This is a genomic window from Pseudomonas sp. LB3P31 (genome assembly GCF_054897945.1).
Genome location: NZ_CM142710.1, coordinates 2,632,501 through 2,746,590, shown reverse-complemented (window position 1 = coordinate 2,746,590; position 114,090 = coordinate 2,632,501). Strand labels below are relative to the sequence as shown.

Genomic DNA, 114,090 nt, shown 5'->3' with positions numbered 1-114,090 from the left:
ATTACGCAGTTTCACCCTTTATCGAAGGGCTCAAAGCCGTCACGCTCCCCAGTGGCAAGGTGCGTTTGTGGAAGCCGGATCTTAGACCCTATCAGTTGGACATCGAATTGCCGGAAGGCTCCCGGCCCAATGAGCGAGGCTTGCATCGCCACGATGGCCGCAATGTTCTGCCGCTGGACGGCGATCACTATGCAGTGCAGGAGGTAGCGGGCACAGGCAGATACCGGGTACAACATCCCACTCGCCCGGATGCCTATGCTCCCGAATTGAACACCAATGGTTCCGGAGCCTGGAATCATGAGGCAGAGCATCCCCAGGGGTGGGATCAGAAGACCGTTTTACGTCGCCTCGGGCATTCGGTTGATGCGTTCAGCGATACCGAACTTGAGCACATTCGTATCGTCAGTGACACGGATGAAGATCTGCTACGCAGAATGCATGTCGACAGTGAGCCGATGCCGGAGCTGTTGGCCGACACCATCAAACGGTTTAACGACCATGCCGATGCCAAAAGTCTCCCTCGGCAAATTTCAGAGGGAAAGCTCAGGGGCGATCTTTGCGACTACGCGGCCTCCCTGATGGCGGAATTGCCTGGATGGCCTGGCGATAAGGTCATTGAGGTCATGAGCAAGACTGATTTCGGTTCGGTCTCGGTTGTTTACGGTCCCCCCAAGGTCACCGCGTCCGGCATTATTCAGGTAAACCGCAGCGCACTCATGGCAGGGCAACTACCAAGGCTCGTGATGGAGTCCTTCAACGAGACCCAAGTTAAGAGTCTGCTCGGACAGCATCCCCCGCAGACACTCGAAGCACGTATCGAGGCCTTGCAAGGGAAACTCGCTGATCGGGCGAAAATGGCCGGAATGCGGATATTCGAGAGTTTGTACAGCGATCGCAGCCCGGAAGGAAATCGTAATGTACAACTCGTTAAGCGAAATTTTTCCGGGCTGACAACCCGTTTGGCAACCACATTATTGGCTGACGCTACGCCCGTGGAACTGGCGCAAATGAGCCGCACTGGGCGAGTGCCGTTACGCCTGGGAGAAACGGCCCGTCGATTGCAACAAAAGGTGCGGCTCGCACGCGCCTATGAAGGGCTTTATCTGGAAGGACTGGCGGGCCCGGATACAGAAAGCCTCGTGCTGCACTCTTTGGAGAAGCTGCCGGGGTGGGCTGGCGACCTGTCGATTGAAGTTCGCCAGGGCGTTTTTTCTGGAGAGCTTCGTGCCAGAGTGGGCGCCGCGGATGCCCCGTTGCGTAAAGTGCTGGTTCATACGGAGGACGGCCAATACGAGGCTCGGGACGCAGAAGATAATCACCTGCACGGCAGCGATAATCTGTATGCGGCCCTGCAACATGCGTTACCGGATGAGGCCCGCAGGGCGTTGGGTCTGCCCCATATCGCGCAGGGCACCGAGTTGGGCCAGCGAATCAGGCAACATTTGCTCACTCGGGATCAACTGCGATCAGTCCTGAAGATGCAGTCGATCAGGAAACCATTCTTCAAGCCTCTGTCTGTTCTGCCAGACGGTCGACGCGGCTACCCGCTCAGCGGTCGCGGCCTGGGGTTTTGGGGCAAAACAATTGAGACGCGGATCAAGGCACTGTACCCCGACCTGAGCATTTCCGAACTCAATGACTTCGCCGAGTCCCTGAATGCGCAGGACAGCTCACCCGACCAGCAGTTGCTGCAACTTGAGCGTGAGTACACAAACCTCGATCGCACTTTGAAGGACTGGCTAAAGGCGCCGAACGAGTGGTCTGGCACCAGGGACAGCCCGCAGTTCATCACCGAGTGGAGCGCCAGGATCAAAATTGTCAAAGCGCTCAAGGAAGCCTGGCAAAAGACTGGCCCCAAGGACTACGACGCCTACGGCAATTATCGTGGTCAGAGCATTGACCTGACGGATACCTCGTTGCAATGGCAATTGCGCAGCCTGCCGGAGCTGGAAGCCAAATTTGATCATGTCACCCGGCTGAGGTTGAGTCGTACGGGATTCGGCAATGAGGTGGAGGGATTTCTTGGGCATTTTCGCCAGCTGCGTGCGCTCAATCTATCCGGCAACCAGTTGATCCGCCTGCCCTCAGCGATGCATGACATGCCGCATCTTCTTGAGTTGCATCTGGGCAATAACCGGATTGTGTTGACCGCAGAAGCAGTGGAGAGCATCAAGAACCTGACCCAACTGAAAATCCTCGGGCTGGAAAACAATCCATTGGCATTGCTGCCTGACGTCAGTCGGATGCCTAACCTGTACGTACTGAACCTGTCCAATACAGGTCTTGATACCTGGCCTGGCGGAATTTTTTCCCTGCCCCGCCCGCGCCATTTTGACTTGAGACTCATGGATAACCCCATCGAGCGTATTCCTGTGGTCGCCCCAGGTTCCTTTCGAGCCGAAATCCTCGCGCGGACTTCGATCAGCCGAGAGCCTCAATGGCTCTCCGCCGAGAACCTGCAAGCGTTCAAGACTTACATCGAGTCAGTCGGTCTTGATCCAGACCGAAGATTTCCATCCAGCGTGATATCGGACAGCAGATTCTGGGTCAGCACTTTGCCGGCCGAACAGCGCGCGACACCCGGACAGCGGACATTGAAGCGCGATCTCTGGAGGGCGGTGGCTGATGAGTTCGGCTCCGAGGCGTTCTTCAATGAGATCCGCAAGCTGGAACATTCGGCTGACGCGTCTGATGCATTCAAGTCCGACCTCGGCAGCAAAGTCTGGCGAATGCTCGATGCCATGGCCGGAAACTCGCAATTACGCGAAAAACTTTTCACCATGGCCGGCGCTCCTACCACGTGCGTGGATGCCGGCGCGCAGTTGTTTAACGCCATGGGCGTAGAAGTACTGGTTCAAGAGGCTTATGAACTGATCAGCAAGGATCTGGTAGAGGCTGAACTGGTGACGCTGGCCAGGGGCCGGTCTCGCCTGGATGAACTGGCCAAAATCGCCAGGGGGCGGGTGGCCGAATTGCAGAGCCAGGGCCGCAGGTTTCCTGAATATGATGCTGACGGTGATCCGATCATCCGCCGGGATGAGGAGGGCAACAGCGTCAGGTCCATAGATGAGGTGGAAATTCATTTGGCCTACGCAACGGATCTGGCCGCGCGTCTGGATTTGCCTTGGCAGTCTCGAAACATGATGTTTCGAGAGCCTGATGTCACGCCAATTATGATTGAAGCGGCATTCAATCGGGTGTTGGCGTTGGAGCAAGGAGATTTGCTGCGCGACTCTATCATTGAGCAGGAGTTCTGGACGACCTACATCCGCGGCGCCAACCGAAGTTTGTTCAAGGACTTTCAGCGCCGGGCCGACGCGGCTCTGGACTTGCAGATTGCCGGGAAAATGACGGAAGAGAAGTACGCGGCGGAACTTGTTTTGATTGATGCCGAAGAGAAGAGCCTGCTCAAGCGCCTTACTCAGGAAGCGATGGGGCGGGCCAAGCTGCAGCGGAGATATCCCTCTTAGGGTGATGCATGAATCGAACCCCGGATGTTGTTGAGCGCAGCATCCGGGGGGGGGGTACCCGATCAGAACAGAAAATACCGCTGCGCCATCGGCAACACATCCGCCGGTTCACACCACAGCAAGACTCCGTCAGCCTTGACCTGATAGGTCTGTGGATCGACATCGATGTTCGGCAGGTAATCGTTATGAATCAAATCGGTTTTCTGCACGTCACGGCAACCTTTGACCACGGCGATTTTCTTCTTCAATCCCAAGGCTTCGGGCAGTCCCGCATCGTGCGCCGCCTGGCTGATAAAGGTCAGGCTGGTGGCGTGCAGCGAGCCGCCATAGCTGGCAAACATCGGTCGATAGTGCACTGGTTGCGGCGTCGGGATCGAAGCGTTGGCGTCGCCCATCAGGCTGGCGGCGATGGCGCCGCCTTTCAGAATCAATGTCGGTTTGACCCCGAAAAACGCCGGGCGCCAGAGCACCAGATCGGCCCATTTACCGACTTCAATCGAGCCCACTTCATGGCTGACGCCGTGGGTGATCGCCGGGTTGATGGTGTACTTGGCGATGTAGCGCTTGGTGCGGAAATTGTCGTTGCCTGGACCATCGCCGGGCAGTGGGCCGCGCTGTTTTTTCATCTTGTCGGCAGTCTGCCAGGTGCGCGTGATGACTTCGCCGACACGGCCCATGGCCTGGCTGTCGGAGCTGATCATCGAGAACGCGCCGAGGTCGTGCAGGATGTCTTCGGCGGCGATGGTTTCGCGGCGGATGCGGCTTTCGGCGAAGGCCACATCCTCGGCAATGCTCGGGTCCAGGTGGTGGCAGACCATCAGCATGTCCAGGTGTTCGTCGATGGTGTTGCGGGTAAACGGCCGGGTCGGGTTGGTCGAGCTCGGCAGCACGTTGGCGAAGCCACAGGCCTTGATGATGTCCGGTGCATGACCGCCGCCCGCGCCTTCGGTGTGATAGGTATGGATGGTGCGTCCCTTGAACGCGGCGAGGGTGGTTTCGACAAAACCCGACTCGTTGAGCGTGTCGGTGTGGATCGCCACCTGCACGTCGTATTGGTCGGCGACGTTCAGACAGTTGTCGATGCTCGCCGGGGTGGTGCCCCAGTCCTCGTGGAGCTTGAGGCCGATGGCACCGGCCTTGACCTGTTCGATCAGCGGCTCAGGAAGGCTGGCGTTGCCCTTGCCGGTGAGGCCGATGTTCATCGCGAATGCGTCCGCCGCCTGGAGCATGCGTGCCAGGTGCCACGGGCCGGAGGTGCAGGTGGTGGCATTGGTCCCGGTGGCCGGCCCGGTGCCGCCGCCGATCATGGTGGTGACGCCGCTCATCAGTGCCTCTTCGATCTGCTGTGGGCAGATGAAGTGGATGTGGGTGTCGATGCCGCCGGCCGTGAGGATCATGCCTTCGCCGGCGATCACTTCGGTGCTGGCGCCGATGGCGATGCTCACGTTGGGTTGCACGTCCGGGTTGCCGGCTTTGCCGATACCGGCGATGCGGCCATCCTTGAGGCCGACATCGGCCTTGACGATGCCCCAGTGGTCGATGATCAGTGCGTTGGTGATCACGGTGTCGACAACTTCTGCGGCCAATAACTGGCTTTGGCCCTGGCCGTCGCGGATGACTTTGCCGCCACCGAATTTCACTTCTTCACCGTAGGTGGTGAAGTCTTGTTCCACTTCGATCCATAGCTCGGTGTCGGCGAGGCGGACCTTGTCTCCGACGGTGGGGCCGAACATGTCGGCGTAGGCTTGTCTGGAAATTTTCATGGGCATGCCTTGGGATTCAATTGGATTTGAGACCGCTCGCGTAGCTCGCTATCGCAGCCTCGCTGCGCTCGGCAGCTCCTACGGGGAGTTCACACAAAATCGTGGCGCCGCGAATCCTGTAGGAGCTGTCGAGTGAAACGAGGCTGCGATCTTTTGGGATCACCGCGAAATTCAATCGAGTGCCCCCATGATCCTGCCGGCAAACCCGAACACCCGGCGATGCCCTGCCAGGTCCACCAGCTCGACCTCGCGGCTCTGCCCCGGCTCGAAGCGCACGGCGGTGCCGGCCGGGATGTTCAGGCGCATGCCGCGGCTGGCCGCACGGTCGAAGGTCAGGGCGTCGTTGGTTTCAAAAAAGTGGTAGTGCGAGCCAACCTGGATCGGTCGGTCGCCGCTGTTCGCCACCTTCAGGCTGATCGTGCGGCGGCCTGCGTTAAGTTCGATGTCGCCGGGCTGGATCTGGTATTCACCGGGAATCATCAATGGGCTCCTTGAAGAATCTTGTAGTAGAGGGCCGTCGGTTTGTACTGGCCGCTCGGGTCGCAGGCGTAGTCGGGAATTTGACCGGCGCGCGTATAGCCCAAGGCCTTGTAAAAGTCCTCTGCGGGAGACCCGGCCTCGGTGTCGAGATACAACATGCCGCGCTTGTGCTGCAGCGCTGCGGTTTCCAGGGCCGTCATCAATTGCTGGCCGAGGCCGCGGCGCCGCGCGTGTTCGCGCACCAGCAGTTTCTGCACTTCGGCGCGGTTCAGGCCATTGGCTTTCTGACACAGCGTCAGCTGCACACTGGCTTGCACCTGTTCGTCCTTGACCACCACCCACAACAGCACGTCGCCCTTGTTCAGGTTGTCCTGCACATCGTCGAAGTAGGCGCGTGCCTGCGCAGCGTCGAGGTTCGCCATGAACCCGACACTGGCGCCATAACCCACTGCATCGAGCAGCAGATCAATCAGGCCCTGGCGATAGTGTGCAAAGCTTTCAACATTGACGCGGCGCAGTTGGGCGGCGTTCATCTGGACGTTACTCCTTGCTGGCAAGCGGCGGTTGCGCGCCAGGATTGAGGGTCAGTTGCATGAAAGTCAGGTCCAGCCAGCGACCGAATTTGGTGCCCACCTGGGGCATCTGGCCGGTGGTGACAAATCCAGCGCGCTCATGCAGGCGAATGGAGGCGGCGTTACCGCTTTCGATGGCAGCGACCATGATGTGTTTGTCGCAACCCCTGGCGCGCTCGATCAGCACGCTCATCAACTGCGGGCCGAGGCCGTTGCCGCGCTGGTCGCCGCGCACATAGACGGAGTGTTCGACCGTGTGGCGGAATCCATCGAACGGCCGCCAGTCACCGAATGAAGCGTAGCCCAGTACACAGTCGTCGCCGTCGACAATCACCAGGATCGGATAACCCTGGGACTGGCGCGCGCTGAACCAGGCCTGGCGATTACCCAGGTCAACTGGCTGTTCGTTCCAGATCGCCGTGGTGTTCAAGACGGCGTCGTTGTAGATGTCGCGGATCGCTGGCAGGTCGGCGTGCACGGCATCGCGGATGTGGTAGGTCATGGCGCGGCCTCAGGCGATGGGTTGGTGGACAGTGACCAGTTTGGTGCCGTCGGGAAACGTCGCCTCTACCTGGATTTCCGGGATCATCTCCGGGATGCCTTCCATCACTTGTTCGCGGCTGAGCAGGGTGGTGCCGAAGTGCATCAGCTCGGCCACGGTCCGACCGTCACGCGCGCCTTCGAGCAGCGCTGCGGAGATGTAGGCCATGGCCTCCGGATAGTTGAGTTTCACGCCGCGGGCCAAACGCCGCTCGGCGACCAGGCCGGCGGTGAAGATCAGCAGCTTGTCTTTTTCGCGTGGGGTCAGGTCCATTGTTGGAATCCATCTTGGCAGATAAAAGGTATTCGGAGCTGTAAATACAAAACCCCTGTAGGAGTGAGCCTGCTCGCGATGGCGGTGTGTCAGGCAACTTATGTATGAATGTGCCGACGCCATCGCGAGCAGGCTCACTCCTACAGGGGGATCGCGTTTCAGGTGCTCCATATTCTGGGTGGGACCGCTTCCCTGCCAAGCAATGCTGGCCTGAGCAATCGCCACAAATCAATCATCCAGCCCCGGGCCAGCAGCGCCTCGCTGGCGAGGCAGCGGGCGACCAAAAGCCCCGGTAACTGAGTTAAATCCCCGCGAACGTCATTCGGCAGCGAGCGGCATAGTTCCAGCAACTGACCATCAATATCCCCAGTCACCAGCAACGTCGCAAACACCGGCTGCCCGTCGAGACCAATCGGCGAATCAAGCAGGCCGTCATCCCCGACAATGCGCTGGCGCTCGTGCCAGAGCAACTGGCCGTTGCGGCGGATGTCGAGTCGTGACTGAAAATGCCCGAGGTTAAAACGCTCGCCACTGGCCGGACGGCCCAGCGCCACAACGTCCCAGTAGAACAATCGAGCATCGCCTTCCAGGTCGATGGACGTACTCAGTTCAGCCTGTGCAGCACTGAAAATGATGGTCTCTTGCGGCAACCATTCCAGGGTCGCGCCGGCTGCCACCTTGAAGTCGAGCTTCTGATAAGCGGGGCCGGCAGCGCGATACCATTTGGCCGCGCCTGGGCTGGTGATTTGCGCCCAGGCATCGCGACCCACACTGGCGCTGATGTCCAGCCGATCACCGCCGGCAATCCCGCCGGGCGGATGCACGATGATGTGCTGGCAGACCTCGGGGCCTTCGGCATACAGGTGCTTTTGCACTCGCAGCGGGCCTTGATGGCGGCGCTGAACCGGGCGCGTGCTGGCTCCGAAGCGGGCGTAGCCGAGTTCCAGTTCAGCATGCCAGCTCGGGGTAAACAGGACAGTAGAAGCAGGTAAATTCATGTTTTCTAATTATCGTCAGGACACTGCAGATTAGATCGTTACCAGACCGCGGACACCCTCGGCTTCCATATTTTCGCCGCGACCTTGCTGCACAATTTCGCCCCGGGACATCACCAGGTACTGATCGGCCAGTTCGGCGGCGAAATCATAGAACTGCTCCACCAGCAAAATCGCCATGTCGCCACGGGCCGCAAGTTTCTTGATCACCGCGCCGATCTCCTTGATCACCGACGGCTGGATACCCTCGGTAGGCTCGTCGAGGATCAGCAGCCGTGGACGACTGGCCAGTGCGCGGCCGATGGCGAGTTGCTGTTGCTGCCCGCCAGACAAGTCACCACCGCGGCGTTGCTTCATTTGCAGCAGCACCGGGAACAGTTCGTAGATGAAGGCGGGGACTTCCTTTGCTTCGCTGCCAGGGAAGCGCGACAGGCCCATCAACAGATTCTCCTCGACGGTCAGCCGCCCGAAGATCTCGCGGCCCTGCGGGACGTAGGCGATCCCGGCGTGCACCCGCTGGTGCGGCTTGAACGTGGTGATCGGTTTACCCTCCCAGTTCACTGCGCCTTCCTTGGCCGGCAACAGGCCCATCAGGCATTTGAGCAGGGTGGTCTTGCCTACGCCGTTGCGCCCGAGCAGACAGGTGACCTCCCCGACCTTCACGTCGAACGTAAGGCCACGCAGGATGTGGCTACCGCCGTAGTACTGGTGCAGCTTGTCGACTTGCAGCATTCCAAAGTTCTCCTCAGATCCACTGTGGGAGTGAGCCTGCTCGCGATGGCGGTTTACTCAACGACATCGTTGTCGCCTGACACACTGCAATCGCGAGCAGGCTCACTCCTACAGGGGGTAGGTGTTTGCAGAACTAGCGACCGAGATAAACCTCAATCACCCGCTCATTTTCCTGCACCTGCTCCAGCGACCCTTCGGCCAGCACGCTGCCCTGATGCAACACAGTCACATGGTCGGCAATCGAACCAACAAAGCCCATGTCATGCTCCACCACCATCAGTGAATGCTTGCCGGCCAGGCGCTTGAACAGTTCGGCGGTGAATTCGGTCTCGGCGTCGGTCATGCCGGCTACCGGTTCGTCGAGCAATAGCAGCTGTGGGTCCTGCATCAGCAGCATGCCGATTTCCAGGAACTGCTTCTGCCCGTGGGACAGCAAACCCGCCGGACGATTGACCGAACTGGTCAGGCGAATGGTTTCCAGCACCTCACTGATACGATCCTTCTGTTCGCCGCTGAGGCGCGCGCGCAGGCTGGCCCACACCGACTTGTCGGTCTTTTGTGCCAGCTCGAGATTCTCGAATACGCTGAGCGCCTCGAACACCGTCGGCTTCTGGAATTTGCGACCGATGCCGGCCTGGGCGATCTGCACTTCGCTCATCTGCGTCAGGTCCAGGGTTTCGCCGAACCACGCCTTGCCATGGCTGGGTCGGGTCTTGCCGGTGATCACGTCCATCAGCGTGGTCTTGCCGGCGCCGTTAGGGCCGATGATGCAGCGCAACTCGCCGACGCCGATGTACAGATTCAGATTGTTCAGCGCCTTGAAACCATCGAAGCTGACGCTGATGTCCTCCAGGGTCAGGATGGTACCGTGGCGGGTATCAAGTCCAGGGCTGACGCGCTGGCCGAGGCCGATGGCGTCCCGGCTGCTGCCGGCATCCTTGTTAGGCTCCGGTGGGAAAAACGCTGGTTCGAGCATAAATTCCGCCGTCGGTGTGATTCTCATTGGTCGCCCCTTTTCTTCAACAAGCCGATCACACCCTTGGGCAGGTACAGGGTCACGACAATGAACAGTGCGCCGAGGAAGAACAGCCAGTATTCGGGGAAGGCTACGGTGAACCAGCTCTTCATGCCGTTCACCACGCCTGCGCCCAGTAGCGGCCCGATCAGCGTGCCGCGACCGCCCAGCGCGACCCAGACGGCGGCTTCGATGGAGTTGGTCGGCGACATTTCGCTCGGGTTGATGATGCCGACTTGCGGTACATACAACGCGCCGGCCAGTCCGCACAGCACTGCGCTCAACACCCAGACAAACAGCTTGAAACCGCGGGGGTCGTAACCGCAGAACATCAGGCGGTTTTCCGCATCGCGCAGCGCGGTCAGCACCCGTCCGAATTTGCTTTGCGCCAGACGCCAGCCGATGAACAGGCTCGCCACCAGCAACAGCACCGTGGCGAAAAACAGCACGGCGCGGGTGCCCGGTTCGGTGATGCCGAAGCCGAGAATGGTGCGGAAGTTGGTGAAGCCGTTATTGCCGCCGAATCCGGTTTCGTTGCGGAAGAACAGGAGCATGCCGGCGAAGGTCAGCGCCTGGGTCATGATCGAGAAATACACGCCCTTGATCCGCGAGCGGAAGGCGAAGAAACCAAACACCAACGCCAGTAATCCAGGCGCCAATACCACCAGGCACATCGCCCAGAGAAAGCTGCTGGTCCCGGTCCAGTACCACGGCAACTCGGTCCATGACAGGAACGTCATGAACGCTGGCAGCGCATCGCCCGAAGCCTGGCGCATCAGGTACATGCCCATCGCATAACCGCCGAGGGCGAAGAACAGGCCGTGGCCCAGAGACAGCAAGCCGGCGTAGCCCCAGACCAGGTCCAGCGCCAGGGCGACTATCGCGTAGCAAAGAATCTTGCCCATGAGAGTCAGGGTGTAGGCCGAGACGTGAAAGGCGCTGTCCGGCGACAACAGCGACAGCAAGGGCAACGCCAGTAGCAGGACGAGGATCACTGTTCCGATGGCGATGGTGATTTTCGGCCCGGCCTTTTGGGTGGCCGTGAGCATCAGAGGCTGGTTCATCAGTCGATCACCCGTCCTTTCAGTGCAAAGAGGCCTTGCGGACGTTTCTGGATAAACAGAATGATCAGCGCGAGGATCAGGATCTTGCCGAGTACCGCTCCAATCTGCGGTTCGAGAATCTTGTTGGCGATGCCCAGGCCGAACGCGGCGAGCACGCTGCCCGCCAACTGGCCGACTCCGCCGAGCACCACCACCAGGAACGAATCGATGATGTAGCTCTGGCCGAGGTCTGGGCCGACGTTGCCTATCTGGCTGAGGGCGACTCCACCGAGGCCGGCGATGCCCGAACCGAGCCCGAATGCGAGCATGTCCACCCGGCCTGTAGGCACGCCGCAGCAGGCGGCCATGTTGCGATTCTGGGTGACGGCGCGCACGTTCAGGCCCAGGCGAGTCTTGTTCAGCAGCAGCCAGGTCAGCACCACTACGAACAGCGCGAACGCGATGATGACAATGCGGTTGTACGGCAGCACCAGGTTCGGCAGCACCTGGATCCCGCCGGACAACCAGGCCGGGTTGGCCACTTCGACGTTCTGTGCGCCGAACAGCAGGCGCACCAGTTGAATCAGCATCAGGCTGATGCCCCAGGTGGCGAGCAGGGTTTCCAGTGGGCGCCCATAGAGGTGGCGGATCACCGTACGCTCCAACGCCATGCCAATCGCCGCGGTGACAAAAAACGCTACCGGCAGGGCAATCAGCGGGTAGAACTCGATGGCTTGCGGAGCGAAGCGCTGGAACATCAGTTGCACGACGTAGGTCGAGTACGCGCCGAGCATCAGCATCTCGCCGTGGGCCATGTTGATCACGCCGAGCAGGCCGAAGGTGATCGCCAGGCCCAGGGCCGCGAGCAGCAGAATCGAGCCCAGGGACATGCCGCTGAAAGCCTGGCCGAGGATCTCGCCGATCAACAGTTTGCGTTTGACTTGCGCCAGGCTGGTTTCGGCTGCAGTGCGCACGCCGGCGTCGGCTTCGACGCCCGGCTCCAGAAGACTTTCCAGGCGAGTACGCGCCAGCGGGTCGCCGGTTTCGCCGAGCAGACGCACTGCTGCGAGGCGCACGACGGGATCGGAATCGACCAGTTGCAGATTGGCCAGGGCCAGGCTCAGGGCCGCATGGACGTCTTCATTTTTTTCACCGGCCAGTTGCTGATCGAGATATTTCAGTTGCGCGGGCTTGGCGCTTCTCTGCAGTTGTTGCGCGGCGGCAAGACGCAGTTTGGCGTCGGCGGCGAGCAACTGGTGGCTGGCGAATGCGGTATCGATCAGGCCACGCAGGCGGTTGTTCAGGCGCAGTGTTTTCGGCTGGCCGTCGACAGTCAACTCACCTTTTTGCAAGGCATTGATCAGTTCGACACGCGCCGGGTCGGGCTGCGCGGCCCAGGATTCGAGAAGCTTGGCTTGCTGCACGGGATTGGCGGCGACGAAGTCTTCGGCGTCGCCGGCGAAAGCGGCCATTGGCAACAGCAGTGCGATGGCGAGGATCAAGCGGTAAAGGGCAGTGGGCATAGTGAGTCGCCTTGCGCGGACTGTGTGGGAGCTGGCTTGCCTGCGATGGCATCACCTCGGTGTCTCAGATGCACCGAGTCGTCTGCATCGCAGGCAAGCCAGCTCCCACAGGGATTTGTGTCGGGGCCGCGCTCCGTGCTCGGCCCCGACACCCAGTGGCTTAGTTGCTCTTCACCGCATAATCCGGCTTCTTGTCGTTACCCGAAATGAAGGGACTCCACGGCTCGGCGCGGATCGGGCCTTCGGTCTGCCATACCACGTTGAACTGACCGTTCGCCTGGATCTCGCCGATCATCACCGGCTTGTGCAGGTGGTGGTTGGTCTTGTCCATGGTCAGGGTGTAGCCGGATGGCGCGGCGAAGGTCTGGCCAGCCAAGGCTTCGCGGACTTTGTCGACTTCAGTGGACTTGGCTTTTTCCGCCGCTTGCGCCCACATGTGGATGCCAACGTAGGTGGCTTCCATCGGGTCGTTGGTCACCGCTTTGTCGGCGCCCGGCAGGTTGTGTTTTTTCGCGTAGGCTTTCCAGTCGGCAACGAATTTCTTGTTCGCAGGGTTCTCCACCGACTCGAAGTAGTTCCACGCCGCCAGGTTGCCCACCAACGGTTTGGTGTCGATGCCGCGCAGTTCTTCCTCGCCGACTGAGAACGCCACCACCGGCACGTCGGTGGCTTTCAGGCCCTGGTTGGCCAGCTCTTTGTAAAACGGCACGTTGGAGTCGCCGTTGACGGTGGAGATGACTGCCGTCTTGCCGCCAGCGGAGAATTTCTTGATGTTGGCAACGATGGTTTGGTAGTCGCTGTGGCCGAACGGGGTGTAGACCTCTTCGATATCCTTGTCCGCCACGCCTTTGGAATGCAGGAACGAGCGCAGGATCTTGTTGGTGGTGCGCGGGTAGACGTAGTCGGTGCCCAGCAGGAAGTAGCGCTTGGCGCTGCCGCCTTCTTCGCTCATTAGGTATTCCACCGCCGGGATCGCCTGCTGGTTCGGCGCTGCACCGGTGTAGAACACGTTCGGCGACATCTCTTCGCCTTCGTATTGCACCGGATAGAACAGCAGGCCGTTGAGCTCTTCGAACACCGGCAATACCGATTTGCGCGATACCGAAGTCCAGCAACCGAACACCACGGCAACCTTGTCCTGAGTCAGCAGCTGACGGCCCTTTTCGGCGAACAGCGGCCAGTTCGAAGCCGGGTCGACGACCACTGCTTCGAGCATCTTGCCGTTCACGCCGCCCTTGGCATTGATCTCGTCGATGGTCATCAGCGCCATGTCTTTCAGCGAGGTTTCGGAGATCGCCATGGTGCCGGACAACGAATGCAGGATACCGACCTTGATGGTCTCGGCGGCCTGGACAGTCCAGGTCATGCCCATCGCGGCAATGCTTGCCGTGAGTGTGAAAGCCTTGATCAAGCTGCGACGCTTCATTGTGCGATCTCCGTGAACAGCAGAATTTTTCTTGGTTGGCAGATGCGGACTACTGAAGGGTCTTTAGCAAGGGCTGTGCCTGATCGCAAAAAGCCGGGAAATGATGTGATAGAGCCGTCGGCTGGATTCAGTGCGCACCAGACTGGGGCTGGACGGCAAGTCAGGTGCGCCTGTGTGCGCAGCATTGGTGCTGACTCAGTCGCATTCTGGATGTTGGATATCAGTCAGTCCGGGGCGCACTTCGAAGAAACAACTATGTACCGCCATGCGCGTCTGTCGCAGTGCAACAGTCGAGGCTCAATGACACTAATGGAGTACCCCATCATGGATGACCAACTAGAACCGCTCGAAGCACCATTCGCCCTTTCACAACCAACAATACTGGACTTGACCTTTCTTTCGGCAGACGACGCTGCGTGTTACGCCCACGAACGTATTGGGCGGCGCCGCAATTACGGCTACTACGGCTATATACTTCAGCGCGATGATAAACGGTACGCAGTTACTGACCCTGTCGATAAACCGTACAATTCCTCTTTGCAACCGTCCTTCGACAATCACGTTATACGCGGCCTGTTCTATTCTCATCCTGCACTTTCGACGCTCGATTCGCTCAAGGTAGCGGAGTTGAAGTGGACCATCGAGGATGCGACGACGAGCCTCCTGATGTTCAATGCCGCAGAACTGCGCAAATCTTTAACAACCGGCGGGGCGTATTATTTATCGGGTGCCGAAGACAGTCTGATCCGATTCAGCCCCAACAGCGGCCCGCAATCGTCGACACTGCTCAAACAGTTGGGAACCACGAACACGCCCGGCAAGCTTGCCCTCGACCTGGAAAAAGGTGAGGTTAAACCGCAGCAACTCGTGAAAGAGGTGGCAGTTGTCGGCGATTTGCAGGTCATTATCAGCAACGGTCGCTGGCGACCTAGGGGGAAAATCACGGCGGACGTCGTTCCCGGTCCCTGGGTGCGCGATGTCCCGGAAAGGACGTTGATGGGGGCGGTTTTCCAGTCAGTCGACGAAGCGGCGCTCGATCGTTATGCCCGCAACACCGCACAACGTGATGAAGGGAAGACCTGGTTCGGGTTCATTCTCAAGCACAAGGACAAAGAAGAATATGTCGCTTCAGAACTGGTTTCGGTCAGTTATCGAGACGAGCTTTTCCAGCAGCGAATTCTGTTTCGCCTCTCTGCAAAGACCAGGGATTTTGCCTATCCCGAGTCATTCACTCCTCACTCCTATTTTTATTCGCGACAAGGGGTGAAGTCTGAGCCAGATGCCCCCCGACGCTGGCTGGCCGAGCATTTCATTGTTCCAAAAGATTTGTGGGTCGCCGTCTACGATGCCAAGAAACGCCCTGTCATTGGTGAAAGCGTTCCAGCTGTACTCTACGTATCGGCGCCGGACGGTGCGCTGCTGAAGTATTCGCCCCGCCCGGACACCCAGCTGTTCGACAACGACGTGCCGAACATGGGCCTGGAGTCCATTCAAAGCAATCTAGCCAAGCGCGTGTTACGCGCGACCGATTTCGTCGCGACGGTGGCCCGCAGTGATGAATTGCACGTGCTGCGTACCAGTGTGTGCTGGGATCGCAAGGGGCTCGTTGGCGTCCAGTGGGAACCGAACCAGAACCTGCAGCGTCGTGCACTGGGCCCGGTGTTCCTGACGGCGGAGGATGCTGCCGTACATGCGCGTTCGCAGGTGCCCGACTCGACGCCAAGAGCCTATGGTGGTCTGATTCTGAAGCGCTCTGATGGAAGGTTCGTGGCAACCGCGCCAGTCGTCATTGCGCAAGAAGACTTTGATATCAAGTGGATCTTCAATCAGGCTGCGAATGACCTCGGCCTGTTACCGTCAGACTGCACGGTCATTGCGCGTTACCGCTCACGGGTTCCACGCGCATTACCTGTGCTCTTGTCCGACGCCGACACCGAGCTCTACATCAACATGCTGTCTGTCGATTCGATCTATACCGCTTTCATGAGAAAAACGGAGGCGCTCGATGAATACCTGTTTGCCCCCGACGGAGCGATCATCCGTTACCGGATCGGCACCTGGGATCGCATTCGTGCGGACCTGGGCGTTGCGATCAGCCTGTCGGGTAAACCGGCACGTGATCTAGATGCCACCTGGATCAAGGAGCAGATCCGTATCGGTACTTTGACGCCGAGCGCGTGGGTTAAAAAGCTGGTCGGTTCCGGGTATCTGAAGGTGGTCTCAGGAAGCCGTCTGTGGGGCGCGCCTCGTAATGTCACGGAATTTGCACCGTTTGAAAGAGCAGCCGCCACCGCCGGTTACCCAAAGGCATTGGTGGGCCCGGCTTATAGCGCGGTGTGCGTCCAGGAACAGGATGCCGCACGTCTGGCGCATGAACAGGCAAGCAGTCGCTCAGACCTCGGTTTTGGATTTATCCTGCGCAACGCGCATGACGGCACGTTTCTCGCTACGCTGCCTGTGAGTGTGAGCAATTCACGGTTGGCGTATGACCGTGTCTTCCCAGGGGTATTGCCATATCGCTACGTGGATGGCGGGCTCGTCCTTTGCGCAACCGCTACGCCGTTCGGCTTGTCGGACGATGACCATCGGCACTTCTTTTCGCCCATGGTCGTGAGTATGGCGCGTGACAGCGTCCGAACTTCCGACGGGTACAGACCGATTTATTTTTCCTGTGGCGACGGCGCATTGCTGCGTTTTGAGCTCGCCCCATTCGATCCGGTTGTATCCAAGGACAGATTTGGTCAGGTCCTGATTAAGGACAATCCGTTTGCGACAGCAGCCCACGCTCAACGTGATCAGGAAGCTATCAACCGTGGCACCTTCACGATGACCGATTACATCCGGCGTGTGGCGGCAGCGGGAAAACTGGAGGTACTTAGCACCAGCGCTTACTGGTCTCGTTCGGGGGAGGTTGGTCAGGACTGGGTAGCGGGTATGCCGTCTGTTTCCGTCGAAGCAAAGTGGGCGAGTAAATCCAGGCTGCCTTTGGGGCCGATGTTTCATCATCCGGATGATGCCGCTCGTTATGCCGAGCTTCGAGCGGCACAATTCAATCGAGAAATGGCCTGTACAAGCGCCATCCTGGCCAAACCCGATACCAATTCTTACATTTGCATGCACCCCCTCTCCGGGACGCGTAGTTCCGATGAAGCCATCAAGCTGATCTTCCGTACGGCGAGCGACGTTGCCGCTTCATCAGGCACTCGATTGCCGCGCTTGCCTGACGGTTACAAATGGATGGCCAGCCATCAGATTGTTCAATCGGCATCAAATGCCATTGCTGACCACGGGAATTACGCCTCCCCCGAATCGATTAATTCGCACACCCAGGTCGTTAAAAACAAAGGTTTTGATCTCACAGCCTTTTACTATTCGTCACGCGACGGTGCACTATTGAAGTACGTACCGACCTATTCGATCGCCGAGCAGGCACTGCTTAAAGTCAAACTGGTACAGCCCCCCGATGATCAATGGTCGACTGTGTTGTCGTTCGATGCGTTCATTTCCAGGCTGGCTGCCAACAGTCACTTGGAAGTGTTGAAGGCCGGCGGTTATTGGCGGCTGACCGGGAGGATGGGCGCCGACTGGAAAGAGGTCCGCCAACAGTATCCTGACAGCCCCGTTCATTTGCCACGGGATGAGTTGTAATCCTGTAAGGAGGCTGGGCATGGTGCAACCGGCCTACGCTTGCGCCTGATGAGAACCAACCCGCCAATCGCCGCCGGGACCACGCCTGAGGGTGGGGTTTGGGGGGCGATCAGCGTTCCGCTCCATGGATTAAGAAGAGGCCGATTCAGCGAGTCGGGTGAATCTCGACAACAGCACGCGATCCAGTAGCCAGACCACCACCAAGGATGCCCCCACCAGTGGAAACGCCACCGCCAGCACCAGCATGATGGCCACTCCGGTTTTCCATTTCGGCAGGTCATGGCGCAGCGGTGGTACCCCGAATTTGCCCTGCGGCCGACGCTTCCACCAGATCACCACACCGCTGACGGCGCTGAGCAGAATCATCAGGCAGATCAGCAATACGATGATCTGGTTCATCACGCCGAACATTTTACCTTCGTGCAACATCACCCCCACTTCCGTGGCGCGTGCGACGCCGCCGTAGTGTTCCCAGCGCACGTCGGCGAGGACCTTGCCGGTGTACTGATCGACATGCAGGGTGGCATCGTTGCGTGGGTCGTCGGCGAACACAGCGATGGTAAACACGCCGGTGTCGGTGGTCGGCAAGGTGATGCTGTAGCCCGGCTCCACCTTGCGTTGTTCGGCGACGTTTTGCACGTCCTGCAGACTGATGATCGGCGCGGCCGGGCCGGCAGTTTTAGCGCCATGGTTCATGTGCTCGGCATGATCGCCGGACATCGGCATCGGCGTGTTTTCCATGGCCCATGGCACAGTCTGGCGAGTGGCGGTGTTGAGGCTGCGCGCCTCCACGTCGGACTTGGGCATTTCATTCCACATTGCATCCGGAAAGACGTTCCACACGCCCGCATATTGTTTGCCCCAGAACCCGGTCCAGGTCATGCCGCTGAGCAACATCACCAGCAGGAACGCGGCACCCCAGAACCCGGTGACAGCGTGCAGATCGCGCCATAGCACTCGACCGCGACTGCTCAGGCGCGGCCAGAGGATGCCCGCTGCCTGGCCGCGCGGCCACCAGAGGAAGACGCCAGAAACCACCAGCACGATGCCCCAGCCGGCGGCCAGCTCGATCAGTCGATCACCCACGGTGCCAATCATCAGCTCGCCATGAATGGCCCGGGCCACCGCTTGCAGATTCATTTTGGCGTCCTGTTCGCCAAGGATGTCACCCTGGTAAGGGTCGATGAAGACGTTGAGCGCCTGGTCGGCCTGGGTCACCACGAACTGGGCGCTGCGATCAGCGTTGACCGGCGGCAGGTATTGGGTGACCTGGCCTTGTGGATAGGCGGTTTTCACCCGCTTGAGCAGCTCGTCGGCAGGCAGGCTGTGGTGTCCGGCGGGGACGTTCAGCAGGCTGCCGTACATCAACGGGTCGAGTTGTGGTTTGAACAGGTAGATGACCCCGGTCAGGGCCAGCATGACCATGAATGGCGCGACGAACAGGCCGGCGTAGAAATGCCAGCGCCAGGCCAGGTTGTAGAAATTCACTTTGGGCTGTTTCATCGGTTTGTGCTCCGCTTGGCGAATCAATTGTCTGTAAAAGATCGCAGCCTCGTTTCACTCGACAGCTCCTAAAGGGTGTACGCATGCCAATGTAGGAGCTGGCGTAGCCTGCGATCTTTTGACTTTTCTTGTTAGAAACTCATATCAATCTTGGTCCAGAGCGTGCGCCCCGGTTCTTTGATCGCTTGCGGGTCATTGGCCGGGTAGCCAAAACCGGCGTTACCCGCCAGGTTTAGGTGTTCGGCGTAAGCCTTGCCGAACAGGTTGTCCACGCCTGAGCTGACCTTCCAGTGCTTGTTGATCCGGTAGGCGCCGTTGAGCGAGAACACGCCAAAACCGGAAGTCTTGTCGAAGTCCTTGCCGACCACGTTGCCCTTGTTCCTGTCGATACGATCTTGCGCAGCAACCACTCTCCACAGTGCCCCGGCGCTCCAGTTGTCTGCGCTGTAGGTCAGCCCGAACCGTGTGTCCAGCGGCGGCATTTGCGGCAGCGCAGTGCCGTCGCTGCTGTTCTTGCCCCAGGCGTAGGCCAGGGTCGCATCGGCTTTCCAGTTGTCGGTCAGTTTGTAAGCCGCACCGAGCTCTCCACCCATGATTCGCGCGTCGACATTCTCCGCCTGCGAAGTCATGCCCATCATCCCGCGGGTGTAGTTGAACAGGATGTAGTCGCGCACCTGTCCGACGTAACCCGAGGCCCAGGCCTCGACTTTTTCAGTCTTGTATTGCAGGCCGAAATCGAGCTGGGTGGTTTTCTCCGGCTTGATCGAATCGAAGGCGTTCACCGATCCGCTCGGTCCCGAGTTGGGCGAGAACAGCTCCCAGTAATCCGGGAAACGTTGGGTGTGACCGAGGCCGGCGTACAGGGTGGTCGGGCTGTCGGCCAGGTCATGCTCGTAGCGGATGAAACCGCTGGGCAGGGTGTCGGCGCGGGTTTCGTCGGCGGTCGGGTTGGGCCGAGTCATCATGCCGGAGCCGCTGGTCCGGCGGAAATCCTTGGCCGAAGCGCGGTCCAGGCGGGCGCCGCTGACGAGCCGATCGTTGTCGGTGGCGAACCAGGTCAGCTCGCTGAACACACCATAGTTGTGGAAGTCGGCGTCCTTGGTAAACGACTGGTCCTTGTAAGTGTCGATACCCATGCCACTGCGCTGACGGTGTTCGTTGGTCTGCGCGTCGATGCCGCTGATCAGTTGCACGTCGGCCCAGCGCCAGGTGCCTTTTATGCGTGCGCCGAGGGTTCGGCGGTCGACGTTGGAGGCCATTGGCCCGGCCATCATTCCAGTACCGGACGGGGTGCGCAGGCTGTAGTTGTCCATCACGTGGTCGGCGTAGTTGTAGTAGATCTGCGCTTCAACTTTGTCCAATACGTCGCCAATGTTCGACTTCTCGAAGCGCAGGCCGAGGCTCTCGCGCTTGAACTGCGAACCGTCCATGCCGCGCCCGGCGTAACGGGCTTCGCCATCGCCCTTGCCGGCGGTCAGTTCGAGCAGCGTGTCGGCATCCGGGGTCCAGCCGACGGCCAGGTCACCGTTCCACTTGTCGTAGCGCGAGGGCACGGTGTCGTTGTTGCCGTCCTGGTAGTCGTCGGAATGCGCGGTGTTGCCGATCACTCGAACATAGCCCAACGGTCCACCGGCAGCGGCGTCCACCACCTTGTCGAAACGACCGTTGGAACCACCCAGCAGACTGGCATTGACCCGCGTGCCGAGTTCGCCGAAGTGTTCCGGCTCGCGGTCGAAAAGGATGGTCCCGGCCGACGCACCCGGCCCCCAGAGCACGGTTTGCGGCCCTTTGATAACCGTGAGTTTGTCGTAGGTCTCGGGTGAAATGTAGGAGGTCGGCGCGTCCATCCGGCCGGGGCAGGCACCGAGCATCATGCCGCCGTTGGTGAGGATGTTCAGGCGTGAACCGAACATCCCGCGCAGCACTGGATCGCCGTTGGTGCCGCCGTTGCGTACCAGGGCGAAGCCGGGGATGGTCTTCAGGTAATCGCCGCCGTCACTGGCCGGCACCGGTTGGCGCGGATCCTTGGGATTGGTGACGATGGTCAGAGGAGAGCTCGGCGCGATGGCGGTGATCACCGTCGGGCTCAGTTCTTCACTGTGCCCCGCGTGCTCATCGGCCAGCACCAGCGGGGTCAGCAAGGCGCCACAAAGAATCGCGGTCGCGTGTCTGAACCGGGCGCGGGCCGGGTTCAGGGCAAAGGAAGCCTGGGCAGCGCTCAAGCGTGTGTCAGCAGAAAACCTGGACATGAAAATTTCCATCGAACATTCGTAAACGACACGGCCGACAACCGATGCACTCCCCCTGTAGGAGCGAGCCTGCTCGCGATGGCGGTGGGTCAGCCAACATCACTGTTGGATGACCTGACGCATTCGCGAGCAAGCCCGCTCCCACAGGGTGCGTTGCTGTCTTGCGGCCGTGTGGGATTGGGCGGGTGTTTACGCGACGATGGGCGGGGCGCGGGTGCGGGCGCCGGGGAAGAAGGTTGGCCGGGCGTGGCCAAGCCGTTTGGCGGGTGTGGTGAAAGTGCTGGTCTTGGGTGCGTCGAATGCGACGAACGTCTGGCCGCCGGTCAGCGCCGGGCAATTGAACAGCAGGCTGCAATAGCCGCATTTTTCCCAGAGGGCATGATGGTCGGTTTTCGGCGGGCAATGCTCGGCGTCGGGCTGCGCGCCGTGCTCGGCGTGGGCCGTCGTCGACATGTCCATGCTCATGTCCATCGACATGCTCATGGACATCGGGGCGCGCTGATTCATCGGCATCGACTGGGAAATCAGCGGGCCGATAAAGATCATCAACATGGCGAACAGGCTGATCCAGCTGCCGCGAGTCAGGCGCAATGGCTGACGGCGGGCGGCGCGGGACCTGGCGCTAAGCGGGCGCATGGGCGTGCGGGCTCGGTCGATTACTGGGCGTGGGCGTGGGCTTTCATCGGCATGCCGTCTGGCGCCTGCTTCTGCACCGTGACCTGCACCGTGACGTCACCGGACTTCTCGAAGTGCATGGTCAGGGGAAACTGTTGGCCATCGCTCAGCAGACTGCGGTCTTTCAGCTCCAGCAGCATCACGTGGTAGGCCATCGGCGCGAAGGTGATCTCGCCACCGGCGGGGATTTCGATGCTGGCTACATGCTGCATCTTCATCAGGTCATTCTGCCTGATGTGCTCGTGCAGCTGGGCAATGCCGGCAATCGGCGAGTCGACGCTGAGTAGCCGGTCGGCTGCATCGCCTTTGTTGTGAATCACGAAATAGGCGGCCACAGTTGGCGCATTGGGAGGCAATTCCTGGGACCAGGGGTGGGCAATTTCCAGCTGCCCCGCCTTATATTCGTGGGCATTGGCAAAGCAGGCAGGCAACAGCAGCGCGGCCAGGACGATGAGTTGTTTCAACATTGCAGTTCTCCGGAACGATTCAAGACGCAGATCAATTGCGAAAAAAATTACACCAGAGGGGAAGCACGGGGGTTCAAGGCAGGCCATTGCTGGCGTGGCGTCGGCATTTCGAGAGAAGTTGCGGGCAGGCTTCGATTAGTCTCGAAGTGGGCGAAATACAGCTGCGGCATATGCCCTGGCAATGCCACCAGCGGTGCGGAACCGGAGCAGCACCAGCAATGCTGCATGTTGGAATGATCGTCGCCTTGAGGTGTTTTCTGCTCGATGTCCCCCAAGGAAATCGCCACCATTTTCGTGCCGCTGGACGTGCAGAAACTGCCCCACAACAATTGTTCGGCCGGCGATTTCGCCGACTGCGCCAGCGCACCGGTCATCGGCATGGCGAGCATGTTGAACAGCACTGCAAAGCAGGCGATCCAGGCAATTGCGAGCCGTTGTCGGGACATGAGACAAATCCGGTGGGTGGGCGATCAGGCGCGACTATTTAGCCTGATCAGGGCCGATAAGTAAAAAGACCGCCTGCGGTGTGGTGTCGCAGTAAAAGTCGCCTTCCGCTCATGCTGTCAGTGCGCACGAACCGCATGCACTTGCATATCTACTCCAAGCGTAGCGCGAATTACCGCAAATATCGCAGCCAGATTGTCCATGGTTGGGTTGCCTTTCGCAGACAACATCCGATGGAGGCTTTTACTGGGCTTCGCTGTTTCCTTTGCTAGCTCTTCGAATCCTACAGTTGCGTTGACGAGGTCACGCAATATGATCCTGGCCATTTCAGGTTCGCCATTAAGGAACAGAGTAGCAGCCTCATCCAACAATGCTTGGGCGAACTCGGGGTCGCGCTGGGCACGCTCGGCGATGGTGTGTTTGTAGCTTCTGGTAAGCGCCATGACTCTATCTCCGATTTCGTTGAGCTTTTTTTCGGGTTCGAAATTCGGCTATCAGCATCTTTGCCTGCTTGATGTCGGTTTTTTGTGTGGACTTGTCGCCTCCACCAAAAAGGATGATCAGGCGTTTCCCCTCTTGAACAAGCTAGATTCTGTACCCGGGGCCCCAATTTATGCGGTATTCACCGAGACCTTCAAACCATTTGATATTGGATGTATTACCTAGCTCGAGCCGGAGCAATGCATTGGAAACCTTTAGTGCTGCTTGTGCATTCAAGGTGGAGAACCAGCGCCCGAAGGGGCTTGTTTCATTGTCCTGCAAGTATTCTTCGAGTGTGATCACAGGCGGCCCTAAAGGTAACAAATAGGTTACTGCTAATGCAAGCCGATAATCCTGCCTTACTGAGCGAAGGCCGCCAACGCATCAAGTGTTTCCTCAAGCGACAGAAACTCCCGCTCAACCTCCGGCAATACCGGTCGTTTCAACACCAGTACTGGTACTCCGCGTTCCCGCGCCACTTCCAGTTTCGGCTCAGTGGCGGTACTGCCGCTGTTTTTGCTGATCAGCACGTCAATGTCGCGGCGTTCGAACAGCTGGCGCTCATCGTCGATCAGGAATGGCCCGCGGGCGCCGATCACTTCGCAGCGTTCATTCCCGGGATAAACGTCCAGTGCGCGCAGGGTCCAGAACTGCTCGGGCGGGATTTCGCCCAGGTGTTGCAAAGGTTCGCGGCCAAGGGTGAACAGCGGGCGCTTGAAGGGTTGCAGGGCCTTGATCAAGTCGGCCCAGTCGCTGACTTCCCGCCAGTCGTCACCCGTCTGTGGCTGCCAGGCCGGGCGTCTCAGGGCCCAGCACAGAATGCCGCTCATGCGCGCCGCAGTTGCCGCGTTCTGGCTGATTTGTGCGGCGTAGGGATGAGTCGCATCCAGCAACAGATCAATCCGTTCATTGCGGATGAACTGCGCCAAGCCTTCGGCACCGCCATAGCCACCCACGCGAACCTGACAGTTCAAGTCCGTCGGTACTCGACCGACACCCGCCAGGCTATAGATGTGTTGTGGGCCGAGGGTTCGGGCAATCGCCATGGCCTCGGTCACGCCGCCGAGCAACAGAATGCGCTTCATTGAAAAGCCCCCGCATGGCCGACAATCCCGCCCTGGCGATCGATGGCAAACACCTCGACCTGCACCTGTGCCGGCACTACGCTGCGGGCAAAATCCAGCGCGTGCTGGCAGACTTGATCACCGAGGGCGACGCCGGCGGCGCTGGCCATTGCAAGGGCTTGCTGACTGGTATTGGCCTCGCGGATCGCCTGTTGCAACGACGCGTCGGCGCCGATTGCTGCGGCCCAGTCGGCCAGCTGCGGCAGGTCGATGCTCGAATGCCGACTGTGCAGGTCCATGTGCCCGGCCGCCAGTTTGCTGATCTTGCCGAAGCCGCCGCACAGGCTGAGTTTATCCACAGGCACTTTGCGCAGGTGCTTGAGCACAGCGCCGACGAAGTCGCCCATTTCGATCAGGGCAATTTCCGGCAGGTTGTAGACCCGGCGCATGGTGTCCTCGCTGGCGTTGCCGGTGCACGCGGCAATGTGCAGGTAGCCGTTGGTTTTGGCGACGTCGATGCCCTGGTGAATCGAGGCGATGTACGCGGCACAGGAGAATGGTCGGACAATGCCGCTTGTGCCGAGGATCGACAACCCGCCGAGAATCCCCAGCCGCGGGTTCATGGTTTTCAGCGCCAGCGCCTCTCCACCTTCAACGTTGACCGTGACCTCGAACCCGCCGCCGTAGCCAAACTCCACGGCCAGCAGGGTCAGGTGGTCAGTGATCATCTTGCGCGGCACCGGGTTGATCGCAGGCTCGCCAACGCCCAGTACCAGACCCGGGCGGGTGACAGTGCCGACGCCATGGCCGGCGCTGAAGCGAATACCCGGCGTGGCGTCCAGGCGCACCTGGGAATAAAGCAACGCACCATGGGTGACGTCCGGATCATCACCGGCATCCTTGATGGTTCCGGCCTCGGCACCACCCTCGGTCAATCGGCAGAACTCCAGGCGCATCTGCACCTGCTTGCCCTTGGGCAGCACAATTTCCACGGCATCCGCCCCCAGGCCGCCGAGCAACAAGCGGGCGGCCGCGAGGCTGGTGGCCGTGGCGCAGCTGCCCGTGGTCAGGCCGCTGCGCAGGGGGGCAGGTTGTTCGCCGGTTTCATCACGCATCGAGGGGCTTGACCACGTCCAGCAAGGTAATCGGCAGCGCCTGGCGCCAGGTATCGAAGTCACCCAACGGCTGGGCCTGGGCAATATGAATGCGCGTGAGCTCGCCGCCGTGCTGCTCGCGCCAGGCCATCAGGGTCATTTCGCTTTGCAGCGTGACCGCGTTGGCCACCAGCCGCCCGCCGGGCTTGAGCGCGGCCCAGCAGGTGTCCAGCACGCCTTCGCGGGTGACGCCGCCACCGATGAAAATGGCGTCTGGCCGCTCCAGGCCATGCAACGCAAAAGGAGCGCTGCCGCGAATCAGTTGCAGGCCGGGCACACCCAACGCATCACGATTGTGTTCGATCAACAGTTGGCGCCCGGCATCCGCCTCGACTGCCAGTGCACGGCAACTCGGGTGCGCGCGCATCCATTCGATCCCGATCGAACCGCTGCCCGCGCCCACATCCCACAGCAGTTCACCCGGAACCGGCGCCAAACGCGCAAGGGTGATCGCCCGCACGTCGCGCTTGGTCAGCTGGCCATCGTGCTTGAAGGCGCTGTCGGGCAGCCCGGCCAGTCGCGACAGGCGCGGTGCGTCGGGCTCGGCAATGCATTCGATGGCGACCAGGTTGAGGTCGGCGATCGCTGGCTCTGTCCAGTCATTGGCGGTTGCGTCGATTCGTCGCTCGGCGTCACCGCCCAGATGCTCCAACACACTCAGGCGGCTCGGGCCGAACCCGCGATCACGCAGCAGCGCAGCAATGGCGCCAGGGCTTTGGCCGTCGTTGCTGAGCACCAACAGGCGAGTACCACTGAACAAGTGCGCATTCAGCGCGGCGAGCGGGCGGGCGACCACCGAAAGTGTCACCACTTCCTGCAATGGCCAGCCCATTCGTGCAGCGGCCAGGGAGCTGGAAGAGGGGGCAGGCAGGATCAGCATTTCGTCCGCCGACAGTTGCCGGGCGAGGCTGGCACCGACGCCAAAGAACATCGGGTCACCGCTGGCCAGCACGCAAACCGGCTCGCCACGCAGGGCCAGCAGTGGATCGAGGGAGAATGGAACCGGCCAGAGTTGGCGGTCGCCACGGATGCAGGGCGTTAACAGGCTCAGTTGCCGCTCACTGCCAATGATCCGGGCAGCGCCCAGCAGCGAGTGACGGGCGTTTTTGCCCAGACCCTTGAAGCCGTCTTCACCGATACCTACCACCGTCAGCCAGGGGGTCATGCTGTTCCTCTTTCATTGAACCAAGCAAAGTCATTACGCTGCACAGGCCGGCGTTGCCCCACGCAGTCGTGCATGATAGCGCGGTGTCGCTTGTACCTGCCTGACGATATCAGTGCAGGGGATGACTGGAGGATAGATACGCCTAATTTTCACTTGCGATATTTTTGCAATTCAAACCGTGTCATCGTTATTTCTCGGAGTTTTTTTTCCATTCTCGCTTTAACACTGTTGAATTTCTCTTTATCAAGTTTCAGGTATGCCCGTCGCTGTACAATCTTGGCGGCGTGTCCATCCAGATCCCGGTAAACGAAATTACTCATTTTTGAATTCGCGACCAACTCAAGATTGAAGACTGCCATTTCAATAACGCCTTTCGAGTCGTATCGCGCTGGAATAACCTGGAATCGCTCGCCCATCAGACTTTCCTGGTCCAGCGAGTCAAGTGCGGGCTCGTCGCGCTTCAACGCATCGAGTGTGTCGATCATGGCGTTACCTTGCCGGGTGTCAGGCATTGCCTGAGCGCTGGCCACCAGGAATTCAGCCACGGTTTTGCCTAGCCAGTGTCGGGTGCGGGTATAGATGCTACCCCCATAGACGGTCCAGCCCAGGAAATGCAAAGTCGATACATACTCATCCATCCATTCTCCCGATTCGAGGAAGCGGCTGTACCCCAGGTCGGCGGACCGGGTGGCGAACTGAGTACAGCGAGTCAAATCATCGTAATCTTGCAGGGAAAGTTCGCCGATGCAGGAAACCAGATTGGGGCCTGTCAGCAGACCAGAGGGTTTTTCATTAGCCATGCACTACTCCTTGTATATAACTAACTTGGTTTGAGTGTTGAACACAAAGTACAAGACTCGGTGCATTAAGTAATTCGTGGAATCAAGTCTTTATATTAAATAACGCCTCTCGAACGCCTCAGTGCAATCCCTCTCTCCATCGGCCCGATAACCACCACGTTTCGTCGTCAAACCTCATGGGCTTTTCATCCAGCCGGGCAAAGCAGGCATAATGCCGACCTTCGTCCCCTTGCCGGCTATTCCGTGAAATCACGACAGACTTCCAGTCCCCTGCGTCCCTCGGCCTGCCCGGGATTGCTGCGTGTCGTCCAGGCTCTGGACGGAGGGATTTGCCGGATCAAACTTGATGGCGGTTCCATCCGCGCCGACCAGGCTATCGCTGTCGCGAACGCAGCGCGGATGTATGCTGGTGGGGTGATGGAAGCAACCAACCGGGCCAATCTGCAGATCCGTGGCATTGGCGGGCAGGCAACGGCACTGATCGACAGCCTGCTGGCCGCTGAGTTGGGGCCCACCACTGTGGCGGGCGATGATGTACGTAATCTCATGCTCAGCCCTGCCGCCGGTATTGATCGTCATAGTCTGCTCGATACTCGCCCGTTGGCCCGGGAAATTCTCAACAGCCTGCAGATCCATCCTCGCTTTCATGAGCTGTCCGCCAAGTTCGCTGTGCAGTTGGATGGCGGCGAGGCGCTGGCCATGTTGGAACACCACCATGACCTGTGGCTGAGTGCGGTGGATTTCGGCGGCAAACTGTCGCTGGTTTTCGGTTTCGCGGGCTGTCCCACAGACAAACCGGTCGCTGCGGTATCGCTGCAGGATGGACATGCGTTGGTGCTCGCCGTACTGGACATGTTCCTTGAGCTGGCGCGGCCGGAACAAACCCGCATGCGCCATTTGCTTGCCGAGCGGTCGCCAGAGCTACTGCTGCAGACACTGGGCAGGCGTGTACCGTTACTATCCGTCGATGAATGGCGGCGACACGCGACCGCGCCGGGATTGCACCTGGGTACCTACGCACAGCGCCAACATGGCCTTGTGTATGTTGGTGTCTTGCCTCCTCTGGGGAGGCTGAATCCATCGATGCTCAACGGCGCGGCGCGCCTGGCTGAACAATTTGGCGACGCCAGCCTGCGCATGACTCCCTGGCAAAGCCTGCTCCTGCCCAATGTCCGCCAAGCAGATGCGCCCTTGATCACCCGGCAATTGCAGGGCTTGGGTTTTCTGGTCGAGGCAGATGAGCCGCTGACCCATCTGGTGGCCTGTACCGGATCTTGCGGATGCAGCAAAGGGCTCTCGGATACCAAGGGCGATGCGCGGTTGCTGGCAGCTGTGCGGCAAGGTCGACCCAGCCAGGATCAGGTGCACTTGACCGGTTGCGCGCGCTCTTGCGCCTGCGCACACACTGCCCCCGTTACATTGCTTGCCTCGAGTAACGGTCACTACGATGTCTATTTTCGCGATGCAGCGCTGCCGGGTTTCGGCGCGCTGCAAGCACGCAATCTCACTATTGACGCGGCAGGCGCATTGCTTGATGCCCGCCCACGGAGCCCCCTTGATGCTTGATTACATCCGCGACGGTCAGGAGATCTATCGCAACTCCTTCGCGATCATTCGCGCCGAGGCCAACCTCGACCGGATCCCTGCCGATCTGGAAAAACTCGCGGTTCGAGTGATCCACGCCTGCGGCATGGTCGAGGCCATTGACGGTCTGCAGTACTCCGAAGGTGCGGGGAAGGCGGGGCGTGATGCGCTTGCCGCTGGAGCCCCGATCTTGTGTGACGCGCGGATGGTGTCCGAAGGCGTGACCCGCACCCGCCTGCCGGCCAACAACCAGGTGATCTGTACCCTGCGTGACGACAGCGTGCCGGACCTTGCCCGTGAACTGGGCAACACCCGTTCCGCCGCCGCACTGGAGTTGTGGCGACCGCATCTGGAAGGCAGCGTGGTAGTCATCGGCAACGCACCGACTGCCTTGTTCTACTTGCTGGAAATGCTCGATGCCGGGGCACCGAAGCCTGCGTTGATTCTCGGCTTCCCGGTAGGATTCGTCGGCGCTGCTGAATCCAAGGCCGCGCTGGCGGCCGACAGTCGCGGCGTACCTTTCGTCATCATGCAGGGGCGACTGGGTGGTAGCGCCATGGCTGCCGCGGCCGTCAATGCCCTCGCCACGGAGATCGAATGATGCAGCAACCTGGACGTTTGATTGGCCTGGGTGTCGGCCCTGGTGATCCGGAACTGATCACCGTCAAGGCCCTGCGCCTGTTGCGCGAGTCGCCTGTGGTGGCGTATTTCGTCGCCAAGGGCAAAAAGGGAAACGCGTTCGGTATCATCGAAGCTCATCTTCAGGGTGCACAAACGTTACTGCCGCTGGTGTATCCCGTGACCACTGAAGCACTGCCGGCGCCTTTGTCGTATGAGCAAGTAATCAGCGATTTCTACGATGCAGCGGGTGAAGAACTCGCGGCGCATCTCGAAGCCGGGCGGGATGTGGCAGTGATCTGTGAGGGCGATCCGTTCTTCTACGGTTCCTACATGTATCTGCATGATCGTCTGGCCGAGCGCTACGAGGCCGAAGTGGTGCCCGGTGTTTGCTCAATGCTGGGTGGCGCATCGGTGCTGGGTGTCCCACTGGTCTATCGAAATCAGAGCCTGTCGGTGTTATCCGGCGTCTTGCCCCACGAAGACCTCAAGCGCCGCCTGGCCGAGGCCGACGCTGCCGTCATCATGAAATTGGGGCGTAACTTTCCCAAGGTTCGTGAAGTACTGGAAGAACTCGGGCTGGCAGGGCGTGCTCTGTACGTCGAACGGGCAACCATGGCCAACCAGAAGATAGTACCGCTGGATCAGGTCGAGCCGATGTCCTCACCGTATTTCTCGTTGATCATCGTTCCTGGCGAAAGGTGGCAGGGCTGATGACTCAACCAGTTCCGGCGATCGTCATTCTCGGTAATGGCAGTCTTGCGACCGCCCGCGCTATTCAAACCTGTCTGCCCGGCGCCTTGATCCACGGATTAGCCGAAAGAGTTGAAGGTGCCGATGTGATTTATCAGGAGTTCGGCGCAACGCTGCGCGAACTCTATCAACAGAACACGCCCATCGTGGCGCTGTGCGCGGCCGGTATCGTGATTCGCACGCTGGCGCCATTGCTGCTGGAAAAAGGCGTGGAGCCACCGGTATTGGCAGTGGCCGAAGACGGCAGTGCGGTGGTGCCATTGCTGGGTGGCCTGGGCGGCGTAAACGTATTGGCCCGCACCATCGCTCAGGGGTTGGGCATAACAGCGGCAATCACTACCAGCGGCGAATTGCGCTTCGGTACCTGTCTGTTGAACCCTCCGAGCGGCTACACCCTTGGCGATCTGGAACTCGGCAAACGTTTTGTTTCTGATCTGCTCGGCGGTCAGCCGGTACGAATTGAAGGTGATGCGCCCTGGCTTGCCCAAGCCCAACTGACTGTGGACGAACAGGCCCATCTGGCCATTCACGTGGGTAGCGGCGAGCGCGAGCCGGCCGCCAATGAGCTGCTGATTTACCCTGAAAATGTCGTGGTGCTGGTGAATGCTGAGGTTGCTGACCTGCCCAATGCCATTCGCCAGGCTCTGCACCGGGAGAAAATTGCAGTTCAGGCGTTGGTTTGCTTGTTGGCCAATGAGCAGCTCATGGCCAGTCAGGCGCTACGGGATGCCGCCATTGAACTGGATGTTCCCTTGCGCTTTTGTCCGGCGGACACTGTGCGCGAGCAACTTAGTAAGACATTGCCGCAGCCCGTGACTATTTGCGGTGATGATTCCATCACTATCGCCGTCGCCGAACATCCCCTGGACCCACAACGCATAGGTCGTGCGCGGGGGCGCCTGGCAGTTATTGGCCTCGGCCCCGGAGCTGCCGATTTGATGGTGCCTGCCGTCAAGAAAGAGCTGGCTCGAGCCAATGATGTGCTCGGTTATGAAACCTATGTGCGCATGGCAGGGCCGTTCCGTACTGATCAGGTGCTGCACTGCACCGATAACCGTGAAGAAATGCAGCGCGCGCGTCATGCCTTCGAACTGGCGGCACAGGGTCGCTCGGTGGTGGTGGTGTCTTCCGGTGACCCTGGAGTGTTTGCGATGGCAGCCGCAGTGCTTGAAGCGCTGCATGAATCCCGCGACCCGGCGTGGCACAACGTTGATCTGGAAATCCTGCCGGGCGTCTCGGCCTCATTGGCAACCGCTGCGCAGGCGGGTGCACCGCTGGGGCATGACTTCTGCGTACTGTCGCTGTCGGACAACCTCAAACCCTGGGAGATCATCGAGAAACGTTTGGCCTTGGCAGCCCAGGCCGATCTGGCGATGGCATTTTACAACCCGATCTCGCGTTCCCGCCCTTGGCAACTGGGACGTGCGCTTGAAATCGTCGCGCTGCACCGGGATCCCGAGACGCCGGTTGTGCTAGGGCGGGATGTCGGGCGCCCCGGTCAGACTTTGCGGGTGACAACTCTTGGGCAATTGAGCCCGGAACAGGTTGATATGCGAACCATGGTATTGATCGGTTCATCCACGACTCGCGTGTTTCCTCGAGCCGATGGCCCGTCATGGGTGTATACACCCCGTAGTTACGGCGATAAGTTAGTCGATATTAAGTAATAAGTCGTTACCCGGGCCACTTGGCTCGGGTAAATCGAACGGTCGACTTTAATTGCAATAACATAACTTGACATTCAATAGCGTTTGAGTCGAAGTTTGGCTGTGGGTTAAGTTTCGCCTGTGCCTGGAGGCACAATTAACCGACGAACAAGGAATGTCAGACATGCAAAATGTAGACGGTACTATCAGTTTTGAAGAAACCAAGGACCTGGTTTCGTGGCGTATAGAAAGGCGCCAGTTTCTATCGACTAATGTCAGTTACACCAGGTCTTTGGTTACGCCGGAAAAATCCAGCCCTACTAAAGAGCTGGATGCGCTGGTCTTGGGAAACACGTTGATCGGTTACGGGGATAATGTGTCGATCGAGAACATGACCGTGATCGAGAACATCATAAAATTCTCGAAAATGGAGGCTACCCTTGAGGTTCCTGGTGATAAAAAGCCCAAGGAATGGCATCAGGCTTTCTTGAACTGCATGGAAGACCTGGGTTGCTATTTGCCGGACAACGGAGTCGTGGAGCACAGTCGAAGCGCCTTGCAGTTGACCATGTCCAATCTGGTTACAGGGATCATCAAAGCGGGCGTTGAAGCTGCCAAAGCAGCCATTCCGGGTGCCTCAGTACTCAGCGCGGTCGCAGACTCCACTATAGATGCCGTAAAAAAAGAACCCGAAATTGTCAAGTTGTTCAATTACGAAGTCACCAAGACTAAGGGAGTCAAATTAGCAATTTTACCCTGCGAACAACTCAAGAATGGCTTGATCATGATCATGTTGTCGTCCATCTACAGTGATGCCGACAGTGTTGAGGGGGGCGTACTGTTTTTCGATGCAAAGGTGGCGGATCTGGATGTTTTCCGCGCGACATCGTTCATCACCTTTAACCCGCTGCGTTACTCGCAAGTAAAAGAGGATATCGAGCGGGTACTCAATCAGCAGCAGGGTGCCCAGCTGAGCAAAAGGTTCAAACGCCACAAGTAACTAAACTACCGGCGTTGTAAGGGAGCTGGTGTCCGGGATTCAGGGCGCCAGGTACCCTCTCACCCCGGTAAAGATGATTTGCGCGGCCAGCGCACACACAAACAACCCCATCAACCGGCTGACAATCTGCAAGCCCTGGTCGCCCAGGATTCTTTCGATGCGATTCGACAGGTACAGCACCACGCCCACGGTGAAACTGGCCAAGGCAATGCTGACAATGGCAGTGAGCTTGTCATCCCAATGCGGCTGACTGATGCCCATCACCAGCAAGGCGCCGATCGTGCCGGGGCCGACTGTCAACGGAATGGTCAGCGGGACGATGGTCACGTCCTGTTGCACGTTGTCGGTCTGCACCACCGACTTGCCCTGCGCCATCCCCAGTGCCGAGATGAACAGCACGCTGCCGGCGCCAATGCGGAAAGCGTCTACGGTAATGCCGAAGACATCGAAAATCACCCGGCCGAACAGATACAGCAAGACACTGGAGACCAGGGTGGCGGTGGCCACTTTCCAGGCCAGTCGACGTTGCTCTTTTCGCGAGTAACCGCGAGTCAGGCTGATGAAGCAGGACAGGACGAAGAACGGGCTGTAGAGCACCAGCATCTTCAGGTAAACGCTGAACAACACGTGGAGCATGGTGCAAGCTCACTGGCGAGGGAAGTCGATGGGCAGTCTAACAGGCGTTTTCACGTCTGTCGGCTCAGGTGGTTTGGGTGGCGGCTCGGTTCTGCTGATCACGCTGGGCAACCCAGTGCTCGATCAGTTCACGCAATTGGGAAAGCTCGACCGGCTTGGCCATATGCCCGTCCATGCCCGCCTGGCGGGCGCGTTCTTTGTGTTCGGCCAGAATATGCGCGGTCAGTGCGACTACAGGCGTACGCACCCGTTGGTTGCCAACCTCCCAGGCACGCAACTGCTGGGTGGCTGAGAAGCCGTCAAGAATCGGCATTTCGCAGTCCATCAGCACCAGGTCGTAGCGTTGGGCTTTCATCGCCTGCAGCGCTTCTTCGCCGTTGCTGGCGGTGTCGGGTTGCAGGTTGAGCTTGCCCAGCATGCCGCGAATCACCTTGGTGGAAATGCTGTTGTCTTCGGCCACCAGGATGCGGAAGTCTCCCGGTACCTTGACAGGCAGGGTCGGGCCGGTTGGCAGGGGGTACGGAGCCACCTGGCCTTTGTTGCGCTGGTTCAGTTCATCGGCGAGAGTGGTCTTGAGCGTATAACCGGCTACCGGTTTGGCCAGGATGCGTTTGATCCCGGAATTGCGCGCGATGATCTTGCTCGGCGCATTGCTGATGCCCGTGAGCATGATCAGCAGGATGTCGTGATTGAGGCTTGGGTCTTCCTTGATCTTCGCCGCCAGCTGCATGCCGGTCATGCCGGGCATGTTCTGGTCGAGCAGCACCACGTCGAAGTAGTCGCGCAGGTGCGCCTTGGTGCGCAACAGCGCCAGTGCTTCCTTGCCGGAGGGCACCGCACTGACGTTCAGGCCCCAGGCGGTGCATTGTTGCACCAGGACTTTGCGGCAGGTGTCGTTGTCGTCGACCACCAGCACCCGCGCGCCTTGTAGCGGGCCATCGAGGTCGGAAGTCGGATGTTCCAGGCGATCGGGATCCAGCGGCAGGGTCAGCCACAAGGTGCTGCCCTGACTATTGCCGCTCTTGATGCCGAACTCACCCTGCATCAGACGAATCAATTGACGCGCGATCACCAGCCCCAGATTGCCGCCGAGGCGATTGGCCGAGAGGAAATGTTTGCTGTGCAGTTCTGCGTGCATCAGCGCGTCGCGTTCTTCGGCGTCCATGGGCTCGCCGCTGTCCTGCACGGCGATGCGCAACCGCGGCTTGGCGCTGCGTTCGTCCAGGGCGACGACGATCAGGATTTCACCCTCGTCGGTTTTCTTCAGGGCGTTTTCCAGCAGGCTCAGCAGGGTCTGACGCAGACGAGTCGGATCACCGCTGATGACCCGCGGCACTTGCGGCTGGATAAAGCTGATCAGTTCGACGTTCTGCTGTTCGGCCTTGGCGCGAAAGATGCTCAGGCAGTCTTCGATCAATGCGTTGAGATCGAACTGCACATCGTCCAGTTCGATCTGCCCGGACTCGAGCTTGGAGATGTCGAGAATCTCGTTGATCAGGGTCAGCAGTTCGTTGCCGGCACTGTGGATGGTCTGCACATAGTCGCGCTGCTTGACGGAGAGCGGGGTGCCCAGCAGCAGTTCGGTCATGCCCAGCACGCCGTTCATGGGCGTGCGGATCTCGTGACTGATCTTGGCCAGGAATTCGGCCTTGGCATTGATTTCGGCGTTGCTGGCCGCCAGGTCGCGGCTGATGCTGAAACGGTCTTCGGTAATGCTGCGCTGGCGTTCGCTCAGGGCCACGCTCATCAGCAGGCCGCTGACGCAGATGAACGCCAGCAGGGTGGTGATCAGGCCCTGGGGTTCCACCAGTGTCAGCCCCAGCAACGCGGGCAGGATGATCAGGGTGCCGAGGTTGAACACCACCATGGCACCGACGAAAAAGCGCGCCGGGCGATAGCCTTTCTGCCAGTGCCAGGCCCCGGTGAACAGCATGCTCAGGCCCGCGAGGGCGACCAGTGCATAGGTGATGATATTCAGCGGCAGGGTTTCGACGAATAACAGCAGCAGGCCGCAAGCGACGATGAACAGCATGTCGGCCAGCAGCAGCTTGTTCAGCGGGTGCGAACCGAGCGGAGCAAAAAAGCGGTAGGCCAGCATCAGTCCGCACGGCGCGGTCAGCAACAGGGCGAGATACGCCCCGGGTGTTTGAATGGCGTGCCAGTCAGGCATCCACGGCCCGGCGAGGTTCAGCAGCAGGGCCAGGCTGAGCATCAGCAGGGCCTCGCACGCGGCTAGCCATACACTGCTGCGCGAGCGCGTGTAGGCGTAACGGATGAGGTTGTGCAGGATCAACATGCCGATACAGCCGAACAGCAGGCCGTAGATCAGCGTCTGGGTCTGGTTGGCGGCGGTGGTGATGGCCGATTGCAGGGTGATGTAGGGACGCATCTGGTGTTCGGACACCAGGCGCAGATACACATCGAGTGATTTGTCACTTTGCGGCAGCGGCAGCAGGACATCACTGCTGGGCAGTGGTCGGTCACCCTGGGGCTGGTCGGGCCCGACGTTGGTCTGGTCGACGAGCTTGTCGCCGTCCAGCACGTAGAGATTGAGGTGCGACAGATCCGGCGCGAACACCTTCAGGACCTGTTCGTGTTTGCCCGGTGCGAGCCTGAAGCGCAGCCACAGCGCGCCCTCCGGCTCGGCGGCGGTCAGGCGTTCGAGTTCGATGGGGCTAAATTGATTGGTGTAGCGCGAGGAGCGAATATCGCTGAGCTGCAGGTTGCCCTGCTCGTCGAGCAATACGGCCCAGCCACTGCCTTGCGCGGCCTGGGCCGGGAGCATGCAGAGCAGGGTCAGCAGAGTGACGGTGAGACTTACGGCAATCCTGAGCCAGCGCACGGCGAAATCCCTTCGTAGGTTGATGCCAGAATATAACTATGCGCGGCGCCGGAATAGTCCGGCAAGAGCCTGAGGCCCTTGCCCGACCGAATGGAGCCCTTATTCCTGAACTTCGCCACGCTCGCGGGCAATGGCACGATAGCCGATGTCCTTGCGATAGAAACAACCTTCCCAGTCGATTTTTGCTGCCAACTGGTAAGCCTGCTGCTGAGCAGCATCGACGCTGGCGCCCATGGCGGTGGCGCAGAGCACTCGACCACCGGCGGTCACCACTTGGCCATCCTTGAGCGCAGTGCCGGCGTGGAAGACTTTACCTTCCAGTGCCGCAGCAGCGTCCAGGCCATTGATGGCGACGCCCTTGGCGTAGTCACCAGGATAACCGCCCGCGGCCAGCACGATGCCAACGCTCGGGCGTGGATCCCATTGTGCTTCGACTTTGTCCAGGGCCTGCGCGAGGGCCGCTTCGACCAGCAACACCAGGCTCGACTGCAGGCGCAGCATGATCGGCTGGGTCTCAGGGTCGCCGAAACGGCAGTTGAATTCGATAACTTTTGGGTTACCAGCTTTGTCTATCATCAGCCCGGCGTACAGGAAACCGGTATAGACGTTGCCTTCGTCGGCCATGCCGCGCACGGTTGGCCAGATCACCAGGTCCATCACGCGCTGGTGCACTTCACTGGTGACTACCGGGGCAGGGGAGTACGCACCCATGCCGCCGGTGTTCGGACCAGTGTCGCCGTCGCCGACGCGTTTGTGATCCTGGCTGGTGGCCATTGGCAGGACGTTCTTGCCGTCGACCATGACGATGAAGCTGGCTTCCTCGCCGTCGAGGAACTCTTCGATGACTACGCGCGAACCCGCGTCGCCAAAGGCATTGCCGGCCAGCATGTCACGCACGGCGTCTTCGGCTTCAGCCAGGGTCATGGCGACGATCACGCCTTTGCCTGCTGCCAGGCCGTCAGCCTTGATCACGATCGGCGCGCCTTTTTCACGCAGATAAGCCAGGGCAGGCTCAATCTCGGTGAAGTTCTGGTAGTCGGCGGTAGGGATCTTGTGGCGCGCCAGGAAATCCTTGGTGAACGCTTTCGAACCTTCCAGCTGGGCGGCGCCGGCAGTTGGGCCGAAGCAGTCGAGGCCGCGGGAGCGGAACAGGTCGACGACGCCGGCAACCAGCGGCACTTCCGGGCCGACAATGGTCAGCGCAACGTTCTTCTCGGCGAAGTCGGCGAGTTGCTCAAGGGCCAGCACGTCGATCGCAACGTTTTCGCACTTGGCTTCAATGGCGGTGCCGGCGTTGCCTGGAGCAACAAAAACCTTCTGCACGCGCGGATCTTGAGCCACTTTCCAGGCCAGGGCGTGTTCACGGCCACCGCTGCCAATGATCAAAACATTCATTTCAAAAACCTCAAAATTCTGTGGGTCGCTGCAAAACCCCTGTGTACAAACTATGTAGGAGCTGCCGAAGGCTGCGATCTTTTGATTTTGATTTCAAAAACCAGATCAAAAGATCGCAGCCTCGTTTCACTCGACAGCTCCTACACAGCTCCTACAGGGGGAGCTGTGTACTCAGTGACGGAAGTGGCGCATGCCGGTGAAGACCATGGCGATGCCAGCCTCGTCGGCTGCGGCAATCACTTCGGCATCCCGCATCGAGCCGCCTGGCTGGATCACCGCAGTGACACCGGCCTTGGCCGCATTGTCCAGACCGTCGCGGAACGGGAAGAACGCGTCCGATGCCATCACCGAACCCTGCACCTGCAGGCCGGCATGCTCAGCCTTGATCGCGGCGATACGCGCCGAGTTCACGCGGCTCATCTGGCCAGCGCCGACACCGATGGTCTGGCGGTTCTTGGCGTAGACAATAGCGTTGGACTTGACGTACTTGGCGACTTTCCAGGCGAAGATCAGGTCGTTGATTTCCTGTTCGGTCGGTGCACGCTTGGTCACGACTTTCAGGTCTTCGCTGCCGATCATGCCGATGTCACGGCTCTGGACCAGCAGGCCGCCATTCACCCGCTTGTAGTCCCAGGCAGCAGCGCGATCCGCTGACCACTCGCCACAGGCCAGCAGGCGCACGTTGGCTTTGGCCGCAACAATGGCGCGGGCTTCTTCGCTGACGCTTGGGGCGATGATCACTTCAACGAACTGACGCTCGACGATGGCCTTGGCTGTTTCTGCATCCAGTTCGCGGTTGAAGGCAATGATGCCGCCAAACGCCGATTCGGTGTCGGTGGCGTAGGCCAGTTCGTAGGCCTGGCGGATACCGCCTTCGGCGTCCGGGCTCACGGCCACGCCGCACGGGTTGGCGTGCTTGACGATCACGCAGGCCGGTTTCACAAAGCTCTTCACACATTCCAGCGCGGCGTCGGTGTCGGCCACGTTGTTATACGACAGCTCTTTGCCTTGCAGTTGGGTCGCAGTGGCGATCCCGACTTCGGCAGGCTTGGTCTCAACGTAGAACGCCGCGCTCTGGTGCGGGTTCTCGCCGTAGCGCATTTCCTGGGCCTTGACGAACTGGCTGTTGAAGGTGCGCGGGAATTCGCTGCGACCTTCGGTGCTGAGCGTCTCGGCGGCCTGGTTCACGGTGCCCATGTAGTTGGCGATCATGCCGTCGTAAGCGGCGGTGTGTTCAAAGGCCTTGAGCATCAGGTCGAAACGCTGGGCGTAAGTCAGGCCACCGGCCTTGAGGCCTTCGAGAACGCTGGCGTAGTCGCTGGCATTGACCACGATCGCCACGTCTTTATGATTTTTTGCAGCAGAACGAACCATGGTCGGGCCGCCGATATCGATGTTCTCGATGGCAGTCGGCAGGTCGCAGCCTGGCTTGTTGATGGTGGCTTCGAACGGGTACAGGTTGACCGCGACCAGGTCGATCGGCTTGATACCGTGCTCGCTCATGATCGCGTCATCGATACCGCGACGACCGAGGATCCCTCCGTGGATTTTCGGGTGCAGGGTCTTGACCCGACCGTCCATCATTTCCGCGAAACCGGTGTAATCCGCGACTTCCACTGCGGCGACACCATTGTCGCGCAACAGCTTGAACGTTCCGCCGGTGGAGAGGATCTCGACGCCCAGGGCTTCAAGCTCCTTGGCGAATTCGAGGATCCCGGTCTTGTCGGAAACGCTGATCAAGGCGCGGCGGATCGGCAGGCGGGTAGTCTGGTCGGTCATCTCAATTTCCATCAAAAGCAAAGGAGTCAGCAAAAAAGGCGACCGGTTTTACGCGGGCGCCTTTCTGGTTTGATTGAATGCTTACAGCAAATCGTACTGCTTGAGTTTCTTGCGCAGCGTGCCCCGGTTCAGTCCGAGCAGCTCGCTGGCCTTGGTCTGGTTGCCCTTGACGTAGTTCATCACGCATTCGAGCAGGGGCGCCTCGACTTCGGAGAGCACCAGGTTGTACACATCCGTGACGGCAGCGCCCTCAAGGTGGGCGAAATAATTGTGCAGCGCCTTCTCGACACTCCCGCGAAGGGTCTGGCCTTCTTCGCTAGGCGTATTGAGGTGCTGTTTCAAATTCACATTGTCGCTCACGGGTGTTGTTCCACTCACTAAAGTCTCGGTCATCATCGTCATGCGGCCACCCCTTCTCCGTCCCCTGTCAGGCTCTTGTAACGTTCGGCGAAGAAGCCCTGAACGTTGGCGCATTGTGCTTCCGTATCTTCCAAACGATTGAAGTGGGCGCGAAACTCCCTGGCGCCCGGCAAGGTTGCGAGATACCAGCCCACATGCTTGCGAGCAATGCGCACACCCATGACGTCTCCATAGAAAACGTGCAGCGCGGCCAAATGCTCTAGCAGTATGCGTTCCACCTCGATCAGTTCCAGCGCCGGAAGTTTTTCACCGGTGCGCAGGTAATGATCGATCTCGCGAAAAATCCATGGCCGCCCCTGGGCAGCCCGGCCAACCAGCAGGCCATCGGCACCGGTCGCGTCGAGCACGTACCGGGCCTTTTCTGGCGAATCGATATCGCCGTTGGCAAACACCGGGATCGACACCGCCTGCTTGATCGCGGCAATAGTGTCGTACTCGGCTTCACCGGTGTACAGATCGGCACGGGTGCGGCCATGCACCGCCAACGCCGTGATACCTGCCTGCTCGGCGATCTTCGCCACGGTCAGGCCGTTCTTGTTGTCCCGGTCCCAGCCGGTCCGGATCTTCAGAGTGACCGGCACATCGACTGCGGCCACGACGGCCTGCAGGATCTCGGTCACCAACGCTTCATCCTTCAACAGTGCAGACCCGGCGGCCTTGTTGCAGACCTTCTTCGCCGGGCAGCCCATGTTGATGTCAATAATCTGTGCGCCCAGCTCGACATTGGCGCGAGCCGCATTCGCCAGCATCTGCGCATCGCCACCGGCGATCTGTACCGAGCGCGGCTCGGGATCACCTTCGTGGATCATGCGCATGCGCGACTTGCGGGTGTTCCACAAACTCATGTCGCTGGTGACCATTTCCGAAACAACCAGCCCTGCACCCAGTCGTTTGCACAGCTGACGAAAGGGTTGGTCAGTGACACCCGCCATAGGGGCGAGAATCAAGCCGTTGTGCAATGTGTATGGACCGATGCGTACCGCCGACATAGGACTTCCCTGTTGTGGGGCCGGATCATGAGAGTTCGAAAAAGGGTTGGCATGATACCCGCTCTCGATGACTGGATAAAGGCTGAATTGAACAAAATCTGAACAGTTATTCTGTTATCGCCAGCGGTTTGGTCCGCACGGGCTCAGTCAGAAATCCGCCGTCAATCGCGGATCGGTGAACCGTTTCACTCGGGCGAATGAAAACTCAGGCTGTAGTTCACCGCTTTCGAGCCTGGATCGAGGATATCCAGGGCAATGTGAATTGGCGTTTGCGGGGGCATTTCCGCCATGCCTTCGAGATCGCCGTTGAGGTACTCGCCGGGTTTGAACCGACGGCTGGCGATCAGGTGACCGTTGAGGTCGGCGAAGCGCAACTCCAGCAAGGGGAACGGCTGGGAGAAGGGCGCGCGGTTGTAGATGATCGCATCGACCACCAGGGCACCGCTGAATTCCGGATGGCTGCGCACCACCAGGTTGCTGCTCTTGATCTTCGCGATGTCGACCTTGGATGGCACGGTACAGCCGATCTGCGGGCACAACTGCTGGAACCAGGGACGATATTGGTCCTGACGCGCGAGTTCTTCGAAATGGTAAGCCACGTACTGGCCGCCCAGGGCGCAGGCGGCGAGCACTGTCAGAATCAGCCAGAATAACCGGCGACCCCAAGGCGAACGGCGTTTTTGCCAGTCCAGTTGCAGCGGGTCGTCGGTGAGGTCCTGCAGGACTTCGGCGCGCACGGCCGGTTCGCTGCGTCTTTTGCGCACGGGTTCAATGGGAGGCAGGTCGTCATCAATGTCATCCATCGCCGACAAACGTTCCGGCGTTGGTGGCGGTTCCAGCACCAGCTCCTGGCGAACCAGCGGCGGGCGCGGCTCATCGTCGAGCTCGACCAGCTCCAGCGTCAGCGAGGGTTCGGTGCGCGCTGGTTTGAGCGGGGCAAACGCCGGGGCGGGCTCTTCATCAACTTCAGCAGCTTGGGCGCGGTCGGCAGCGGATTCGCTGTACAGGCTATCGGGCCAGGATGCTTCGTCATGTTCGGCGCTGTCGCGGCGTGCGCTCAGTGAATCTTCGCGGTGTCGGCCGAACTCGGTGGTCGGCTGAATTTCCCGCTGTTCCAGTCGTGCGAGCTCTTCGTCGAGGTCGAGGCTGTCCAGATCGAGCTCGGCAGCCGTCCATTGCTTCAGGCTGATGGCCCGTTGTTCTGGCGGTTCGACGAGGGCCGGGGCGATCGTGCTCACGGGGTCCTTGTCCGCCTGCTCCAGCAATTGCTTGGCGGCATTAAAAACCTGCAGGCAAGAGCCGCAACGAACTACTCCACGTGCCACGCTCAACTGGGCATGGCTGACGCGGAAGCTCTTTTGGCAATGCGGGCACTGAGTGACGAAGCTGTCGGTCATGCGGCGATCCGGATTATGCAGGCGCCCATTCTAGCGCCGACGGCCAGTGATGCGCACCCAGCCATCGCGATTGGCGATCGGGTCCAGATCGAAGTCCTGGGCATAGGCCTTGGCCACTTCTTCACCTTGTTCGGCGAGGATGCCCGACAGCGCCAGGCGACCACCGGTCTTGACCAGGCTGGACAATTGCGGCGCCAGGGAGACCAGCGGGCCGGCCAGGATGTTGGCCACCAGCACGTCGGCCTGGACTTGCGGCAGGTCCTCTGGCAAATACAGCGGGAACAGGGCTTCGGCGATGTTGTTGCGCCCGGCATTGTCACGGGAAGCTTCAAGTGCCTGCACGTCGATGTCGGTACCGACCGCTTGCCTGGCCCCCAGCAGCAAGGCGGCGATTGCCAGAATGCCCGAGCCGCAACCGAAATCGAGCACGTTGCAGTCCTTCAGGTCCTGGCCGTCAAGCCATTCCAGACACAGGGCAGTGGTCGGGTGGGTGCCGGTGCCAAACGCCAGGCCCGGGTCCAGCAGAATGTTCACGGCGTCGGGTTCAGGAGCAGCGTGCCAGCTTGGAACGATCCACAGGCGCTGACCAAAGCGCATTGGCTGGAAATCGTCCATCCAGCTGCGCTCCCAGTCCTGGTCTTCAATGACTTCGCTGTGATGCTCGGGCAGCGGGCTGCCGGTCAGCAGCTCCAGGTGGGCCAGCACGCTGGCGGCTTCGGTGCCACCTTCGAACAGGGCCAGCAGGTGCGTGTGCGACCACAGCGGGGTGGTGTTGAGTTCCGGTTCGAAGATCGGCTGATCTTCAGCGTCCATGAAAGTCACCGACACGGCGCCCACTTCAAGGAAAGCGTCTTCGTAGGTTTCGGCTTGTTCTGGGCTGATGGCGAGACGGACTTGCAGCCAAGGCATGGCGGGCACCTGTGAAAAATATTGATTGCAGCCTAGCGGGCTGCGATAAGCGCGCAAGTTTACGCGAGCGCGCGGCAGAAGACGACCATGGGGGAGGGGTCGACTCCGGTGTGTCCCCGAAAAAATCTCAGCCTTCGGCAGTTTATTTTTGATTTTTGGCTTGTAAGCTTCTTAACCACTGCAATCCTGCGTTCGTCAGCCGATAGCGTTGCAGACGGCTATTAGGTTGGCCGGGTAAGGTCATTTCGAGAGCACCGAATGAGATCGCCGGCAGTATGTAAGCTTTGCGAAAGTGGTCGGCATTTTTCAGGCTCATGGCGGTCTGTAGTTCCTGCCTGCTCATGTCGCCGTCAATAGCCTTCAAAAGCGCAGCGACTTCCATGGTGACTTCCATGGTGACTTCCATGGTGACTGGCTCAATACCGTGGGATTGAGGGTGGGACAGCAGCCTCACAACATACGAAATGCGATCGACGTCCGTTTCAAATACTGGCGCTGGCGACCCATTGGCTGCCATGACCTTTAGGATTTTTGGAATCCCGGTAGAGCGGCCTTCAGTCAGGTCCAGTTCCTTGAAAAACTCCCCGATCCGCCGGTTACGATAGCGACGGCTCACAGCGCGTCCGGCTTGCAAGTCTTCCAGGCGGATAGAACGATCAGGTCCCGGGAAGCTCAAAATCACCAATTCTTCCCGGCTGATGCGCACCTCGACAGGCTCGCGTACCTCATAAGAGCGGTGGTAAACCGCGTTGACCAATGCTTCTTCAATTGCCTGGAATGGGAAGTTCCAGATTCGCGTGGCTTCGGCGCGGTTTGGATGCTTGGTTACAGTCTCACGAAGATAATTGCGCTGAATATAAGCGAGGGCCTCGCGAGTGATGGTCGCAAGAGGGCCTTTGAAGATTTTCTCATCAAATCGGTCGCCACCGGGTCCTTCCGGAAACCAGACAACGTCTATTTGGGTTCCCGCAAAGAATTTATCAGGTGCGTCATTGAAGAGCATCAGACCGACATTCTTGGGCCACGGTGATTCGGTCGGGCCGCCCACCACATTCATTTGGCGGCCTAGCGCCTCGACAGAAAGGTCGTCGGCGTCTTCTACAAGAGCGCTCCCGATCTCCTGCAAGAAGTTTTTCATCAGCGGTTTGGAAAGGTCGCTGAGCCCGGAACTCAGGTTAAATCGATCATCGAAAGGTACTTTGGCAGCGAGACTCAACAGTTCCTGCTCGGTTTCGCCCTTGGCTTCCACTGTGCTGCTGTAGCGACGGATGTAGTAGTGCAGGCTTCGGTGTTTTGCTGTTACTGCTGCCGGAGCCTTGTAGGGGCGGTTTTGCCCGCCCGGTGCCCACAGCACGATTAACTTGCGGCCCTCTACTTCTTCTATGCTCAGCACCGGAAAGTAGGAGGGTTGAATAGATTGGCAGGCTGCCAACAGTTCAAGCTGAATCGTGTCGAGAACCTTATCGGCTAGTCCTGATGGAGGAAAGATTGGCTGCCCATTGGTATCGCATTCTTGCCCGATGACCAGGTACCCTCCGCCCAAATTTTCAAAATCATTGGCAAACGCGCACAGCGTGCGAATTATCGGGTCAGGATTCCAGCCGGACTTGTACTCGATCCGCTCACTCTCGACTGTTCGCTGGCGTAGCAAATCGTTGAGATTGATGGGTAGCTTTTGAGACATGGTCAGCCTCTGATTCGTCAGTGTTGTGCACGTGAGAGGCGATTATAGCCAGCCCCGACAGTCCGACGCCTGTCAGTTATGTCTCTCAGTTGGCAGATGAAATGTGCAGAAACAACAAAGCCGCCCGAAGGCGGCTTTGTTGGTTTGGATCACAGACTAGTGCTTGTCGCCAGCCAGCTTGTGTTCCAGGTAGTGGATGTTGATTCCACCTTTGCAGAAGCCTTCATCGCGGACCAGGTCGCGGTGCAGCGGGATGTTGGTCTTGATCCCATCGACCACGATTTCGTCCAGCGCATTGCGCATGCGCGCCAGGGCTTCGTCACGGGTTGCGCCGTAGGTGATCAGCTTGCCGATCAACGAATCATAGTTCGGCGGAACCGCATAACCGCTGTACAGGTGCGAGTCGACGCGAACGCCGTTGCCGCCTGGAGCGTGGAAATGCTTGACCGTGCCTGGGCTTGGCATGAAGGTTTTCGGGTCTTCGGCGTTGATCCGGCATTCCAGCGCATGACCGCGGATGACCACGTCATCCTGGGTGTACGACAGCTTGTTGCCGGCGGCGATGCTGAGCATCTCCTTGACGATGTCGATGCCGGTAACCATTTCGGTTACCGGGTGTTCGACCTGAACGCGGGTGTTCATTTCGATGAAATAGAACGCGCCGTTCTCGTACAGGAACTCGAAAGTGCCCGCGCCACGATAGTTGATGTCGATGCACGCCTTGACGCAGCGAGCGAGGACTTCCTGGCGAGCTTTCTCGTCGATGCCCGGTGCCGGCGCTTCTTCAAGCACCTTCTGGTGACGACGTTGCAGCGAGCAGTCGCGGTCGCCCAGATGGATGGCGTGGCCCTGGCCGTCGGAAAGCACCTGGACTTCCACGTGACGTGGGTTGGTCAGGAATTTTTCCAGGTAGACCATCGGGTTGCCAAACGCCGCGCCAGCTTCGGTGCGGGTCAGTTTGGCGAAGGAGATCAGGTCTTCTTCCTTGTGCACAACGCGCATGCCGCGACCACCGCCGCCGCCAGCAGCCTTGATGATCACTGGATAGCCAACTTCACGACCAATGCGCAGCGCCGATTCTTCGTCTTCCGGCAGTGGGCCGTCGGAACCTGGAACGGTTGGCACGCCTGCTTCGATCATCGCGTGCTTGGCCGATACCTTGTCGCCCATCAGGCGAATGGTCTCGGCTTTCGGACCGATGAAGGCGAAGCCGGAGTTCTCGACCTGTTCAGCAAAATCAGCGTTTTCCGCGAGGAAACCGTAGCCTGGGTGAATGGCGGTAGCGCCGGTCACTTCAGCGGCGGCAATGATTGCCGGAATGTGCAGGTAGGAATGCGCGGCCGAAGCCGGACCGATGCAGACGGATTCGTCTGCCAGGCCCAGGTGCATCAGTTCCTTGTCGGCCTTGGAGTACACGGCGACAGTCTTGATGCCCATCTCTTTGCAAGCACGCAGGATCCGCAGGGCAATCTCACCGCGGTTGGCGATCAGAACTTTTTCCAACTTCGCAGTCATCAAAGTTTCTCCGCGGTTCAAACGATGGTGAACAGCGGTTGGTCGTACTCAACCGGCTGGCCGTCTTCGACGAGGATGGATTCGATCACACCGCTGGTTTCAGCTTCGATGTGGTTCATCATCTTCATCGCTTCAACGATGCACAGGGTGTCGCCTTTCTTCACGGTCTGGCCAACTTCAACGAAGGATGGCGAGGCTGGCGAAGATTTGCGATAGAAAGTGCCCACCATCGGCGAACGGGCAACGGTGCCGTTTAGAACAGGCGCGGCCGGGGCAGCAGGAGCGGCGGCAACCGGAGCAGCAGCGGCAGGCGCTGGAGCCGGAGCGTGCATTGGCGCGGGTGCGTAGTACTGCTGCGCTGGCGTCTTGCTGTGGCGGCTGATACGTACGGACTCTTCGCCTTCCTTGATCTCGAGCTCGTCGATGCCGGACTCTTCCAGCAATTCGATTAGTTTCTTAACTTTACGGATATCCATGAATCATCAACTCCCAAGGGTCGGTCAGGGGCGTATAGCTTGTTGTTCAAGCTGCTCTAGTGCAGCCTCCAGGGCCAGTCGATAACCGCTGGCGCCAAGGCCGCAGATCACTCCCACCGCTACGTCGGAGAAGTAAGAGTGATGGCGGAAAGGTTCGCGTTTGTGCACGTTGGACAAATGCACTTCGATGAATGGGATGCTCACCGCCAGCAGCGCGTCACGTAAAGCGACACTCGTGTGCGTAAAAGCTGCTGGGTTGATCAGAATGAAGTCCACACCTTCGCCGCGTGCAGCGTGGATGCGATCGATCAATTCGTACTCGGCATTGCTTTGCAGGTGCAGCAAATGATGACCGGCTTCACGGGCACGGCGTTCCAGGTCCTGGTTGATCTGCGCCAGCGTCGTGGCGCCATAGGTGCCGGGTTCGCGGGTGCCGAGCAGGTTCAGGTTGGGTCCGTGCAGGACCAGAAAGGTTGCCATCTGCTGTTCCTTGTTATCTGTGGGCATCGGTCAGAACCCGGCGACTATGCCGCAAAGACTTTGTGACTGTCCAGTTCTATGCAATAGCCAGCACGATGGGCGATGTTTGCGCGAGATATGTGACTGCGGGTTTCAATCCGGTCATTTGCGCCGGGCGCGATGGTTGGTGGTGATTGTTCTGGCCCTATCGCGAGCAGGCTCACTCCTACAGAGTCATGCGCCGGTCCCTGTAGGAGTGAGCCTGCTCGCGATAGCGGTCTATCAGACGCGAAATGCCTGCACGGCAGTACGCAACCGCCCACCCAGCACCAGCAAATGCTCCCCTTGCTCACGCCCTTCACCGATGCGCAGCAGGTTATCCCCACCCAGCTGGTGGATCCGCTCACTGTGATCGCGGATCTCGCTGACAGCACCACTCTGCTGCGCAGTCACATCGGCGATGCGCACCGCAGTATCGGAAATGGTCTGGATGGCGCCGACGATTTTATCCAGCGCACCATCCGCCGCCTGGGCCTGGTTAGCGGTGGCTTCCGCATGCTCGACCTGGGCGCGCATACCTTCAACTGATTGCCGCGCGGCGGTTTGCAGACCGGCGATCAGGGTCTGGATTTCAGCCGTGGCTCCGGCGGTGCGTTGCGCCAGGGAACGAACTTCTTCTGCCACGACCGCGAACCCCCGGCCCATTTCCCCGGCACGAGCCGCTTCGATCGCCGCGTTCAATGCCAGCAGGTTGGTCTGGTCGGCAATCGAGCGAATCACCGTCAGCACCCCACCAATAGTTGCCGACTCTTGCGCCAGATGCTCAATCATTTGCGCATTGCCCTGCACTTCACCCACCAGCGCATGCAAGCCCGTGAGGCTCAGGCCGATGACTTTCTGCCCGTGTTCCACCGCCAGCCCGGCATGGCGGCTGGCGTCGGCTGCCTGGCTGGCATCGCCCGCGACCTGCTGGATCGTGGCTTCCAGTTCGCCCAGGGAATCGCGGATCATTGCGGTGTCGCCGGCCTGATCCTCGGCGCTGCTGTGCAGATCGTTACTCAACTCGGCCAGGGTGCGGCTGCTGCCGGCGACCTGTTCGGCATTGAGGCGAATGGTCCCCACCAGGTCCACCAGATAAGCGCGCAGGCGATTGAGCGAGGCCTGGATGTCATGCAGTTCGCGGTTGGTCTTGCCCAGTTCGATGTCCCGGCTGAAATCACCCTCGGCCCAGGTCGACAGCGCTGGCGCCAAATTGGTCAGGGTGCGCGCCAGTCGCCGCTGCAGGGTGTCGATCAGCAGCGCGATCAACAGGATCAGGCCGATCATCACCCCTTGCAGCAGGCGCACCTCGCCCTGGATTTGCCCGTGTTGTGCACGAACTACCGGTTCCAGATCGGCGATGGACTGTTGTACTGCGCTCATTTTCTGCTGGGTCGCAGCGCTCAGAACGCTGCGTTTTTCGATCTGCTCGCGGGTGCGGGCAAGCTCCGCCGGGTAGCGGCTCAGCAGGCTGTTGAGTTCGCGCTTGAGGCCGACGCCGGCGTCTTCGGCGACAGTTTTTTCACTGTTCTCCAGGCCCATCATCGCGGCGAAGTCATCGGTGCCGGATTCACTGCTGGCCGTCACACCGAGCAAGGGCAGGGCCTCCATAAGGCTGGCCTGGGTGCGGATGTTGCTGACCTCGCGCTCGACATCGGCGGCCAGTTCGCTGCGACCGCTGCTGACCAGTTTATCCCGGGCCAAAGACAGCCTGCCCAGGTGTTGCGAGGCGGCCAGCAGAGGGATGAGATATTGCGCATTACCGCTGGCGTACTGGCTGAGTTGGTCAAGGTTCGCGCCGAGCTCCCGTTCTGCCTGCAGTAGTAATGCCTGGGGGTCGCCGGCAAGCTTGCCGGCGGCCAGCAAGTCGGTTTTGCTGAAGGCTTCAAGATCTGCAAGGCTCGGGCGCAAGGAGTCGGCCAGGGATTGCGGCATATCACCAATGTCTGTTTTCAGCTCATCGATCGCCTGACCAGCACTGCTCAGGCGCAGGGCATCGCCACTGGCGAGGTAGTCTTGAACGTTGCGTGCCACCTGGTTCTGAAATTGCTGGGACAGGCCCAGGTAACGCTCCATCAACAGATAGGGGCGTTCGAGGGCTTTTTGCGACCACCAGAGCGTGGCGCCAAGTGCCACGCACACGGCGACTAAAAGGAGGGTATTGAGATTGGTCAGCAGCTTCAGGCGCATTGCGGGACTACCAACGGCAGAATGGTAAGCGCCTGAAGTTATTGCGTTTCTGTTACAGGGTTATGACCGGATCGGTGGATTCGGATGAAACGATGGCCTTTTGCTTTTATTCGCGAGCGGACTGCACGCGATTGCGCCCGGCATGCTTGGCGCGGTACAGCGCCTCGTCGGCCTGGCTCGCCATCATAAGGCTGTCTGAACCCTCGACGAGGTCCACTACCCCGGCACTGAAGGTGCACCAGAGATCCTGTGGCTGGGCCGGATAGTGAATTTCGGCGAAGCGCCGGCGGATTTCATCGAGCACCTTGTGCGCCGACTCCAGATCAGTGTCGGGCATGACAATGGCGAACTCTTCACCGCCATAGCGGCCAATGAAGTCGGTCTTGCGCAGGCGTTGCTTGAGGAACAGCGCCAGGCTCTTGATTACCCGATCGCCCATCGGGTGACCGTGACTGTCATTGACCCGCTTGAAGTGATCGATGTCGAGCATCGCAAAGCTCAGCGGCTTGTTTTCGCGGCGCGCGCGAAAGCTGCAATCCTCCAGCAACTGCAAGATGTGGGTGTGGTTGTACAGGCCGGTGAGGCTGTCGCGAACCATCCGCGCCTTGAGGTTGCGCGCCCGTGCCGCGCGGTTGCGCACGGTGGTGATCAGGTGGCGCGGCTTGATCGGTTTGGTCAGGAAATCGTCGCCGCCTTCGCTCATGGCGTCGAGTTGCTTGTCCAGGTCGTCCTCAGCCGAGAGGTAGATGATCGGCACGCTGACGTAGCGGTCGTTGTGGCGGATGACCTTGGCCAGCTCGGTGCCTGTGCAGGCCGGCATGTACATGTCGAGGATGATCAGGTCCGGCTGGAAATCCGCGAGTTCGGCCATGGCCTGGATCGGCTCGATCAAGGTCCGGGTGACAATGCCCGCGCTATTCAGCAGGCGCTCGGTGTGCAGGGCCTGGGCACGGGAGTCGTCGATGATCAGCACTTTGAACGGTTCGTACTGGGCGACGCAGGTCAGGACCTCGATTTTCTCCAGCAGGCTCGACGCTTCGAGGGTGCCGGTGAGAAATTCCTGGCCACCGGCGCGCACGGCGGCGAGACGGGTCGGGGTATCGGTTTCGTTGAGGCTGAAGAACAACAGCGGCAATTGCTGTTCCAGGCCTTCCTGGGCTTCCGCAGCCAGTTTCAGGCCGATGCCGGGTCCGCTGAAGTCCACGTCCATGACGATCGCCGCCGGCAGGCGCTCGACCATTGAGGAGCGAAACGCTGCCACGCTGTCGAGGGACTGGGCGCTGAGGCCGAAGAATTCCAGCTGTTTGGCCAGCCGTTCGGCACGGTCGTGGTCTTGCAGCATCACGTAGATCGGCTTGCGCAAAGGCGGCAGGAAGGTCTGGTCGAGCTGGTCGCCATGGCGCAGGCCGGTGCGCGAGAGGCGCTGCATCAGGCGATTGAGGTCTGTGATCAGGCCGCTGCTGAGGCGGCCGCGATTGGCGTCGACGGCTTGCAGTGCCTGGCCAATGTGGCGAGCCAGCTGCATGTGTTCCGGCTGCTCGAAACGTTCGGCGAAACGCAGCAGGCGCAGGTTGGCTTCACCCAGTTCCGCCAGGTCGGTCGCCGACCACTCGCTGCCCTGCAGGCGCTGCCATATCTCAAGAATCTGACGTGCCTGATGAATTACCCGCTGGGCAAAGTGGTGCTTGAGGCGCTCACGGCTGGGGTCTTCTGGCTCGGTCATATCCTGACTACTAGTTAGGGTGCATGCTGAGGTCGACTGGTGGCTCTATGCTAGCATCTCTTCCTGATGCGGATCAGTGTCGCACGTCAATAATCTGCGTGGTGGCCTAATTCAGTTTGTGACTGGCTGGTCGCAAAAATAAGCAACCATGACTGTGCGCATTTCTGTACGTAGGAGCTGGTAGGAGCTGTCGAGTGCAACGAGGCTGCGATCTTTTGATCTTGATTTCGTAATGGCCCTAGAGTCAAAAGATCGCAGCCTCGTTGCACTCGACAGCTCCTACGCAGCTCCTACGCAGCGCCTGCGCAACGGAGGCGCTTCCTTTATAGTGGTGCCTCGACCAGATTATGCGCGGCAAACGAGGCACGATGGCGTAGGGTTGTGGTCGAACCGATGAACTCAAGTGATTGAAAGGATATCGCCATGCTGGACTGGAAGAACCGCGCGGGCAGCGCGCCTGAACGTGCCGCTGAACCAAAGTCGGCCGCCCGCAGCTATATAGGTGGCCTGTTGTTCAGCCGCGCGCTGGCGACCCTGATCGGCCTATACCTGCTGGTGACCATCGGCCTCGGCTGGTACTGGAGCCAGGAGCCGGCGCTGTTCCCGGTTCAGCAAAATGCCCAGGTGGCCGCCGAGAAAGAAGGCAAGCAGATGGTCATCGGCTACACCACGGTGGAAACCCTCAAGACCGTCGCCGGTACCTTGCTGAACAAGCCGGGCGGTTATATTTCCAACGACCGTTTTCCCCCAGGCTTGTGGATGGACAACACCCCTAGTTGGGAATACGGGGTGCTGGTCCAGGTGCGCGACCTGACGCGAGCCCTGCGTAAAGACTTCGCCCGCTCGCAATCGCAGTCGGCCGAAGACTCCGATCTGGCCAAGGCCGAACCGCGTTTCAACTTCGACAACAAAAGCTGGGTGCTGCCTTCCAGCGAGTCCGAGTATCAGGAAGGCATCAACTCCCTGAGCCGCTACCAGGCGCGCCTTTCCGATCCATCGCAGAAAAACGCGCTGTTCTACGCACGTGCCGACAACCTGAACAACTGGCTGGGTGATGTCGGCACCCGCCTGGGTTCGCTGTCGCAACGTCTGTCGGCCAGCGTCGGCCGGGTGAAGCTCAACACCGCGTTGAAAACCGAAGTCGTGGCGCCAGGCCAGGTGCCGCAGGTTGACGAGGAAATCGTTGAAACCCCGTGGATGCAGATCGACAACGTGTTCTATGAAGCCCGCGGTCAGGCCTGGGCCCTGTCCCACCTGTTGCGCGCCATCGAAGTCGACTTTGCCGACGTGCTGGCGAAGAAAAACGCCACGGTCAGCGTGCGCCAGATCATTCGTGAGCTGGAAGCTTCGCAAGAACCAGTCTGGAGCCCGATGATCCTAAACGGCAGCGGTTTTGGCGTACTGGCCAACCACTCGCTGGTGATGGCCAACTACATCTCCCGGGCCAACGCCGCAGTGATCGATCTGCGTCAGTTGCTCAATCAGGGCTGAGTCATGGCTGACAACGACAAAGAGGCCGCCCACCGGCTGGCCTCGGATGCCGAACAGATCGCCTGGGTCGACGAGCAGGACAACCTGCTTGGCGCCCTGGTCCGGTCCGACCTGCGCGAGCGCGGCCTGATCGGGCGCGGCACCTACATCATGCTGTTCAATTCAGCGGGGGAGCTGTGCGTTCACCGTCGAACCCTGAGCAAGGCGATTTACCCCGGTTACTGGGATGTGGCCGCAGGCGGCATGGTGCTCGCCACCGAGACCTACGCCGAATCCGCCGCGCGAGAGCTTGAAGAAGAGCTTGGCGTGAGCGGGGTGGAGTTGACCGCCCATGACCATTTCTTCTTCGAGGACACCGGCAACCGCCTGTGGTGTTCGGCGTTTTCGGCAGTGTGGGACGGGCCGTTGATCCTGCAGCCGGAAGAGGTGGTTGAAGCGCGTTTTATTCCCGTCGATCAGGTGATGCTGGAAATCCAGCAGAAGCCTTACTGTCCGGACTCCCTGGCGGCGTTGAAGCGCTATCTCCGGGCCCGCGGGAAAGACGTCGCATAAGCGCTGTAAATTGGCGCCGATTGGCTCTTAGCAATCGGCGTTTTTGCCGTTACACTGCGCGACCTTTTCAAGCTGACACGACATTGTTCGGCGTAGGAGCTGCCGCAGGCTGCGATCTTTTGATTTTGCCGTTGATTCAGGATCAAAAGATCGCAGCCTCGTTTCACTCGACAGCTCCTACGGCGGTTGTTCGGCGTAGGAGCTGCCGCAGGCTGCGATCTTTTGATTTTGCCGTTGATTCAGGATCAAGAGATCGCAGCCTCGTTTCACTCGACAGCTCCTACGGCTTATTTGTCGGTTCAGTAGCGCTGCCCCTGCCTGAGTGGGGCTTCGCGGTCGATGGCGCCTTCCCAGGCTGCCGCGACCAGTCTTTGTCCTCCCAAGAGGATTGCCGGTGGCCAAAAAAGCCGCATCCTTCGCCGCCCTTGGTGGCCTGGTATTTTCCACCGACGCAGGTCGTCATTGCCCGGATTGCAGCAAACCGGTGGACGCCTGTATCTGCAAACAGACCGTGATCCCGGCCGGCGACGGCATTGCTCGCGTGCGTCGCGAAAGCAAGGGCCGCGGCGGCAAGACGGTGACCACCATCACCGGCGTGCCGTTGGCGGAAGACGCCCTCAAGGACCTGGCGACGACGTTGAAAAAACGTTGCGGGACCGGTGGAGCGTTGAAAGACGGAATCATTGAAATCCAGGGCGATCATGTCGAGCTGTTGCTTGGCGAACTGATCAAGCTTGGTTTCAAGGCAAAGAAGTCCGGCGGCTAGCAGCCTCTGTGAAAACCACCCTCGGCATGATCCGGTCCTGACACCAGGCTGGCGTCGTCTACATGGTTTTCACAGAGCCTGTTCTGACCGGTTTCTAAACTCACTGCGGTCAGCGAGGTCTATCCCTCGTTGACGAACCGTCATTTTCATTCTTTAGACTGCGCCGGCCTGAACCCAGGCGACGCTCTATGACTTCTTTATAGGGGACTTCAATGTCCGTACGACGCACACGCAAAGACGATGGCAGCCAATGGACAGTTGCGGACAGCCGCAGTGTTTACGGGATCCGCCATTGGGGGGCCGGGTATTTCGCGATCAATGACGCCGGTCGCGTCGAAGTTCGTCCGAACGGTCCGACCAGTTCGCCTATCGACCTGTTCGAGCAAGTCGACCAGCTGCGCAAGAGCGGCTTGTCCTTGCCATTGCTGGTGCGCTTCCCGGACATCCTGCAAGACCGCGTGCGTCAGCTGACCGGTGCCTTCGATTCAAACATCGAACGCCTGGAATACCAGAACAAGTACACCGCGCTGTACCCGATCAAGGTGAACCAGCAGGAAGCGGTGATCGAAAACATCATCGCAACCAAGGACGTCTCCATCGGCCTGGAAGCCGGCTCCAAGCCCGAGCTGCTGGCGGTGCTGGCATTGGCGCCGAAAGGCGGCACCATCGTCTGCAACGGCTACAAGGACCGCGAGTTCATTCGCCTGGCGCTGATGGGGCAGAAACTCGGCCACAACGTGTTCATTGTGATCGAGAAAGAATCCGAAGTTGAGCTGGTGATCGAAGAAGCCGCCTCGCTGAAGGTCAAGCCGCAGGTCGGCCTGCGCGTGCGCCTGTCGTCCCTGGCATCGAGCAAGTGGGCGGACACCGGTGGCGAGAAATCCAAGTTCGGTCTGTCGGCGGCACAGCTGCTGTCGGTGGTCGAGCGTTTCCGCGCCGCCGGCCTGGATCAGGGCATTCGCCTGCTGCACTTCCACATGGGCTCGCAGATCGCCAACCTGGCGGACTACCAGCACGGCTTCAAGGAAGCGATCCGCTACTACGGTGAACTGCGCAACCTCGGCCTGCCGGTGGATCACATCGACGTCGGTGGCGGCCTGGGCGTCGACTACGACGGTACCCACTCGCGCAACGCCAGCTCGATCAACTACGACATGGACGATTACGCCGGTGTCGTGGTCGGGATGCTCAAGGAATTCTGCGATGCGCAGAGCCTGCCGCACCCGAACATCTTCTCCGAAAGCGGCCGCTCGTTGACCGCGCACCACGCCATGCTGGTGGTGCAGGTCACCGATGTCGAGAAGCACAACGACGACGTGCCGCAGATCGAGAACAAGGAAGCGCTGCCGGAAACCGTACAGTGGCTGGTTGACCTGCTGGGTCCGACCGACATCGAGATGGTCACCGAAACCTACTGGCGCGCCACGCACTACATGAGCGACGTGGCCACCCAGTATGCCGACGGCAAGCTGACCCTGGCGGAAAAAGCCCTGGCCGAGCAATGCTACTTCGCCGTGTGCCGTCGCCTGCACAACTCGTTGAAGGCACGTCAGCGTTCGCACCGCCAGGTGCTCGACGAACTCAACGACAAACTGGCCGACAAGTACATCTGCAACTTCTCGGTATTCCAGAGCCTGCCGGACACCTGGGCCATCGGCCAGGTCCTGCCGATCCTGCCGTTGCACCGTCTCGACGAAGAGCCGCTGCGCCGCGCCGTGCTGCAAGACCTGACCTGCGACTCCGACGGCAAGATCAAGCAATACGTCGATGAGCAGAGCATCGAGACCAGCCTGCCGGTTCACGGCTTGAACGAGGGTGAAGATTACCTGCTGGGTATCTTCCTCGTCGGCGCCTATCAGGAAATTCTCGGCGACATGCACAACCTGTTCGGTGACACCGACTCGGTGAACATCTACCAGAATGCTGACGGCAGCGTGTACCACGCCGGGATCGAAACCCACGACACCATCGAAGACATGCTGCGCTACGTGCACTTGTCGCCGGAAGAGTTGATGACTCATTACCGCGACAAGTGCGCCAGCGCGCGCATTACGCCGGCTGAGCGGACGCAGTTCCTTGATGCGCTGCGTCTGGGGCTGACTCGTTCTTCTTATCTGTCGTCATGAGTGATGGGTGGTAAGGCTTGATTCGTGTGGTGTGCGGTATTGCGCCATCGCGGGCAAGCCTTGCTCCCACAGTCGGAGTGCCTGAAATCTTCCCGCTCGCTGTGGGAAGTTTCAGGTGGTCTGGTGCGACGTTTCGCTTTTCTTTGACGAAATTTTCCACCTTTTGGCGATTCAGCGCATTTGGTCCTATTTTCACGTAGGCCATTTCCCAAGTTGTATTTCGGCACTCTACTCAGCCCTGTCTCTCAGCGAGAATCTTTGGCTGACCCCTCCCGTAGAGAATCGCCGATGTTCGATCCAGTCAACGAGCCTGCACTTCGTCTGGACGTAGCAGGTCTGCTCCAACCCCTCGAAGTCCTGACATTTTCCGGTCAGGAAGCCATCGGCCAGCCATTTGTGTACGAGCTGGAATTGCTGCTTGATGATCCGGCACTGGATCTCGCCAGCCTGCGGTACCGTTCGGCCTTTCTGCACATTGGTGCGGCGGGCAAGGGTATCCATGGCCAGCTGCATGAGCTGGTGCAGCAGGAACATGGCCCAGGGCCCCGCCGCTGCCATGTGCGTCTGCAACCGCAGCTCAGTAGCCTGTCCCAACGCCACAGCCAGCGGATGTTCAGCAGTAGTTCGGTGCCGCAGATCCTCAGCCAGGTACTCAAGGAGCACGGGATTGCCGAAGAGGATCGACGATTCGAGTTGCGGCTCGACTATCCACTGCGTGATTTCTGTACGCAGTATCGAGAGTCGGACCTGCAATTCCTGCAGCGCCTGTGCGCCCAGGCAGGCATCCATTACTACTTCGAGCACCGCAAGCGCGGCCACTGTCTGGTGTTTGTCGAGGCCAATGAGTGCACGCAAACCCCGGTCGCGCAGGTGACACCACGGATGCACAGCCCACAGCGGGCCTGGGTAGTCGATGTCGACGAGGCGCGGCCCGATCCCTCGCGGCCATTGGCGGTGCAGTTTGACTGGTTGTACCAGGGCGAAGGAGCCACCCCCTGCCATTGCTGGCTGCCGTTGTCCGAGGAGCTGTGCAGCGACTCTGTGCTGCAACTGATCGAGGGGTCCGAGGTGCTGGTGAGTTTCATCGACGGCGATCCGGACCGTCCCATGATCACCGGTTTTCTCCACACTGCGACGATGCAGCAGGTGGCTGTCGCGGATGAACCTGCTTTTACCAACGGCATGGTCGAGCAACTGCGCTCAAGTGAGCCATTGCTGGTGCTGTGCATGCTGCCCGGCGGTGGCAGCTTCAATCATTGTGCACAGCCGCTGTGCACCTGTCGGGTCGCCATGCGTTTTGGCTCGAGTGGTCTGGCATGAACTATCCAACGCCTCAATGGCTGTTGCTGGATGGCCCCGGAGCGCCACAAGCGAGCGTCGCACTACTCAAAACATTTGCCCACGTGACTCGGTTCTGGCTGTTCGAGGGTACGGAGATGCATGCGTTGCGAGAGCAAGGGCCGGCCTTGGTCGACCTGGCAAACTGCCCGGCGCTGGCGGACCTGTGCCACGAAAAACCGCAAATCTGGCCTGGTTTGCTGTTGTGCAGCGACGCGTCTCCGGCGCAGCTGCTGGCGCATCTACGGCGCATGCTCACGGTCACCGTCGGGCTGCAGCATCGGGCGCTGTTGAGTTACTACAACCCGCACACCGCCAGCTACTTCTTCGACGCCTGCGATGCCAGCGAGCTGAGCCGCTGGCTGGGGCCGATCCGTCAGGTGCATTGGTTTGGTGGCACCTGGGCGGACCAGGCGATCGGCTGCCAGGGCTGGCAGCAGTTGAGCAATCCGCAGCTTGCGGTCCGGAACCTGGGGATCGAGGAGGGTCTCAGTCAGCGCCAGCTGGACAAGCTGCAAACCTGCCTGCTGGAACAGCATGCCTGGCAGTGGACCGAATCCACCGGGACCGATTACGAGCGCCTGTGGTCCCATGTTCAGGAAGGACTGGCGCTGGGTTTCAGCGAGCGTGCAGTGCTCGATGAATGGTTGTGGCTACGCTTGCAGTATCCGGCGCACAGACCCGCGCGAACGCCGCCGGGCCTGACCCAGCAAGAGCGACTCGAATGCCTGCGCTACCTGTGGCAGAACACCCAACCCTGAGGTGCGGCTTTGATGATGAGCAGGATCCGGCGACTGTTTCAAATGGCCCTCGGCGCGATGGTCCTGGCTGCGGTCACGGCCTGTTCGCCGCTGAAGATGCTCAACGCGCTGACCCCCGACGACAGTTTCGACAAGACCGAAGGCATTGCCTATGGCAGTGACCCACGGCAAAAGCTCGATGTGTACGTGCCGCGCCATCCCATGGAAAACGCCCCGGTAGTGGTGTTTTTCTATGGCGGCAGCTGGAACAGCGGATCGCGCAGCGATTACAGTTTTGTTGGCGAGGCCCTGGCATCCCGGGGCATCGTTGCGGTGCTGGCAGACTATCGCCTGTATCCGCAGGTGCGCTACCCCGCGTTTCTCGAGGACGGCGCCCGAGCCGTGGCCTGGACCCAGGCGCATATCCAGGAGTATTCCGGCAATCCCAAGCGCCTGTATCTGATGGGGCACAGCTCTGGCGCATACAACGTCGCGATGCTGGCGCTGGACCCGCAGTTGCTGGGGGCGGTGGGCCTGTCGCCACATGACATCAGTGGCTGGATCGGTCTGGCCGGCCCTTACGATTTCCTGCCTATCGAGAACCCGGACGTACGGCCGGTGTTCTTCTGGCCAGATTCACCACCGCAGTCGCAGCCGATCAACCATGTCATCCGTGGTGCGCCGCCTGCATTGCTGGTGGCATCGAGTGATGACGAGCTGGTCAATCCCACCCGCAACACCGGCGGCCTGGCGCGCAAGCTGCGCGAAGCCGGGGTGCCGGTGCGCGACCTGTACTTCTCGCGTACCGGTCATGCCACCCTGGTGGCCACATTGTCCCGGCCCATGCGCGGTCTGGCGCCGGTACTGGATGAGGTCACAGGTTTCATCCGGGCCACGCCCATTCAGTGAGCCTTGCCGGCAAACCAGCCGTCGTTCCTGCGCAGGAACCAGGCGAACGCGCCCAGGGTCAGGCTGCGCAGCAACATGAACAGCAGGAACGTCAGCCACAGGCCATGGTTGCCATAACCTTGCAGCGCCCAGGCGAAGGGCAGTAGCAGAATCACCGTCAAGAGCATGCCGTTGCGCATTTCCCGGGCACGGGTAGCGCCGATGAACAGGCCATCGAGCAGGTAGCTCCAGACGGCAATCAATGGCAGCGCTGCCAGGTAGGGCAGGTAGATGAACGCGGTGTTGCGCACGCTCTGGATGTCGGTCTGCATCTCGATGAACAGATGCCCGGCGAACAGAAACAGCACGGCAAAGCCCAGGCTCGCGATCAGTGACCAGCCGGCCGCCACCACCAGCGAACGGCGCAACGCCTGCCGGTCGCGAGCGCCAATCGCATGGCCGCACAACGCTTCCACGGCGTGGGCCAGGCCATCCAGGGCGTGGGCGGTCAGCAGCAGGCCGTTGAGCAGCAGCGCATTGGCGGCGACGGTGGCATCCCCCAGCCGCGCGCCTTGCACGGTAATCAGGAAGAACACCGACTGCAGCGCCAGGCTGCGAATGAAGATGTCGCGATTAACTGCCAGCAGCGGTCGCCAGCTCTGCCAGATCGCCAGCGCCGCCCAGGCGATGTGCCCGGGGTAGGCGCGCAAGGCCTTGCGGGTCAGCAGCAGGCCGATGATGGCGCCGGTCCATTCGGCGATCACCGAGGCCCGCGCCGACCCGACCACACCCCATTCCAGTCCGAGCACGAACCACAGGTTCAGGGCGATGTTGACCAGGTTGGTGCCCAGCAAAATTGCCAGCGGCGCCCTGGCGTTCTGTGTGCCGAGGAACCAGCCGACCAGGGCATAGCTCGCCAGCGCCGCCGGCAGGCCGAATAATCGGGTGTGGAAGAATTCGCGGGTGAGTTGGTCCAGCTCTGCCGAAGGCTGCATGAAGTGCAGAGCGACTCCACTCAGCGGCACACCCGCGGCGCCCAGAACGATCGCCAGGCCCATGGCCAGCAACAGTCCTTGCAACAGAATCTGCCGCAACGCCGCACCATCACCGCGCCCGGCGGCCTGCGCAGCGAAACCGGTGGTGCCCATGCGCAGGAAACCCATGCCCCACGCCAGGAAGGTATACAGGCTCGCCCCGACCGCGACTGCACCCAGTTGATGGGCATGGGGCAGGTGGCCGATGACAGTGCTGTCGACCAGCGCCACCAGCGGTACGGAAATATTCGAGAGAATCATGGGCGCGGCAAGCGCCCAGACCCGGCGGTGGGTCAGGCGGTCGCGCCAGTCAGTGATCAGGTTGGACATGCAGGCTCCTTGGGGGAGCCATTGTGGGTCAGTGGATAATCCAGCTCAACAACCATAAGCCCAGCAGCAGCCAGATAATGCCCATGATAATCGACGCATTCATGAAGGCGCGGATGGCCGACCACAGCAACATCAAGCCGAGGATTAACGCGACGATGCTGATGATCGAGGTGTCCATCCCTAGTGTCCGGGACAGCCCTTCGACGAAATTGGCCCCCGCATTGCTCAATAGATTGAACAGGCCGCTGAGGCCGTCGACGATAAAACGGATGACCGAACCGAGTGCCTGGCCGAGCCATTCGAAAAAGCTTTCTACCTGCATGTGAAGTTCGTCCTGAGAGAATTATGCCGTTTGTACTCTTGATCGCGGTGATCTACACCCCGGCGTAGGAGCTGCCGAAGGCTGCGATCTGTTGATCTTGTTCTTGGCGTTCATGAATATGCCAAAAGATCGCAGCCTTCGGCAGCTCCTACAGGTCTGCGACTTCCGATTATGGGCCAAAGTTCGATGCTGCATCGATACCCTTGCACTCGCGCGCCAACCGCTTGAAGCTATACGCCTTCAGGAGAGCCCGATGAACCTTGTTGAACTGACCGAACGCCTGCATGCCATTCGCGATCGCAATGACTGGCGACAATTTCACAGCCCAAAAAACCTGGCCATGGCCGCCAGCGTGGAAATGTCCGAGCTGGTGGAAATTTTCCAGTGGCTGAACGAAGACCAGTCGCGCCAGCTTCCGCCTGACAAACTCGCGCATGCCGGTCAGGAAGTCGGTGACATTGTGCTTTATCTATTGCTGTTGTGCAGCGAGTTGGGGTTGGACATGAATCAAGTGGTACGCAGCAAGCTGGCCGACAGCGAACGGCGGTTCAGCTGATGAGTGACCGTCATTTCGATCAGCTGGCGACCCGTTTCGCCGAAAAAATCTACGGAGGGGCCAAGGGCGCCATCCGTCTGGCCGTGCTGCAGGCCGACCTCGCCGAAACCTTGCCGGACCGACCGCTACGGGTGCTCGACATCGGAGCTGGCCTGGGCCACATGTCGTTATGGCTGGCCCAGCGCGGGCATGACGTCACGCTGGCCGAACCCGCCGCACCGATGCTCGAAGGCGCTCGCCAGCGTTTCGCCGAAGCCGGTCAAAGCGCCACATTCATCCAGGCACCCTGGCAGGAATTGCTCGGCCAACTCACCGAACCCTACGACCTGGTGCTGTGCCATGCCGTGCTCGAATGGCTGGCGGAGCCCCACGCGATCCTGCCGGTGCTGCATCAATTGACCCGGCAGGACGGCTGGTTGTCCCTGGCCTTCTACAACCGCGATGCGCTGATCTACCGCAACCTGCTCAAGGGCCACTTCCGCAAGATGCGCAAGAACGACATGGCTGGCGAGAAACAGAGCCTTACCCCACAACAACCCCTGGACCCGCGTGAACTTGCGGCGCAACTTGAGGGCTTGTGGCGGGTCGAAACTCAGAGCGGAGTTCGGGTTTTTCATGACTACATGCCGGTGGAATTCCAGGCCCGCGCGGAACTGGTGGACTTGCTTGAAATGGAACTCGCGCACCGCCGTCACCCAAGCTTTGCCGGGCTAGGGCGCTACTTGCACTGGATCTGCCGGCCGATCTGATCGGAGCATGAAATGAAAAGTCGTTCGGGCTTGTTGATGATTTGCCTGGGGTTGGCGGCCTGCCAAGGCAGCAACCCCTATGTCGCGAGCTCAAGGCCAATTCCGCCGGCGCCGCCCCAGGCTGCGACCACCTTCGACCGCAGTGCCTATCCGGCGCCAGCGCATGACTATGGGCGTTATCGCAGTTGGGCCTGGCTCAACGGCAACTTGCCGCCGGGCACCGCCTGGGCCGATTCGGCGCAGGTGGCCGAAGCCGTCAGCAACGCGCTCGACCAGCGCGGCTTGCGGCCTCTACATGACAATCGCCCCGCCGACCTGTTCGTCAGCGCCGACCTGCGCCTGGAAACCCGCTTGCGTCAGGTCCAGGATGACTATTACGGCGGCGCAGGATATTACGGCGGTGGCGGTTACAACCGCTGCTGTGGCAGCGGCTACGGCATGTACAACACGGTGCCGATCGTGCGCACGTATCAGGAGCAGGTCGTGGTCGTGCGAGTCGACCTGTTCGATGCGCAAAGTGGCCAGCCGGTGTGGAGTGCCAGTGCCGAAACCAGTAACAAAGGCACGCAGGGCGCGAGGACTGACGCGATCAGGGAAGCTGTGGAAAAAGCCATGTCGGCGTATCCTCCGAGTTAGCTACAGTAGACAAGACGCATTTCGCAGGTTCATGCCGTCCACCGGAGAATCATCATGTTCCGCCGTTTCGCTTTGCTGGTCGTGGTTGCGCTGCTGAGCGCCTGCGCCTCGGACCAGGTCAACCACGACTTCGACGCCAGTCGCGACTTTGCCGCTTATCGCAGCTGGAGCTGGAAAGAACCGGGCCTGCAATATCGCCCCGATGATCCCCGGATCAAGAGTGATCTGACCGAGCAGCGCATTCGTCAGTCAGTCACCGAGCAGCTCGACCAGCGCGGCCTGCGCCCGGCTGCTGGCACCAAGGGTGATTTGAGTGTGCAGACTTACCTGATTGTCGAGCAGCGCCAGCAACAGGTGACCACCAACTACGGCGGCGGTTGGGGTGGCCCATGGAATGGTTACTGGGGTGGGCCGATGTATAACGAAACCCGCAACATCACCTACAAGGTCGCGACAATCCAGATCGACCTGCTCGATGGCAAGGACGGCAAGCTGGTCTGGCGCGGCAGCGACGAACAGATGCTCGCCCACTCACCGAACCCGGCTGATCGCAGCAACGCGATACGCGAGACGGTGGCGCGGATATTGGCCAACTACCCACCTAAATAACCATACTCAAACTTCCACCGTGAACCCCTGTAGGAGTGAGCCTGCTCGCGATGGCGTTGTGTCAGCCACTCCATTGTTAGCTGGCACACTGCAATCGCGAGCAGGCTCACTCCTACAGGGTTGATAACGCCGAAGGGTGTGATGCCAGCACTCATCCCAACCCTTGTCTACACTCACCCATACCCATGGAGGTAACCCCTCGGCAGTCCGCCGGCAAAGGAGTGCACGATGTCTCCCCGCATGCAGTTTCACAGCCCGGCCCGGCAACGTGGCGCGATCGGTCTGATGGCGGCGCTGACGCTGGGCCTGGCAATGGTGTTCATGTTGCTGGTGCTCGACAGTGGCAGGCTCTATCTGGAGCAGCGCAAACTGCAACGAGTCGCTGATGTGGCGGCCCTGGAGGCTGTGACCCGCGACGGTGACTGTCTTGCCAACCTCACCGCCGCTAAATTTGCCAAGGAAAGCGCGAGCCGCAATGGCTTGACCGTAGCCGATGGCATCACCCTGAGCACTGCGTGCGGAGTGTTGACGACCGGCGCCAACAAGCTGCGCACCTTTACCGCCGACGCCAGTAAAAAAGACGCCATCCGCGTAATCGCCACCCGCGTCGTCCCCACCAGCATCGCCGCCGGCATTGGTGCCATGTTCAGCCCTGGCCCGGTCAGCCTAAATACCCAACTCACGGCGACAGCGGTCAGCGCCCCGGCGGTGCTGCCACCTCTGGCCATGCTGACCATCGGCAGCACAGCACTGGTGGTCGACTCCACCAAGTCGGCGGCGTTGAACCTGTTGCTGGGCAAAATGCTCGGTGGCAGCCTCAACCTGAGCGCGGTGGGTTGGCAGGGGCTAGTCGATACCAACATCAATCTGCTCAGTTACCTGAATCAACTGGCGGTCGACGTCAACGTCAGCGCCGGCAACTACACCGAACTGCTCAACAAGAACATTCGGCTGACCCAGCTGCTCGATACCGCGATCACCGTGCTCCAGGCCGGCGGCACAACCGCCAACGTTGCGGTTAGTGGTCTTACCGACGTGAAAGCAGCTGTAGGCAGCACCGAACTTACCTTGGGCCAACTGCTGCAGCTGCAAACCGGCACGCCTTCCTCAGCGCTGAACACCAATCTGCAGGTGTTCCAGCTGGTGGAAGCCTTTGTGCAACTGGCCAACAGCAAGAACGGAATCGTGGTTGATCTGCCGCTGAACATTCCTGCATTGGCCAGCGGGTCGGTCAAGGTGAAGGTGATAGAGCCGCCGCAATTGTCGGCGGTCGGCAACCCTGCACTGGCCAAGGCCAATCCCACAGGACCTGACCGTATTTACGTACGCACGGCCCAGGTGCGCACTGTGCTTTCGCTTAATCTGCCGTTGTTGACGGGAGTCACTGGCCTGCCCAATGCCATCTTGAACACGACATTGCTCTCCGGCGTCGCGGACGCCTTGAACAATGTGTTGCACCTCAATATTGGCGGTGCGCTTGCGTCAGTCTTTTGTGCCTTGGGCGGCACCTGCCAGCGCACACATTTGCTGATACTGCCGACATCCAGGATAGATATCGCCCTGGAAGTCGGGAGTGCCAACAGTTTCGTCACGGACTACAGTTGCGCCAGCGATGCCACCAAAACGCTGACTACCCAGACCAACACTGCACTGGTGAAACTGAAGGTCGGCAAGATCGACACGACCAATGCATTCGCCTCTTCGGCAGACGTAACGATGCAGCCGTTGCCCTTGATCGACGTTGGCGCCATCACTTGCAAGGTTCCTTTCCTGGGATTAGGACCAGAAACCTGCGACCTGTCGACGCGCAAGCCGTTTTACGGTGGCGGGCTTGGGGTCATGGTCGATTCTCCCCTGCTTAGCGCCAAGAGCACACACGTTTACAACCAGCCACCAGAGATCAAAAAACCTCCGCTGTTCTACAGCTTGGGTACACAAGGCATTGTCGATAGCCTGAAAACCACCCTGAGTGGTGTTCAGGTGCAGGCTTACAAACCTGTCGCTCCGAATGTGCTGGGTGATCTGCTGACGACAGTGGCGGGGGCGCTGGACGCGGTCAACAGCACCCTTGGCGTGGTCATCGATGGGTTGCTCAGCAAAGTCCTCGACCCCATCCTCGACAACCTGCTCTCCACCCTCGGCATCACCCTGAACAAAGTCGACGTCGGCGCCAACCTCAGTTGCAGACCCCCAGGACGCGCCGGGCTGGTGATTTAAGCTGCCGGCAGTATCGGCAACTCAATACAGAACCGCGCGCCATCCACAGAATTGCTCACACTGAGCCGCCCCCCCATATTATCGACAATCCCATAACTCACGGACAACCCCAAACCGGTGCCGACGCCCACCGGTTTGGTGGTGAAGAACGGTTCGAAAATCCGCTCCAACAGCCGCGGCTCGATCCCGCCGCCATTGTCCTCGACCAGCAGGCGCACAACGGCCCCATCCCGTTCGGCATCCACGGCAATCCAAGGTTGGAACTCGCGATCAATTTCGCGTTTGGCCAGCAAGGCATCCCGGGCATTCACCATCAAGTTAATCAGCACCTGTTCCAGCTGATCGACATGGCCGCGAACCTGCACCTCGAAATCGGCCTCTGCCACGCGCAGCTCCAGCCCTTTGCCGCGCATACCTTCAGCCAGCAGCGCCAGGGTGCCTTCGATGGCTTGCAACGGATTGAACGGCTGCTGCTCAATCTCCGAGCGGCGGCCGAACACGCGCATATGGTCAACCACCCGCGCTGCGCGCTGGACCTGAGCGTCGATGCGCTTGAGCTTTTCAGTCAGGTAATCGATCTGCGCATCACCGTTGCTTAGACGCTTAAGCACATTGACGATCGCCATGCGCATCACGTTCAGCGGCTGGTTGATCTCATGCGCCAGGCCCGTGGCCATTTCGCCCAAGGTGGCCATTTTGGCGCTCTGGGTGAGTTGCTGCTGGGAGCGCCGCAGCTCGGTGTTGTCGCGCCCCACGGCCTGGATTTCCAGCAGCCGGCCCTGATCGTCGAACACGCCGCGATCCGACCAGATCCACCACGCGTGCTCGCGTCCTGGCAGTTGCAGATTGATTTCGGCAGTGCTCACGGGAGCTTCGGCGCTTAATTGGCTCAGGCGCGAAACGAACGCCTCGCGCTGTTCCGGCGACATCCAGCTGCCGAGGTTGATGCCAGGTAACGCTTCGGGCTGGCATTCCAGGTACGCAGCCAGTGGACGGTTGCCAAAAGTCAGCGTCAGGTCCGGCAGGTAACGGCAGATCATCGCCGGCGAGTCTTCAACAAGAATGCGATAGCGCTCCTCGCTTTGCCGGACTTGCTCGGCCGCCAGGGTCGCTTCGGTGACATCCAGCCACAGGCCGACGGCCTCCACCGGTACCCCGAGATCATCACGCAGCAGGCGCGCTTCATCGAGCAGCCAGTGGTAATCACCGCGACTGTCGCGCAACCTATAACGCGCCTGCGCCGAGCCCTGGCGCAGTAACTGTCGGGTGCGCTCGAAGTACTGGTTGCGGTCATCGGGGTGTACCCGTTCGACCAGCATCGCCGGGGTGCAATCAGTGAGGCTGAAGCCCAGTAACGGCACCAGGCTGTCACTGAAAAAAGTTGGTTGCAGGGCGCCTTCGACATAGCGCTGGACGTAGATCACTGCCGGTGAACTGGCGATCAGGTTATCGAGCCGGGCATGGGCCGTCGCTGCATTTTGCTGCTGGTTCTTGATGTCACTGATGTCGAGCATGAAGCCAATGATTCGGCGATTATTACCTGCGCCCACCACCTGGCCTTGCACGCGATACCAGACATCTGCGCGCTGCAGGCGAACGCACAGCAGCAGGGGCGTGCTGGAGTTTTGCAGGTCATGCAGACGAGCGCTGAGCTCCTGGCGGTCGGCGGGGTGCACCTGGTCGAGCCAGTCACGCAACGGCACCAGTGCGCTGTCCAGGCCCAGGTCACTGGAGAGCGATGGCGCCAATTGAACCTCGTCGCGCGCGCTGAAAATCTCCCACCAACCGGTGCCGAGGAGGCTTTGCAATGACTCCAGGCGTTCCAGTTGCAGCAGGTGTTGATGCTCGCGCAGGCGCTCCAGCAAGGGCGCGGCCAGGGCGGCCATCAGCTGCAACCAGTCGCGGTGGCTCAAGTCAGCTGCTCGCTGTTGCGCCGCGTAGAAACCGCACAGCAACCAGGCCACCACGCCTTGGGCATCGTGGTAAGGCACGGCAAAGCCTTCGGCATTGCCAAAAATATCCTGCAGGCGCGGATGCTCGCCGCGCATTAGCTGCTGCGGCGCGCAGCCGTCCAGGGTATCGAGGCCAGTACCCAGGCGTTGACTGTTGCGCCACAACTGCGGCGCGTCGAAGGCGCTGTAGTGCTGATGAATCTGCCAGCCTTGCTCCTGCTCATCGAGCAGCGCCACGGCAATGCACGGGATCTGCAGGCGTTGGGCGAGGAGTTGCAGCTGCTCGCTCAGCACTTGCGGCAAGCGCGGCAGGCTGCACAAGCGCAGTTGCTCGCTGATCTGCAGCGCCAGCAACTGGCACTGCTCGCGGCTGCGCGCCTGGCGGCGCTCGAGCAACAGATCGCCAATGTCCAGCAGCTGCAACAGCCAGCCCGCGGCCTGGGGTTGTACCCAGCCACGCAGGTGCAGGGGCTGATCGCCAAGGCCGTGAAAATCCAGGTCGAGACTGTGTCCCAGCCAGTCCGCAGGCGAGCCTTCGATGGACAGGCAGCTGTGGGCCAACAGGTAGTCGCGCAGCGGCACCGGCAGGGTCTGACGGGCGAGTGCATGCCTGAGTGGCCCCGCCAGCTGAATCACTCGACCCGCTGCATCCAGCAAAATGTGCAGACCGACCGCAGGTGCGCTCAGGGCATTCGCAGCGTCCAGGTTTTTCGGCGGTTGGCGCTGCAGCAGGCGCCCGAGCAGCGTATCGCCGGCACTCAAAACTGCAGGCTCGATTCTGCGCTGAGCAGGGGCGGCAGGTTGGGTATCGGGCCGATTCCCGGCAGTACCAGGGAAGGCAGCACGTTGTTCAGTTTGCTGCTGGGATAGTCGATGCGGACTGTCAGCACCCCGGCGGCATACACCGCTTTGGCATCAGTGGCGACACTGAATTTCAGGGCCGGCGGGATCCACGACAAGCGTTGAGTGAGGACGCTGGTCGCCAGTGACTCGACGGTCTGTTTGTAGTTGGCGGTGGTCGGGTCCACGGCCACGCTGCGGCGCACGGCTTCGGCGGTGGATTCGTTGAACGACTGCATCAGCAATAACGGCAGGCTGTAACTGAGCAAGCCGTACAGCACCGCAAAAAAAATCACGAACACCAAGGCAAATTCGATAGCCACGGCGCCTTTTTGTTTACGGGGGAGGGCGGTTTTCATGTGTGCGTCTACCCTGACAATCACAACGTAGTATCAGCATAGAATCATTCAGGCAAAACGGACGGCTTTTACCTCATGCAGAGTTTTTTCCTGATCATCTGGCTGCTGGTATGTGCGGCGCAGGACGCTCGAGAACGACACATTGCCAATGTCCTGACCCTCGGCGCGGGTGGCTTGGCGCTGGCCTGGTTGTTGTGGAGCGGGACCACCTGGCTGGGCGCCGAAGCCATTCAGGGTGGCCAGGCTTTTCTGCTCGCGCTGGCGTTCACGCTGCCGGGTTACTGGATGGGCCGCATGGGCGCCGGCGATGTGAAATTAGTGACAGCTTTGGGGCTTGCGACGGACGGTATGCACGTCCTCGGCACGATCATAGGCGCTGGATTGGCGAGCATTTTATGGTTACTGATTTCGCCAAAACTCTGGCTGTATATGAGTCAGTCACTTAGAGAGCGTTTGCGCTACATGGGGCCGGAAATGTCAAAAAAACAACCATTTGCGCCCTTCGTGCTGGTGGGTGCAGCGCTGACCATGGCCTGTCTCCGCTAGTCTCCTTTCCTATGTACAGAGTTAAAAAGTGCGTCTACTTTCAAGTCAGTCGTAGCTGTACGGCCCGTGGCCGTCGGTACAGGAATAGCCAGTGTTTTGGCATGGAGTAGTACGTGAACAAGCTCACCTCGGCAATAAAAGTACTTGTGGTCGATGATCAGCCATTGATTGTCGAAGAACTGAGCGAATTTCTCGGGAACAGTGGTTATCAGTGCGTTCCCTGTGAATCCAGTCGGGAAGCGATCAAGCGTTTTACCGACGACTCCGATATCGGCCTGGTGCTGTGTGACCTGCACATGCCCGGGCTGGATGGTATTGAGCTCGTGCAGGAGTTGCAGCGGTTGTCTGGCAAGCAGCGGATTTTCGAGGCCATCATGTTGACTGGCCGGGCCGACAAGCAGGACGTGATCAAGGCCCTGCGTGCGGGCTTTGCCGACTACTACCAGAAGCCTATCGACCTGGATGAACTGCTGGCCGGTTTGCGCCGTCAGGAAGCGGTGCTGCAGGAGCGGCAGAAGAGTCTGCAACTGGGGCATTTGAATCAGAAGCTGCAGTACCTTTCCGAGTCCATTGATGACTTGTATCAGGACCTCGACAAGGTGCGTCGCAGTCCAGCATCGCGGTACGCGTCGGAGTCGGGCGAGGATGCCTACGGCGAAAGTGACCGACTGGAAATTCCATCGGCGTTCAATCAACTCTCGCCGCGCCAACTGGATGTGGCGCGGCTGGTGGGCAAGGGGCAGACCAACTACCAGATTGCCTGCGAGTTGGGGATTACCGAGAACACTGTGAAGTTGTATGTGTCGCAGGTTTTGCGCTTGACCCATATGCACAATCGCACGCAATTGGCGCTGGCCTTGTCGCCCAATAATTCGGGCCTGCGGCAGCGGGTTACGGCGCACTGACGCTATCAAACTGTAGGAGCTGTCGAGTGAAACGAGGCTGCGATCTTTTGATCTTGCCTTGTGTACATATCCGTTACTGCGGTCACGGCTTCTATTGGTTCCGCTTTTACAGCGGGTCACTTGGAACAGCGCCAAGTAACCAAACGCTTTCTGCCCCACCACTCGGCACCTCGCTCAGGCTCGGTGTGCCCTCACTCCGGCATTGCTCCGCGGGTCGCTGCGACGGGCCATCCATGGCCCAACGCAGCTAAACCGGCATCCTTGCCGGTTTACCCGCTACGCAATACCTGCGTTCGGCCAGCGTGGTTAACGGGGCGTCCGCGATCAACAACCGGGCCGAGGCGGCCTGAGAGCCGACCTGGCACGTAGTTCTGCACGGCACCTCCTGTGGGAACCCTCCTGTGGGAGCAAAGCTTGCTCGCGATGACGGATGGGCATTCAACATCGATGGTGACTGGTACGCCGCAATCGCGGGCAAGCCTTGCTCCCACAGTGATCTGCAGCGCACGCGTTTGCCGCGTACAACCCAAATCCCCTGTAGGAGCTGCCGAAGGCTGCGATCTGTTGATCTTGAAGGTCAAAAGATCGCAGCCTTCGGCAGCTCCTACAGGGGTGTCCAAGCGGTGTGCGAAATCGCCCGTTAATTCCCCTCCAGCGACCCACCCGTATCCTGCTCGTAAAACTCCGGAATCGGGTACTCAAAGCTTTTCAAAAACCGCGTCATCGCCCTTTCCCGCTCCGCCGCGGTGGCCGTCTGTGGAAAGCTGGACGCTGCCTGGTTGCGGCTCTGCAATACCAGCCAGCCTTCGGTTTCCTGTTGTTGCGGGGAAGAGGGACCGGCGTCGATGGCCAGGGCCGGTAGACTCAGCAGGCCCAGGCAGCACAAGGTTGTCAGCTTCATGGCGTTCTCCTCTACTTCAGCGCGTCAGTGACGACGGCGACCTGGCCGCTGCTGGACGAGCGTGGGGTGACGGGGGCCTTGAGTGATTCGGCGCGGGCCTTGGCGTCGCTGAATTGCTCCGGGCTCAGGCCCGCGCGACTGACGACTTCGCCGGCCTGTTGCCAGTTGTCCTGATAGATCAACAACGCCACCAGGTTCACCGCGGCCAGCTGATCACTCTGTTTGAGCTCGATGGCCGTGAGGAACTCGAAGCGTGCGTCGTCCAGGCGCAGCTGGTTCAGGTACACCACGCCCAGGTCGTTGCGGATTTTTTCGTCGGTGGGCGAGAGGCGCGCGGCCCTTTGCAAATGTGCCTGGGCCTGGCCGTTGTCGCCACGGCCTGCTGCCAGTTGGCCCAGACCGTGCTCGGCTTCAGCGGCGCGGCAAGTGCCGAGCAGGCTGCGGTATAAGGGTTCGGCGTCGCTGCGTCCGAGCAGGCGGTAAACCCGGGCTTTGCGCAGGCGTACATCAGCGAGGTTGTCCGGCAGGCTCTCCAGGTTGGCGAGGCTGGCGTGCAGCTTGCCGTCCCTGGCCATGTCGTCGGCCAGGTTCAGCGCCAGCTCCTGATCAGCACTGGGTTTGGCGCAGCTGGCAGAAGTAGTCAGGGCAGACCAGGGGACCTGGCCGTTGGTGGCGCATCCGCTCAGCATCAGCAGGCTCAGGGCAGCGATCAGTGCTTTCATCAGTTACCTCGTATAAACCGCAAATCAGGACGAGAACGCGCGGGCGATAGCGGTGAAGCCCGGCCCGGCCAACACGATCAACAGGGCTGGAAACAGAAACAGCATCATCACCACCGACATCTTCGCCGACATTTTCGAGATGTATTCCTGCAGGTTGGTCAGGCGGCGGTCGTCGAGCAGTTGCTTGAGTGCCAACAGCGACTTCATTGCACCGCCGCCTTGCTGGATCAGTTGCTGCAGGATCACGCAGGTGTCGGTGAACTCGTCGATCGCCAGCACACTGGCGGCCTTGTTCAATTCCTGGCCCAGCTCCAGCCCCGAGTCGACCCGCGCCAGAATCAGGCGCAGTTCCTGAGTGGTCTGCGGTAGCAGTCGTTGGGCTTCGATGCTCAACACGCGCAAAGACTGCTCCACCGCCATGCCCGATTCGAACAGAATTCTCAGCAGCGGGATCAGCGTGGATATTTCCACGGCGATCTGTTTCTGCCGGCGCTTGGCCGCATACGCCAGCAATCGCTTGGGCAGCAAGTAGCCGATGGCGAGGGCAAAAAAAGCCGCGATCCAATGGTTGGTTGCCTGCGAATACACCAGCGGTTGCAGCGCAATCACCAGGCCCATCAGCACGAACGGCGTGCCGATCTGCAGCGCGGCAAACATCGAACGCTGGCGGGCGCGGCGCCAGCCCACGCGGTTGAGCAGCATCTGGGTTTCGTTGTCGAGGCTGACGCTGCGTTGCCCCAACTTGCTGTCGCCGACGGCGCGCAGCCAGCTGCCCAGGCGATTGTCGCGCACCATCTGACCCTGCAGGCGCTGGTTGACCTGGCGTTCGCGGCGGTGGCGCTCGAACAGGCTGGCGAACATCAACAACACTGCGCCCAGCAGCAGCAGCGAGCTCACAATCATCGCGATGGCCATCTCACACGCTCCGCAACATGCGCCACAGCGCCAGGCAACCCGCAACTTGCAGGCATACGGCGATGATCAGCATCTGCCGCCCACCTGCGTCATTCCACATCCCGAGCATGTAGCCGGGGTTGCTCAACATGAAATAGCTGACCAGTATCAGCGGCAACGACCCCAGGACCCACGCCGTCATCCGGGTTTCGCCGGTGAGGGCGCGCAACTGACGGCTCCCTTGCTCGCGCTCGCGAATCAGCTTGATCAGGTTCTCCAGCAACTCGCTCGCGTTGCCGCCGTACCGATGATTGACCTTCAGGCCCAGGGCAAACATGCGCAATTCATCCTGTTCATACAGCTCGGCAAAGTCATTCACCGCCTCTGGCAGATTCACCCCCAGCTGCACGTTGCGTTGCACCCGACCCATGGCTTTTTTCAGGGGATCCTCGCTGGCGTCGATGGCGCCCATCACTGCATCCGCCAGAGTGCGTCCGGACTTGAGGCTGCGCACCGTGTGGTCCAGCAACTGCGGCAGCTGTTCGACGATCCGGCGAACTTGCCGCCGATAACGCCAGGAGACATACACCCGCAACGCCAGTGGGGGCACCACCAGCATCAGCAGCAAGCCGACCCAACTCGCGACGGCGGCACCGACCAGCATCGACATCGCCCAAAGGGCCAGCCACAGGCCCAGGCGATCGGTAGGCCGGCCAAGTCCTGCGCGCAGAAACGCGCGTTCCAGTCCGGTCCAGGCGGCCTTCTCCGGCACCAGTTCCGGCTGTCCCTGGGCCAGGCGATCAAGCACTCGTTCGCTGCCGGACTTGCGCATGCCCTGCTGGAACAGGCGCACCGAAAGCATCAGCAGCAACAGGCACATCAGGCTCAGCAACAGCGGGCCGATCATCGGTGGGCGCCTCGCGGTCAGTGCTGGGGCGTGATCGAGTCGCGGCGCAGCTTGTCGCCGGCGGGGTTGACCGCCTCGCGCAGAAAGCCGAAACCGGTCCGTCGATCAAGCCGAAACAGGGTGTTGGTCACGTACACGTCGTCGCGGATGCCAACCACTTCCACTACCTCGCTGACGCAGCGACGCCCGTCGGGCATGCGCGTCAGCTGGATCACCACGTCCAGCGCGGCGCAGATCATCTGCCGCAGGGTGCGCTCGGCGATGCTGCGGCCGGTCAGGCCCACCAGGGTCTCCAGGCGCAGCAGGGCGTCCTGCGCGTTGTTGGCATGCACGGTACTCATCGAGCCGTCGTGGCCGGTGTTCATGGCGGTAAGAACATCAACCACTTCCACGCCACGGATTTCGCCGAGAATGATTCGGTCCGGGCGCATCCGCAGGGCGTTGCGGATCAGGTCGCTGGCCTTCACTTCGCCGTGTCCTTCGGCATTCGGCGGACGGGTTTCCAGGCGCACCACGTGCGGGTGGCCGAGCTGAAGTTCGGCGACGTCCTCGATGGTCACCAGGCGTTCGTGCGGATTGATCAGCTGGCTGAGGATATTCAGCAGGGTGGTCTTGCCGGTCCCGGTGCCGCCGCTGATCAGGATGTTGCAGCGCCGGCTGACGGCTTCCTGGATAAAATCGAAGATCGCCTGGTCGATGGTTTGCATCGCCATCAGGTCCGTGCTCTTGAGCATGTCCTTGCGAAACTTTCGAATCGACAGGCACGGGCCGTCGAGGGCAATCGGCGGAATGATGGCGTTGACCCGGCTGCCATCGGGCAGGCGCGCATCGACCATCGGCGAGGACTCGTCGAGCCGTCGTCCAAGCGGTGCAAGGATGCGTTGCATGACGCGCTCAACGTGATGGGCGTCGATGAAGCGCAAGTCGCTCTGGTGCAGTACACCGTCGCGTTCGATAAATACCCGGTGCGGGCCATTGACCAGAATCTCGGTCACCGCCGGGTCGCGCAGCAGCACTTCGAGGGGGCCGAAGCCGGTCAGCTCGTCGACGATTTCTTCGGCCAGGCGCTCCATTTCATAGCGAGAAATCGCCAGGTGCAGACGGGCGATGTACTCGGCGATCTTGTCGATGACAAACTGCGCCAGCACCTGCCGCGTACCCTCCAGCAAGTTTTTCCCGGACTCTTCGATGGCGTCGATGATGTAGCGGTGCAGCACCAGCTTGAGGCCTTCGTGGTCAGTGTTGCCCGCCGCGCTACGGGTCGGCGCGCCGAAAAGTTTTTCACTGGTCATTGCGCGCCCCTCAGTCGGTTGAACCAGCCAGCCTTGGGTTTGGTCAGGCCTTCGGAGCGCTTCGCCAGGCGTTCGCCAAGGGTGCGCAAGCTTTGCGTCAGGGTTTCCCGCGGGGCCAGTTCGAACAGCGACACGCCCTGATTTTTAGCGTTGAGGCGCACCTGCGGGCTGTAGGTGAGCGTGGCGATGACCTCCATGCCGAAGCTCTTGCCCAAGGTTTCTGCATCCGGCGCGACGTCGCGCAGGTAGCGGTCTACCAGCAGCCGCGAGTGGTCGAGTTTCATGCCTTTTTCGCGCCAGTGATTGAGCACCGCGAGGTTGCGACGGCAGTCGAGCACGTTCTGGTCGGTGTACCACAGCAGCTTGTCGCAATGACTGACGAAAGTCCGTAGCGCTTCGCAATCCTGCTGCCCCGTGAGGTTCACCACAATGTGCTGGAAGTGCTGGCGCAGGGCGCTGAGCAGCATGTACAACTCCGCCGCACTGGTGTGTTCCAGCGGCTCATCGGTGGTGGCGTAGGCGAGTATGCGCAGGCCGGCCTCGCAGCGACTGAAAGCGCTGTCGATCAGCGTCGCGTCCAGGCGGCGCAAGTGCCGCAGGGCGTCGCCGAAGTGAAACGAACTCTCCAGTCCGAGCAATGCCAGGCTGTCGCCGCGAGGCAAGCCAAGGTCCAGCAGCAGGGTTTGCTGACCGCTCTTTTGCACCACTTGCGCGAGGTGGGTGGCTAGCAGCGCGCCATCCGCATTGCTCTGCACGCCGTACAGCACGGTCAGGCCACCCAGTAGCGTATTGGGCGCCACCGGTGGCAGACGTTTACTCAGGCGCCGCACCAGGCCGGCGACCTCGCTGGAGCGCGAACCATAAGCAACGAAATCCCGCGCTCCGGCACGCATGGCGTTGAGCACCAACTGGTTGTCCATGCCATCGCCGAGCGCAACGATGGCAAGCATCGGCTTGGCTTCCAGGGCGCCCTCGATCAGCGCGCTCTGGGCTACCACATGTTCGCGATCGAGGCCGACGAACACCAGGTTGGCGAACGTCACGTCCACCAGCGCCAGCAGTTCGTCGAGGCTGCCGCCACCGGCGCTGACCACCTGGCCCAGGGGCGCGAGGGCGCCCTGCAGCCATTCCAGGTCAGTGTTGTTGCGCGTGATCGCGAGGAAGGTCTGACTCAGGCTCTGGCTCATTGCGATAATCCGCTGCGTTTATCGAAGTTGCCGTTTTCGAGGAAGTACATGCGGTAGAAATTCGGGTCGTAGTTGCGCAACTTTTCCCCGGGTAGCGAAGGCAATTGCGCGTTTGCCGCCAATGGCTGCACCAGGTGCGGGGTGACGATCATCAGCAGCTCGCGCTCTTCGCGGTTGATGTTCTGGTCGCGGAAAAATGCGCCGAGAATCGGGATGTCGCCAAGGCCGGGAAACTTGTTTACCTGGGAACTGTTGCGGGTGCTGATCAGGCCGCTGATGACAAAACTTTCGCCATCGGCCAGCGAGATGCTGGTGTCGGTGCGCCGCACGGTCAGCGCCGGCACCACGGTGCCGGCGATATTGACGCCGTTGCTGTAGTCCAGCTCGCTGACTTCCGGCGCTACCTTGAGGGCGATGCGATTGCTGCCGATGATGGTCGGGGTAAGTGTCAGGCGGATGCCGAACTCCTTGTACTCGATCGAGACGTTGTCGCTGCCGGAGCTGGGCACCGGGATCGGGATCTCGCCACCGGCCAGAAAGCTCGCACTCTGCCCGCTCAGCGCCACCAGGCTGGGACGTGCCAGGGTGTAGGCAAAACCGCTGCCTTCGAGGGCATTGATCATCACCATGGTCTTGCCGCCGATCCAGGAAATATTGAACTGACCGTTGTCCACCGGCAGCCGCGGCTGGACTACGCCGTCGATGGTCGGCAAGGTCTTTGGAGACCCGAACAGGAAGTTGCCGCGGGTGCCGAAAATCGAGGTCGACGCTTCCTTGAGTTTGGTCCGGCTGACTTCGACGAAGCGTATATCGGTTTGCACCTGAGAGGGCAGCAGCGCCTCTTCGGACGGCAGCGCGACGGCGGTGAGGGCGGCAGTGGCCTTGCCCTGGACGAACACCATGGTCTGGCGCGGCGTGGTCGAGCAGGCGGTCCAGGCCATCAGGCTGGTGGCGCCGGGGGCCATGCCGGTCAGCAGGAAACCGCTGGCGCCGGTGGTGCGCACGTCAGCGATCTTCGGATCGCCGACAGCCAGGCGTGTGATCGTTACGGGCGACTGCAGCTCCTGTTGCAAGCCTTCACCGACTTCCAGCACGCTGGGCAACGGGCTTAGCGCCGTGCAATTGCTGGTGGCGGCGAGGCTGGAGTCGGCCGCCGCCAGCCACAGGCAGGGGAGTAACGCACGCAGTATCGGCATGGAACAACTGGACATAAAACTGCATCCTTGCTCGATCAGGGGGTTTGTTGGGTAACCTGGTTACCACGAATGACTTCCACCGCACTACGGGCGGCGGCAGTGCGCACGGGGCTGCTGACGGGTGCCTTGGGCGCGCCGCCGAAGGCTAGTTGGGTGAACTGGAACAGGCTGCTGTTGGCTGCATCGAGAAGACCGTGCGCGTCGCTTTCTCCCGCCCAGTAACGGGCCAGTCGCTGCTCCTCGGCGCTGCGCACGGCCAGGCGCAAGGTGCCGACCTGGGTCGCCAGCATCAGCCGGCTGAGCAATGGTTCCGGCACGGCCAGCAGCACGGTGCGGGCAGCGACGCGGCGCTGGTCCTGCTTGATTTTTTCTTCGGCATTCAGGGGCGGCGTAGCGGGTTTGCCGTCATTGGTCAGGCCGAGCTGGTCGCCGACCCCGAGCACGCGCATGGCCGGGATGACGATCTGTGCCGACTGTTGCAGGTTGCTCGCGTCCTGGCGCAGAAACAGCAACACATCGACGTAGTCACCGGGTGCCAATTGCCCCGCGGCGCCGATCACTTCATCGACGGCGACCGCCAGTGCACGTTCATCACTGCGAATCATGCGCGCCAGTGCACCCCCGCTTTCGAAGCTGTCTTCACTGAGCCAAGTGCCGGCGGTGAGGGTGCGCCACGGCGTGCGGCCGACCGCCTGGTCGATGCTGCCAAGGCTACCGGCCGGCGCGCTGCGCAGTTTTTCCACTGCCAGGTCGGCGGCGGTCAATGGTGTGAATGGCGCCACGTCATGCACCAGCACGACCACCGATTGGCGGGTCTGGTCTTCGGCAGTGGCGACGGTTTTTTCGATGGCGACAACAGCGCTCGGTGCCTCGACAGGTTCGGCAACGGGCGCGCGGCTGAGCATCAAGCCCGCGTATCCGGCAACGACTGCGCCGACTAACAGCAATCCTGCAAGGCCCATGGTGACGCGACTGTTCATGACGGCTCTCCCTTTCCTGCTGCAAGACTCGGCCCGTATTCAGACGGGGAAATCTGTGCTCAGGCAGCTATGAACATTCCAACTATTTTGCTATTTGACGGTAGCGCAGGTGGGGCAAAACGCCATTAGTGGGGATGAAAATATCTGTCATGAGTTTGAGATGTGGCCGAAATGTCGGGTTTTTTCAGGTGGTTCAGAAAGGATTAATGCTTTGTGATTAATCCGTTCTTACAGTTGCTGGGGTTGGGTTTGTTGACAATGCTCTGGTGGCACGGAGCAATCATGTCACCGCCCGTGATACCGGTGCCCAGCGGGCCCAAGGAGTTTCAGATGTTTCTTAAACTGTATGTGAAAGTGCGCGTGTTTTTTGAAAGTACTGAAGGGGCTTCGGGTATCGAATACGCGATTGTCGCGGCGATGGTAGCGGTCATGATCGTTGGGTTTATTACGCCGATTGGAGACTGGGTATTCAATACGTTCAAAGGTATTAACACGGTGATTGGCGGCGCAGCCGTTACAAAGCCAGGAGCATAAGATAAACCGGCCGTTTTACGGATCGTAGGCTAATGTGGTTTAACCTAGATTTTCGGTAGCGGGACACCACATGACAGTATCTTCAAACCAACGCCAGCAGCTGCTTTTGGTCGACGACGAAGAAGACGCGCTGCTGGAACTCGCCGAGTTGCTGGAGGGCGAGGGCTTCTGTTGCTTCACGGCAACCTCGGTCAAACTCGCCCTGCACCACCTCACCCGCAATCCGGATATTGCCCTGGTGATCACGGATCTGCGCATGCCGGAGGAAAGCGGCATGTCGCTGATCAAGCGCTTGCGCGAGCACACCTCGCGTCAGCACCTGCCAGTGATCGTCACGTCCGGCCATGCGGACATGGAGGATGTCAGCGACATGCTGCGCCTGCAGGTCCTCGACCTGTTCCGCAAACCCATCTACCACGTGCGTCTGCTGGAAACCCTGAACAACCTGTTCCCGCAACCCCTGGCCCAACTAACCTCCCACTGAACACACCCGGCTCCGCGGATCGGTGACGCACCGCCATTCGGCGAGCACCCGATCCCCGTAGGAGCTGCCGAAGGCTGCGATCTTTTGATCTGGCGATCTGCCGGACCATCAAGATCAAAAGATCGCAGCCTTCGGCAGCTCCTACCGTGAGACTGCTCTTACACCGATCACCTGTGGGAGCGAGCCTGCTCGCGATGGCTGTTTAACATCCACCATTGCAATCGCCAGCAAGCGGGCTCCTGCAGTGAGGTGTGGTGTACCGCCAGGGGTTCACCGGGGCGGATCGATTTGATCCAGCACGCGGTTTGCGTGAATACAATTTGGACGGCCGGGCCGTCCAGATTGTTCATCAAGCAATCGGCGACCAATGCCCCACCATATGCTCAAGCTCCCCAGCCCCAAGCAGCTGAAAATCCCCGCTCGATCCCGCCGCACTCGCCAGCAACGTCACCTCACTGGGCAATCGCACCGGCTTCATGAACTGCACGGCAATCTCCACATTCGCCGTCGGCAGGTGGTCGGCGAGTGCCGCTAGCGTCCTGGCCTTGTTCCACAAACCATGGGCAATGGCGGTGGGAAAACCGAACAACTTGGCGCTGAGTGCACTCAGGTGGATCGGGTTGTAGTCGCCAGAGACCTTGGCGTACTGCCGGCCAAGGTCCGCAGGAGCTTTCCACTGCGCCACCTGAGTCATCGGCAGCAGTGGTGCCAATACCTCGTCCACCGGTTCACCCTCAAGCTTGACGCCACGGCAGAGCATCCGGCTCTCGGCCTCCCACAACGGCCCCAGCTGATCATCCAGGGTCGTCATCAGGTCGAAGGTCGCACCTTTGCCATGGGGTTGCAGGTTCTGCACCTGCACGCTGACGCGCACCCGGCCCACCCCGCCCATCGGTCGCAGCACGCGAATTTTATTGCTCAGGTGGATCAACCCGAGCAGCGGAAACGGAAACTCCTTGGCTGTCAGCAGCTGCATCTGCAAGGCAAACGCGAGGACGTGCGGATAGGTCGGTGGCAGCAACGCGGTGTCGGCAAATCCGCAGACTTTGCGGTAGGCCGCCAGACGCTTGGGATCGACATCGACCCCACTGCGCAACCCGGAATCAGGGAGGGTAGCGCCAGTGATTTTGCGTCGAGTTGCGGCCCGAATGTACAGGTCCGCCAGGCGCGGTTCGCTGTCGAGTGTGTGCCAGTCGGTCGTCATCTTCATGCCCCCAGGACGCTTTGCCCACAGACCCGCAACGCCTGGCCGGTGAACGCGCCAGTACCGGGCTGGGCGAGCCAGGCGACGGCTTCGGCTACGTCCTGGGGCAAGCCGCCCTGGCCCAGGGAACTCATGCGTCGACCGGCCTCGCGCAGGGCGAACGGGATGTGTGCGGTCATTTGGGTTTCGATGAACCCCGGTGCCACGGCATTGATGCTGATGCCGCGTTCTTTGAGCAGCGGCGCCCAGGCTTCTGCGAGGCCGATCAACCCGGCCTTGCTGGCGGCGTAATTGGTTTGCCCGCGGTTGCCGGCGATGCCGCTGATGGAGGCCAGCAGAATCACCCGGGCGTCGTCGCGCAGGGTGCCGTGGTCGAGCAGGGCCTTAGTCAGCACTTGCGGTGCATTGAGGTTGACCGCCAGTACGGCATCCCAGAATTCCGGCGTCATGTTGGCCAGGGTTTTATCCCGGGTAATGCCCGCGTTGTGCACCACGATGTCGATGCCGTCGGGCAGTTGCTCGATCAATTGTGCGGCGGCGTCCTCGGCGCAGATGTCGAGGGTGATGCTGCGCCCGCCGAGACGTGCGGCGAGGGCTTCGAGGTCGGATTTAGCCGGTGGCACATCCAGCAGTACCACCTCGGCACCGTCACGAGCGAGTGTCTCGGCGATCGAGGCACCGATGCCGCGGGCCGCGCCGGTGACCAGCGCCTTGCGCCCGGCCAGGGGGCGGGTCCAGTCGGTCACCGGGGTATCGCAGGCGGTCAGGCGGATGACCTGGCCGGAGACGAACGCACTTTTCGGTGAGAGGAAAAATCGCAATGGACCTTCCAGCTGATCTTCGGCGCCTTCGCCCACGTAGATCAATTGCAGGGTGCCGCCGCTGCGCAGTTCCTTGGCCAGCGAGCGGCTGAAGCCTTCCAGTGCGCGCTGGGCGCTGGCGGCAAACGGGTCGCTCAAGCCTTGGGGCGAACGACCGAGAATGACCAGGTGCGCGCTGTGATCGAGATTTTTCATCAGCGGCTGGAAGAACTCGCGCAGCTGTTTGAGCTGATCGGTGTGCACCAGGTTACTGGCGTCGAATACCACAGCCTTGAGCTTGGGGCCGTGCCCGGGAATCCACGGGGTGGCCAGCGACGGCTCGGTGCCGTAACCGTAGATCGCGTCGGTCAGGCGGTTGGCGAAGGCACCGACTTTTTCCGTCAGCGGGCCGCCGCCAATCAGTAGCGCACCTTCGACGGGGCGCAGCCTGCCCGCTTGCCATCGTTCCAGGCGAACCGGCGACGGCAGGCCCATGGCACCGACCAGGCGATGGCCGATGGATGAATTGGCGAAGTCGATATAGCGGTCAGACATGGAACGCACTCCGGAAGCTGGGGTTCAAAGTGTGGACCATGAATGGCGATCAGTCGTTCGATCCACGAGATAAGGCCTACGCTGGAACACAGCAGATTAGTTGTTGCGGGCTTTTTCAGGGCGCAACAGAACCTGAATTGGAACAAGGCCCTGTGGGAGTGAGCCTGCTCGCGATGCGGTGTGTCAGTCGCCTGAATGTTGAAGGTGCCATAGCCATCGCCAGCAGGCTGGCTCCCACAGGGAGCGGGTTTGAATTATTGAATTTAAAAAGGAGCTTTTCATGACTCAATTGCGCCGCGTCGCGATCATAGGCGGTAACCGTATCCCCTTCGCCCGCTCCAATGGGCCCTACGCCACAGCCAGCAACCAGGCGATGCTCACCGCTGCACTCGAAGGCCTGATCGAACGCTACAATTTGCACGGCCAGCGCATGGGTGAAGTGGTGGCCGGGGCAGTTCTAAAATTGTCACGGGATATGAACCTGACTCGCGAGTGCGTGCTCGGCTCGCGCCTATCCCCGCATACGCCGGCCTATGACATTCAGCAGGCGTGCGGTACCGGACTGGAAGCTGCGTTGCTGGTGGCCAACAAGATCGCCCTGGGCCAGATCGATTGCGCGATTGCTGGTGGCGTCGACACCACCTCGGATGCGCCGATCAGTGTCAGCGAAGGTCTGCGCCGAATCCTCCTGCAGGCCAATCGCGGCAAGACCACCGCCGACAAGCTGAAAACCTTTCTGCAGTTGCGCCCCCAGCATCTGATTCCCGAGTTCCCGCGCAACGGTGAGCCACGCACCGGCTTATCCATGGGTCAGCACTGCGAACTGATGGCGCAGACCTGGAACATTCCTCGCGAAGAACAGGATCTGCTGGCCCTGGAGAGTCATCGCAACCTGGCCGCGTCTTACACCGAAGGCTGGCACAACGACCTGATGACGCCATTCCTGGGCCTCACTCGAGACAACAATCTGCGCCCCGACCTGACCCTGGAAAAACTCGCCGCGTTGAAGCCGGCCTTCGAAAAAAGCGCCAAGGGCACCCTGACCGCAGGCAACTCCACGCCGCTCACCGATGGCGCCTCGCTGGTGTTGCTGGGCAGTGAAGAGTGGGCGAAAGAACGTGGCTTACCGATTCTCGCCTATTGGCGTGACGGTGAGACGGCGGCGGTGGATTTCGTCAACGGTGCTGAAGGCTTGCTGATGGCGCCGGTGTACGCAGTGCCGCGCTTGCTGGCGCGCAACGGCCTGACGCTGCAGGATTTTGATTACTACGAAATTCACGAAGCGTTCGCCGCCCAGGTGCTCTGCACGTTAAAAGCCTGGGAAGACCCGGAGTACTGCAAGACCCGCTTGGGCCTCGACGCTCCGTTGGGCGCCATCGACCGCAGCCGGCTCAACGTCAAGGGCAGCTCCCTGGCGGCAGGGCATCCGTTCGCCGCGACTGGCGCACGCATCGTCGCCAACCTGGCGAAGCTGCTGGATGCGGCGGGTAAGGGGCGTGGCCTGATCTCGATCTGCGCGGCGGGTGGGCAAGGTGTTACGGCGATTATCGAGCGTTGAGGGTCCCAGCCCCGTTGAAAAATCCTTTGAATCCGGCCAAATTGACTGCGCAAGATCGGCACATTGTGTGCATCTTTTAGCGATTTGCAGCGTTCATAGGTCGGCAACCCCTCCCACCGGCGAGTGGATTGCCGTATAACGAATGACTTTCGCGTGTTTGGTAATAAAGGACCCACAATAAAAGCTGATGAAGACTCCAAAACGCATTGAACCCCTGATCGAGGACGGTCTGGTCGACGAGGTGCTGCGCCCACTCATGAGTGGTAAAGAAGCAGCTGTTTATGTGGTGCGCTGCGGCAACGAGTTACGTTGCGCGAAGGTCTACAAGGAGGCGAATAAACGCAGTTTCCGTCAGGCGGCCGAGTATCAGGAAGGCCGCAAGGTGCGCAACAGCCGTCAGGCCCGGGCCATGGCCAAGGGCTCGAAGTTCGGCAAGAAAGAAACCGAGGACGCCTGGCAGAACGCCGAAGTGGCGGCTCTGTTTCGTCTGGCCGGCGCTGGCGTGCGGGTGCCCAAGCCGTACGACTTCCTCGAAGGCGTGCTGCTGATGGAACTGGTGGCCGATGAGTACGGTGATGCCGCGCCGCGTTTGAACGACGTGGTGCTGGAGCCGGACCAGGCGCGCGAATATCACGCGTTCCTGATTTCGCAGATCGTGCTGATGTTGTGTACCGGCCTGGTGCACGGTGACCTGTCCGAGTTCAACGTACTGTTGACCCCGACCGGCCCGGTGATCATCGACTTGCCCCAGGCAGTGGACGCGGCGGGTAACAACCACGCGTTCAGCATGCTGGAGCGGGACGTCGGCAACATGGCCTCGTACTTCGGGCGTTTTGCCCCGGAGTTGAAGAAGACCAAGTACGCCAAGGAGATGTGGGCCTTGTACGAAGCCGGCACCCTGCACCCGGCCAGCATCCTGACGGGCGAGTTCGACGAGCCGGAAGAGTTGGCTGACGTTGGCGGAGTCATCCGCGAGATCGAGGCCGCACGCCTGGATGAAGAGCGCAAGCAGGCGGTGCGCGCGGCAGATGACGCGCCACCGAACAAGACCGAAGAACCGCCTCCGCCTTGGATGCAGTGATCGGATAAAAAAACCCGGCTTCGGCCGGGTTTTTTGTGGGGGTATTGGTTTGAAACCGGGTCGTCTGCATTGCGGGCAAGCCTTGCTCCCACAGATATCGCGGGCAGCCTTGCTCCCACAGGCATGGATGCAAAGCTTGCTCCTGCAGTGGCGAGGCACCGTCCTCTGTGGGAGCAAGGCTTGCCCGCGATGGCGTCAGACCAGGCGATCTCCACTCATCAAGGGCAATCAGGAACGGGCAGGTTCGACGCAACACCCCGACTCAAGATTCTTGAGAATCGGGCAGTCGGGGCGGTGGTCGCCCTGACAATGTTCAACCAGGTCCTGCAGCGTGTCGCGCAACTGGCCGAGCTCGCGGATTTTCTGGTTCAGCTCCTCGATATGCTGTCGGGCCAGGGCCTTCACGTCGGCGCTGGCGCGTTGCCGGTCCTGCCAGAGGGTCAGCAGCTTGCCGACCTCTTCCAGGGAAAACCCCAGGTCCCGGGAACGCTTGATGAACGCCAGCGTGTGCAGGTCATCGTCGCCATACACGCGATATCCGCTGTCGGTGCGATGGGCAGGTTTGAGCAGGCCAATGGACTCGTAGTAACGAAGCATCTTGGCGCTCAGGCCGCTGTGGCGGGCCGCTTGGCCGATGTTCATTGGTTGTCCTCCAGGTCCTTGGGTTTCCAGGTTTTCAACAGTAGCGCATTGCTGACCACGCTGACGCTCGACAATGCCATGGCCGCGCCGGCCAGTACCGGGTTGAGGAAACCGAAGGCGGCCAGGGGAATGCCGATCAGGTTATAGACGAAGGCCCAGAACAGGTTCTGCCGGATCTTCGCGTAGGTCTTGCGGCTGATTTCCAGCGCCGCAGGCACCAGGCGTGGATCGCCGCGCATCAGGGTGATCCCGGCCGCGTGCATCGCCACGTCGGTGCCTCCGCCCATGGCAATGCCGATGTCGGCAGCGGCCAGGGCGGGGGCGTCATTGATGCCGTCGCCGACCATGGCGACGACGCCGGTTTTCTTCAGTTCGGCAACGGTGGCCGCTTTGTCGGCCGGCAGCACTTCGGCGTGAACGTCGGTGATACCCAGCGCCTCGGCAACTACTTTGGCGCTACCACGGTTGTCACCGGTCAACAGGTGGCTGCTGATATTGCGTGCGCCGAGCTGCTGCACGGCCTGCAGTGCACCGGGCTTGAGGGTGTCGCCGAAGGCGAACAGACCCAGCACCCGCGGCTCGGGGCTTTGTTCGATCAGCCACGACAGCGTGCGTCCCTCGGTTTCCCATGCGCTGGCCGAGGCCGCCAGAGGGCCGGCGCTCAGGCCGGTTTCTTCCAGCAGACGCCGATTGCCCAGCGCCAGGCGGCGCCCTTGCAGCGTGCCGGCGATGCCGCGTCCGGTCAGCGACTGGCTGTCGCTGACATCGGCGACGTCCAGCCCGCGATCCTTGCACGCATCCAGGACGGCCTTGGCCAGCGGATGCTCGCTGCCCCGTTGCAGGGCGCCGGCATTTTGCAGCAAGACATTTTCGTCGCCCTCGATCGCGCTGAGGTGAGCGATTCGCGGAGCACCCGAGGTCAGCGTGCCGGTCTTGTCGAACACCACCGCGCTGACTTCATGGGCGCGTTCCAGCGCTTCGGCATCCTTGATCAGAATACCGTGGCGCGCCGCGACCCCGGTACCGGCCATGATCGCCGTGGGAGTGGCCAAGCCAAGGGCACAAGGGCAGGCGATCACCAGCACCGCAACCGCATTGATCAGTGCCGTTTCGATTGGCGCGCCATACAGCCACCAGCCCACCAGGGTGGCCAGGGCGATCAGCAGAACCGTAGGGACGAAGACCTGGCTGACTTTATCCACCAGTTTCTGGATGGGGGCCTTTGCCGCCTGGGCGTCTTCCACCAGGCGGATGATGCGCGCCAGTACGGTTTCTGCACCCAGTGCCTGGGTGCTTACCAACAGGCGACCCTCGCCATTAATCGCGCCACCGGTGACCTTGTCGCCGGGTTGCTTTGGCACCGGCAGGCTTTCGCCACTGATCAGCGCTTCGTCGGCATGGCTCTGGCCTTCGACCACTTCGCCATCTACCGGGAAACGTTCACCGGGCTTGACCATTACCAGGTCACCGAGGCGCAGGGCACTGATGGCGACGTCTTGCTCGCGGCCATCAATCACCTGTATCGCCCGTTCCGGGCGCAAGGCTTCAAGGGCGCGGATGGCGCTGGCGGTCTGGCGCTTGGCGCGGCTTTCCAAATATTTACCCAGCAGCACCAGGGCGATCACCACCGCCGACGCCTCGAAATACAGGTGCGGCATGCGCCCGGCAGCGGTGGCCCATTCATAGATACTCAGGCCGTAACCGGCGCTGGTGCCCAGGGCGACCAGCAGGTCCATGTTGCCGGCGCCGGCGCGGACGGCCTTCCAGGCTGCCACGTAAAAGCGTGCACCGAAGATGAACTGCACCGGGGTCGCCAGGGCGAATTGCGCCCAGGCCGGGAGCATCCAGTGCACGCCGAATGGCTGCAGGAGCATCGGCAACACCAGCGGCAGGGCGAGGGCCATCGCCATGATCACGATCCAGCGTTCGCGGTGCAGGCGTTGCTGTTGATTATCGGTGGAGGAGTGTTCGACTTCCCAGACGCTGGCCGAGTAGCCCGCCTTGCTGACAGCCTCAATGAGGATCTGCGGGTCGACCTGGCCGAGCAATTCGAGGTGCGCACGCTCGTTGGCCAGGTTGACGCTGACGCTCTTCACGCCTGGTACTTTGGCCAGCGCGCGTTCGACCCGGCCGACGCAGGAGGCGCAGGTCATGCCGTCGATGCTCAGTTCAAGGTTTTGCTGTGGCACGCTGTAGCCGGCTTGTTGCACGGCCTGCATCAAGGCCGGCAGGCTGTCGCCGGGTGCCTGCACCCGGGCCTGTTCGGTGGCCAGGTTGACGCTGACGGCGCTGGCGCCGCGGACTTTGCTCAAGGCCCGCTCAACCCGCCCGGCGCAGCTGGCGCAGGTCATGCCGGTAATCGGCAGGTCGAACGTTGTGGTTTCACTCATGGTCACGCTCCCTGTAGTGGATGCCTACAGGATCAACCTTGCCATGCTGGCAAGGTCAAGCGCCAATATCATCCTGACCTGACCTGACCTGACCTGACCTAATCTGTTTGATTTGTTTGATTTGATCTGTGGGAGCAAAGCTTGCTCGCGATGGGGGCTTCAGGTGTACATATCCATTGTTGCGGTAACGGCTTCTATTGGTTCCGCCCTTACGGCGGGTCACTTTGAAAGCGCAAAGTAACCAAACGCTTTCTGCCCCACCACTCGGCACCTCGCCTAGGCTCGGTGTGCCCGAACGCAGGCATTGCTCTGCGGGCCGCTGCGACGGGCCATCCATGGCCCAACGCAGCTAAACCGGCATCCTTGCCGGTTTACCCGCTACGCAATGCCTGCGTTCGGCCAGCGTGGTTTACGGGGCGTCCGCGATCAAAAACCGGACCGTGGCGGCCTTCGGGCCGACCAAGGCATCAAGCCGGCACGCTGCGGTGGTGTGATCGGGCACACCCTCCGAGCTGACGCTTCCCCTGTAGGAGTGAGCCTGCTCGCGATGGACGCTAACGATAACGCGCACTCCCTGGAAAACCGCAGCCAACTGTAGGAGCAAGCTTGCTCGCGATGGTCGTCAACGATAACGCCTACTTTCTGGATAAACGCGGCGCCCTCAAATCTATCGCGAGCGGGCTCACTCCTACAGGGAAATGTTGCACACGGCTTCGACAGGTTCTGTGCGACTCAATAACCCAACGCCGCAGGCTTGAGATACATCCCTTCCTGCGTCATCGCAATCCGGAACTTCAGCACATCCCCGGCCTTCAGCTTGATAGTCTGCGAACCCGGCGCCAGCATCCCCGGATTGCACCCCGGGGCCTGGCCCGGCAGCAGTTTCAGGCGCAGGGAGACGTCGCCCGGTGGCAGGTTGAATGAGGTGCTTTGTTCCTGGAACAGGCGCGCGGACAGCTGGTCCTGCAGGTACACGCCGATTTCGCAGTTGGTCGACACTTCCAGGCGCTCGCGGGAAATGATCAGCACCCCGTAATCCTCCCCGGCGGCGTTGACCGAAGGCAGGGTAGCGAAGAGGCCGAGAAAGCCGAACAGGCTGAGAGCTGACCAGCGCATGGCTGAATCTCCTGAGGTCGAAGTCATTGATGCACGCAGCTTGGCCGAGCTCGGCGGCGATTGCCAGCCCGGCCGTTCAATTCAGAACTTGACCTTGCCACGGTGGCAAGCTCGAGACTGGCTCCAACCTAATCAACCGGAGTCATCCCATGCAAGTATTCAAAGTTCAAGGCATGTCCTGCGGTCACTGCGTCAAGTCCATTACCCAGGCGCTCCAGGCCAAGGATCCGGCGGCCAGCATCCGCATCGACCTCGCGGCAAAAGAAGTTGGCGTCGAGAGCGCACTGACGGTCGAGCAGGTGATAGCGGCGATTACCGAAGAGGGCTATGAAGCCAAGTTGGCGTAGGTTTTATTAGTTAGCGACCTAACGTAATGTTCAAGGCGTCCATCCGACGCTAGACTGGGGTGCTGCTGACCTCAGTCTCACTGGATGCCTGATGAACTTCCGTATCATTCTGATTCTTGGCGCCTTGAGCGCGTTTGCGCCTCTGGCGATCGATTTTTATCTGCCCGCCTTCCCTGCGATGGCCCTGGCCTTCGGCACCGATGAACAACATGTTCAAGTGACATTGGCGGCTTATTTCCTCGGGCTGTCGATCGGTCAATTGATCTACGGTCCGATTGCCGATCGTTTCGGACGGCGGATACCATTGCTCAGCGGCGTGGTGCTGTTCACCGTTGCCTCTCTGGCCTGCGCCTTTGCGCCAACCCTCGAATGGCTGATTGGCGCGCGCTTCGTCCAGGCGCTGGGCGGGTGCGCTGGGATGGTGATTTCGCGGGCAATCGTCAGCGACAAATGCGATGCGGTGGGCTCGGCCAAGGTCTTTTCCCAGCTGATGCTGGTGATGGGGCTGGCGCCGATTCTTGCGCCGATGCTGGGTGGCTTGCTGGTCAACACCACGGGCTGGCAGTCGATCTTCCTGGTGCTCACGGGTTTCAGTGCGCTGGCGGCGGTGGCCGTCGCGCGGGGATTGCCGGAAAGCATGCCCGCGCATATGCCGCGCCAACCGCTGTCCGGTTCGTTGCGGCAGTACGGCCGGCTGCTGGCGGACCGGGTCTTCCTCGGCCACGCCCTGACTGGCGGTATCGCCATCGCCGGGATGTTTGCCTACATCGCCGGCTCGCCTTTTGTCTTCATCAAACTCTACGGCGTGCCGGCCGAGCATTTTGGCTGGTTGTTCGGGACCAATGCGGCGGGCTTCATCCTGGTCGCGCAGGTCAACGCCCGGCTGCTGGCCAAACGTGGGCCGGCGTTCCTGCTGGTACGCGCGGTATGGGTCTACCTGGCGGCAGGCCTGGCGCTGCTCGCCGTCAGCGCGCTGCAGACCGAAAAACTGTGGCCATTGTTGATCCCTCTGTTCATTTGCATCGCCAGCCTGGGGTGCATTCTGCCCAACGCATCGGCTTGCGCGATGAACGGCCAGGGCACCCGCGCGGGCAGTGCCTCGGCGTTGCTCGGCTGCATTCAATTCAGCATCGCGGCTGGGGCCGCCTCGCTGGTGGGGATTTTGTATGACGGCACGGCCATGCCGATGGCCATGGTCATCAGCTTGTGCGCCATTCTGGTGGTGAGCGTTGCGCTGCTCACCCGACGTTTACAAAATGCCCGGGCGCTGCTGCAAGCCCAGGTCTGAAGAGGGACTCAGCCAGCAGCGCGCTGCTGTTGGTCGGGGAACTGATGGGGGGCGTGCAGGCGCGCTTCGAGGGTTCGAGTAAAGGCGCGCGCTTCGGCTTCGCTGCGGAATGTCACGGCGTGCTGGTCCAGGCGGACTTGCCACTGGGAACGGGCCACTTCTTTTATCAGGATCTTCATTGCTGACCTCCTATAAGTAAAAGATTTACCTTGCAGAGGCCTCGATTGTAGACCCGATTGAGGGCGCAATTGTGACAACGGTCAACTCTCTGACTGACGGTGGCGCTCCCCTTGCGAGCGACACCGCCATAGTCCCTTTTAGAAACCTTCCAGAACGATCTTGCCTTTCGCTTTGCCGCTTTCCAGTAACTCGTGGGCACGTCGCAGGTTCGCCGCGTTGATGCTGCCGAAGTGCTCGCCAACCGTGGTTTTCAAAGTGCCGGCGTCGATCAGCTGGGCCACTCGGTTAAGCAGCTTGTGTTGTTCGATCATGTCGGCGGTTTCAAACAGCGAACGGGTGTACATGAACTCCCAGTGCAGCGACAGGCTCTTGCGCTTGAGCTTGGTGATGTCCAGAGACTTCGGATCATCGATCAGCGCCAGTTTGCCTTGAGGTGCCAGGGCTTCGACCAGCTGGTCCAGATGCTGGTCGGTCTGGGTCAGGCTGGCGACGTGAGTCACCTGTTCAACGCCTGCGCGCTTGAGTTCGTCACTGAGCGGCTGGCTGTGATCGATCACCAGGTCCGCGCCCAGCTCGCGCACCCAGTCCTGGGTCTGCTGCCGCGAAGCAGTACCGATGACTTGCAGCCCGGTGAGCTGGCTCGCCAGTTGTGTGAGGATCGAGCCGACTCCGCCAGCCGCTCCAACGATCAACAGGCTCTGGCCCTCGGCCGCTTGGCCTTCACGCACCTGCAGGCGCTCGAACAGCAATTCCCAAGCGGTGATTGCGGTCAGCGGCAGGGCAGCGGCTTCGGCAAAACCCAGGGTCTTCGGCATGTGGCCGACGATTCGCTCATCCACCACATGCAACTCGCTGTTGCCTCCTGCGCGCGCAATGGAGCCAGCGTAGAACACCTTGTCTCCGGCCTTGAACAGTGTCACTTCACTGCCGACGGCTTTGACCACGCCCGCCACATCCCAGCCCAGCACTTTCGCCACACCAGCTTCCGGCTGGACGTTCTGCCGGACCTTGGTGTCCACCGGGTTGACCGAGATCGCTTTGACTTCAACCAGCAGGTCGCGCGGGCCGGCAACCGGCTCCGGCAGCTCGATGTCCTGCAGGGAACTGGCGTCGCTGATCGGCAGGGAAGCGTAGTAGGCGATGGCTTTCATGGAGCACTCCAATAAATCGGGTTGATTTCGATGGGGCAGATGATTGGTTATTTCTACCGAAGATAAAACCCGCTAAAAGAGAGGTCTCTTTCAATTTTTTTTTGATAATAGGCCGTTCATGCTGCGTTTTGATGACCTGCAATTATTCGTTCGCGCCGCCGACCTGGGCAGCCTTTCGGCGGCCGCGCGGGGTATGGACATGTCGCCGGCGGTGGCCAGCGCGGCGTTGAAACGAATTGAACAGCAATTGGGCGCGCGCTTGCTGGCCCGATCCACCCGCAGCCTGCGCCTGACCGCCGAAGGTGAAGGCTTTCTGGAATACGCCCGTGCGGCGTTGAGCAATATTGAAGAAGGCCGGCGCCTGTTGGCCAGTGGTCAGGACCAGGTCAGCGGAGTGTTGCAGCTGTCGGCGCCTTCGGACTTCGGCCGCAACGTGTTGCTGCCCTGGCTGGACGAATTCCAACGCGAGCATCCCAAGCTGACGGTGCGCCTGCTGCTGGGCGACCGGATTGCCGACCTGTTTCGCCAGCCGGTGGACATCGCCTTGCGCTACGGTGAGCCGGAAGATTCAAGCCTGGTGGCGCTGCCCATTGCTCCGCACAACCGCCGCGTATTGTGTGCGGCGCCGAGTTACCTGGCCAGGCATGGCGAGCCGCGACACCTCGAGCAATTGGCCCAGCACAATTGCCTGTTGTACATGCTCGGCAGCCGGGTCCACGACCACTGGACTTTCCATGACGGCAAGCGCGAGGTTGGCCTGACGGTGAGCGGCGATCGCTTCAGCGACGATGCCGATGTGGTGCGCCTGTGGGCGGTGGCGGGCACTGGCATTGCCTATAAGTCCTGGCTGGACGTTGCCGAGGATGTGCTGGCCGGCCGCTTGCAGATTCTGCTGCCGGAACTGACTTGCGAGCGCGCTCCGCTGAATTTGTTGTGCGCACATCGCGCACAATTGAGTAAGCCTGTGAACCTTTTACGAGAGATGCTCGCCAGTCGATGCGCGCTGTTAAGCAGGCAATTTCCTGGATTATCAGGAGCAGGGCATTAATCGCTGGCAAATAGAGAAATTTCCTTCAGGAACTATCACCTCTGAAGCGTCCCCGGAGGGCAGGAAGCAGCGCACAAGAGGCTTATAATGGCGGTCGCCATGGGGCTGCAGCGTTTGACTTTCCACGCAAGTCCACGTTCGAACCGGTTCGGCAAAGCATTGGCGTCCGTGATGGATGGCTCGCGCCGGTGCAGCGCCTTGGCCGAGGCAGGATTGCGGATCAAGATACCGGTGAGCAGTCGACGAATCGATTCAACAGGGAGTGAGTACATGGAACATGCACCTTGCATCAGCCAGATTGCCACCTTGCTGGCTGACCCAAAGCGCAGCGCGATGATGTGGGCCTTGATGGACGGCTCGGCGCACCAGGCCGAAGACCTTGCATTACTGGCCGGGCTATCAGCGTCTTCAGCCAATGCACACTTGGGGCGCTTGTCCGCTGGAGGTCTGGTGAAGGTAGAAAATCGTGGTCGCAAGCGTTTCTTCCGCCTGGCCGCGCCGGAGATCGGCGCTGCAGTCCAGGCCTTGGCCAGCGCCACCCTGGCCAGCACTCCCGCGAAAATTCCGGATATCTTCAAACGCTCGGCACCTGTCAGCAGACCGCAACCGGCGCCTTCGCCGCTGTTGCGGGCACGCCTGTGCGATGAACATCTCGGTGGCACCCTGGCGGCAGATCTTTATCAGCGTTTGGTGGAAGCGCGATGGATCGAGCAGTCGGAGCGGCGAGTGTCCATTACCCATAAGGGCTCCACGCAACTGGCGACGCGCGGGGTGTTCATCCAGGCCCTGGCCCATCGCAACGGTCAAGTCGCCTGCGCCTGCCCCGACTGGAGTGAGAGACGCCCACACCTGGGTGGAACGCTGGGTGCGGCGTTGCTGCAGTTGTTCCTGCAATCGGGATGGCTGAGCCTGCCCAACGATTCACCGGCGTTGCAGGTGACGGTCGCGGGGCAGCGGGAGATCAATCGATTTGCCAGGGAGACCGAGTTGGAGTTGGCGGTGTAGATTTGCGTTATCGTTCATCGCGGGCAAGCCTTGCTCCCACAGGGGTAATGCAGAAGCCTTGCTCCCACAGTGGTAATGCACAAGCCTTGCTCCCACAGGATCAGTGCCTGTGTGAGCAAGTATTGTTCCTGCAGACAGTCCCTGTGGGAGCAAGGCTTGCCCGCGATGGCGGTGCTGGATCCTTAAGGCTTGACCAGTCGCGCATCCAGGCTGTTCTGCGCCAGGCGTTGCGCCTGGTCCTGGGTCATGCCCAAGTGGGTGTGCAGGGCGTGGAAGTTCTCTGTCACATACCCGCCAAAGTACGCAGGGTCATCAGAGTTAACCGTGACCTTCACCCCACGTTCCAGCATGTCCAGGATGTTGTGCTGGGACATGTGATCGAACACGCAAAGCTTGGTGTTCGACAGCGGGCAGACGGTCAGCGGGATCTGCTCGTCAATGATCCGCTGCATCAGGCGCTCGTCTTCGATGGCGCGCACGCCATGGTCGATGCGCTGGATTTTCAGCAGGTCGAGAGCCTCCCAGATGTATTCCGGCGGACCTTCTTCACCGGCGTGGGCAACGGTCAGGAAGCCTTCGTGACGCGCGCGGTCGAACACTCGCTGAAACTTGCTCGGCGGATGCCCCATCTCGGAGCTGTCCAGGCCGACGGCGACGAATGCATCGCGGAACGGCAGCGCCTGGTCCAGGGTTTTCTCGGCTTCTTCTTCGCTCAGGTGGCGCAGAAAGCTCAGGATCAAACCACTGGTGATGCCCAGTTGCTGCTCGCCGTCTTTCAAGGCGGCAGCGATGCCATTGACCACCACCTCGAAAGGTACGCCACGGTCGGTGTGGGTTTGCGGGTCGAAAAACGGCTCGGTGTGAATCACGTTCTGCGCCTTGCAGCGCAACAGGTAGGCCCAGGTCAGGTCGTAGAAATCCTGCGAGGTGCGCAACACGTCGGCACCCTGGTAATACAGGTCGAGAAACTCTTGCAAGTTGTTGAAGGCGTACGCCTTGCGCAGGGTTTCCACATCGCTCCACGGCAGGGCGATCTTGTTGCGTTCGGCCAGGGCGAACAGCAGCTCGGGCTCCAGCGAACCCTCGAGGTGCAGGTGCAGTTCAGCCTTGGGCAGGGCGTTCAGCCAGTCGTACATATTCATTTCTCATCATGTGCAGATGGCGGTCATTCTACAGATGCGCGCTGCAACAATTGGTGAAACCTGACCAGGCGGTTCATCACAGTGCCTCCGGCTCCCGGCGATAGGCATAGGTGTCGGCGAATCGTGACAGCAGGAATTCGGCGCAGGTGGTGGCCGGGTATCTGGCCGGATGTTGCTCGTCCTGACAGCCGGGCAAGCACTCGATCAATGTGTCGGGGTGCGGCTCGGCGAAGAACGGCATCGAATAACGGTCCACCCCCAGCGGGCTGATCACCCGGTGCGGCGTCGACAGGTAACGGTCGTTGCTCCAGCGCGCCATCATGTCGCCGAGGTTGACCACAAACGTGCCTTCGATGGGCGGCGCGTCGATCCACTCGCCCTTGACGTTGCGCACTTGCAGCCCACCGGCGGCGTCCTGGTAGAGCAGGGTAATGCAGCCGTAGTCGGTGTGCGCGCCGGCGCCTTGCTGTTCTTCGCTGGAGGCGGTGTGGCGCGGCGGGTAGTGGATCATCCGCAGGACGCTGACGGGCTGGCTGAAGCGCGAATCAAAGAAGTCGGGTTCGATGTCCAGCGCCAGGGTCATGGCGCGCAGCAGGGTTTGGGCGAGGGCCTGCATGTCGAGGTAGTGCTGTTCCATCAAGGTTTCCCAGCCGGCAATCGCTGGATGGCGGTTGGGCCCGCGTAGCGGTTTTTCCGCCAGCACCTCGGGATGATCGGCCGGCAGGTGCATCCCCATGTCGAAGGTTTCCTTCAGGTCGCTGGGTTTGCCGGGGTCAAGTTGCTCGGTGGCGATGGCGCCGTAGCCGCGATGGTGGCGAGTCTGGGTGATGTCGATCTGCAGTTTTTCGGCACTGGGCAGGGCGAAGAAATGCCGGGCCTGGTCGAGTACCGCTTCGATGCGCACAGGGCTGATCGGGTGGCCTTTGATGTAGAAAAAGCCCCATTCGCGGCAGGCGTGGTCGATTTGTGCGGCCACGGCCGGCCAGGCCGATGGGTCGTTGGAGTAGAGCGGGGCGATGTCGATGACGGGAAGGCTGTTCATGCGGTTGTCCTGAAAATGTGCAGATCGAATAACACCGGAGATCTAATTGTGGGAGCGGGCTTGCTCGCGAAGGGGTCGTGCCAGTCACCGATGATGTCGGCTGACACACCGCCTTCGCGAGCAAGCCCGCTCCCACAGGGGGTAATGTATGTGGGCTGAAAAATTTACTTCGGTATCTCGGCCTTCATGCCTTCCACGTAGTAGTTCATCGAAGCCAGTTCGGCATTCGTCGCAGTCACCCCCGCCGGGATTTTCTCGGCACCGGCCTGATCCTTGATAGGCCCGGTGAACGGGTGGAACGCGCCACTCTTGATGTCGGCAATGATCTGCTCGGCTTCAACTTTCACCGGTGCCGGCACCAGGTCGCTGATCGGCAGTTGAACCGTGCCTTCCTTCAGGCCACCCCAGTAATCCTGCGACTTCCAGGTTTTATCCAGCACGCTCTGCGTGGCCTGAATGTAGTGCGGGGCCCAGTCGTTGACGATGGATGTCAGCACCGCTTTCGGCCCGAAGTGCGCCATGTCCGAAGCGTAGCCGACGGCATACACGCCGCGACGTTCGGCGGCCTGGATTGGCGCCGGGCTGTCGGTGTGCTGGAACACCACGTCCACGCCCTGGTCGATCAGCGCATTGGCGGCATCGGCTTCCTTGCCCGGATCAAACCAGGAGTTGACCCACACCACTTTGATTTCAGTGCCGGGGTTGTACTTGTTCAGGGCCAGCTGGATGGCATTGATGTCGCGGATCACTTCAGGGATCGGGAAGGACGCGACGTAGCCGATTTTTTTGCTCTTGGTCATCTTGGCCGCGAGGAACCCGCCGACGTAGCGCCCTTCATAAGTGCGTGCCAGGTAAGTGCCGAGGTTCCTGTCCTGTTTGTAACCGGTGGCGTGTTCGAAGGTCACCTTGGGAAATTGCTTGGCAACTTTCAGGGTCGGGTTCATGTAGCCGAAGGATGTGCTGAAGATCAGATCGTACTTGTCCTTGGCCATGTTGCGGATCACCCGTTCGGCATCGGCGCCTTCGGGGACGTTTTCCACGTAGTTGGTGGTGATCTGGTCACCGAATTTCTCCGCCAGCGCCTTGCGTCCCTGTTCATGCTGATACGTCCAGCCGTGGTCACCGATCGGGCCGATGTAGACGAAACCGACTTTCAGCGGTTCGGCGGCAGTGGCGGTCAGGCTGGCGCTCAGACCGATGGCTGCGGCGACGGCGCAAAGCAGTTTCTTCAACGGACGGTTGTGCATGAATTGAAACTCCATGTTGTTGTGAGGTTGGCAAGGGCAATGCAAATTGCTGACCAACAGGACAACAAAGTCAAAAGATCGCAGCCTTCGGCAGCTCCTACAGGGGCGCGTTTCAAGGTAGGAGCTGCCGGAGGCTGCGATCTTTTGATCTACCAGGACCAACCCGGTGCACCTGACCGACCTTGCGCCATCCACTGGTGCGCTAAGGTGTAACGAAACGTTAGCGCCACGCCGCAGTCAGTAGCTCATCACATCAATTGCGCTTCACTCGGTTAAAAGGCCTGCAATGCTCACACTCCTCAAGCAAGAAAAGTTTCTGCTGCTGGCCCTGCTCGCCGCGTTCGTCGCCTATCCACTAGAGCATTGGCTGCTGCACAGCGGCCAGGCTGTCGCCTTGATCGGCGGGCTGGTGCTGATTGCGTTTATCGTGGTCGCCTCGATGCGCGTGGCCCACCACGCCGAATTGCTCGCGGAAAAAGTCGGTGATCCCTACGGCACGATGATCCTGACGCTGGCCGCCGTGCTGGTGGAAGTGGTGATCCTGGCGATCATGATGAGCAACGAAGCGTCGCCTACCCTGGTGCGCGACACGATCTACTCGGCGGTCATGCTCGACATCAACGGCATCCTCGGCCTGGCCGCCTTGATGGGCGGGATCAAGCACGGCGAGCAGTCCTATAACGACGATTCGGCGCGCAGCTATAGCGTGATGATCCTCACCGCCATGGGCGTGTCGATGGTGGTGCCGGAGTTCATTCCCGAGGCGAACTGGAAGATCTATTCGGGCTTCACCATTGGTGCGATGGTCGTGCTGTATGCGCTGTTCCTGCGCATGCAGGTCGGGCCGCACAGTTATTTCTTCAGCTACAGCTACCCGGAAAAACGCAAGCGCAAGGAGCCGGTTGAGGCCGAGCCGGCACCTGTGAGCCTGTCGGTGTCGATTGGCACGCTGGTGTTTGGGGTGATGGTGATCGGCGCGCTGGCCGAGGTGATGTCCAAGACCCTCGACCTGGGCCTGGAAGGAACGGGTGCTCCGCCGGTGATCACGGCGATCCTGGTGGCAGCGATTTCCGCTGCGCCCGAGATTCTCACGGCATTGCGCGCGGCCCTCGCCAACCGTATGCAGTCGGTGGTCAACATCGCCATGGGGGCGTCGTTATCGACGGTGATCCTCACCGTCCCGGTCATGGAAGCGATGGCGCTCTACACCGGCCAGCCGTTCCAGATGGCAATGACCCCGGTGCAGACGGTGATGATCTTCCTCACGCTGATCGTCAGTGCGATCAACCTCAACGATGGCGAGACCAATGCCATCGAAGGGATGACGCATTTTGTGTTGTTTGCGACGTTTATCATGTTGTCGTTACTGGGCCTCTGAGAGCATCGCGGGCAAGCCTTGCTCCCACAGGTTCTATGCCATTTTGAAGAACTGTGCACAACCTGTGGGAGCAAGGCTTGCCCGCGATGGCGTCAGATCAGCTACCCGCAATCAACTGTCTGGCCGCCTGGCTGTGATCCGCAATCAACCCCTTCAGATCCAGCCCTTCAACCTGACCATCCACCACCCGCCACTTGCCGGCGATCATCACCCGATCCGCACGGTCCGCGCCGCACAGCAGCAGGGCCGAAACCGGATCGTGGCTGCCGGAGAAACGCAATTCGTCAAGCTTGAACAGCGCCAGATCGGCCTGCTTGCCCACCGCCAGTTCACCAATGTCGCTACGCCCGAGCAAACTCGCCGAGCCCTTCGTCGCCCAGCCCAGCACCAGTTCCGGAGTGATTTTCTCGGCGCCGTAGCGCAGGCGCTGGATGTACAGGGCCTGGCGGGTTTCGAGCATCATGTTCGAGGCATCGTTGGAGGCCGAGCCGTCCACTCCCAGGCCGAGCAACGCGCCGGCAGCGGTCAGTTCCAGGGTCGGGCAGATGCCGGACGCCAGGCGCATGTTCGAGCTCGGGCAGTGACTGATACCCGTCCCTGCTGCACCAAGGCGGGCAATTTCATCCGGGTTGAAGTGAATGCCGTGGGCCAGCCAGGTGCGTGGGCCGAGCCAGCCGACGCTGTCCAGGTAATCCACGGTGCGCAGGCCAAAGCGTTGCAGGCAGAAGTCTTCTTCATCCAGGGTTTCGGCCAGGTGCGTGTGCAGGCGCACATCGAGCTTGTTGGCCAGTTCGGCGCTGGCGGCCATGATTTCCGGAGTCACCGAGAACGGCGAGCAAGGCGCCAGGGCGATCTGGATCTGCGCGCCAGCGCCACGCTGATGGTAGGCGGCAATCAAGCGCTGGCTATCGTCAAGAATCACTTCCCCTTGCTGCACGGTCTGCTGCGGCGGCAGGCCACCGTCTTTTTCCCCAAGGCTCATGGAACCGCGGGTGAGCATCGCGCGCATACCCAGTTCACGGACACTTTCAACCTGTACGTCGATCGCGTTTTCCAGGCCTTCCGGGAACAGGTAGTGGTGATCGGCGGCCGTGGTGCAACCGGACAGCAGCAATTCGGCCAGGGCAACTTTGGTCGCCAGGGCGAGTTTTTCCGGAGTGAGGCGTGCCCATACCGGGTACAGGGTTTTCAGCCACGGGAACAATGGCTGGTTGACCACGGGTGCCCAGGCGCGGGTCAGGGTCTGGTAGAAGTGGTGATGGGTGTTGATCAGCCCCGGCAGGATCACATGCTCACGGGCATCAAAGACATGGTCGCAGGGCGCGGACGGTTGCTGGCCAGCGCCTAGCAGTTCGACGATGACACCGTCTTGCACCACCAGGCCGCCACGGGCGTCGAGGTCATTGGCAGTGAAAATGGCGAGGGGATTTTTTAACCAGGTACGGGTCGCAGGCATGTTGGCCGGCTCCTCTGAAAGTTGGGTTCAGGGTTGCCAGCTCAGTGTTGCCCTGTCTGCTGATCCAGGTTCGCCGCGAAGGACGAGGTGCGCAGTTTCAAACAAAAGCGCCTGGTGAGCAAGCCCGGCCCGACCAGACAATCAAGCCGGGTCCTGCAGGTTGGGATTACCAGGGAATGGTTTCGCCTTTGTAATTGACGAAATGGTGCCCGCCCTTGCCGGTGTACGCATTCACCTGATCGATCAATCCGCGGGTGCTGGTCTGCACGTCGATATCGGCGTCTTCGCCACCCATGTCGGTCTTCACCCAGCCCGGATGCAGGGACAATACCGTGAGTTTCTGCTCACCTAGCTGCGTTACGAAGCTGTTGGTCATCGAGTTCAGCGCGGCTTTGCTGGCTTTGTACAAGGCCAGCTCCGGCGCGTCCGGTATGGTCACGCTGCCGAGCACCGAACTCATGAACGCCAGAACGCCTGTGTCCTGGCGGATCTGCCCGACGAAGCGTTGCGCCAGGTTGATGGGCGCCACTGCGTTGGTGAAGAACAGCTGGCCAACTTCGGCCAGGGTTGCGCCACCCGGGGTTTGTACGTCCGGACCCTTGACGCCGGCGTTGACGAACAGCAGGTCGAACTGTTCATCCTTGAGCTTCTGGCTCAGGGCGATCACGCCTTGCTGATCGTCCATGTCGAGTTTTTCGATGCGCACATTGCCCACGGTCTGCAGAGCTTCGGCATTCTGCGGGTTGCGCACGGTCGCGGTGACCTGCCAGCCATCGGCCAGCAAGGTTTGCACCAGGCCAAGCCCCAGGCCCCGGGAGGCGCCAATGATGAGTGCGGTTTTTGCCTTGGACATGAGTGGCTTCCTTGAAGAACTCTTGCAGACTCGAGAGAGCTTGACCCTGGAGCATACTCCAGGCGTTGGTCTTATTGTTCCCTGAGTTTCCCTGTGGAATGGGACAGTTTGTTGCTGGTGATTTTCCTGGTGTTTGAATTGGCGTGGGGCATTGTTGAGGTGTTGCCTGTGAAGGCGCCATCGCGGGCAAGCCTTGCTCCCACAGGTTTCACATAGGTTATGAACTTTGCACATGACCTGTGGGAGCAAGGCTTGCCCGCGATGAGGCCCGAACAGGCAGAGGCTAATGCCCAGCCTGCCAAGGCTGTCCCAACGACACCGGCGCATACAAGCGCGTACGCACCGCATCCCGGGACAACAGCACCAGCACCACGATAGTCGCCACATATGGCAGCATCGCCAGCAGGCTCGACGGAATCGCCAGCCCCAGCCCCTGCGCCACCAGGTGCAGAATGCTGGCAAGGCCAAACAGATAAGCGCCGAGCAACAGGCGCCACACCCGCCAACTGGCAAACACCACCAGCGCCAGGGCAATCCAGCCGCGACCGGCGCTCATGTTCTCGGCCCACATCGGCGTGTAGGCCAGCGACAGGTAAGCCCCGGCCAGCCCGGCCATCGCCCCGCCGAACAACACCGCCAGGGTGCGCACGCCCAGCACCGGCAAGCCCATGGCGCTGGCGGCGTCAGGGTTTTCGCCAACGGCCTGAATTATCAACCCGACGCGACTTTTCAGCAGCACCCACGCCACCAGACCGAACAGCGCAAACGACAGGTACACCAGCAAATCTTGCGCAAACAGCATGCGCCCGATCAGGGGAATCTCGCTGAGGTAGGGAATCACCACCGGCTCAAATCCGGCCAGCGGTTTGCCCACCCACGCGGCGCCAACGAAGGTCGACAGGCCGACGCCGAAGATCGTCAGCGCCAGCCCGGTGGCCACCTGGTTGGCGTTGAACACTAGCGCGACCAGGGCGAACAGTGACGACAGCAGCATCCCGGCGAACATCGCCAGCACCACGCCGAGCCACAGGTTGCCGCTGTTGAACGCGACGATAAAACCGATCACCGCGCCAAACAGCATCATCCCTTCCTGGCCCAGGTTCAGCACGCCGCTCTTTTCGCAGATCAGTTCGCCCAGCGCCACCAGCAGCAACGGCGTGCCGCAGCGGATCATGGCGTAGAAAATATTGCTCAGCAGATCGATGTCCATCACAGGGCTCCAGCATGTACGGCAGGGGTGGGCGCACGACGGGCCCAGCGCAGGTTCAGACGGGGTCGGTAGAGGATCAGCACGTCACTGGCCAGGAGGAAAAACAGCATCATTCCCTGGAACAGTTGAGTAATCGCCTGCGGCAGATTCATGCTCATCTGCGCGCTCTCGCCGCCGATATACAGCAACGCCATCAACAGGCTGGAAAACAGAATGCCCAGCGGGTTCAGGCGCCCGAGAAAGGCCACGGTGATCGCCGCGTAGCCGTACCCCGGCGAGACCTGGGGCACCAACTGGCCGATCGGCCCGGTGACTTCGCAGACGCCCGCCAGCCCGGCCAATCCGCCGCTGATCAGCAGTGCCAGCCAGATCAGGCGCTTCTGGCGAAAGCCGACGAAACCGGCGGCGCGGGTGTCCAGTCCGAGCACCTTGATCTGAAAGCCGACGAAGCTTTTCTGCAGCAGCACCCACACCGCCACCAACGCCAGCATGGCGAAGTACACACCCGCATGCACCCGACCATCCTCCATCAACAGCGGGAGGCGGCTGGCCTCGCCGAACATTGCCGACTCGGGGAAATTGAACCCTGCCGGGTCCTTGAGCGGCCCATGCACGCAGAACAGCAACAGGTTCAGGGCGATGTAGTTGAGCATGATGCTGGTGAGGATTTCGTTGGCGTTGAAGCGCGTGCGCAACCATGCGGTCAGGCCGGCCCAGGCGGCGCCAGCCAGGGTGCCAGCGAGCAGAATCAGCGCCAGTGCCCAGCGACTTTGCATGTCGATGATGTTCACTGCGAGCGCGCTGCCGGCCAGCGCGCCGAGCAGCAGTTGGCCTTCGGCGCCGATGTTCCAGATGCGTGCCTTGTACGCCACTGCCAGGCCCAGAGCGCAGAGCAGGATCGGCAGCGCCTTGACCAGCAATTCGGAGACCCCATACAGGTCGCTCACCGGTGCGATCAGTAGTGTGTGCAACGTCAGCAGCGGGTCATGCCCCAGCGCGATAAACAGCAATGAGCCGCAGCCCAGGGTCAGGACCGCCGCCAGCAGTGGCGAGCACCACAACATCAGGCGCGATTGGCGGCCGCGGGGTTCGAGAGAAAGCAGCATGAAAAACTCCGTTAAACCGCAGTTGGGTGGGTAGCATCGAATTGGCCGGCCATCCAGCCGCCGACATCGATCAGCCGAGTGTCGACGGTGGCCCGCAGTGGCGACAGTCGACCGCTGCACAACGCGCCGAGGCGATCACTGATCTGGAACAATTCGTCGAGGTCTTCGGAGATCACCAAAATCGCGGCGCCGGCATCGCGCAAGGTGATCAGCGCCCTGTGGATAACCGCTGCGGCGCCCACGTCGACACCCCAGGTCGGGTGCGCGGCGACCAGCAACTTGGGCTGCTGGAGGATTTCCCGACCAAGGATGAATTTCTGCAAATTGCCGCCGGACAGGCTGCGCGCCGGTGTCTGGGTATCGGGTGTTTTCACGCCGAAGCGCCGGATTATTTCTTCAGCCAAGGCTTCGACCTTGCTGCGCTGAATCAGGCCCTTGCTTACCAGACCCTGTTGGAAGGCCGTAAGCAGGGCATTGTCCGCCAGGCTCAAATCCGGTACCGCACCGTGCCCCAGGCGTTCGGCGGGAACAAATGCGAGGCCCAGCTTGCGCCGGGCGTCGGGTCGCAGATGCGCGACAGGTTTCGTGCTGAATCGGATGACGTTGCCATCGCTGCGTGGCAGGCATTCCTCGCCGCTGAGCAAGGCCAGCAATTCATCCTGACCATTGCCGGCGACTCCGGCGATGCCGACGATTTCACCGCAGCGCACTACGAGGTCGAGGTCTTTCAGCGAGCAGCCAAACGGATCCGGGTTGTGCCACGACAGGCCATTGACGTCTAAAAATATTTTCCCGCCAGCGACTTTCGGATAATCCGTGATCAGCTCGGCCGCTTCCCCGACCATCAGCCGCGCCAGTTGTTGGTCCGAGCAATCGGCCGGAACGCAATGCCCGGCCACCCGACCGCCGCGCAACACCGTGGCGCTGTGACACAAGGCGCGAACCTCGCCCAACTTGTGGCTGATAAATAGAATGCTGCAGCCTTCGGCAGCCAGTCGGCGCAGGGTCACGAACAAATCGTCCGCCTCCTGGGGCGTCAGCACCGAGGTCGGCTCATCGAGGATCAGCAGTTTGATGTCCTGCATCAGGCAGCGAAGGATCTCCACCCGCTGGCGCTCGCCGATCGACAGACTGTGCACCAGTCGTTCCGGCTCCAGCGCCATGCCATAGCGTTTGGAGACCTCACGAATCTGCGGTTCGAGTTGTTTGGGTGTGCCAGCGGCGCCACCCATGGCCAGGGCAATGTTCTGCGCCACGCTGAGGGTCTCGAACAGCGAAAAATGCTGGAACACCATGCCGATGCCCAGCCCGCGAGCCTGGGCCGGGTTGCGCATGGCCACGCGCTGGCCCTGCCAGATCATCTCCCCGGCATCCGCCTGGGTGACGCCGTAGATGATTTTCATCAGGGTACTTTTGCCGGCGCCGTTTTCACCCAGCAATGCGTGGATCTCGCCGGGGTCGATGGTCAGGTCGATGGCGTCATTGGCCAGACAACCGGGATAGCGCTTGGTAATTGCGCGCAGTTGCAGACGCGGTGTTCGCTCGGGGATCGGCGCTTGGTTGGGCATGACAGGCTCGGTCGATTAGAGTTATGCCTGTGGATAAAGCAATTTCCTGGCCATTGAGTCAGGAAAAATCCAAACAGCTCGAAAGCTGGGCCTTTAAATCGCTATTCGCTGTGATTCATCCGCCAGCCCGGCACCACTTAAGGGCAACGCCACCGGTCATGCTGCCATTTCGCGCGTAATCAATTGGTCAAAAATCGATCAGTCGCGCGCAACCCATGCCGGATATGGGGTCGCGACAGGAGTGAACGGGTTATCCACAGATTGCTCCACAGTATTTGTGCGCAAGCGCAAACGCCGGGCATAAGCACTGCATTGCTTTCTTCTAAAGGACATAAACGCTGCTAACTGACTGTTTTTATGAGAATTCAAGATTTTCGACGGGGCATTGGACGAAAAATGAACAAAGCGCGCAAAGGCGCATGACAGAAGGGTTACAGCCGTATGTGCTCAGGTTATCCACAGGCGGGTGCACAGTAGATGTGGGCAATTGTTGGTTGCCTAGATGTTCGGTGATGCCCCAAAACATCGCAGCCTGCGGCAGCTCTTACGGGGATACGCATTTCCCCCGTAGGAGCTGCCGAAGGCTGCGATCTTTTGATCTTGATCATCCAAGCATGCCGAAAATTAACTTGAGCTCGCCTCACGCTTATTTCCACAGATCGATGAAGTTCCAGAAACGTCCTACATGATTCAAGGACGTTTCCGATTTACGTCAGATGGTCTGGGTTTCAGGGTAGCGGTGCAGTCACTGCGCTCTCAAAAGCACCACATGCTAGCGAGGTGACAGGAGCATCCGCCCGAAAAACCTCCAAGGATCATGGAAATGAACCCGCCACTGCCCCTGCCTTTTAGCGACATCCTAATCGCAGAGTGTCTGCGTACTGATACCCCGCAATCCCGAGTGATTGCGGCAATTTCCCTGCCCTCCACCGAGGGCTGACGCATGGGGCGTGGAACAGCCAACGGACTGGGCCAGGGACTGGATGGCGACCTGACGACTACTGGAGCGGTGTGTATCAGCAGCCTCAGTTGTGCCGCCCAAGGCGGTCGAGGCGTACTGCGTCTTGGGGATGCGACCAGCCCATGTAAAAAATGCGGCAAACCGGGCGTACTCGTTGAGAGCCTGCCCGCCATGAAATGGGATGGAATCCCCACGGTACTGGACGGAGCGCGCGTCCATTGTGGTTGCCCACCGGGTACCAACCGCCTGATCGCTCCCTGCGAGCGGTCGGTTGGTTCAGTACCCGGTGCGCTCGTTGATCAGCTGTCACCGCCCACTCGATCTCTCGACAGCCATGCACATGGGGCCATGCAGCCTGCCAGCCAATTTTTCCCTGATAACTTGGAAGAAGAGGAGGAAGAGGAAGAATATGCCCCAGGCATTACTTTGAGGCTGGGTCTGTTTTTCGACGGCACTGGCAACAACCTGGCCAATAGTGAGGCTGCTGCGGGTTGTTACGCCGTAAATCTTGGGATGCAGCCGCAGATGGCCGAAGACATCCGGCAGCACTGCGCCGCTTTTGGCTACGACGGGGAGGGCAGCACGCCGGATAACAGTTACGGAAATGAAGTGACAAACGTCGCGCGTTTGCATGATCTTTATCCGAATGAAGCACATAAAATCCTGCAGCCGGAGAATACTGAGGTTCATCTCAAGGCTTACCTCGAAGGCATAGGTACTCGCAGTGGGCGTGGGGACTCGACCTATAGTCAGGGAACTGGCAAGGGCAGTACTGGTGTTTTGGCGCGGGTGGAGCAGGCCCCGGCGCAGATTCTCGAACAGTTACGGTTGTTGCGGGACAACAATCCGGGCCTCAAAATCCGCTGTATCGAGATTGATCTGTTCGGCTTCAGTCGAGGGGCGGCCGCAGCGCGGCATTTTGCTAATGACTTGCTCAAGGGGGTGGATAGCCTGCTAGCCCGCGCACTTCCACCTGGCTCGCTATTATTGTCCATCAAGTTCACCTGGCGTCATCGCATTGATTTCGACCTGAACTTCATAGGCTTATTTGATACGGTGGCCGGAATTGTCTCGCTGCGTGACGGTGATTTCAGCCCGCACAATAGCCGCAACACGGGACTCAATCTCCGACTGGGCCCGGGTATCGCCCGCAAGGTGATCCATCTAGTGGCTGGCGATGAGTATCGCCACAATTTCTCTCTGACCCAGGCTGAGCAGGATATCGTGCTGCCCGGGGCTCATTCGGATATCGGCGGAGGGTATCTGCCATTGGCGACCGAAAAGCTCCTGTTGAGCAAGCCCGATAGTTCATTCGAACACGGTCCTCTACCCAACGAGCGCAGCACTGCCTATTGGCGCGTTCACCACCGATTCGAGCGAGAATCGCAACACTGGCTGAAGTTTATGCCGCCTGAGGAGCTGAAGGTTGTTACCTGGTCCGTGGACAGCCAGCATCGTGTTCGCGACACCGCGCCGGAAAAGCGCGTGTATGCCGCCCTTTCAAGCGAGCGTCAGGTGCGCGGCGAGCTTTCGTTGGTTTATCTGCGGATCATGCGCGAGTTGGCTGTGCGCGCAGGGGTGACCTTTGATTTTATTGACCCTGAAGATAACCGCTTGGCAATCCCCCCAGAACTTCAACCCATAGCCTCCAAGTTGCAGGCCTTTGCCTTACAGGAACCGTATATAGCATTAACGGATGAGGAGACTTCACTCTTGCGCCGTCGCTATATCCACCTTTCAGCCCATTGGAATGCAGCGAAAAGCTGGAACAGCAGCGATCTCGAGGTGCTGTTCATCAACCGCCCGGCGGAGGGTCGCCTGCGCTTGGAACACGCTAATGATTAGGCTTGGGACGCTGTTGCTATGGGTGTTATTCGCAGGTTTCGGCGGCTGTGCCTACGGGACCAACCGCCTGCCATACGATTCCTGGCGGTTAGGACTATTTGCACCCGATTACATGCAGGTGTGGATTGAAACTGCCGATGCGGTGGATGTTCAGGACCATGTGTTTCGTCACGCCATGAGTGGTGTGGCCTCAATCCATGTACCGGAAAATCTCAAAGGCGATCCTCGTGGCTGGCCCGAGCGGCCTGGAGCTGGTGCGGGTAAACAAGTGCTGGGAGCTGACCTGCCACGGTTGATATATGTTCGTTGGCAGTCACTGGTGGAACCACAAACCTATGAGGCTTACATCGTCATTCCCGAGGCGACGCGACAGGCAATGATCAAGGGCGAGAAGACCTACTGTGAGTTCGATGGCAAGTGGATCACGGGGTATCGAAACATGCTGACAGTTGGTTTGGCGCCCGGGGGTATAGCGAGGGTCTGGGTGTTGGGCGCTTGCCTGAAACCGTTTGACGTAGCTCGAGTCGTGGGGGAAGTGGTAAAAAAAGGTCCCGACGGTGGCAATAGCGGGGGCCAATACGCGTTACCTCTGAAGCCCGCTTCCAAGGCCTACATTAAGAAGTACGGAATCCCCTATGGGTCTTGGTAAATTCATCCAGGACTACTCAGCAAAAAGCTTTAGCGCGCTGGGTATGTTCGGGCTATCGATATGCCTGGGCGGGTGTGCCTACGGTACCAACAGCCTCCCGTACGACTCTTGGCGGTTGGGACTATTTGCACCCGATTATATGGGGGTGTGGATTGAAACCGCTGATGCGGTGGATGTGCATGATTACGTGTTCCGTCGCGCCATGAGTGGCGTGTCTTCAATTCATGTACCGAAAAATCTTAAAGGCGACCCTCGAGGCTGGCCCGAGCGAACCGGAGCTGGTGCGGGTAAGCACGTTATCGGAGCTGACTTGCCACGGTTGATATATGTTCGATGGCAATCGCTGGTGGAGCCACAAACCTATGAGGCTTACATTGTCATCCCTGAGGCGACGCGACACCTTATGGTCAAAGGGGAAAGGACATATTGTGAAGCAGACGGCAAGTGGATTACGGGGTATCGCAACATGCTGACAATTGGACTCGCGCCTGGGGGTATAGCGAAGGTCTGGGTGCTGGGTGCTTGCCTGAAACCGTTTGACGTAACTCGAGTCGTGGGGGAAGTGGTGAAAAAAGGGCCATATGACGGTACCTCAGGCGGGCGGCACAGGCCATTGTCCGAGACTTCCAACGCTTACGTCGAGAAGTACGGCATCCCCTACGGATCCTGGTAATTCAAATCCGTCGAAGATGATCTGCTTCTTTCATCGCTGCAGGAGAATCCGCCCACGACTGAGATCCGCCAGCAACGTCTGCAAGGCATCGATCTGCTGCTCCCCCACAGCCAACTCCAACTCCACCCCATTCCCCGTAAACGTCTCCTCCACCACCAGCCCACCCAGCTCCGCCACGCGAATTTTCACCAAGGGCAGTTCAGCAAACCCACAAGCGCAACTGACCGGCACCCGACTAATCAGCTCAATCTTGGGCGCCGCCTGCAGGCACTTGTTCGCGCCGCCGCCATACGCCCGGGCCAGGCCGCCGGTGCCGAGTTGAATCCCGCCGTACCAGCGAATCACCAGCACCACCACCTGGTCGCAATTCTGGGCATCGATCGCCGCCAATATCGGCCGGCCGGCCGTGCCGCCGGGTTCACCGTCATCGGTGCTGCGGTATTGATCGCCGAGCTTCCACGCCCAGCAGTTGTGCGTGGCATTCAGGTCGCTGTGCTGCTCGATGAATGCCTGGGCGTCCGTCGGGCTGCTGATGGGAGCGGCGAGGGTGATGAAACGGCTTTTGCGGATCTCTTCGCGGTATTCGCAAAGATCGCTGAGGGTAAAAGGCATAGGGGTCTTAAATAGTAGGCGTCAGGCCGCAGCCCTTGAGGATGATGCGGATCAGGTTATTGCCGGCGTCTTCCATGTCCTGCTTGGTCAGCTTGCTGCGGCCAGTCACACGGCAGATCTGGGTGGCGAAGTCAGCGTAGTGCTGGGTGCTGCCCCACAGCAGGAAGATCAGGTTGACCGGGTCGACCGAGTCCATCTTGCCCGCGTCGACCCACGCCTGGAACACGGCCGCCCGACCCTGGAACCAGGCCCGATAGTCCTGGTTGAAATACTCGGTCAGGCACTCACCGCCACTGATGACTTCCATCGCAAAAATCCGCGAGGCTTGCGGCTGGCGGCGCGAGAATTCCATCTTGGCGCGGATGTAGCGAGTCAGTGCCTCGGCGGGATCATCCTCGGCCGAGAGGGTGTTGAAGGTGCTGTCCCACAACTCGATGATGTTGCTGAGCACCGCCACATACAAACCGAGTTTGTTGGTGAAATAATAATGCAGGTTGGCCTTGGGCAGCCCGGCATTCAAGGCGATGGTATTCATGCTCGTGCCTTTGAAACCGTGCCGGGCAAACTCGTCTTCGGCGGCTTTGATGATGGTCTCTTCGTTCTTCTGACGAATGCGGCTGGCAGGCTTGCCGCCGTGAGCTGCGACTTCAAAGGTCATAGGCACTTCCGAACAGGTAGGTGGGTGCAACCAGAGCGTTGATAGCGCACCCACGGGTATCCGACAAGTCCCGAGACGATAAAACCCTTTTCAACGAGTCGCTGCCAGACTCTCCAGAAAACTTTCCAGCACCAGATGAGGGCGACGGCCCTTGCGCGTGACCGATGCGAGGCTCAGGTCATAGAAGCGCGCCTTGGGTTTCAGTGCGCGCAGGCGACCTTGCTGTACCCAGAGGCTGGCGTAGTGGTCGGGGAGATAACCAATGTAGCGACCGGTGAGGATCAGGAACGCCATGCCTTCACGGTCTGACGCACTGGCGGTGCAATTGAGTGCCTGGTAGTGCGCCTGGATGTCTGCGGGCAAACGGAAGGTCGGGGCAATGGCGTCCTGACTGTTGAGGCGTTCGTCATCCAGCTGCTTGTCGTCGACATAAAACAGTGGGTGGCCGACCGCGCAATATAGCAGTGAGCGCTCGTCGTAGAGCGGCTGATATTCCAGCCCCGACAGCGCGCTGGCCTGTGGCACCACGCCGACATGCAGGCGCCCGTCGAGTACGCCTTGTTCGACTTCGTTGGGGGCGATCATGCGGATCTGGATCTGCACGTCAGGCCCGCGCTCCTTCAATTGGGCCAGGGCGTGAGTGATGCGCATATGGGGTAGGGTGACCAGGTTGTCGGTCAGGCCAATGGTCAGCTCGCCGCGCAGGTGCTGGTGCAGGCCGTTGACCTCGGTGCGAAAACTCTCCAGCGCACTCAGCAGTTGCAAGGCCGACTGATAAACCTCGCGACCTTCCTCGGTCAGGGAAAACCCGGCGCGCCCGCGTTGGCACAGGCGCAGGCCGAGGCGCTGCTCCAGGTCACTCATCTGCTGGCTGATCGCCGAGCGACCGATGCCCAGCATCGACTCCGCCGCAGAGAAACCACCGCACTCGACCACGCTGCGGAAAATACGCAGCAGGCGGATATCAAAGTCGCTGACTTGCGCCAGCGGATCGGGGCGGCGGGTGCTCATGCGTTGATCACTCAAAGTTTAGTGGTGTGCTGACTGAACATTAGAAATGTTGGATTTCACGGACTTTATCCCCGTGGCAACTTAGCTGCAAGAACGCTTTTGATCTCTATGCCGCTTATCGCCCTGCGAGGTTTTGCCCATGAACATGCCCGAAAACGCCCGCTCGCCACTGGCCAGCCAGCTCAAGCTCGATGCGCACTGGATGCCGTACACCGCCAACCGCAATTTCCAGCGCGACCCACGTTTGATCGTTGCCGCAGAAGGCAGTTGGCTGACCGATGACAAGGGGCGCAAGGTGTATGACTCGCTCTCGGGCCTGTGGACCTGCGGCGCCGGGCACACTCGCAAGGAAATCCAGGAGGCGGTGGCCAGGCAACTGGGCACGCTCGACTACTCGCCAGGCTTCCAGTACGGCCACCCGCTGTCGTTCCAGCTGGCCGAGAAAATCACTGACCTGACACCGGGCAACCTGAATCACGTGTTCTTCACCGACTCGGGCTCCGAATGTGCGGACACTGCGGTGAAGATGGTCCGCGCCTACTGGCGTCTGAAAGGCCAGGCGACCAAGACCAAGATGATCGGCCGCGCTCGTGGCTACCACGGGGTGAACATCGCCGGCACCAGCCTCGGCGGGGTGAATGGCAACCGCAAGATGTTCGGCCAGGCGATGATGGACGTCGATCACCTGCCGCATACGTTGCTGGCCAGCAATGCCTATTCCCGTGGCATGCCGAAGGAGGGTGGTATCGCCCTGGCGGATGAACTGCTCAAGCTGATCGAACTGCATGACGCGTCGAACATCGCCGCGGTGTTCGTCGAGCCAATGGCCGGTTCCGCGGGTGTACTGGTTCCGCCAGAGGGTTACCTCAAGCGCCTGCGCGAGATCTGCGACCAGCACAACATCCTGCTGGTGTTCGACGAAGTAATCACCGGCTTCGGTCGTACCGGTTCGATGTTCGGCGCCGACAGCTTCGGCGTGACCCCGGACCTGATGTGCATCGCCAAGCAAGTCACCAACGGTGCGATCCCGATGGGTGCGGTCATCGCCAGCTCCGAGATCTACCAGACGTTCATGAATCAGGCGACGCCTGAGTACGCGGTGGAATTCCCCCACGGCTACACCTATTCCGCGCATCCAGTGGCTTGCGCCGCCGGCCTGGCAGCACTCGACCTGCTGCAAAAGGAAAACCTGGTGCAGAGCGTGGCCGAAGTCGCGCCGCATTTCGAAAATGCGCTGCACGGCCTCAAGGGCTCGAAGAACATCATCGACATTCGTAACTACGGCCTGGCCGGTGCAATCCAGATCGCGCCGCGTGATGGCGATGCCATCGTGCGTCCGTTCGAAGCGGGCATGGCGTTGTGGAAAGCCGGGTTCTACGTGCGCTTCGGCGGCGACACCCTGCAGTTCGGCCCAACCTTCAACAGCAAGCCGCAGGACCTTGATCGTCTGTTCGACGCGGTCGGCGAAGTGCTGAACAAGATCGATTAAAGAACATCCCCCCTTGTGGGAGCAAGGCTTGCCCGCGATAGCGATCTCAAGGCCGCTATCGCCAACAAGCCCTGCACTATATATAGGCGTCTATTTAAAGACGCCCGCTGAACAAATTTTCTGGAGCCCTGCATGAGCCTTATCCCGCATTTGATCAACGGTGAACTGGTAACCGATAACGGTCGCACTGCCGACGTGTTCAACCCTTCTACCGGTCAGCCGATCCACAAAGTGCCATTGGCCAGCCGCGAGACCATTCAACAGGCCATCGACTCGGCCAAGGCAGCATTCCCGGCCTGGCGCAATACGCCACCGGCCAAACGTGCCCAGGTGATGTTCCGTTTCAAGCAACTGCTGGAGCAGAACGAAGCCCGCATCTCCCAGTTGATCAGCGAAGAGCATGGCAAGACCCTGGAAGACGCAGCAGGTGAACTCAAGCGTGGGATCGAGAACGTCGAGTTCGCCTGTGCAGCCCCGGAAATCCTCAAGGGCGAGTACAGCCGTAACGTCGGCCCGAACATCGATGCGTGGTCGGATTTCCAGCCGCTGGGCGTGGTTGCCGGCATTACCCCGTTCAACTTCCCGGCGATGGTGCCGCTGTGGATGTACCCGCTGGCGATCGTCTGCGGTAACTGCTTCATCCTCAAGCCATCCGAACGCGACCCTAGCTCCACCTTGCTGATAGCACAGCTGTTGATCGAAGCCGGGCTGCCTAAAGGCGTGATGAGCGTGGTGCATGGCGACAAGTCTGCGGTAGACGCACTGATCGAAGCCCCGGAAGTTAAAGCCCTGAGCTTTGTCGGCTCGACGCCGATTGCCGAATACATCTACGCCGAAGGCACCAAACGCGGCAAACGCGTGCAGGCGCTGGGCGGCGCGAAGAACCACGCCGTGCTGATGCCGGATGCCGATCTGGACAATGCGGTCAGCGCGCTGATGGGCGCAGCGTACGGTTCCTGTGGCGAACGCTGCATGGCGATCTCGGTGGCCGTGTGTGTCGGCGACCAGGTGGCCGATGCGCTGGTGGACAAGCTGGTGCCGCAGATCAAGGCGCTGAAGATTGGCGCGGGCACATCCTGCGGCCTGGACATGGGGCCACTGGTCACCGGTCAGGCGCGGGACAAGGTCAGCGGTTATGTTGACGACGGCGTTGCTGCCGGTGCGAAACTGGTCGTGGATGGCCGTGGCCTGAGCGTTGCCGGTCATGAAGAAGGCTTCTTCCTGGGTGGCTGCCTG

101 protein-coding genes and 1 pseudogene (2 of these 102 cut by a window edge) are annotated in these 114,090 nt (G+C 60.4%); 36 read left to right on the top strand and 66 right to left on the bottom strand.

Annotated elements, in window-relative coordinates:
- Window positions 1-3,470 carry the 3' portion of an NEL-type E3 ubiquitin ligase domain-containing protein gene (locus ACYZTK_RS12505; protein WP_462014713.1) on the top strand. It extends 1,645 nt beyond the left edge of the window, so the window shows 3,470 of its 5,115 coding nt (coding positions 1,646-5,115); its start codon lies beyond the left edge, outside the window; its stop codon occupies window positions 3,468-3,470.
- Between the two features lie 62 nt (window positions 3,471-3,532).
- On the opposite strand, the gene ureC is transcribed toward ACYZTK_RS12505, so the two are convergent.
- The 11 genes from ureC to urtA form a co-directional block, all read right to left on the bottom strand.
- Window positions 3,533-5,233, bottom strand: coding sequence for an urease subunit alpha (gene ureC / locus ACYZTK_RS12500; protein ID WP_462014712.1), 1,701 nt, complete (start codon window positions 5,231-5,233; stop codon window positions 3,533-3,535).
- Window positions 5,234-5,404: 171 nt separating this feature from the next.
- Window positions 5,405-5,713 (bottom strand): urease subunit beta, encoded by a 309-nt coding sequence (locus ACYZTK_RS12495; protein WP_462014711.1) that lies wholly within the window; start codon window positions 5,711-5,713, stop codon window positions 5,405-5,407.
- Window positions 5,713-6,246 carry a GNAT family N-acetyltransferase gene (locus tag ACYZTK_RS12490; RefSeq protein WP_462014710.1) on the bottom strand — a complete coding sequence of 178 codons (534 nt, stop codon included), beginning with the start codon at window positions 6,244-6,246 and terminating at the stop codon, window positions 5,713-5,715. Before ACYZTK_RS12490 ends, ACYZTK_RS12495 begins: the two co-directional genes overlap by 1 nt.
- A gap of 7 nt (window positions 6,247-6,253) precedes the next feature.
- Complete coding sequence (locus ACYZTK_RS12485; RefSeq protein ID WP_462014709.1) at window positions 6,254-6,787, bottom strand: GNAT family N-acetyltransferase; 534 nt, start codon at window positions 6,785-6,787, stop codon at window positions 6,254-6,256.
- A gap of 9 nt (window positions 6,788-6,796) precedes the next feature.
- Window positions 6,797-7,099, bottom strand: a complete 303-nt coding sequence (gene ureA, locus ACYZTK_RS12480) for an urease subunit gamma (RefSeq protein WP_033055605.1) — start codon at window positions 7,097-7,099, stop codon at window positions 6,797-6,799.
- A gap of 158 nt (window positions 7,100-7,257) precedes the next feature.
- Window positions 7,258-8,097, bottom strand: a complete 840-nt coding sequence (locus ACYZTK_RS12475) for an urease accessory protein UreD (protein WP_462014708.1) — start codon at window positions 8,095-8,097, stop codon at window positions 7,258-7,260.
- Window positions 8,098-8,127: 30 nt separating this feature from the next.
- Complete coding sequence (urtE, locus tag ACYZTK_RS12470; protein WP_008031204.1) at window positions 8,128-8,826, bottom strand: urea ABC transporter ATP-binding subunit UrtE; 699 nt, start codon at window positions 8,824-8,826, stop codon at window positions 8,128-8,130.
- Between the two features lie 133 nt (window positions 8,827-8,959).
- Window positions 8,960-9,829 (bottom strand): urea ABC transporter ATP-binding protein UrtD, encoded by an 870-nt coding sequence (gene urtD, locus ACYZTK_RS12465; protein ID WP_462014707.1) that lies wholly within the window; start codon window positions 9,827-9,829, stop codon window positions 8,960-8,962.
- Complete coding sequence (gene urtC / locus ACYZTK_RS12460; RefSeq protein ID WP_462014706.1) at window positions 9,826-10,905, bottom strand: urea ABC transporter permease subunit UrtC; 1,080 nt, start codon at window positions 10,903-10,905, stop codon at window positions 9,826-9,828. The genes urtD and urtC overlap by 4 nt, the downstream gene beginning before the upstream one ends.
- Window positions 10,905-12,407 carry an urea ABC transporter permease subunit UrtB gene (gene urtB, locus ACYZTK_RS12455; RefSeq protein ID WP_462014705.1) on the bottom strand — a complete coding sequence of 501 codons (1,503 nt, stop codon included), beginning with the start codon at window positions 12,405-12,407 and terminating at the stop codon, window positions 10,905-10,907. Before urtB ends, urtC begins: the two co-directional genes overlap by 1 nt.
- Before the next feature lie 160 nt (window positions 12,408-12,567).
- Entirely contained in the window at window positions 12,568-13,833 is a 1,266-nt protein-coding gene (urtA, locus tag ACYZTK_RS12450; RefSeq protein WP_462014704.1) for an urea ABC transporter substrate-binding protein, read from the bottom strand.
- A gap of 324 nt (window positions 13,834-14,157) precedes the next feature.
- On the opposite strand from urtA, the gene ACYZTK_RS12445 reads away from it, so the two are divergent.
- Window positions 14,158-17,481 carry a hypothetical protein gene (locus tag ACYZTK_RS12445; RefSeq protein ID WP_462014703.1) on the top strand — a complete coding sequence of 1,108 codons (3,324 nt, stop codon included), beginning with the start codon at window positions 14,158-14,160 and terminating at the stop codon, window positions 17,479-17,481.
- A 129-nt stretch (window positions 17,482-17,610) separates the two neighbouring features.
- On the opposite strand, the gene ACYZTK_RS12440 is transcribed toward ACYZTK_RS12445, so the two are convergent.
- The 11 genes and pseudogenes from ACYZTK_RS12440 to ACYZTK_RS12390 all read right to left on the bottom strand — a co-directional run bounded on the left by ACYZTK_RS12440 (window position 17,611) and on the right by ACYZTK_RS12390 (window position 27,482).
- On the bottom strand, window positions 17,611-18,984 hold the full coding sequence (locus ACYZTK_RS12440; RefSeq protein WP_462014702.1) for a PepSY-associated TM helix domain-containing protein: 1,374 nt from the start codon (window positions 18,982-18,984) through the stop codon (window positions 17,611-17,613).
- Window positions 18,985-19,115: 131 nt separating this feature from the next.
- Complete coding sequence (locus tag ACYZTK_RS12435) at window positions 19,116-21,233, bottom strand: TonB-dependent copper receptor (protein ID WP_462014701.1); 2,118 nt, start codon at window positions 21,231-21,233, stop codon at window positions 19,116-19,118.
- A gap of 189 nt (window positions 21,234-21,422) precedes the next feature.
- Window positions 21,423-21,869, bottom strand: coding sequence for a DUF2946 domain-containing protein (locus ACYZTK_RS12430; RefSeq protein ID WP_462014700.1), 447 nt, complete (start codon window positions 21,867-21,869; stop codon window positions 21,423-21,425).
- A 20-nt stretch (window positions 21,870-21,889) separates the two neighbouring features.
- Entirely contained in the window at window positions 21,890-22,375 is a 486-nt protein-coding gene (locus tag ACYZTK_RS12425) for a copper chaperone PCu(A)C (RefSeq protein ID WP_462014699.1), read from the bottom strand.
- Between the two features lie 47 nt (window positions 22,376-22,422).
- Window positions 22,423-22,821, bottom strand: coding sequence for a DUF2946 domain-containing protein (locus ACYZTK_RS12420; RefSeq protein ID WP_462014698.1), 399 nt, complete (start codon window positions 22,819-22,821; stop codon window positions 22,423-22,425).
- 117 nt (window positions 22,822-22,938) lie between these two features.
- On the bottom strand, window positions 22,939-23,262 hold the full coding sequence (locus ACYZTK_RS12415; protein ID WP_462014697.1) for a helix-turn-helix domain-containing transcriptional regulator: 324 nt from the start codon (window positions 23,260-23,262) through the stop codon (window positions 22,939-22,941).
- 4 nt (window positions 23,263-23,266) lie between these two features.
- Window positions 23,267-23,602: pseudogene (locus tag ACYZTK_RS12410) on the bottom strand (type II toxin-antitoxin system RelE/ParE family toxin).
- Between the two features lie 56 nt (window positions 23,603-23,658).
- Window positions 23,659-24,384, bottom strand: coding sequence for a cobalt-precorrin-6A reductase (locus ACYZTK_RS12405; RefSeq protein WP_462014696.1), 726 nt, complete (start codon window positions 24,382-24,384; stop codon window positions 23,659-23,661).
- Window positions 24,381-25,478 carry a cobalt-precorrin-5B (C(1))-methyltransferase gene (locus ACYZTK_RS12400; protein WP_462014695.1) on the bottom strand — a complete coding sequence of 366 codons (1,098 nt, stop codon included), beginning with the start codon at window positions 25,476-25,478 and terminating at the stop codon, window positions 24,381-24,383. Before ACYZTK_RS12400 ends, ACYZTK_RS12405 begins: the two co-directional genes overlap by 4 nt.
- A complete protein-coding gene (cbiE, locus tag ACYZTK_RS12395; protein WP_462014694.1) occupies window positions 25,471-26,682 on the bottom strand; it encodes a precorrin-6y C5,15-methyltransferase (decarboxylating) subunit CbiE in 1,212 nt (403 codons plus the stop codon). The genes ACYZTK_RS12400 and cbiE overlap by 8 nt, the downstream gene beginning before the upstream one ends.
- Window positions 26,683-26,831: 149 nt before the next feature.
- Complete coding sequence (locus tag ACYZTK_RS12390) at window positions 26,832-27,482, bottom strand: hypothetical protein (RefSeq protein WP_462014693.1); 651 nt, start codon at window positions 27,480-27,482, stop codon at window positions 26,832-26,834.
- Between the two features lie 243 nt (window positions 27,483-27,725).
- On the opposite strand from ACYZTK_RS12390, the gene cobG reads away from it, so the two are divergent.
- The 5 genes from cobG (at window position 27,726) to ACYZTK_RS12365 (ending at window position 33,083) form a co-directional block, all read left to right on the top strand.
- Window positions 27,726-29,048, top strand: a complete 1,323-nt coding sequence (cobG, locus tag ACYZTK_RS12385) for a precorrin-3B synthase (protein WP_462014692.1) — start codon at window positions 27,726-27,728, stop codon at window positions 29,046-29,048.
- Window positions 29,041-29,667, top strand: a complete 627-nt coding sequence (locus tag ACYZTK_RS12380; protein ID WP_462014691.1) for a precorrin-8X methylmutase — start codon at window positions 29,041-29,043, stop codon at window positions 29,665-29,667. The genes cobG and ACYZTK_RS12380 overlap by 8 nt, the downstream gene beginning before the upstream one ends.
- The gene (locus ACYZTK_RS12375) at window positions 29,667-30,398 is read left to right on the top strand and encodes a precorrin-2 C(20)-methyltransferase (protein WP_462014901.1); all 732 of its coding nucleotides are present in this window, start codon (window positions 29,667-29,669) and stop codon (window positions 30,396-30,398) included. The genes ACYZTK_RS12380 and ACYZTK_RS12375 overlap by 1 nt, the downstream gene beginning before the upstream one ends.
- Complete coding sequence (gene cobJ, locus ACYZTK_RS12370; protein WP_462014690.1) at window positions 30,398-32,104, top strand: precorrin-3B C(17)-methyltransferase; 1,707 nt, start codon at window positions 30,398-30,400, stop codon at window positions 32,102-32,104. The genes ACYZTK_RS12375 and cobJ overlap by 1 nt, the downstream gene beginning before the upstream one ends.
- 163 nt (window positions 32,105-32,267) lie before the next feature.
- On the top strand, window positions 32,268-33,083 hold the full coding sequence (locus ACYZTK_RS12365; protein WP_462014689.1) for a hypothetical protein: 816 nt from the start codon (window positions 32,268-32,270) through the stop codon (window positions 33,081-33,083).
- Window positions 33,084-33,122: 39 nt separating this feature from the next.
- On the opposite strand, the gene ACYZTK_RS12360 is transcribed toward ACYZTK_RS12365, so the two are convergent.
- The 14 genes from ACYZTK_RS12360 to gcbA all read right to left on the bottom strand — a co-directional run bounded on the left by ACYZTK_RS12360 (window position 33,123) and on the right by gcbA (window position 51,536).
- Window positions 33,123-33,719: a MarC family protein gene (locus tag ACYZTK_RS12360; RefSeq protein ID WP_462014688.1), complete on the bottom strand. Its 597-nt coding sequence runs from the start codon at window positions 33,717-33,719 to the stop codon at window positions 33,123-33,125.
- 64 nt (window positions 33,720-33,783) lie between these two features.
- Entirely contained in the window at window positions 33,784-36,561 is a 2,778-nt protein-coding gene (locus ACYZTK_RS12355; protein WP_462014687.1) for a hybrid sensor histidine kinase/response regulator, read from the bottom strand.
- 99 nt (window positions 36,562-36,660) lie between these two features.
- Window positions 36,661-37,956, bottom strand: coding sequence for a phosphoribosylamine--glycine ligase (gene purD, locus ACYZTK_RS12350; protein ID WP_462014686.1), 1,296 nt, complete (start codon window positions 37,954-37,956; stop codon window positions 36,661-36,663).
- A gap of 171 nt (window positions 37,957-38,127) precedes the next feature.
- The gene (gene purH, locus ACYZTK_RS12345) at window positions 38,128-39,735 is read right to left on the bottom strand and encodes a bifunctional phosphoribosylaminoimidazolecarboxamide formyltransferase/IMP cyclohydrolase (RefSeq protein ID WP_462014685.1); all 1,608 of its coding nucleotides are present in this window, start codon (window positions 39,733-39,735) and stop codon (window positions 38,128-38,130) included.
- Window positions 39,736-39,816: 81 nt separating this feature from the next.
- Window positions 39,817-40,137 (bottom strand): DNA-binding transcriptional regulator Fis, encoded by a 321-nt coding sequence (gene fis, locus ACYZTK_RS12340; RefSeq protein ID WP_007907419.1) that lies wholly within the window; start codon window positions 40,135-40,137, stop codon window positions 39,817-39,819.
- Window positions 40,134-41,144 (bottom strand): tRNA dihydrouridine synthase DusB, encoded by a 1,011-nt coding sequence (gene dusB, locus ACYZTK_RS12335; RefSeq protein WP_462014684.1) that lies wholly within the window; start codon window positions 41,142-41,144, stop codon window positions 40,134-40,136. The genes fis and dusB overlap by 4 nt, the downstream gene beginning before the upstream one ends.
- A gap of 185 nt (window positions 41,145-41,329) precedes the next feature.
- Entirely contained in the window at window positions 41,330-42,541 is a 1,212-nt protein-coding gene (locus tag ACYZTK_RS12330) for a DUF3426 domain-containing protein (protein ID WP_462014683.1), read from the bottom strand.
- Between the two features lie 30 nt (window positions 42,542-42,571).
- Window positions 42,572-43,450 carry a 50S ribosomal protein L11 methyltransferase gene (prmA, locus tag ACYZTK_RS12325; RefSeq protein WP_462014682.1) on the bottom strand — a complete coding sequence of 293 codons (879 nt, stop codon included), beginning with the start codon at window positions 43,448-43,450 and terminating at the stop codon, window positions 42,572-42,574.
- Window positions 43,451-43,592: 142 nt separating this feature from the next.
- Complete coding sequence (locus ACYZTK_RS12320) at window positions 43,593-45,134, bottom strand: Fic family protein (protein WP_462014681.1); 1,542 nt, start codon at window positions 45,132-45,134, stop codon at window positions 43,593-43,595.
- 156 nt (window positions 45,135-45,290) lie between these two features.
- Window positions 45,291-46,649 carry an acetyl-CoA carboxylase biotin carboxylase subunit gene (accC, locus tag ACYZTK_RS12315; RefSeq protein ID WP_462014680.1) on the bottom strand — a complete coding sequence of 453 codons (1,359 nt, stop codon included), beginning with the start codon at window positions 46,647-46,649 and terminating at the stop codon, window positions 45,291-45,293.
- 17 nt (window positions 46,650-46,666) lie between these two features.
- A complete protein-coding gene (gene accB, locus ACYZTK_RS12310) occupies window positions 46,667-47,125 on the bottom strand; it encodes an acetyl-CoA carboxylase biotin carboxyl carrier protein (RefSeq protein WP_462014679.1) in 459 nt (152 codons plus the stop codon).
- Between the two features lie 24 nt (window positions 47,126-47,149).
- Complete coding sequence (aroQ, locus tag ACYZTK_RS12305) at window positions 47,150-47,605, bottom strand: type II 3-dehydroquinate dehydratase (protein ID WP_462014678.1); 456 nt, start codon at window positions 47,603-47,605, stop codon at window positions 47,150-47,152.
- A gap of 261 nt (window positions 47,606-47,866) precedes the next feature.
- The gene (locus tag ACYZTK_RS12300; protein WP_462014677.1) at window positions 47,867-49,813 is read right to left on the bottom strand and encodes a methyl-accepting chemotaxis protein; all 1,947 of its coding nucleotides are present in this window, start codon (window positions 49,811-49,813) and stop codon (window positions 47,867-47,869) included.
- A gap of 106 nt (window positions 49,814-49,919) precedes the next feature.
- On the bottom strand, window positions 49,920-51,536 hold the full coding sequence (gene gcbA, locus ACYZTK_RS12295) for a diguanylate cyclase GcbA (protein ID WP_462014676.1): 1,617 nt from the start codon (window positions 51,534-51,536) through the stop codon (window positions 49,920-49,922).
- Window positions 51,537-51,959: 423 nt separating this feature from the next.
- Between gcbA and ACYZTK_RS12290 the strand changes: the two genes are divergently transcribed.
- From ACYZTK_RS12290 to ACYZTK_RS12260, 7 genes are all read left to right on the top strand, one after another.
- A complete protein-coding gene (locus ACYZTK_RS12290) occupies window positions 51,960-53,027 on the top strand; it encodes a DUF2333 family protein (protein WP_462014675.1) in 1,068 nt (355 codons plus the stop codon).
- A gap of 3 nt (window positions 53,028-53,030) precedes the next feature.
- Window positions 53,031-53,579: an NUDIX hydrolase gene (locus ACYZTK_RS12285; protein WP_462014674.1), complete on the top strand. Its 549-nt coding sequence runs from the start codon at window positions 53,031-53,033 to the stop codon at window positions 53,577-53,579.
- Window positions 53,580-53,973: 394 nt separating this feature from the next.
- Window positions 53,974-54,345, top strand: a complete 372-nt coding sequence (locus tag ACYZTK_RS12280) for a translation initiation factor Sui1 (protein WP_008031278.1) — start codon at window positions 53,974-53,976, stop codon at window positions 54,343-54,345.
- A gap of 212 nt (window positions 54,346-54,557) precedes the next feature.
- The gene (speA, locus tag ACYZTK_RS12275; protein ID WP_462014673.1) at window positions 54,558-56,471 is read left to right on the top strand and encodes an arginine decarboxylase; all 1,914 of its coding nucleotides are present in this window, start codon (window positions 54,558-54,560) and stop codon (window positions 56,469-56,471) included.
- A 288-nt stretch (window positions 56,472-56,759) separates the two neighbouring features.
- Window positions 56,760-57,791: a contractile injection system protein, VgrG/Pvc8 family gene (locus ACYZTK_RS12270; protein ID WP_462014672.1), complete on the top strand. Its 1,032-nt coding sequence runs from the start codon at window positions 56,760-56,762 to the stop codon at window positions 57,789-57,791.
- Window positions 57,788-58,570, top strand: a complete 783-nt coding sequence (locus ACYZTK_RS12265) for a DUF4123 domain-containing protein (RefSeq protein ID WP_462014671.1) — start codon at window positions 57,788-57,790, stop codon at window positions 58,568-58,570. Before ACYZTK_RS12270 ends, ACYZTK_RS12265 begins: the two co-directional genes overlap by 4 nt.
- Window positions 58,571-58,582: 12 nt before the next feature.
- Entirely contained in the window at window positions 58,583-59,458 is an 876-nt protein-coding gene (locus ACYZTK_RS12260) for an alpha/beta hydrolase (protein WP_462014670.1), read from the top strand.
- Here ACYZTK_RS12260 and ACYZTK_RS12255 read toward each other — a convergent pair.
- Together ACYZTK_RS12255 and ACYZTK_RS12250 are read right to left on the bottom strand one after the other, a co-directional pair.
- Window positions 59,452-60,801, bottom strand: a complete 1,350-nt coding sequence (locus tag ACYZTK_RS12255) for an MATE family efflux transporter (protein WP_462014669.1) — start codon at window positions 60,799-60,801, stop codon at window positions 59,452-59,454. The genes ACYZTK_RS12260 and ACYZTK_RS12255 overlap by 7 nt on opposite strands.
- A 28-nt stretch (window positions 60,802-60,829) precedes the next feature.
- Complete coding sequence (locus ACYZTK_RS12250) at window positions 60,830-61,123, bottom strand: hypothetical protein (protein ID WP_462014668.1); 294 nt, start codon at window positions 61,121-61,123, stop codon at window positions 60,830-60,832.
- Window positions 61,124-61,376: 253 nt separating this feature from the next.
- Between ACYZTK_RS12250 and ACYZTK_RS12245 the strand changes: the two genes are divergently transcribed.
- The 5 genes from ACYZTK_RS12245 to ACYZTK_RS12225 all read left to right on the top strand — a co-directional run bounded on the left by ACYZTK_RS12245 (window position 61,377) and on the right by ACYZTK_RS12225 (window position 65,890).
- Window positions 61,377-61,679 (top strand): MazG-like family protein, encoded by a 303-nt coding sequence (locus tag ACYZTK_RS12245; RefSeq protein WP_462014667.1) that lies wholly within the window; start codon window positions 61,377-61,379, stop codon window positions 61,677-61,679.
- The gene (locus ACYZTK_RS12240) at window positions 61,679-62,428 is read left to right on the top strand and encodes a methyltransferase domain-containing protein (RefSeq protein WP_462014666.1); all 750 of its coding nucleotides are present in this window, start codon (window positions 61,679-61,681) and stop codon (window positions 62,426-62,428) included. The genes ACYZTK_RS12245 and ACYZTK_RS12240 overlap by 1 nt, the downstream gene beginning before the upstream one ends.
- 12 nt (window positions 62,429-62,440) lie before the next feature.
- Window positions 62,441-63,064, top strand: coding sequence for a DUF4136 domain-containing protein (locus ACYZTK_RS12235; protein ID WP_462014665.1), 624 nt, complete (start codon window positions 62,441-62,443; stop codon window positions 63,062-63,064).
- Between the two features lie 54 nt (window positions 63,065-63,118).
- Complete coding sequence (locus ACYZTK_RS12230; RefSeq protein WP_462014664.1) at window positions 63,119-63,673, top strand: DUF4136 domain-containing protein; 555 nt, start codon at window positions 63,119-63,121, stop codon at window positions 63,671-63,673.
- Window positions 63,674-63,901: 228 nt separating this feature from the next.
- Window positions 63,902-65,890: a pilus assembly protein TadG-related protein gene (locus ACYZTK_RS12225; RefSeq protein ID WP_462014663.1), complete on the top strand. Its 1,989-nt coding sequence runs from the start codon at window positions 63,902-63,904 to the stop codon at window positions 65,888-65,890.
- Here ACYZTK_RS12225 and ACYZTK_RS12220 read toward each other — a convergent pair.
- A complete protein-coding gene (locus tag ACYZTK_RS12220) occupies window positions 65,887-68,604 on the bottom strand; it encodes an ATP-binding protein (RefSeq protein ID WP_462014662.1) in 2,718 nt (905 codons plus the stop codon). The two genes, ACYZTK_RS12225 and ACYZTK_RS12220, sit on opposite strands and share 4 nt — an antisense overlap.
- Window positions 68,601-69,041 (bottom strand): TadE/TadG family type IV pilus assembly protein, encoded by a 441-nt coding sequence (locus ACYZTK_RS12215; RefSeq protein WP_462014661.1) that lies wholly within the window; start codon window positions 69,039-69,041, stop codon window positions 68,601-68,603. The genes ACYZTK_RS12220 and ACYZTK_RS12215 overlap by 4 nt, the downstream gene beginning before the upstream one ends.
- Before the next feature lie 75 nt (window positions 69,042-69,116).
- On the opposite strand from ACYZTK_RS12215, the gene ACYZTK_RS12210 reads away from it, so the two are divergent.
- A complete protein-coding gene (locus ACYZTK_RS12210; protein WP_462014660.1) occupies window positions 69,117-69,587 on the top strand; it encodes a prepilin peptidase in 471 nt (156 codons plus the stop codon).
- A 113-nt stretch (window positions 69,588-69,700) separates the two neighbouring features.
- Window positions 69,701-70,492 (top strand): response regulator, encoded by a 792-nt coding sequence (locus ACYZTK_RS12205; RefSeq protein ID WP_462014659.1) that lies wholly within the window; start codon window positions 69,701-69,703, stop codon window positions 70,490-70,492.
- Between the two features lie 640 nt (window positions 70,493-71,132).
- Here ACYZTK_RS12205 and ACYZTK_RS12200 read toward each other — a convergent pair.
- Genes ACYZTK_RS12200 through cpaB form a run of 8 tightly spaced genes read right to left on the bottom strand, consistent with a single transcriptional unit; the run spans window position 71,133 to window position 78,571 of the window.
- The gene (locus tag ACYZTK_RS12200; RefSeq protein ID WP_462014658.1) at window positions 71,133-71,393 is read right to left on the bottom strand and encodes a DUF3613 domain-containing protein; all 261 of its coding nucleotides are present in this window, start codon (window positions 71,391-71,393) and stop codon (window positions 71,133-71,135) included.
- 11 nt (window positions 71,394-71,404) lie between these two features.
- Window positions 71,405-72,115 (bottom strand): tetratricopeptide repeat protein, encoded by a 711-nt coding sequence (locus tag ACYZTK_RS12195; protein ID WP_462014657.1) that lies wholly within the window; start codon window positions 72,113-72,115, stop codon window positions 71,405-71,407.
- A 24-nt stretch (window positions 72,116-72,139) separates the two neighbouring features.
- Window positions 72,140-73,030, bottom strand: coding sequence for a type II secretion system F family protein (locus tag ACYZTK_RS12190; RefSeq protein WP_462014656.1), 891 nt, complete (start codon window positions 73,028-73,030; stop codon window positions 72,140-72,142).
- Window position 73,031: 1 nt separating this feature from the next.
- Window positions 73,032-73,916, bottom strand: a complete 885-nt coding sequence (locus ACYZTK_RS12185; RefSeq protein ID WP_462014655.1) for a type II secretion system F family protein — start codon at window positions 73,914-73,916, stop codon at window positions 73,032-73,034.
- A 17-nt stretch (window positions 73,917-73,933) separates the two neighbouring features.
- Entirely contained in the window at window positions 73,934-75,208 is a 1,275-nt protein-coding gene (locus ACYZTK_RS12180; RefSeq protein ID WP_462014654.1) for a CpaF family protein, read from the bottom strand.
- On the bottom strand, window positions 75,205-76,395 hold the full coding sequence (locus ACYZTK_RS12175) for an AAA family ATPase (protein ID WP_462014653.1): 1,191 nt from the start codon (window positions 76,393-76,395) through the stop codon (window positions 75,205-75,207). The genes ACYZTK_RS12180 and ACYZTK_RS12175 overlap by 4 nt, the downstream gene beginning before the upstream one ends.
- Window positions 76,392-77,591 carry a type II and III secretion system protein family protein gene (locus ACYZTK_RS12170; RefSeq protein ID WP_462014900.1) on the bottom strand — a complete coding sequence of 400 codons (1,200 nt, stop codon included), beginning with the start codon at window positions 77,589-77,591 and terminating at the stop codon, window positions 76,392-76,394. The genes ACYZTK_RS12175 and ACYZTK_RS12170 overlap by 4 nt, the downstream gene beginning before the upstream one ends.
- 35 nt (window positions 77,592-77,626) lie before the next feature.
- Window positions 77,627-78,571, bottom strand: a complete 945-nt coding sequence (gene cpaB / locus ACYZTK_RS12165; RefSeq protein WP_462014652.1) for a Flp pilus assembly protein CpaB — start codon at window positions 78,569-78,571, stop codon at window positions 77,627-77,629.
- Window positions 78,572-78,901: 330 nt separating this feature from the next.
- On the opposite strand from cpaB, the gene ACYZTK_RS12160 reads away from it, so the two are divergent.
- Window positions 78,902-79,105 carry a Flp family type IVb pilin gene (locus ACYZTK_RS12160; protein WP_462014651.1) on the top strand — a complete coding sequence of 68 codons (204 nt, stop codon included), beginning with the start codon at window positions 78,902-78,904 and terminating at the stop codon, window positions 79,103-79,105.
- A 70-nt stretch (window positions 79,106-79,175) separates the two neighbouring features.
- Window positions 79,176-79,589, top strand: coding sequence for a response regulator (locus tag ACYZTK_RS12155; RefSeq protein WP_462014650.1), 414 nt, complete (start codon window positions 79,176-79,178; stop codon window positions 79,587-79,589).
- A gap of 349 nt (window positions 79,590-79,938) precedes the next feature.
- Here ACYZTK_RS12155 and ACYZTK_RS12150 read toward each other — a convergent pair whose 3' ends face one another.
- Both ACYZTK_RS12150 and ACYZTK_RS12145 read right to left on the bottom strand, forming a co-directional pair.
- Entirely contained in the window at window positions 79,939-80,793 is an 855-nt protein-coding gene (locus ACYZTK_RS12150; RefSeq protein WP_462014899.1) for a MaoC family dehydratase, read from the bottom strand.
- Between the two features lie 2 nt (window positions 80,794-80,795).
- Window positions 80,796-82,148 (bottom strand): 3-oxoacyl-ACP reductase, encoded by a 1,353-nt coding sequence (locus tag ACYZTK_RS12145; protein ID WP_462014649.1) that lies wholly within the window; start codon window positions 82,146-82,148, stop codon window positions 80,796-80,798.
- A gap of 38 nt (window positions 82,149-82,186) precedes the next feature.
- Here ACYZTK_RS12145 and ACYZTK_RS12140 point away from each other — a divergent pair, with 38 nt between their 5' ends.
- The 3 genes from ACYZTK_RS12140 (at window position 82,187) to ACYZTK_RS12130 (ending at window position 84,787) form a co-directional block, all read left to right on the top strand.
- Window positions 82,187-82,432, top strand: coding sequence for a hypothetical protein (locus ACYZTK_RS12140; protein ID WP_462014648.1), 246 nt, complete (start codon window positions 82,187-82,189; stop codon window positions 82,430-82,432).
- Window positions 82,429-83,706, top strand: a complete 1,278-nt coding sequence (locus tag ACYZTK_RS12135) for an acetyl-CoA C-acetyltransferase (protein WP_462014647.1) — start codon at window positions 82,429-82,431, stop codon at window positions 83,704-83,706. The genes ACYZTK_RS12140 and ACYZTK_RS12135 overlap by 4 nt, the downstream gene beginning before the upstream one ends.
- 187 nt (window positions 83,707-83,893) lie before the next feature.
- The gene (locus ACYZTK_RS12130) at window positions 83,894-84,787 is read left to right on the top strand and encodes a PA4780 family RIO1-like protein kinase (RefSeq protein ID WP_462014646.1); all 894 of its coding nucleotides are present in this window, start codon (window positions 83,894-83,896) and stop codon (window positions 84,785-84,787) included.
- Between the two features lie 228 nt (window positions 84,788-85,015).
- Here ACYZTK_RS12130 and cueR read toward each other — a convergent pair whose 3' ends face one another.
- The 3 genes from cueR to ACYZTK_RS12115 all read right to left on the bottom strand — a co-directional run bounded on the left by cueR (window position 85,016) and on the right by ACYZTK_RS12115 (window position 88,935).
- Window positions 85,016-85,429: a Cu(I)-responsive transcriptional regulator gene (gene cueR, locus ACYZTK_RS12125; RefSeq protein WP_462014645.1), complete on the bottom strand. Its 414-nt coding sequence runs from the start codon at window positions 85,427-85,429 to the stop codon at window positions 85,016-85,018.
- Entirely contained in the window at window positions 85,426-87,819 is a 2,394-nt protein-coding gene (locus ACYZTK_RS12120) for a heavy metal translocating P-type ATPase (RefSeq protein WP_462014644.1), read from the bottom strand. Before ACYZTK_RS12120 ends, cueR begins: the two co-directional genes overlap by 4 nt.
- A 732-nt stretch (window positions 87,820-88,551) precedes the next feature.
- Complete coding sequence (locus tag ACYZTK_RS12115) at window positions 88,552-88,935, bottom strand: hypothetical protein (RefSeq protein WP_462014643.1); 384 nt, start codon at window positions 88,933-88,935, stop codon at window positions 88,552-88,554.
- A gap of 149 nt (window positions 88,936-89,084) precedes the next feature.
- Here ACYZTK_RS12115 and ACYZTK_RS12110 point away from each other — a divergent pair, with 149 nt between their 5' ends.
- Window positions 89,085-89,282 carry a heavy-metal-associated domain-containing protein gene (locus ACYZTK_RS12110; RefSeq protein WP_462014642.1) on the top strand — a complete coding sequence of 66 codons (198 nt, stop codon included), beginning with the start codon at window positions 89,085-89,087 and terminating at the stop codon, window positions 89,280-89,282.
- A 91-nt stretch (window positions 89,283-89,373) separates the two neighbouring features.
- A complete protein-coding gene (locus ACYZTK_RS12105; RefSeq protein ID WP_462014641.1) occupies window positions 89,374-90,570 on the top strand; it encodes a multidrug effflux MFS transporter in 1,197 nt (398 codons plus the stop codon).
- Between the two features lie 8 nt (window positions 90,571-90,578).
- Here the strand turns inward: ACYZTK_RS12105 and ACYZTK_RS12100 are convergent, their stop codons facing one another.
- Together ACYZTK_RS12100 and ACYZTK_RS12095 are read right to left on the bottom strand one after the other, a co-directional pair.
- Window positions 90,579-90,749, bottom strand: a complete 171-nt coding sequence (locus ACYZTK_RS12100; protein WP_314531463.1) for a hypothetical protein — start codon at window positions 90,747-90,749, stop codon at window positions 90,579-90,581.
- Between the two features lie 138 nt (window positions 90,750-90,887).
- Window positions 90,888-91,901: a zinc-binding alcohol dehydrogenase family protein gene (locus tag ACYZTK_RS12095; RefSeq protein ID WP_462014640.1), complete on the bottom strand. Its 1,014-nt coding sequence runs from the start codon at window positions 91,899-91,901 to the stop codon at window positions 90,888-90,890.
- Between the two features lie 118 nt (window positions 91,902-92,019).
- On the opposite strand from ACYZTK_RS12095, the gene ACYZTK_RS12090 reads away from it, so the two are divergent.
- Window positions 92,020-92,949 carry a LysR family transcriptional regulator gene (locus ACYZTK_RS12090; protein ID WP_462014639.1) on the top strand — a complete coding sequence of 310 codons (930 nt, stop codon included), beginning with the start codon at window positions 92,020-92,022 and terminating at the stop codon, window positions 92,947-92,949.
- Window positions 92,950-93,219: 270 nt separating this feature from the next.
- Window positions 93,220-93,954, top strand: coding sequence for an ArsR/SmtB family transcription factor (locus tag ACYZTK_RS12085; protein WP_462014638.1), 735 nt, complete (start codon window positions 93,220-93,222; stop codon window positions 93,952-93,954).
- A 182-nt stretch (window positions 93,955-94,136) separates the two neighbouring features.
- Here the strand turns inward: ACYZTK_RS12085 and ACYZTK_RS12080 are convergent, their stop codons facing one another.
- The 3 genes from ACYZTK_RS12080 to ACYZTK_RS12070 form a co-directional block, all read right to left on the bottom strand.
- On the bottom strand, window positions 94,137-95,090 hold the full coding sequence (locus ACYZTK_RS12080; RefSeq protein ID WP_462014898.1) for an adenosine deaminase: 954 nt from the start codon (window positions 95,088-95,090) through the stop codon (window positions 94,137-94,139).
- Window positions 95,091-95,172: 82 nt separating this feature from the next.
- A complete protein-coding gene (locus ACYZTK_RS12075) occupies window positions 95,173-96,138 on the bottom strand; it encodes a 2-oxoglutarate and iron-dependent oxygenase domain-containing protein (protein ID WP_462014637.1) in 966 nt (321 codons plus the stop codon).
- Between the two features lie 164 nt (window positions 96,139-96,302).
- A complete protein-coding gene (locus tag ACYZTK_RS12070) occupies window positions 96,303-97,385 on the bottom strand; it encodes a BMP family ABC transporter substrate-binding protein (RefSeq protein ID WP_462014636.1) in 1,083 nt (360 codons plus the stop codon).
- Between the two features lie 286 nt (window positions 97,386-97,671).
- Between ACYZTK_RS12070 and ACYZTK_RS12065 the strand changes: the two genes are divergently transcribed.
- On the top strand, window positions 97,672-98,763 hold the full coding sequence (locus ACYZTK_RS12065) for a calcium:cation antiporter (protein WP_462014635.1): 1,092 nt from the start codon (window positions 97,672-97,674) through the stop codon (window positions 98,761-98,763).
- A 97-nt stretch (window positions 98,764-98,860) separates the two neighbouring features.
- On the opposite strand, the gene ACYZTK_RS12060 is transcribed toward ACYZTK_RS12065, so the two are convergent.
- The 5 genes from ACYZTK_RS12060 to ACYZTK_RS12040 all read right to left on the bottom strand — a co-directional run bounded on the left by ACYZTK_RS12060 (window position 98,861) and on the right by ACYZTK_RS12040 (window position 104,956).
- The gene (locus ACYZTK_RS12060) at window positions 98,861-100,219 is read right to left on the bottom strand and encodes an 8-oxoguanine deaminase (protein ID WP_462014634.1); all 1,359 of its coding nucleotides are present in this window, start codon (window positions 100,217-100,219) and stop codon (window positions 98,861-98,863) included.
- Window positions 100,220-100,385: 166 nt separating this feature from the next.
- A complete protein-coding gene (locus ACYZTK_RS12055) occupies window positions 100,386-101,072 on the bottom strand; it encodes an SDR family oxidoreductase (protein WP_462014633.1) in 687 nt (228 codons plus the stop codon).
- Window positions 101,073-101,355: 283 nt separating this feature from the next.
- Window positions 101,356-102,282 (bottom strand): ABC transporter permease, encoded by a 927-nt coding sequence (locus ACYZTK_RS12050; protein ID WP_462014632.1) that lies wholly within the window; start codon window positions 102,280-102,282, stop codon window positions 101,356-101,358.
- A complete protein-coding gene (locus tag ACYZTK_RS12045) occupies window positions 102,282-103,388 on the bottom strand; it encodes an ABC transporter permease (protein ID WP_462014631.1) in 1,107 nt (368 codons plus the stop codon). The genes ACYZTK_RS12050 and ACYZTK_RS12045 overlap by 1 nt, the downstream gene beginning before the upstream one ends.
- A gap of 11 nt (window positions 103,389-103,399) precedes the next feature.
- Window positions 103,400-104,956 (bottom strand): ABC transporter ATP-binding protein, encoded by a 1,557-nt coding sequence (locus tag ACYZTK_RS12040; protein WP_462014630.1) that lies wholly within the window; start codon window positions 104,954-104,956, stop codon window positions 103,400-103,402.
- Window positions 104,957-106,265: 1,309 nt separating this feature from the next.
- On the opposite strand from ACYZTK_RS12040, the gene ACYZTK_RS12035 reads away from it, so the two are divergent.
- Genes ACYZTK_RS12035 through ACYZTK_RS12025 form a run of 3 tightly spaced genes read left to right on the top strand, consistent with a single transcriptional unit; the run spans window position 106,266 to window position 109,084 of the window.
- Window positions 106,266-107,762, top strand: a complete 1,497-nt coding sequence (locus ACYZTK_RS12035) for a DUF2235 domain-containing protein (protein WP_462014629.1) — start codon at window positions 106,266-106,268, stop codon at window positions 107,760-107,762.
- Window positions 107,755-108,411: a DUF2931 family protein gene (locus ACYZTK_RS12030; protein WP_462014628.1), complete on the top strand. Its 657-nt coding sequence runs from the start codon at window positions 107,755-107,757 to the stop codon at window positions 108,409-108,411. Before ACYZTK_RS12035 ends, ACYZTK_RS12030 begins: the two co-directional genes overlap by 8 nt.
- A 43-nt stretch (window positions 108,412-108,454) precedes the next feature.
- Window positions 108,455-109,084 carry a DUF2931 family protein gene (locus ACYZTK_RS12025; RefSeq protein ID WP_462014897.1) on the top strand — a complete coding sequence of 210 codons (630 nt, stop codon included), beginning with the start codon at window positions 108,455-108,457 and terminating at the stop codon, window positions 109,082-109,084.
- A 30-nt stretch (window positions 109,085-109,114) separates the two neighbouring features.
- Here the strand turns inward: ACYZTK_RS12025 and ACYZTK_RS12020 are convergent, their stop codons facing one another.
- The 3 genes from ACYZTK_RS12020 to ACYZTK_RS12010 all read right to left on the bottom strand — a co-directional run bounded on the left by ACYZTK_RS12020 (window position 109,115) and on the right by ACYZTK_RS12010 (window position 111,365).
- The gene (locus tag ACYZTK_RS12020) at window positions 109,115-109,696 is read right to left on the bottom strand and encodes an IMPACT family protein (protein WP_462014627.1); all 582 of its coding nucleotides are present in this window, start codon (window positions 109,694-109,696) and stop codon (window positions 109,115-109,117) included.
- A gap of 7 nt (window positions 109,697-109,703) precedes the next feature.
- On the bottom strand, window positions 109,704-110,354 hold the full coding sequence (locus tag ACYZTK_RS12015) for a TetR/AcrR family transcriptional regulator (protein WP_462014626.1): 651 nt from the start codon (window positions 110,352-110,354) through the stop codon (window positions 109,704-109,706).
- Between the two features lie 90 nt (window positions 110,355-110,444).
- Window positions 110,445-111,365, bottom strand: a complete 921-nt coding sequence (locus ACYZTK_RS12010; RefSeq protein ID WP_462014625.1) for a LysR family transcriptional regulator — start codon at window positions 111,363-111,365, stop codon at window positions 110,445-110,447.
- A gap of 139 nt (window positions 111,366-111,504) precedes the next feature.
- Between ACYZTK_RS12010 and aptA the strand changes: the two genes are divergently transcribed.
- A complete protein-coding gene (gene aptA / locus ACYZTK_RS12005) occupies window positions 111,505-112,854 on the top strand; it encodes an omega-aminotransferase AptA (RefSeq protein WP_462014624.1) in 1,350 nt (449 codons plus the stop codon).
- A gap of 132 nt (window positions 112,855-112,986) precedes the next feature.
- A protein-coding gene (locus tag ACYZTK_RS12000) for a CoA-acylating methylmalonate-semialdehyde dehydrogenase (RefSeq protein ID WP_462014623.1) crosses the window boundary here: on the top strand, window positions 112,987-114,090 show its 5' portion. It continues 390 nt past the right edge of the window; 1,104 of the gene's 1,494 nt are visible here — the first part of the coding sequence; the start codon lies at window positions 112,987-112,989; the stop codon falls past the right edge of the window.

Bases quoted from the DNA above. Each gene is read 5' to 3' on its own strand.
- ACYZTK_RS12330 (WP_462014683.1), bottom strand. From the start codon at position 42,541: ATGACCGACAGCTTCGTCACTCAGTGCCCGCATTGCCAAAAGAGCTTC.
- ACYZTK_RS12145 (WP_462014649.1), bottom strand. From the start codon at position 82,148: ATGTCTGACCGCTATATCGACTTCGCCAATTCATCCATCGGCCATCGC.
- accB (WP_462014679.1), bottom strand. From the start codon at position 47,125: ATGGATATCCGTAAAGTTAAGAAACTAATCGAATTGCTGGAAGAGTCC.
- ACYZTK_RS12010 (WP_462014625.1), bottom strand. From the start codon at position 111,365: ATGAGCACCCGCCGCCCCGATCCGCTGGCGCAAGTCAGCGACTTTGAT.
- aroQ (WP_462014678.1), bottom strand. From the start codon at position 47,605: ATGGCAACCTTTCTGGTCCTGCACGGACCCAACCTGAACCTGCTCGGC.
- ACYZTK_RS12210 (WP_462014660.1), top strand. From the start codon at position 69,117: ATGCAGAGTTTTTTCCTGATCATCTGGCTGCTGGTATGTGCGGCGCAG.
- prmA (WP_462014682.1), bottom strand. From the start codon at position 43,450: ATGCCTTGGCTGCAAGTCCGTCTCGCCATCAGCCCAGAACAAGCCGAA.
- ACYZTK_RS12435 (WP_462014701.1), bottom strand. From the start codon at position 21,233: ATGTCCAGGTTTTCTGCTGACACACGCTTGAGCGCTGCCCAGGCTTCC.
- ACYZTK_RS12065 (WP_462014635.1), top strand. From the start codon at position 97,672: ATGCTCACACTCCTCAAGCAAGAAAAGTTTCTGCTGCTGGCCCTGCTC.
- ACYZTK_RS12215 (WP_462014661.1), bottom strand. From the start codon at position 69,041: ATGAAAACCGCCCTCCCCCGTAAACAAAAAGGCGCCGTGGCTATCGAA.
- accC (WP_462014680.1), bottom strand. From the start codon at position 46,649: ATGACTGCGAAGTTGGAAAAAGTTCTGATCGCCAACCGCGGTGAGATT.
- ACYZTK_RS12445 (WP_462014703.1), top strand. From the start codon at position 14,158: ATGGATGACCAACTAGAACCGCTCGAAGCACCATTCGCCCTTTCACAA.
- cpaB (WP_462014652.1), bottom strand. From the start codon at position 78,571: ATGAACAGTCGCGTCACCATGGGCCTTGCAGGATTGCTGTTAGTCGGC.
- ACYZTK_RS12430 (WP_462014700.1), bottom strand. From the start codon at position 21,869: ATGCGCCCGCTTAGCGCCAGGTCCCGCGCCGCCCGCCGTCAGCCATTG.
- ACYZTK_RS12300 (WP_462014677.1), bottom strand. From the start codon at position 49,813: ATGCGCCTGAAGCTGCTGACCAATCTCAATACCCTCCTTTTAGTCGCC.
- ACYZTK_RS12240 (WP_462014666.1), top strand. From the start codon at position 61,679: ATGAGTGACCGTCATTTCGATCAGCTGGCGACCCGTTTCGCCGAAAAA.
- ACYZTK_RS12120 (WP_462014644.1), bottom strand. From the start codon at position 87,819: ATGAGTGAAACCACAACGTTCGACCTGCCGATTACCGGCATGACCTGC.
- ACYZTK_RS12420 (WP_462014698.1), bottom strand. From the start codon at position 22,821: ATGTCCCGACAACGGCTCGCAATTGCCTGGATCGCCTGCTTTGCAGTG.
- ACYZTK_RS12440 (WP_462014702.1), bottom strand. From the start codon at position 18,984: ATGAAACAGCCCAAAGTGAATTTCTACAACCTGGCCTGGCGCTGGCAT.
- aptA (WP_462014624.1), top strand. From the start codon at position 111,505: ATGAACATGCCCGAAAACGCCCGCTCGCCACTGGCCAGCCAGCTCAAG.
- urtE (WP_008031204.1), bottom strand. From the start codon at position 8,826: ATGCTGCAAGTCGACAAGCTGCACCAGTACTACGGCGGTAGCCACATC.
- ACYZTK_RS12490 (WP_462014710.1), bottom strand. From the start codon at position 6,246: ATGAACGCCGCCCAACTGCGCCGCGTCAATGTTGAAAGCTTTGCACAC.
- ACYZTK_RS12260 (WP_462014670.1), top strand. From the start codon at position 58,583: ATGATGAGCAGGATCCGGCGACTGTTTCAAATGGCCCTCGGCGCGATG.
- ureC (WP_462014712.1), bottom strand. From the start codon at position 5,233: ATGAAAATTTCCAGACAAGCCTACGCCGACATGTTCGGCCCCACCGTC.
- ACYZTK_RS12105 (WP_462014641.1), top strand. From the start codon at position 89,374: ATGAACTTCCGTATCATTCTGATTCTTGGCGCCTTGAGCGCGTTTGCG.
- ACYZTK_RS12235 (WP_462014665.1), top strand. From the start codon at position 62,441: ATGAAAAGTCGTTCGGGCTTGTTGATGATTTGCCTGGGGTTGGCGGCC.
- ACYZTK_RS12375 (WP_462014901.1), top strand. From the start codon at position 29,667: ATGCAGCAACCTGGACGTTTGATTGGCCTGGGTGTCGGCCCTGGTGAT.
- ACYZTK_RS12255 (WP_462014669.1), bottom strand. From the start codon at position 60,801: ATGTCCAACCTGATCACTGACTGGCGCGACCGCCTGACCCACCGCCGG.
- ACYZTK_RS12365 (WP_462014689.1), top strand. From the start codon at position 32,268: ATGCAAAATGTAGACGGTACTATCAGTTTTGAAGAAACCAAGGACCTG.
- ACYZTK_RS12320 (WP_462014681.1), bottom strand. From the start codon at position 45,134: ATGTCTCAAAAGCTACCCATCAATCTCAACGATTTGCTACGCCAGCGA.
- speA (WP_462014673.1), top strand. From the start codon at position 54,558: ATGTCCGTACGACGCACACGCAAAGACGATGGCAGCCAATGGACAGTT.
- ACYZTK_RS12160 (WP_462014651.1), top strand. From the start codon at position 78,902: ATGTTTCTTAAACTGTATGTGAAAGTGCGCGTGTTTTTTGAAAGTACT.
- dusB (WP_462014684.1), bottom strand. From the start codon at position 41,144: ATGTCGGCGGTACGCATCGGTCCATACACATTGCACAACGGCTTGATT.
- ACYZTK_RS12180 (WP_462014654.1), bottom strand. From the start codon at position 75,208: ATGACCAGTGAAAAACTTTTCGGCGCGCCGACCCGTAGCGCGGCGGGC.
- ACYZTK_RS12155 (WP_462014650.1), top strand. From the start codon at position 79,176: ATGACAGTATCTTCAAACCAACGCCAGCAGCTGCTTTTGGTCGACGAC.
- ACYZTK_RS12170 (WP_462014900.1), bottom strand. From the start codon at position 77,591: ATGCCGATACTGCGTGCGTTACTCCCCTGCCTGTGGCTGGCGGCGGCC.
- ACYZTK_RS12070 (WP_462014636.1), bottom strand. From the start codon at position 97,385: ATGCACAACCGTCCGTTGAAGAAACTGCTTTGCGCCGTCGCCGCAGCC.
- cobJ (WP_462014690.1), top strand. From the start codon at position 30,398: ATGACTCAACCAGTTCCGGCGATCGTCATTCTCGGTAATGGCAGTCTT.
- purH (WP_462014685.1), bottom strand. From the start codon at position 39,735: ATGACCGACCAGACTACCCGCCTGCCGATCCGCCGCGCCTTGATCAGC.
- ACYZTK_RS12130 (WP_462014646.1), top strand. From the start codon at position 83,894: ATGAAGACTCCAAAACGCATTGAACCCCTGATCGAGGACGGTCTGGTC.
- purD (WP_462014686.1), bottom strand. From the start codon at position 37,956: ATGAATGTTTTGATCATTGGCAGCGGTGGCCGTGAACACGCCCTGGCC.
- ACYZTK_RS12135 (WP_462014647.1), top strand. From the start codon at position 82,429: ATGACTCAATTGCGCCGCGTCGCGATCATAGGCGGTAACCGTATCCCC.
- ACYZTK_RS12195 (WP_462014657.1), bottom strand. From the start codon at position 72,115: ATGAAAGCACTGATCGCTGCCCTGAGCCTGCTGATGCTGAGCGGATGC.
- ACYZTK_RS12050 (WP_462014632.1), bottom strand. From the start codon at position 102,282: ATGGACATCGATCTGCTGAGCAATATTTTCTACGCCATGATCCGCTGC.
- ACYZTK_RS12080 (WP_462014898.1), bottom strand. From the start codon at position 95,090: ATGTACGACTGGCTGAACGCCCTGCCCAAGGCTGAACTGCACCTGCAC.
- ACYZTK_RS12250 (WP_462014668.1), bottom strand. From the start codon at position 61,123: ATGCAGGTAGAAAGCTTTTTCGAATGGCTCGGCCAGGCACTCGGTTCG.
- ACYZTK_RS12290 (WP_462014675.1), top strand. From the start codon at position 51,960: ATGCTGGACTGGAAGAACCGCGCGGGCAGCGCGCCTGAACGTGCCGCT.
- ACYZTK_RS12035 (WP_462014629.1), top strand. From the start codon at position 106,266: ATGCAGCCTGCCAGCCAATTTTTCCCTGATAACTTGGAAGAAGAGGAG.
- ACYZTK_RS12285 (WP_462014674.1), top strand. From the start codon at position 53,031: ATGGCTGACAACGACAAAGAGGCCGCCCACCGGCTGGCCTCGGATGCC.
- ACYZTK_RS12140 (WP_462014648.1), top strand. From the start codon at position 82,187: ATGAATGGCGATCAGTCGTTCGATCCACGAGATAAGGCCTACGCTGGA.
- ACYZTK_RS12270 (WP_462014672.1), top strand. From the start codon at position 56,760: ATGTTCGATCCAGTCAACGAGCCTGCACTTCGTCTGGACGTAGCAGGT.
- ACYZTK_RS12025 (WP_462014897.1), top strand. From the start codon at position 108,455: ATGTTCGGGCTATCGATATGCCTGGGCGGGTGTGCCTACGGTACCAAC.
- ACYZTK_RS12175 (WP_462014653.1), bottom strand. From the start codon at position 76,395: ATGAGCCAGAGCCTGAGTCAGACCTTCCTCGCGATCACGCGCAACAAC.
- urtD (WP_462014707.1), bottom strand. From the start codon at position 9,829: ATGAGAATCACACCGACGGCGGAATTTATGCTCGAACCAGCGTTTTTC.
- ACYZTK_RS12150 (WP_462014899.1), bottom strand. From the start codon at position 80,793: ATGACGACCGACTGGCACACACTCGACAGCGAACCGCGCCTGGCGGAC.
- ACYZTK_RS12400 (WP_462014695.1), bottom strand. From the start codon at position 25,478: ATGCGTGATGAAACCGGCGAACAACCTGCCCCCCTGCGCAGCGGCCTG.
- ACYZTK_RS12190 (WP_462014656.1), bottom strand. From the start codon at position 73,030: ATGGCCATCGCGATGATTGTGAGCTCGCTGCTGCTGCTGGGCGCAGTG.
- ACYZTK_RS12265 (WP_462014671.1), top strand. From the start codon at position 57,788: ATGAACTATCCAACGCCTCAATGGCTGTTGCTGGATGGCCCCGGAGCG.
- ACYZTK_RS12475 (WP_462014708.1), bottom strand. From the start codon at position 8,097: ATGAATTTACCTGCTTCTACTGTCCTGTTTACCCCGAGCTGGCATGCT.
- urtB (WP_462014705.1), bottom strand. From the start codon at position 12,407: ATGCCCACTGCCCTTTACCGCTTGATCCTCGCCATCGCACTGCTGTTG.
- ACYZTK_RS12390 (WP_462014693.1), bottom strand. From the start codon at position 27,482: ATGGCTAATGAAAAACCCTCTGGTCTGCTGACAGGCCCCAATCTGGTT.
- cbiE (WP_462014694.1), bottom strand. From the start codon at position 26,682: ATGACCCCCTGGCTGACGGTGGTAGGTATCGGTGAAGACGGCTTCAAG.
- ACYZTK_RS12360 (WP_462014688.1), bottom strand. From the start codon at position 33,719: ATGCTCCACGTGTTGTTCAGCGTTTACCTGAAGATGCTGGTGCTCTAC.
- ACYZTK_RS12230 (WP_462014664.1), top strand. From the start codon at position 63,119: ATGTTCCGCCGTTTCGCTTTGCTGGTCGTGGTTGCGCTGCTGAGCGCC.
- fis (WP_007907419.1), bottom strand. From the start codon at position 40,137: ATGACGATGATGACCGAGACTTTAGTGAGTGGAACAACACCCGTGAGC.
- ACYZTK_RS12095 (WP_462014640.1), bottom strand. From the start codon at position 91,901: ATGAAAGCCATCGCCTACTACGCTTCCCTGCCGATCAGCGACGCCAGT.
- ACYZTK_RS12405 (WP_462014696.1), bottom strand. From the start codon at position 24,384: ATGAAGCGCATTCTGTTGCTCGGCGGCGTGACCGAGGCCATGGCGATT.
- ACYZTK_RS12185 (WP_462014655.1), bottom strand. From the start codon at position 73,916: ATGATCGGCCCGCTGTTGCTGAGCCTGATGTGCCTGTTGCTGCTGATG.
- ACYZTK_RS12030 (WP_462014628.1), top strand. From the start codon at position 107,755: ATGATTAGGCTTGGGACGCTGTTGCTATGGGTGTTATTCGCAGGTTTC.
- ACYZTK_RS12115 (WP_462014643.1), bottom strand. From the start codon at position 88,935: ATGCGCTGGTCAGCTCTCAGCCTGTTCGGCTTTCTCGGCCTCTTCGCT.
- cueR (WP_462014645.1), bottom strand. From the start codon at position 85,429: ATGAACATCGGCCAAGCGGCCCGCCACAGCGGCCTGAGCGCCAAGATG.
- ACYZTK_RS12015 (WP_462014626.1), bottom strand. From the start codon at position 110,354: ATGACCTTTGAAGTCGCAGCTCACGGCGGCAAGCCTGCCAGCCGCATT.
- ACYZTK_RS12110 (WP_462014642.1), top strand. From the start codon at position 89,085: ATGCAAGTATTCAAAGTTCAAGGCATGTCCTGCGGTCACTGCGTCAAG.
- ACYZTK_RS12415 (WP_462014697.1), bottom strand. From the start codon at position 23,262: ATGGCGCTTACCAGAAGCTACAAACACACCATCGCCGAGCGTGCCCAG.
- ACYZTK_RS12485 (WP_462014709.1), bottom strand. From the start codon at position 6,787: ATGACCTACCACATCCGCGATGCCGTGCACGCCGACCTGCCAGCGATC.
- ACYZTK_RS12075 (WP_462014637.1), bottom strand. From the start codon at position 96,138: ATGAACAGCCTTCCCGTCATCGACATCGCCCCGCTCTACTCCAACGAC.
- ACYZTK_RS12040 (WP_462014630.1), bottom strand. From the start codon at position 104,956: ATGCCCAACCAAGCGCCGATCCCCGAGCGAACACCGCGTCTGCAACTG.
- ureA (WP_033055605.1), bottom strand. From the start codon at position 7,099: ATGGACCTGACCCCACGCGAAAAAGACAAGCTGCTGATCTTCACCGCC.
- urtA (WP_462014704.1), bottom strand. From the start codon at position 13,833: ATGAAGCGTCGCAGCTTGATCAAGGCTTTCACACTCACGGCAAGCATT.
- ACYZTK_RS12425 (WP_462014699.1), bottom strand. From the start codon at position 22,375: ATGTTGAAACAACTCATCGTCCTGGCCGCGCTGCTGTTGCCTGCCTGC.
- ACYZTK_RS12085 (WP_462014638.1), top strand. From the start codon at position 93,220: ATGGAACATGCACCTTGCATCAGCCAGATTGCCACCTTGCTGGCTGAC.
- urtC (WP_462014706.1), bottom strand. From the start codon at position 10,905: ATGAACCAGCCTCTGATGCTCACGGCCACCCAAAAGGCCGGGCCGAAA.
- ACYZTK_RS12045 (WP_462014631.1), bottom strand. From the start codon at position 103,388: ATGCTGCTTTCTCTCGAACCCCGCGGCCGCCAATCGCGCCTGATGTTG.
- gcbA (WP_462014676.1), bottom strand. From the start codon at position 51,536: ATGACCGAGCCAGAAGACCCCAGCCGTGAGCGCCTCAAGCACCACTTT.
- ACYZTK_RS12100 (WP_314531463.1), bottom strand. From the start codon at position 90,749: ATGAAGATCCTGATAAAAGAAGTGGCCCGTTCCCAGTGGCAAGTCCGC.
- ACYZTK_RS12055 (WP_462014633.1), bottom strand. From the start codon at position 101,072: ATGTCCAAGGCAAAAACCGCACTCATCATTGGCGCCTCCCGGGGCCTG.
- ACYZTK_RS12380 (WP_462014691.1), top strand. From the start codon at position 29,041: ATGCTTGATTACATCCGCGACGGTCAGGAGATCTATCGCAACTCCTTC.
- ACYZTK_RS12090 (WP_462014639.1), top strand. From the start codon at position 92,020: ATGCTGCGTTTTGATGACCTGCAATTATTCGTTCGCGCCGCCGACCTG.
- ACYZTK_RS12060 (WP_462014634.1), bottom strand. From the start codon at position 100,219: ATGCCTGCGACCCGTACCTGGTTAAAAAATCCCCTCGCCATTTTCACT.
- ACYZTK_RS12225 (WP_462014663.1), top strand. From the start codon at position 63,902: ATGTCTCCCCGCATGCAGTTTCACAGCCCGGCCCGGCAACGTGGCGCG.
- ACYZTK_RS12245 (WP_462014667.1), top strand. From the start codon at position 61,377: ATGAACCTTGTTGAACTGACCGAACGCCTGCATGCCATTCGCGATCGC.
- ACYZTK_RS12495 (WP_462014711.1), bottom strand. From the start codon at position 5,713: ATGATTCCCGGTGAATACCAGATCCAGCCCGGCGACATCGAACTTAAC.
- ACYZTK_RS12020 (WP_462014627.1), bottom strand. From the start codon at position 109,696: ATGCCTTTTACCCTCAGCGATCTTTGCGAATACCGCGAAGAGATCCGC.
- ACYZTK_RS12200 (WP_462014658.1), bottom strand. From the start codon at position 71,393: ATGAAGCTGACAACCTTGTGCTGCCTGGGCCTGCTGAGTCTACCGGCC.